110 protein-coding genes (2 of these 110 only partly in view) are annotated in these 111,326 nt (G+C 68.6%); 56 read left to right on the top strand and 54 right to left on the bottom strand.

Annotated features, from left to right (window positions below):
• A protein-coding gene (locus tag VXM69_RS18100) for an aldehyde dehydrogenase (RefSeq protein WP_069707075.1) crosses the window boundary here: on the bottom strand, nucleotides 1–194 show its beginning. It extends 1,297 nt beyond the left edge of the window; only the first 194 of its 1,491 coding nucleotides appear in the window; it begins with the start codon at nucleotides 192–194; its stop codon lies beyond the left edge, outside the window.
• Nucleotides 195–277: 83 nt separating this feature from the next.
• On the bottom strand, nucleotides 278–829 hold the full coding sequence (locus VXM69_RS18105) for a cupin domain-containing protein (RefSeq protein WP_034189292.1): 552 nt from the start codon (nucleotides 827–829) through the stop codon (nucleotides 278–280).
• A 413-nt stretch (nucleotides 830–1,242) separates the two neighbouring features.
• Here VXM69_RS18105 and VXM69_RS18110 point away from each other — a divergent pair, with 413 nt between their 5' ends.
• From VXM69_RS18110 to VXM69_RS18160, 11 genes are all read left to right on the top strand, one after another.
• Nucleotides 1,243–1,467, top strand: coding sequence for a hypothetical protein (locus VXM69_RS18110; protein WP_072437498.1), 225 nt, complete (start codon nucleotides 1,243–1,245; stop codon nucleotides 1,465–1,467).
• A 283-nt stretch (nucleotides 1,468–1,750) separates the two neighbouring features.
• On the top strand, nucleotides 1,751–2,536 hold the full coding sequence (locus VXM69_RS18115) for a gamma-glutamyl-gamma-aminobutyrate hydrolase family protein (protein WP_034189112.1): 786 nt from the start codon (nucleotides 1,751–1,753) through the stop codon (nucleotides 2,534–2,536).
• 30 nt (nucleotides 2,537–2,566) lie between these two features.
• Nucleotides 2,567–3,904, top strand: a complete 1,338-nt coding sequence (locus VXM69_RS18120; protein WP_034189111.1) for a glutamine synthetase family protein — start codon at nucleotides 2,567–2,569, stop codon at nucleotides 3,902–3,904.
• A 37-nt stretch (nucleotides 3,905–3,941) separates the two neighbouring features.
• Nucleotides 3,942–5,375 carry an aspartate aminotransferase family protein gene (locus tag VXM69_RS18125; protein ID WP_069245719.1) on the top strand — a complete coding sequence of 478 codons (1,434 nt, stop codon included), beginning with the start codon at nucleotides 3,942–3,944 and terminating at the stop codon, nucleotides 5,373–5,375.
• A gap of 61 nt (nucleotides 5,376–5,436) precedes the next feature.
• On the top strand, nucleotides 5,437–6,552 hold the full coding sequence (locus VXM69_RS18130) for a polyamine ABC transporter substrate-binding protein (RefSeq protein ID WP_034190333.1): 1,116 nt from the start codon (nucleotides 5,437–5,439) through the stop codon (nucleotides 6,550–6,552).
• A 188-nt stretch (nucleotides 6,553–6,740) separates the two neighbouring features.
• Entirely contained in the window at nucleotides 6,741–7,895 is a 1,155-nt protein-coding gene (locus VXM69_RS18135) for an ABC transporter ATP-binding protein (protein WP_367189977.1), read from the top strand.
• A 10-nt stretch (nucleotides 7,896–7,905) separates the two neighbouring features.
• The gene (locus VXM69_RS18140; RefSeq protein ID WP_034190331.1) at nucleotides 7,906–8,892 is read left to right on the top strand and encodes an ABC transporter permease subunit; all 987 of its coding nucleotides are present in this window, start codon (nucleotides 7,906–7,908) and stop codon (nucleotides 8,890–8,892) included.
• The gene (locus VXM69_RS18145; RefSeq protein WP_034190330.1) at nucleotides 8,889–9,728 is read left to right on the top strand and encodes an ABC transporter permease subunit; all 840 of its coding nucleotides are present in this window, start codon (nucleotides 8,889–8,891) and stop codon (nucleotides 9,726–9,728) included. The genes VXM69_RS18140 and VXM69_RS18145 overlap by 4 nt, the downstream gene beginning before the upstream one ends.
• A 113-nt stretch (nucleotides 9,729–9,841) precedes the next feature.
• Nucleotides 9,842–11,434, top strand: a complete 1,593-nt coding sequence (locus VXM69_RS18150) for a DUF3138 family protein (RefSeq protein ID WP_034190329.1) — start codon at nucleotides 9,842–9,844, stop codon at nucleotides 11,432–11,434.
• 99 nt (nucleotides 11,435–11,533) lie between these two features.
• Nucleotides 11,534–12,838 (top strand): FAD-binding oxidoreductase, encoded by a 1,305-nt coding sequence (locus VXM69_RS18155; protein ID WP_049033422.1) that lies wholly within the window; start codon nucleotides 11,534–11,536, stop codon nucleotides 12,836–12,838.
• A 25-nt stretch (nucleotides 12,839–12,863) separates the two neighbouring features.
• Nucleotides 12,864–14,165, top strand: a complete 1,302-nt coding sequence (locus VXM69_RS18160) for an FAD-binding oxidoreductase (RefSeq protein ID WP_034190327.1) — start codon at nucleotides 12,864–12,866, stop codon at nucleotides 14,163–14,165.
• Nucleotides 14,166–14,246: 81 nt separating this feature from the next.
• Here VXM69_RS18160 and gor read toward each other — a convergent pair whose 3' ends face one another.
• From gor to VXM69_RS18180, 4 genes are all read right to left on the bottom strand, one after another.
• Nucleotides 14,247–15,602, bottom strand: coding sequence for a glutathione-disulfide reductase (gene gor, locus VXM69_RS18165; RefSeq protein WP_367189978.1), 1,356 nt, complete (start codon nucleotides 15,600–15,602; stop codon nucleotides 14,247–14,249).
• A gap of 241 nt (nucleotides 15,603–15,843) precedes the next feature.
• A complete protein-coding gene (locus tag VXM69_RS18170; protein WP_124610200.1) occupies nucleotides 15,844–16,068 on the bottom strand; it encodes a hypothetical protein in 225 nt (74 codons plus the stop codon).
• Between the two features lie 372 nt (nucleotides 16,069–16,440).
• Complete coding sequence (locus VXM69_RS18175) at nucleotides 16,441–17,562, bottom strand: porin (RefSeq protein WP_034190325.1); 1,122 nt, start codon at nucleotides 17,560–17,562, stop codon at nucleotides 16,441–16,443.
• 315 nt (nucleotides 17,563–17,877) lie between these two features.
• Entirely contained in the window at nucleotides 17,878–18,576 is a 699-nt protein-coding gene (locus VXM69_RS18180) for a YoaK family protein (RefSeq protein ID WP_367189979.1), read from the bottom strand.
• 299 nt (nucleotides 18,577–18,875) lie between these two features.
• On the opposite strand from VXM69_RS18180, the gene VXM69_RS18185 reads away from it, so the two are divergent.
• Nucleotides 18,876–19,214, top strand: a complete 339-nt coding sequence (locus VXM69_RS18185; protein ID WP_367189980.1) for a hypothetical protein — start codon at nucleotides 18,876–18,878, stop codon at nucleotides 19,212–19,214.
• Nucleotides 19,215–19,233: 19 nt separating this feature from the next.
• On the opposite strand, the gene VXM69_RS18190 is transcribed toward VXM69_RS18185, so the two are convergent.
• Nucleotides 19,234–19,761 carry a chromate transporter gene (locus VXM69_RS18190; protein WP_034190322.1) on the bottom strand — a complete coding sequence of 176 codons (528 nt, stop codon included), beginning with the start codon at nucleotides 19,759–19,761 and terminating at the stop codon, nucleotides 19,234–19,236.
• The gene (locus VXM69_RS18195) at nucleotides 19,758–20,414 is read right to left on the bottom strand and encodes a chromate transporter (protein ID WP_301742864.1); all 657 of its coding nucleotides are present in this window, start codon (nucleotides 20,412–20,414) and stop codon (nucleotides 19,758–19,760) included. Before VXM69_RS18195 ends, VXM69_RS18190 begins: the two co-directional genes overlap by 4 nt.
• Before the next feature lie 96 nt (nucleotides 20,415–20,510).
• Between VXM69_RS18195 and VXM69_RS18200 the strand changes: the two genes are divergently transcribed.
• On the top strand, nucleotides 20,511–21,395 hold the full coding sequence (locus VXM69_RS18200; protein WP_059561555.1) for a transcriptional regulator GcvA: 885 nt from the start codon (nucleotides 20,511–20,513) through the stop codon (nucleotides 21,393–21,395).
• Between the two features lie 39 nt (nucleotides 21,396–21,434).
• On the opposite strand, the gene VXM69_RS18205 is transcribed toward VXM69_RS18200, so the two are convergent.
• The 13 genes from VXM69_RS18205 to flgB form a co-directional block, all read right to left on the bottom strand.
• Nucleotides 21,435–22,742 carry a solute carrier family 23 protein gene (locus tag VXM69_RS18205; RefSeq protein ID WP_049031340.1) on the bottom strand — a complete coding sequence of 436 codons (1,308 nt, stop codon included), beginning with the start codon at nucleotides 22,740–22,742 and terminating at the stop codon, nucleotides 21,435–21,437.
• A 240-nt stretch (nucleotides 22,743–22,982) separates the two neighbouring features.
• Entirely contained in the window at nucleotides 22,983–24,224 is a 1,242-nt protein-coding gene (gene flgL, locus VXM69_RS18210; protein WP_034190318.1) for a flagellar hook-associated protein FlgL, read from the bottom strand.
• A 22-nt stretch (nucleotides 24,225–24,246) separates the two neighbouring features.
• Nucleotides 24,247–26,229, bottom strand: a complete 1,983-nt coding sequence (gene flgK, locus VXM69_RS18215; RefSeq protein ID WP_034190317.1) for a flagellar hook-associated protein FlgK — start codon at nucleotides 26,227–26,229, stop codon at nucleotides 24,247–24,249.
• Nucleotides 26,230–26,424: 195 nt separating this feature from the next.
• A complete protein-coding gene (locus VXM69_RS18220) occupies nucleotides 26,425–27,180 on the bottom strand; it encodes a flagellar brake protein (RefSeq protein WP_034190316.1) in 756 nt (251 codons plus the stop codon).
• A gap of 244 nt (nucleotides 27,181–27,424) precedes the next feature.
• On the bottom strand, nucleotides 27,425–28,414 hold the full coding sequence (gene flgJ / locus VXM69_RS18225) for a flagellar assembly peptidoglycan hydrolase FlgJ (protein WP_034190315.1): 990 nt from the start codon (nucleotides 28,412–28,414) through the stop codon (nucleotides 27,425–27,427).
• Nucleotides 28,415–29,599 carry a flagellar basal body P-ring protein FlgI gene (locus VXM69_RS18230; protein ID WP_034190346.1) on the bottom strand — a complete coding sequence of 395 codons (1,185 nt, stop codon included), beginning with the start codon at nucleotides 29,597–29,599 and terminating at the stop codon, nucleotides 28,415–28,417. It abuts the gene before it with no gap.
• A 5-nt stretch (nucleotides 29,600–29,604) separates the two neighbouring features.
• Nucleotides 29,605–30,294: a flagellar basal body L-ring protein FlgH gene (gene flgH / locus VXM69_RS18235; RefSeq protein ID WP_034190314.1), complete on the bottom strand. Its 690-nt coding sequence runs from the start codon at nucleotides 30,292–30,294 to the stop codon at nucleotides 29,605–29,607.
• A 21-nt stretch (nucleotides 30,295–30,315) separates the two neighbouring features.
• Entirely contained in the window at nucleotides 30,316–31,104 is a 789-nt protein-coding gene (flgG, locus tag VXM69_RS18240; RefSeq protein WP_006477564.1) for a flagellar basal-body rod protein FlgG, read from the bottom strand.
• 34 nt (nucleotides 31,105–31,138) lie between these two features.
• Nucleotides 31,139–31,897, bottom strand: coding sequence for a flagellar basal-body rod protein FlgF (gene flgF / locus VXM69_RS18245; protein WP_034190313.1), 759 nt, complete (start codon nucleotides 31,895–31,897; stop codon nucleotides 31,139–31,141).
• Between the two features lie 19 nt (nucleotides 31,898–31,916).
• Complete coding sequence (gene flgE, locus VXM69_RS18250) at nucleotides 31,917–33,161, bottom strand: flagellar hook protein FlgE (RefSeq protein WP_034190312.1); 1,245 nt, start codon at nucleotides 33,159–33,161, stop codon at nucleotides 31,917–31,919.
• Nucleotides 33,162–33,188: 27 nt separating this feature from the next.
• A complete protein-coding gene (locus tag VXM69_RS18255; protein WP_034190311.1) occupies nucleotides 33,189–33,938 on the bottom strand; it encodes a flagellar hook assembly protein FlgD in 750 nt (249 codons plus the stop codon).
• Between the two features lie 46 nt (nucleotides 33,939–33,984).
• Entirely contained in the window at nucleotides 33,985–34,410 is a 426-nt protein-coding gene (flgC, locus tag VXM69_RS18260) for a flagellar basal body rod protein FlgC (RefSeq protein WP_034190310.1), read from the bottom strand.
• A gap of 37 nt (nucleotides 34,411–34,447) precedes the next feature.
• The gene (gene flgB, locus VXM69_RS18265; protein ID WP_034190309.1) at nucleotides 34,448–34,936 is read right to left on the bottom strand and encodes a flagellar basal body rod protein FlgB; all 489 of its coding nucleotides are present in this window, start codon (nucleotides 34,934–34,936) and stop codon (nucleotides 34,448–34,450) included.
• Between the two features lie 204 nt (nucleotides 34,937–35,140).
• On the opposite strand from flgB, the gene flgA reads away from it, so the two are divergent.
• From flgA to VXM69_RS18285, 4 genes are all read left to right on the top strand, one after another.
• On the top strand, nucleotides 35,141–36,355 hold the full coding sequence (flgA, locus tag VXM69_RS18270) for a flagellar basal body P-ring formation chaperone FlgA (protein WP_034190308.1): 1,215 nt from the start codon (nucleotides 35,141–35,143) through the stop codon (nucleotides 36,353–36,355).
• A gap of 118 nt (nucleotides 36,356–36,473) precedes the next feature.
• A complete protein-coding gene (flgM, locus tag VXM69_RS18275) occupies nucleotides 36,474–36,803 on the top strand; it encodes a flagellar biosynthesis anti-sigma factor FlgM (protein WP_034190307.1) in 330 nt (109 codons plus the stop codon).
• 73 nt (nucleotides 36,804–36,876) lie between these two features.
• Nucleotides 36,877–37,317, top strand: a complete 441-nt coding sequence (locus tag VXM69_RS18280) for a flagella synthesis protein FlgN (RefSeq protein WP_034190345.1) — start codon at nucleotides 36,877–36,879, stop codon at nucleotides 37,315–37,317.
• A gap of 151 nt (nucleotides 37,318–37,468) precedes the next feature.
• Nucleotides 37,469–38,824 (top strand): SGNH/GDSL hydrolase family protein, encoded by a 1,356-nt coding sequence (locus tag VXM69_RS18285; RefSeq protein ID WP_226254259.1) that lies wholly within the window; start codon nucleotides 37,469–37,471, stop codon nucleotides 38,822–38,824.
• A 19-nt stretch (nucleotides 38,825–38,843) separates the two neighbouring features.
• On the opposite strand, the gene VXM69_RS18290 is transcribed toward VXM69_RS18285, so the two are convergent.
• Nucleotides 38,844–40,694 (bottom strand): M24 family metallopeptidase, encoded by a 1,851-nt coding sequence (locus VXM69_RS18290; protein ID WP_367189981.1) that lies wholly within the window; start codon nucleotides 40,692–40,694, stop codon nucleotides 38,844–38,846.
• Between the two features lie 415 nt (nucleotides 40,695–41,109).
• Between VXM69_RS18290 and VXM69_RS18295 the strand changes: the two genes are divergently transcribed.
• Nucleotides 41,110–41,871, top strand: a complete 762-nt coding sequence (locus tag VXM69_RS18295; RefSeq protein WP_034190304.1) for a helix-turn-helix domain-containing protein — start codon at nucleotides 41,110–41,112, stop codon at nucleotides 41,869–41,871.
• Between the two features lie 34 nt (nucleotides 41,872–41,905).
• On the opposite strand, the gene VXM69_RS18300 is transcribed toward VXM69_RS18295, so the two are convergent.
• From VXM69_RS18300 to VXM69_RS18315, 4 genes are all read right to left on the bottom strand, one after another.
• Nucleotides 41,906–43,147: a multifunctional CCA addition/repair protein gene (locus VXM69_RS18300; RefSeq protein ID WP_034190303.1), complete on the bottom strand. Its 1,242-nt coding sequence runs from the start codon at nucleotides 43,145–43,147 to the stop codon at nucleotides 41,906–41,908.
• Entirely contained in the window at nucleotides 43,144–43,791 is a 648-nt protein-coding gene (locus VXM69_RS18305) for a glutathione S-transferase family protein (protein ID WP_034190302.1), read from the bottom strand. The genes VXM69_RS18300 and VXM69_RS18305 overlap by 4 nt, the downstream gene beginning before the upstream one ends.
• Nucleotides 43,792–43,858: 67 nt before the next feature.
• Nucleotides 43,859–44,818 (bottom strand): complex I NDUFA9 subunit family protein, encoded by a 960-nt coding sequence (locus tag VXM69_RS18310; protein ID WP_200086563.1) that lies wholly within the window; start codon nucleotides 44,816–44,818, stop codon nucleotides 43,859–43,861.
• Between the two features lie 57 nt (nucleotides 44,819–44,875).
• The gene (locus VXM69_RS18315) at nucleotides 44,876–46,828 is read right to left on the bottom strand and encodes a lytic transglycosylase domain-containing protein (protein ID WP_124670511.1); all 1,953 of its coding nucleotides are present in this window, start codon (nucleotides 46,826–46,828) and stop codon (nucleotides 44,876–44,878) included.
• An 8-nt stretch (nucleotides 46,829–46,836) separates the two neighbouring features.
• Between VXM69_RS18315 and VXM69_RS18320 the strand changes: the two genes are divergently transcribed.
• Nucleotides 46,837–47,445 carry a 5-formyltetrahydrofolate cyclo-ligase gene (locus VXM69_RS18320; protein WP_051701040.1) on the top strand — a complete coding sequence of 203 codons (609 nt, stop codon included), beginning with the start codon at nucleotides 46,837–46,839 and terminating at the stop codon, nucleotides 47,443–47,445.
• A gap of 74 nt (nucleotides 47,446–47,519) precedes the next feature.
• Here VXM69_RS18320 and VXM69_RS18325 read toward each other — a convergent pair whose 3' ends face one another.
• Nucleotides 47,520–48,032, bottom strand: coding sequence for a winged helix DNA-binding protein (locus VXM69_RS18325; protein ID WP_034190299.1), 513 nt, complete (start codon nucleotides 48,030–48,032; stop codon nucleotides 47,520–47,522).
• A 148-nt stretch (nucleotides 48,033–48,180) separates the two neighbouring features.
• Between VXM69_RS18325 and pxpB the strand changes: the two genes are divergently transcribed.
• The 3 genes from pxpB to pxpA are packed head-to-tail and all read left to right on the top strand — an operon-like array spanning nucleotide 48,181 to nucleotide 50,722.
• On the top strand, nucleotides 48,181–48,837 hold the full coding sequence (pxpB, locus tag VXM69_RS18330; RefSeq protein WP_367189982.1) for a 5-oxoprolinase subunit PxpB: 657 nt from the start codon (nucleotides 48,181–48,183) through the stop codon (nucleotides 48,835–48,837).
• The gene (locus VXM69_RS18335; RefSeq protein ID WP_069707089.1) at nucleotides 48,834–49,901 is read left to right on the top strand and encodes a biotin-dependent carboxyltransferase family protein; all 1,068 of its coding nucleotides are present in this window, start codon (nucleotides 48,834–48,836) and stop codon (nucleotides 49,899–49,901) included. The genes pxpB and VXM69_RS18335 overlap by 4 nt, the downstream gene beginning before the upstream one ends.
• Nucleotides 49,902–49,957: 56 nt before the next feature.
• Nucleotides 49,958–50,722, top strand: coding sequence for a 5-oxoprolinase subunit PxpA (gene pxpA, locus VXM69_RS18340; RefSeq protein WP_034190296.1), 765 nt, complete (start codon nucleotides 49,958–49,960; stop codon nucleotides 50,720–50,722).
• Between the two features lie 545 nt (nucleotides 50,723–51,267).
• Here pxpA and VXM69_RS18345 read toward each other — a convergent pair.
• The 10 genes from VXM69_RS18345 to VXM69_RS18390 all read right to left on the bottom strand — a co-directional run bounded on the left by VXM69_RS18345 (nucleotide 51,268) and on the right by VXM69_RS18390 (nucleotide 62,604).
• Nucleotides 51,268–52,413: a TraB/GumN family protein gene (locus VXM69_RS18345; RefSeq protein ID WP_034190295.1), complete on the bottom strand. Its 1,146-nt coding sequence runs from the start codon at nucleotides 52,411–52,413 to the stop codon at nucleotides 51,268–51,270.
• A complete protein-coding gene (locus VXM69_RS18350) occupies nucleotides 52,406–53,419 on the bottom strand; it encodes a peptide ABC transporter ATP-binding protein (protein WP_034190294.1) in 1,014 nt (337 codons plus the stop codon). The genes VXM69_RS18345 and VXM69_RS18350 overlap by 8 nt, the downstream gene beginning before the upstream one ends.
• The gene (locus VXM69_RS18355; protein WP_175029089.1) at nucleotides 53,416–54,411 is read right to left on the bottom strand and encodes an ABC transporter ATP-binding protein; all 996 of its coding nucleotides are present in this window, start codon (nucleotides 54,409–54,411) and stop codon (nucleotides 53,416–53,418) included. The genes VXM69_RS18350 and VXM69_RS18355 overlap by 4 nt, the downstream gene beginning before the upstream one ends.
• A 2-nt stretch (nucleotides 54,412–54,413) precedes the next feature.
• Complete coding sequence (locus VXM69_RS18360) at nucleotides 54,414–55,331, bottom strand: ABC transporter permease subunit (protein WP_034190292.1); 918 nt, start codon at nucleotides 55,329–55,331, stop codon at nucleotides 54,414–54,416.
• Between the two features lie 4 nt (nucleotides 55,332–55,335).
• Nucleotides 55,336–56,346, bottom strand: a complete 1,011-nt coding sequence (locus VXM69_RS18365) for an ABC transporter permease subunit (RefSeq protein WP_034190291.1) — start codon at nucleotides 56,344–56,346, stop codon at nucleotides 55,336–55,338.
• Between the two features lie 110 nt (nucleotides 56,347–56,456).
• The gene (locus VXM69_RS18370; protein ID WP_034190290.1) at nucleotides 56,457–58,085 is read right to left on the bottom strand and encodes an ABC transporter substrate-binding protein; all 1,629 of its coding nucleotides are present in this window, start codon (nucleotides 58,083–58,085) and stop codon (nucleotides 56,457–56,459) included.
• 321 nt (nucleotides 58,086–58,406) lie between these two features.
• Nucleotides 58,407–59,714 (bottom strand): MFS transporter, encoded by a 1,308-nt coding sequence (locus VXM69_RS18375; protein ID WP_367189983.1) that lies wholly within the window; start codon nucleotides 59,712–59,714, stop codon nucleotides 58,407–58,409.
• 191 nt (nucleotides 59,715–59,905) lie between these two features.
• Nucleotides 59,906–60,217 (bottom strand): high-potential iron-sulfur protein, encoded by a 312-nt coding sequence (locus VXM69_RS18380; protein ID WP_021163765.1) that lies wholly within the window; start codon nucleotides 60,215–60,217, stop codon nucleotides 59,906–59,908.
• A 137-nt stretch (nucleotides 60,218–60,354) separates the two neighbouring features.
• A complete protein-coding gene (locus VXM69_RS18385) occupies nucleotides 60,355–61,464 on the bottom strand; it encodes an NAD(P)/FAD-dependent oxidoreductase (RefSeq protein WP_367189984.1) in 1,110 nt (369 codons plus the stop codon).
• 159 nt (nucleotides 61,465–61,623) lie between these two features.
• A complete protein-coding gene (locus VXM69_RS18390; RefSeq protein WP_034190287.1) occupies nucleotides 61,624–62,604 on the bottom strand; it encodes an AAA family ATPase in 981 nt (326 codons plus the stop codon).
• A 229-nt stretch (nucleotides 62,605–62,833) separates the two neighbouring features.
• On the opposite strand from VXM69_RS18390, the gene VXM69_RS18395 reads away from it, so the two are divergent.
• The 9 genes from VXM69_RS18395 to VXM69_RS18435 all read left to right on the top strand — a co-directional run bounded on the left by VXM69_RS18395 (nucleotide 62,834) and on the right by VXM69_RS18435 (nucleotide 71,588).
• Entirely contained in the window at nucleotides 62,834–63,553 is a 720-nt protein-coding gene (locus VXM69_RS18395) for a nitroreductase (RefSeq protein WP_034190342.1), read from the top strand.
• 146 nt (nucleotides 63,554–63,699) lie between these two features.
• A complete protein-coding gene (locus tag VXM69_RS18400) occupies nucleotides 63,700–64,188 on the top strand; it encodes a hypothetical protein (protein WP_059561530.1) in 489 nt (162 codons plus the stop codon).
• 5 nt (nucleotides 64,189–64,193) lie between these two features.
• A complete protein-coding gene (locus tag VXM69_RS18405) occupies nucleotides 64,194–65,009 on the top strand; it encodes an endonuclease/exonuclease/phosphatase family protein (protein WP_034190285.1) in 816 nt (271 codons plus the stop codon).
• Between the two features lie 97 nt (nucleotides 65,010–65,106).
• Nucleotides 65,107–65,754, top strand: coding sequence for a LysE family transporter (locus VXM69_RS18410; RefSeq protein WP_069245721.1), 648 nt, complete (start codon nucleotides 65,107–65,109; stop codon nucleotides 65,752–65,754).
• Between the two features lie 227 nt (nucleotides 65,755–65,981).
• Nucleotides 65,982–66,752 carry a ferredoxin--NADP reductase gene (locus VXM69_RS18415; RefSeq protein WP_034190283.1) on the top strand — a complete coding sequence of 257 codons (771 nt, stop codon included), beginning with the start codon at nucleotides 65,982–65,984 and terminating at the stop codon, nucleotides 66,750–66,752.
• Between the two features lie 415 nt (nucleotides 66,753–67,167).
• Entirely contained in the window at nucleotides 67,168–67,983 is an 816-nt protein-coding gene (rqpS, locus tag VXM69_RS18420) for a quorum system sensor histidine kinase RqpS (RefSeq protein WP_049036700.1), read from the top strand.
• Nucleotides 67,984–67,990: 7 nt separating this feature from the next.
• Nucleotides 67,991–68,647 (top strand): response regulator transcription factor RqpR, encoded by a 657-nt coding sequence (rqpR, locus tag VXM69_RS18425; protein WP_049036699.1) that lies wholly within the window; start codon nucleotides 67,991–67,993, stop codon nucleotides 68,645–68,647.
• A 244-nt stretch (nucleotides 68,648–68,891) separates the two neighbouring features.
• Nucleotides 68,892–70,298: an amino acid permease gene (locus tag VXM69_RS18430; RefSeq protein WP_059561522.1), complete on the top strand. Its 1,407-nt coding sequence runs from the start codon at nucleotides 68,892–68,894 to the stop codon at nucleotides 70,296–70,298.
• 264 nt (nucleotides 70,299–70,562) lie between these two features.
• A complete protein-coding gene (locus VXM69_RS18435; RefSeq protein WP_367189985.1) occupies nucleotides 70,563–71,588 on the top strand; it encodes an XdhC family protein in 1,026 nt (341 codons plus the stop codon).
• 55 nt (nucleotides 71,589–71,643) lie between these two features.
• Here VXM69_RS18435 and VXM69_RS18440 read toward each other — a convergent pair whose 3' ends face one another.
• From VXM69_RS18440 to fliE, 6 genes are all read right to left on the bottom strand, one after another.
• A complete protein-coding gene (locus VXM69_RS18440; protein ID WP_034190278.1) occupies nucleotides 71,644–72,378 on the bottom strand; it encodes a PepSY-associated TM helix domain-containing protein in 735 nt (244 codons plus the stop codon).
• A gap of 270 nt (nucleotides 72,379–72,648) precedes the next feature.
• Complete coding sequence (locus VXM69_RS18445; RefSeq protein ID WP_367189986.1) at nucleotides 72,649–72,966, bottom strand: EscU/YscU/HrcU family type III secretion system export apparatus switch protein; 318 nt, start codon at nucleotides 72,964–72,966, stop codon at nucleotides 72,649–72,651.
• Complete coding sequence (locus VXM69_RS18450) at nucleotides 72,963–74,330, bottom strand: flagellar hook-length control protein FliK (protein WP_367189987.1); 1,368 nt, start codon at nucleotides 74,328–74,330, stop codon at nucleotides 72,963–72,965. The genes VXM69_RS18445 and VXM69_RS18450 overlap by 4 nt, the downstream gene beginning before the upstream one ends.
• Before the next feature lie 101 nt (nucleotides 74,331–74,431).
• Nucleotides 74,432–74,764: a flagellar protein FliT gene (locus VXM69_RS18455; RefSeq protein WP_006486993.1), complete on the bottom strand. Its 333-nt coding sequence runs from the start codon at nucleotides 74,762–74,764 to the stop codon at nucleotides 74,432–74,434.
• Nucleotides 74,761–75,195, bottom strand: a complete 435-nt coding sequence (gene fliS, locus VXM69_RS18460) for a flagellar export chaperone FliS (protein ID WP_034190275.1) — start codon at nucleotides 75,193–75,195, stop codon at nucleotides 74,761–74,763. The genes VXM69_RS18455 and fliS overlap by 4 nt, the downstream gene beginning before the upstream one ends.
• Nucleotides 75,196–75,355: 160 nt before the next feature.
• Nucleotides 75,356–75,700 carry a flagellar hook-basal body complex protein FliE gene (gene fliE / locus VXM69_RS18465; protein WP_034190274.1) on the bottom strand — a complete coding sequence of 115 codons (345 nt, stop codon included), beginning with the start codon at nucleotides 75,698–75,700 and terminating at the stop codon, nucleotides 75,356–75,358.
• A gap of 248 nt (nucleotides 75,701–75,948) precedes the next feature.
• Here fliE and fliF point away from each other — a divergent pair, with 248 nt between their 5' ends.
• Genes fliF through VXM69_RS18495 form a run of 6 tightly spaced genes read left to right on the top strand, consistent with a single transcriptional unit; the run spans nucleotide 75,949 to nucleotide 82,777 of the window.
• Nucleotides 75,949–77,712 (top strand): flagellar basal-body MS-ring/collar protein FliF, encoded by a 1,764-nt coding sequence (fliF, locus tag VXM69_RS18470; protein ID WP_034190273.1) that lies wholly within the window; start codon nucleotides 75,949–75,951, stop codon nucleotides 77,710–77,712.
• Nucleotides 77,702–78,697 (top strand): flagellar motor switch protein FliG, encoded by a 996-nt coding sequence (gene fliG / locus VXM69_RS18475; RefSeq protein ID WP_034190272.1) that lies wholly within the window; start codon nucleotides 77,702–77,704, stop codon nucleotides 78,695–78,697. The genes fliF and fliG overlap by 11 nt, the downstream gene beginning before the upstream one ends.
• Complete coding sequence (gene fliH / locus VXM69_RS18480) at nucleotides 78,690–79,373, top strand: flagellar assembly protein FliH (RefSeq protein WP_034190271.1); 684 nt, start codon at nucleotides 78,690–78,692, stop codon at nucleotides 79,371–79,373. Before fliG ends, fliH begins: the two co-directional genes overlap by 8 nt.
• Nucleotides 79,367–80,911, top strand: a complete 1,545-nt coding sequence (fliI, locus tag VXM69_RS18485; protein WP_367189988.1) for a flagellar protein export ATPase FliI — start codon at nucleotides 79,367–79,369, stop codon at nucleotides 80,909–80,911. The genes fliH and fliI overlap by 7 nt, the downstream gene beginning before the upstream one ends.
• Nucleotides 80,912–80,916: 5 nt before the next feature.
• Nucleotides 80,917–81,375, top strand: coding sequence for a flagellar export protein FliJ (gene fliJ, locus VXM69_RS18490; protein WP_034190269.1), 459 nt, complete (start codon nucleotides 80,917–80,919; stop codon nucleotides 81,373–81,375).
• A 31-nt stretch (nucleotides 81,376–81,406) separates the two neighbouring features.
• Nucleotides 81,407–82,777, top strand: a complete 1,371-nt coding sequence (locus tag VXM69_RS18495) for a flagellar hook-length control protein FliK (protein WP_226254276.1) — start codon at nucleotides 81,407–81,409, stop codon at nucleotides 82,775–82,777.
• Nucleotides 82,778–82,806: 29 nt separating this feature from the next.
• Here the strand turns inward: VXM69_RS18495 and VXM69_RS18500 are convergent, their stop codons facing one another.
• Nucleotides 82,807–84,447, bottom strand: coding sequence for a GMC family oxidoreductase (locus tag VXM69_RS18500; RefSeq protein WP_367189989.1), 1,641 nt, complete (start codon nucleotides 84,445–84,447; stop codon nucleotides 82,807–82,809).
• Nucleotides 84,448–85,169: 722 nt separating this feature from the next.
• On the opposite strand from VXM69_RS18500, the gene VXM69_RS18505 reads away from it, so the two are divergent.
• Complete coding sequence (locus VXM69_RS18505) at nucleotides 85,170–86,612, top strand: coniferyl aldehyde dehydrogenase (protein ID WP_367189990.1); 1,443 nt, start codon at nucleotides 85,170–85,172, stop codon at nucleotides 86,610–86,612.
• 81 nt (nucleotides 86,613–86,693) lie between these two features.
• On the opposite strand, the gene VXM69_RS18510 is transcribed toward VXM69_RS18505, so the two are convergent.
• The gene (locus tag VXM69_RS18510; protein WP_034190264.1) at nucleotides 86,694–87,725 is read right to left on the bottom strand and encodes a serine/threonine protein kinase; all 1,032 of its coding nucleotides are present in this window, start codon (nucleotides 87,723–87,725) and stop codon (nucleotides 86,694–86,696) included.
• A 47-nt stretch (nucleotides 87,726–87,772) separates the two neighbouring features.
• Nucleotides 87,773–87,985 (bottom strand): hypothetical protein, encoded by a 213-nt coding sequence (locus VXM69_RS18515; protein ID WP_006477514.1) that lies wholly within the window; start codon nucleotides 87,983–87,985, stop codon nucleotides 87,773–87,775.
• 657 nt (nucleotides 87,986–88,642) lie between these two features.
• Here VXM69_RS18515 and VXM69_RS18520 point away from each other — a divergent pair.
• Together VXM69_RS18520 and VXM69_RS18525 are read left to right on the top strand one after the other, a co-directional pair.
• The gene (locus VXM69_RS18520; RefSeq protein ID WP_367189991.1) at nucleotides 88,643–89,530 is read left to right on the top strand and encodes a DMT family transporter; all 888 of its coding nucleotides are present in this window, start codon (nucleotides 88,643–88,645) and stop codon (nucleotides 89,528–89,530) included.
• Nucleotides 89,531–89,830: 300 nt separating this feature from the next.
• Entirely contained in the window at nucleotides 89,831–90,016 is a 186-nt protein-coding gene (locus VXM69_RS18525) for a hypothetical protein (protein ID WP_011353526.1), read from the top strand.
• Between the two features lie 112 nt (nucleotides 90,017–90,128).
• On the opposite strand, the gene mgrA is transcribed toward VXM69_RS18525, so the two are convergent.
• Complete coding sequence (gene mgrA / locus VXM69_RS18530; protein ID WP_034190262.1) at nucleotides 90,129–91,172, bottom strand: L-glyceraldehyde 3-phosphate reductase; 1,044 nt, start codon at nucleotides 91,170–91,172, stop codon at nucleotides 90,129–90,131.
• A gap of 191 nt (nucleotides 91,173–91,363) precedes the next feature.
• On the opposite strand from mgrA, the gene VXM69_RS18535 reads away from it, so the two are divergent.
• On the top strand, nucleotides 91,364–91,570 hold the full coding sequence (locus VXM69_RS18535) for a DUF3185 family protein (protein WP_049028739.1): 207 nt from the start codon (nucleotides 91,364–91,366) through the stop codon (nucleotides 91,568–91,570).
• A gap of 151 nt (nucleotides 91,571–91,721) precedes the next feature.
• Here VXM69_RS18535 and VXM69_RS18540 read toward each other — a convergent pair whose 3' ends face one another.
• On the bottom strand, nucleotides 91,722–92,495 hold the full coding sequence (locus tag VXM69_RS18540; RefSeq protein WP_049028738.1) for a phytanoyl-CoA dioxygenase family protein: 774 nt from the start codon (nucleotides 92,493–92,495) through the stop codon (nucleotides 91,722–91,724).
• Nucleotides 92,496–92,847: 352 nt separating this feature from the next.
• Here VXM69_RS18540 and VXM69_RS18545 point away from each other — a divergent pair, with 352 nt between their 5' ends.
• Complete coding sequence (locus tag VXM69_RS18545) at nucleotides 92,848–93,189, top strand: hypothetical protein (RefSeq protein ID WP_034190259.1); 342 nt, start codon at nucleotides 92,848–92,850, stop codon at nucleotides 93,187–93,189.
• Nucleotides 93,190–93,302: 113 nt separating this feature from the next.
• Here the strand turns inward: VXM69_RS18545 and metK are convergent, their stop codons facing one another.
• Nucleotides 93,303–94,490, bottom strand: coding sequence for a methionine adenosyltransferase (gene metK, locus VXM69_RS18550; RefSeq protein WP_011546455.1), 1,188 nt, complete (start codon nucleotides 94,488–94,490; stop codon nucleotides 93,303–93,305).
• 265 nt (nucleotides 94,491–94,755) lie between these two features.
• On the opposite strand from metK, the gene lpxL reads away from it, so the two are divergent.
• Nucleotides 94,756–95,640, top strand: coding sequence for a lauroyl acyltransferase LpxL (gene lpxL / locus VXM69_RS18555; protein WP_034190258.1), 885 nt, complete (start codon nucleotides 94,756–94,758; stop codon nucleotides 95,638–95,640).
• A gap of 30 nt (nucleotides 95,641–95,670) precedes the next feature.
• Here lpxL and VXM69_RS18560 read toward each other — a convergent pair whose 3' ends face one another.
• Complete coding sequence (locus tag VXM69_RS18560) at nucleotides 95,671–95,973, bottom strand: HigA family addiction module antitoxin (protein ID WP_367189992.1); 303 nt, start codon at nucleotides 95,971–95,973, stop codon at nucleotides 95,671–95,673.
• A 13-nt stretch (nucleotides 95,974–95,986) separates the two neighbouring features.
• Nucleotides 95,987–96,148 (bottom strand): hypothetical protein, encoded by a 162-nt coding sequence (locus tag VXM69_RS18565; protein WP_367189993.1) that lies wholly within the window; start codon nucleotides 96,146–96,148, stop codon nucleotides 95,987–95,989.
• A gap of 265 nt (nucleotides 96,149–96,413) precedes the next feature.
• Here VXM69_RS18565 and dapF point away from each other — a divergent pair, with 265 nt between their 5' ends.
• From dapF to hslU, 8 genes are all read left to right on the top strand, one after another.
• Nucleotides 96,414–97,283: a diaminopimelate epimerase gene (dapF, locus tag VXM69_RS18570; protein WP_034190256.1), complete on the top strand. Its 870-nt coding sequence runs from the start codon at nucleotides 96,414–96,416 to the stop codon at nucleotides 97,281–97,283.
• A 37-nt stretch (nucleotides 97,284–97,320) separates the two neighbouring features.
• Nucleotides 97,321–98,046 (top strand): DUF484 family protein, encoded by a 726-nt coding sequence (locus VXM69_RS18575; RefSeq protein ID WP_034190255.1) that lies wholly within the window; start codon nucleotides 97,321–97,323, stop codon nucleotides 98,044–98,046.
• A 13-nt stretch (nucleotides 98,047–98,059) separates the two neighbouring features.
• Nucleotides 98,060–98,980 carry a tyrosine recombinase XerC gene (xerC, locus tag VXM69_RS18580; RefSeq protein WP_200086581.1) on the top strand — a complete coding sequence of 307 codons (921 nt, stop codon included), beginning with the start codon at nucleotides 98,060–98,062 and terminating at the stop codon, nucleotides 98,978–98,980.
• Nucleotides 98,981–99,056: 76 nt separating this feature from the next.
• Entirely contained in the window at nucleotides 99,057–100,271 is a 1,215-nt protein-coding gene (locus VXM69_RS18585) for a class I SAM-dependent rRNA methyltransferase (protein WP_049035196.1), read from the top strand.
• 101 nt (nucleotides 100,272–100,372) lie between these two features.
• The gene (locus VXM69_RS18590) at nucleotides 100,373–101,548 is read left to right on the top strand and encodes a GTP-binding protein (RefSeq protein WP_175029366.1); all 1,176 of its coding nucleotides are present in this window, start codon (nucleotides 100,373–100,375) and stop codon (nucleotides 101,546–101,548) included.
• A gap of 496 nt (nucleotides 101,549–102,044) precedes the next feature.
• On the top strand, nucleotides 102,045–102,461 hold the full coding sequence (gene dksA / locus VXM69_RS18595; protein WP_006477498.1) for an RNA polymerase-binding protein DksA: 417 nt from the start codon (nucleotides 102,045–102,047) through the stop codon (nucleotides 102,459–102,461).
• A 235-nt stretch (nucleotides 102,462–102,696) separates the two neighbouring features.
• Nucleotides 102,697–103,233, top strand: coding sequence for an ATP-dependent protease subunit HslV (hslV, locus tag VXM69_RS18600; RefSeq protein ID WP_006477497.1), 537 nt, complete (start codon nucleotides 102,697–102,699; stop codon nucleotides 103,231–103,233).
• Nucleotides 103,234–103,243: 10 nt separating this feature from the next.
• Nucleotides 103,244–104,587, top strand: a complete 1,344-nt coding sequence (hslU, locus tag VXM69_RS18605) for an ATP-dependent protease ATPase subunit HslU (RefSeq protein ID WP_034190252.1) — start codon at nucleotides 103,244–103,246, stop codon at nucleotides 104,585–104,587.
• A gap of 65 nt (nucleotides 104,588–104,652) precedes the next feature.
• Here the strand turns inward: hslU and VXM69_RS18610 are convergent, their stop codons facing one another.
• The 3 genes from VXM69_RS18610 to VXM69_RS18620 form a co-directional block, all read right to left on the bottom strand.
• Nucleotides 104,653–105,195: a response regulator transcription factor gene (locus VXM69_RS18610; RefSeq protein WP_021156278.1), complete on the bottom strand. Its 543-nt coding sequence runs from the start codon at nucleotides 105,193–105,195 to the stop codon at nucleotides 104,653–104,655.
• A 13-nt stretch (nucleotides 105,196–105,208) separates the two neighbouring features.
• Entirely contained in the window at nucleotides 105,209–106,630 is a 1,422-nt protein-coding gene (locus VXM69_RS18615) for an ATP-binding protein (RefSeq protein ID WP_034190251.1), read from the bottom strand.
• A 90-nt stretch (nucleotides 106,631–106,720) separates the two neighbouring features.
• Complete coding sequence (locus VXM69_RS18620) at nucleotides 106,721–106,945, bottom strand: cysteine-rich CWC family protein (protein WP_343727678.1); 225 nt, start codon at nucleotides 106,943–106,945, stop codon at nucleotides 106,721–106,723.
• A gap of 294 nt (nucleotides 106,946–107,239) precedes the next feature.
• Between VXM69_RS18620 and argB the strand changes: the two genes are divergently transcribed.
• The 5 genes from argB to metW all read left to right on the top strand — a co-directional run.
• Nucleotides 107,240–108,139 carry an acetylglutamate kinase gene (argB, locus tag VXM69_RS18625; protein WP_034190249.1) on the top strand — a complete coding sequence of 300 codons (900 nt, stop codon included), beginning with the start codon at nucleotides 107,240–107,242 and terminating at the stop codon, nucleotides 108,137–108,139.
• Entirely contained in the window at nucleotides 108,136–108,927 is a 792-nt protein-coding gene (locus tag VXM69_RS18630) for an HAD-IA family hydrolase (protein WP_034190248.1), read from the top strand. The genes argB and VXM69_RS18630 overlap by 4 nt, the downstream gene beginning before the upstream one ends.
• Complete coding sequence (slmA, locus tag VXM69_RS18635; protein ID WP_034190247.1) at nucleotides 108,894–109,556, top strand: nucleoid occlusion factor SlmA; 663 nt, start codon at nucleotides 108,894–108,896, stop codon at nucleotides 109,554–109,556. Before VXM69_RS18630 ends, slmA begins: the two co-directional genes overlap by 34 nt.
• 267 nt (nucleotides 109,557–109,823) lie before the next feature.
• Nucleotides 109,824–110,969 carry a homoserine O-acetyltransferase gene (locus VXM69_RS18640; RefSeq protein ID WP_034190246.1) on the top strand — a complete coding sequence of 382 codons (1,146 nt, stop codon included), beginning with the start codon at nucleotides 109,824–109,826 and terminating at the stop codon, nucleotides 110,967–110,969.
• Nucleotides 110,966–111,326: the 5' portion of a methionine biosynthesis protein MetW gene (metW, locus tag VXM69_RS18645; RefSeq protein ID WP_034179337.1), read on the top strand. It continues 248 nt past the right edge of the window; 361 of the gene's 609 nt are visible here — the first part of the coding sequence; its start codon is at nucleotides 110,966–110,968; its stop codon lies off the right edge, out of view. The genes VXM69_RS18640 and metW overlap by 4 nt, the downstream gene beginning before the upstream one ends.

Here is a 111,326-nt window from a genome sequence, read left to right on the forward strand (position 1 = left end):
GCCGCGACGGCTGCGTTCACGTCGGCTTCGCCGCAGTCGGCGACCTTCGCGAGCACGCGGCCGTCGATCGGGCTCACGCAGTCGAACGTCTTGCCGCCGTGCGCGTCGCGCGACGCGCCGTCGATGAATGCGCGCCCTTCGATCCGGAGCGACGCCGCCTTGTCCTGCCAGTCAGCCAAAGTCAACTTGTTCATCAGGATGCCTCAATGTTGTGACATTCGCGGTGCGCCGCGCGCCTGACGCGCGGCCGGCCTGCAGCGAATGCGATGACGCGCGGTCAGAAGGTCGCCGGCGAATTGGCCGAGACGACCTCGCAGATCAGTTCCGCGCTGGGATTGCGAAAACGGTGCGGCAAACGGCTTTCGAAGTAGTAGCCGTCTCCGGGGTCGAGCAGCCACGTCGCGCCGTCGACGGTCAGCTCGAGCCGGCCCGACACGACGACGCCGCCCTCGTGCCCCGCATGCACGAGCATCTCGGGGCCCGTGTCGGCGTGCGGCTGATAGATCTCGCGCAGGATGCACATGTTGCGGTCCTTCACGCTCGCGCCGACCAGATGAAACGCGAGCGTGTCGTTGCCGAGGTTCGGCATCTCGTCACGACGCGACACGACCGAGCGCGACTCGACGAGCTCGAACGTGAAGAACTCCGCCAGACTCATCGGTATGCATTCGAGCAACTTCTTCAGCGATCCGACCGACGGGCTCACGCGCCCCTGTTCGATCAGCGAGATCGTGCCGTTGGTCACGCCGGCCCGCTTCGCGAGTTCGCGCTGCGACAGGCCATGCTTGTTGCGCACGAAGCGCAGGCGCTCGGCGACTTCGGTGGACATCGATTCGGTTTCGGACACGATAGGTGCGATGACAAAGTGAAACGACGCAGTGGACAGCCGTTGAATATTCTAATCACTTTATGCCGCAGATCAGCGGGGAAAACCCTGAAAGGCGTTCGAAATAATGAACACCTCGCCGACTATTCCGTTTGCGAATCTTTTGTTCGCACTGCTCGGGAAAGCCCTGATGCAGGACCGTTAAAAAACATTTGACGCCGTTTTTGGCTCGTATATGCTGGCTCTCAGGTCAGCGTCATTTTGTTTTCACAGGCAGCAAAAAGCGTTATTGCAACGCAAAAATTGATGCCCATCAATGTAAATGACGCATAACCGGCGCCTTGATTATTTTAAACGCCCAGCGCGTTGAAAAGATCGGGTGTTCAATACTTTCAACAACCCAGTCGAGTGTAATCGTGAGAGTCCGTGGCCCTCTGGTGAGGTGGGATCGTAGCGTGGCGCGAAGTTCGCGCAGCGCGGCATCCCCTTCCGATGGCAGTTGCGGCTGGCATAGTCCTCGCCTGCAGCATCTGTCGATCTACACCATCCTGTCTCGTCGTTCCGTTCGGCGCCACAACGCCGTATCCGCACGCGCATTCGTCGCCGTCGATACCGACGAAGTGGCGTCGCTGCTGCCGTAGCGCCTCTCCTTTCTTTACGCCGTTCGTTTCATCCGCTGATTCGCCAACCGCATGGTCCGTGCGGTGACGGAACGCGTTCGCGCATTCGTTGCCGCGTCGCGTGTCGCAATGAAACGAACGACGGCCTGATCGTCGCGCGCAGCGCGGATCGCCACGCCATCCCGTTGCGCCCATTCACCAGCGGCCTTGCGCCTTGCGCCAGGCTGCGGGGCTGTTGCACGCCCGCGTTTCGCGCCGTCCGGCGAGCCGCACGCAACAACCCTCTGGATAGCTGATAGACGTCATGGAAAGGAAACCCCTCGTCGGCATCACCGCCGACCTCACGCAAATCGGCGCACACGCGTCGCACACGGTCGGCGACAAATACGTCGCCGCGATCGTCGACGGCGCGCACGCGTTCGCGATGGTGCTGCCTGCACTCGGCGAGCGCCAGTCGGTCGACGACGTGCTCGCCACGGTCGACGGGCTGCTGTTTACCGGCAGCTATTCGAACGTCGAGCCGCACCGGTACGGCGGCGAACCGAGCGCGCCCGGCACGAAGCACGACCCGGCACGCGACGCGACGACGCTGCCGCTGCTGCGCGCGGCGATCGCCGCGGGCGTACCCGTGCTCGCCGTCTGCCGCGGCTTCCAGGAGCTGAACGTCGTCTGCGGCGGCACGCTGCACCAGCGCGTGCATGAAGTGCCGGGCCTCGCCGATCACCGCGAGGACGACGACGCGCCGATGGACACGCAATACGGCCCCGCGCACGTCGTGCGCCTGACGCCCGGCGGCCGGTTGCATGCACTTGCCGGCGGCCGCGACGAAGTGCACGTGAACTCGCTGCACAAGCAGGGCATCGCGCAGCTCGGCTCCGGCCTCGCCGTCGAAGCCGTCGCGCCGGACGGCCTGATCGAGGCCGTCAGCGTCGTCGACGCACCGGCTTTCGCCCTCGCCGTGCAATGGCACCCCGAATGGCGCCATGCGCAGGACCCGCTGTCGAGCGCGATCTTCCGCGCCTTCGGCGATGCCTGCCGCGCCCGCCGCACTGCCCGCACGCGCGCCATGGCCGCCGCCGCGCTCGCCTGAGCGCGCCGCCCCAAACCCACGAGAACAGACATGCAAGACATCGAAGATTTCCTGAAGCAGCACCGGATCACCGAGATCGAAGCGATCATCCCCGACATGGCCGGCATCGCGCGCGGCAAGATCACGCCGCGCAACAAGTTCACGTCCGGCGAATCGATGCGCCTGCCGCAGGCCGTGATGGTGCAGACCGTCACCGGCGAATATCCGGAAGACGGCTCGCTGACCGGCGTGACCGACCCCGACATGGTGTGCGTGCCCGACACGTCGACGATCCGCCTGATCCCGTGGGCCGTCGACCCGACCGCGCAGGTGATCCACGACTGCGTGCACTTCGACGGCTCGCCGGTCGAGATCTCGCCGCGCTACGTGCTGCGCCGCGTGCTCGACCTGTACAAGGCGAAGGGCTGGAAACCCGTCGTCGCGCCGGAGCTCGAGTTCTATCTCGTCGACATGAACAAGGACCCGGACCTGCCGCTGCGTCCGCCGGTCGGCCGCACGGGCCGCCCCGAAACGGGCCGCCAGTCGTATTCGATCGAGGCCGTCAACGAGTTCGATCCGCTGTTCGAGGACATCTACGAGTACTGCGAATCGCAGAACCTCGACATCGACACGCTGATCCACGAAGTCGGCGCCGCGCAGATGGAGATCAACTTCATGCACGGCGACGCGCTGTCGCTGGCCGACCAGGTGTTCCTGTTCAAGCGCACGGTGCGCGAGGCCGCGCTGCGTCACAACATGTACGCGACCTTCATGGCCAAGCCGATGGAGGACGAACCGGGTTCGGCGATGCACGTGCACCAGAGCATCGTCGACGAGGAAACGGGCCAGAACCTGTTCACGTCGCCGGAAACCGGCGGCGCGACGTCGATGTTCTACAACTACCTCGCGGGCCTGCAGAAGTACACGCCGGCGCTGATGCCGATCTTCGCGCCGTACATCAACTCGTACCGCCGCCTGTCGCGCTTCATGGCCGCGCCGATCAACGTGCAGTGGGGCTACGACAACCGCACGGTCGGCTTCCGCATCCCGCACTCGGGCCCGTCGGCACGGCGCATCGAGAACCGCATCCCGGGCGTCGACTGCAACCCGTACCTCGCGCTCGCCGCGACGCTCGCGGCCGGCTATCTCGGCATGACGCAGCGCCTGGAGCCGACCGAGCCGCTCGTCAGCGACGGCTACGACCTGCCGTACCAGCTGCCGCGCAACCTCGAGGAAGGGCTGACGCTGATGGCCGCGTGCGAACCGCTCGGCGAGATCCTCGGCCACAAGTTCCTGAAGGCGTATTTCGCGTTGAAGGAAACCGAATACGAAGCGTTCTTCCGCGTGATCAGCTCGTGGGAACGCCGCCATCTGCTGCTGCACGTCTGAACGTGCGCGCAACCGAATACGGAATCACGGAGGAAACATGACTTACCGCAACGAATCTGCCTGGATCCAGCCGGCCGCGCCGGCCGCCGCGCCGCGCGCGACGCAGGCACGCTCGACCGCCGAATACCGCGCGCTCGACGCCGCGCACCACATCCACCCGTTCTCGGACATGGGCGCGCTGAACCGCGCCGGCAGCCGCGTGATCGTGAAGGCCGACGGCGTCTACCTGTGGGATTCGGACGGCAACAAGGTGATCGACGGGATGGCCGGCCTGTGGTGCGTGAACGTCGGCTACGGCCGCAAGGAACTCGCCGACGCCGCGTATCGCCAGCTGCAGGAACTGCCGTTCTACAACACCTTCTTCAAGACCACGCACCCGCCGGTGATCGAGCTGTCCGCGCTGCTCGCGGAACTGACGCCGGCCGGCTTCAACCACTTCTTCTACTGCAACAGCGGCTCGGAAGGCAACGACACGGTGCTGCGCCTCGTGCACCAGTACTGGCGCGTGCAGGGCAAGCCGCAGAAGAAGTTCGTGATCTCGCGCAAGAACGGCTACCACGGCTCGACCATCGCGGGCGGCACGCTCGGCGGGATGGGCTACATGCACGAGCAGATGCCGTCGAAGGTCGAGCACATCGTGCATATCGACCAGCCGTATTTCTTCGGCGAAGCGCAGCCGGGCGAGACGCCGGAAGCGTTCGGCCTCGCGCGCGCGCAGCAGCTCGAGGCGAAGATCCTCGAACTCGGCGCGGAGAACGTCGCCGCGTTCATCGGCGAGCCGTTCCAGGGCGCGGGCGGCGTGATCTTCCCGCCGTCGACGTACTGGCCGGAAATCCAGCGGATCTGTCGCAAGTACGACATCCTGCTCGTCGCCGACGAGGTGATCGGCGGCTTCGGGCGCACCGGCGAATGGTTCGCGCATCAGCACTTCGGTTTCGAGCCGGACCTGATCACGATGGCCAAGGGCCTCACGTCGGGTTATGTGCCGATGGGGGCGGTCGGCATTCACGAGCGCGTGGCGCGGCCGATCATCGACAACGGCGAATTCAATCACGGCCTCACGTACTCGGGCCATCCGGTCGCGGCGGCCGTCGCGGTCGCGAACCTGAAGCTGCTGCGCGACGAAGGCATCGTCGAGCGCGTGAAGACCGACACCGGCCCGTACTTCCAGGCGCTGATGCGCGAGACCTTCGCGCGTCACCCGATCGTCGGCGAGGTGCATGGTCACGGCCTCGTCGCGAGCCTCCAGCTCGCCGAATCGCCGGCCGATCGCCGCCGCTTCGCGAACGGCGGCGACGTCGGCACGATCTGCCGCGACTTCTGCTTCAACGGCAACCTGATCATGCGCGCGACCGGCGACCGGATGTTGCTGTCGCCGCCGCTCGTGATCACGCGCCAGGAAATCGATGAACTCGTGTCGAAGGCGAAGAAAGCCGTCGATGCAACCGCCCAGCAACTGGGTATTTCGTAACGGCTTTGCCTACAGGCGTGCGGCGGGCGCCGCACGCCGCCATAACCAGGGGAATTCCACCATGCGTGCCAGCTTTCTTCGCCAAGCCTGTTCTGTTGCCGCCCTTGCCGCCGCGGCCGCGTTCACGTCGGTCGCCAGCCCGACGGCGCGCGCCGACGAGCTGAATGTCTACAACTGGTCCGACTACATCGCACCGGACACGATCCCGAACTTCCAGAAGCAGACGGGCATCCACGTCAAGTACGACAACTACGACAGCGACGACACGCTTCAGGCGAAGCTGCTGGCCGGCAGCTCGGGCTACGACATCGTCGTGCCGACGTCGAACTACATGGCCAAGCAGATCCAGGCCGGCGTGTACCAGAAGCTCGACAAGTCGAAGATTCCGAACCTCGCGAACCTCGACCCGCTGCTGATGAAGATGATTGCCGACGCCGATCCGGGTAACCAGTACGGCGTGCCCTGGGCCTACGGCACGGACGGCATTGGCTACAACGCTCAGGCGGTGAAGAAGGCGCTCGGCGACAAGGCGCCGGTCGACAGCTGGGCGCTGGTGTTCGACCCGGCCAACATGGAAAAGCTGAAGAGCTGCGGCGTGTCGTTCCTCGACCAGGCCGTCGACGTGTTCGCCGCCACGCTGCAATACATGGGCAAGAACCCGAACAGCACGAACCCCGGCGACTACCAGGCCGCATTCGAAGTCCTGAAGAAAGTCCGCCCGTACATCACCCAGTTCAACTCGTCCGGCTACATCAACGACCTCGCGAACAACGACGTGTGCGTCGTGCTCGGCTGGTCGGGCGACGTCGGCATCGCGCACCGCCGTTCGGCGGAAGCGAAGCGTTCGTACGACATCAAGTTCTCGAACCCGAAGGAAGGCGGCCTGCTGTGGTTCGACGTGATGGTGATCCCGAAGGATGCGCCGCACCCCGAGGCCGCACTGAAGTGGATCAACTACGTGTCCGATCCGAAGGTCAACGCGGCGATCACCAACACGGTGTTCTACCCGACCGCGAACAAGGCGGCGCACCAGTTCGTCACGCCGGCCGTCGCGCAGGACCCGACCGTCTACCCGCCGGAAGACGTGCTGAAGAAGATGGTGCTGATGAAGCCGATGCCGGCCGACATCCTGCGCCTCGAGAACCGTCTGTGGGCCCAGCTGAAGACGGGCCACTGATCGTCATGCATTACGGCGGCGCAGGCATCGCATCACGCCTGCCCGCCTGAGATTCGCGGACTTCCGTCCGCCCGCGCGCGCCGCGCGCACTGTTCCATCCGGCACGAGCCGTTGTCCGCGAGTCGCGTTGCGCGCCTCGTGCGGGGACGCTCACGCCTGCAATCCGTGAAGAACGAATGGTGACTCCCATGCAATCGATACCCTCTTCCGCTGCTGCACGACAGACCCAACCGGCCGCCGCGGCCCGTCCGCAAAACGACGCGTTCGTGCGCATCGAAAACGTCGTGAAGAAGTTCGGCGACAGCACGGCCGTCGACAACGTGAACCTGACGATCGCGAAGAACGAATTGTTCGCACTGCTCGGCAGCTCGGGCTGCGGCAAGTCGACGCTGCTGCGCATGCTCGCCGGGCTGGAAACGGCGACCGCCGGCAAGATCTTCGTCGACGGCGAGGACCTCGCGTCGCTGCCGCCGTACCGCCGCCCGGTCAACATGATGTTCCAGTCGTACGCGCTGTTTCCGCACATGACGGTCGAATCGAACGTCGCGTTCGGCCTGAAGCAGGAAGGCACGCCGAAAAACGAGATCAAGGAGCGCGTGGCCGATGCGCTCGCGCTCGTGCAGATGGGCAAGTACGCGCAGCGCAAGCCGCACCAGCTCTCCGGCGGCCAGCAGCAGCGCGTCGCGCTGGCCCGCTCGCTGGTCAAGCGCCCGAAGCTGCTGCTGCTCGACGAGCCGATGTCCGCGCTCGACAAGAAGATCCGCCAGAAGACCCAGCTCGAACTCGTGAACATCATCGAGAAGGTCGACGTGACCTGCGTGATGGTCACGCACGACCAGGAAGAGGCGATGACGATGGCCAGCCGCCTCGCGGTGATGAGCGAAGGCAAGATCGTGCAGATCGGCGCGCCGGGCGAGGTGTACGAGTTCCCGAACAGCCGCTTCTCGGCCGAATTCATCGGCTCGACCAACCTGTTCGAGGGCCGCGTCGTCGAGGACGAACCCGATCACATCTTCGTCGAGAGCGACGACCTCGAGGCGCGCATGTACGTGAGCCACGGCGTCACGGGCCCGCTCGGCATGCCGGTCGGCATCTCGGTGCGCCCGGAGCGCATCCACGTGTCGCGCGAGAAGCCGGGCTCGAAGCACAACTGGGCGCGCGGCGTCGTGACCGACATCGCGTACATGGGCAGCTACTCGCTGTACCACGTGCGCTTGCCGAGCGGCAAGACGGTCGTGTCGAACCTGTCGAGCTCGCACCTGATGAACGACAACGCGCCGGCGTGGAACGACGACGTGTTCGTGTCGTGGTCGCCGGCCAGCGGCGTCGTGCTGACGCAATGAGGGCGACGCGATGAGAACCTCTGCTTCCACGCCTTCCACGCCGGTGTCGGCCGGCGCCTCGAGCATGGCCGCCGGCCGCTCGCGCCCGGGCCGCTTCGCCGCGCTGTCGCGCTTCCTGCCGTCGGGCCGCAGCGTCGCGATCGGCGTGCCGTTCCTGTGGCTCGCGGTGTTCTTCGCGCTGCCGTTCGTGCTGGTGCTGAAGATCAGCTTCGCCGACCAGGTGATGGGCATTCCGCCGTACACGTCGCTCGTCGAGATCAAGGACGGCGTCGTGCACTTCGCGCTGCAGCTGTCGCACTACGCGTTCCTGCTGCAGGACGACCTGTATATCGCGACCTACCTCAGCTCGCTGAAGATGGCCGCCGTGTCGACGGTGCTGTGCCTGCTGATCGGGTACCCGATGGCGTACTACATCGCGCGCTCGGAGCCGAACCGCCGCAACGTGCTGATGATGGCCGTGATGCTGCCGTTCTGGACGTCGTTCCTGATCCGCGTGTACGCGTGGATCGGGATCCTGAAGGACGACGGCCTCCTGAACCACACGCTGATCGCGCTCGGCATCATCCACACGCCGCTGCGGCTGTACCACAGCGACGCGGGCGTCTACATCGGGATGGTCTATTCGTACCTGCCGTTCATGGTGATGCCGCTGTACGCGCACCTCGTGAAGATGGACCTGACGCTGCTCGAAGCCGCATACGACCTGGGCGCGAAGCCGTGGGTCGCGTTCACGCGGATCACGCTGCCGCTGTCGAAGAACGGGATCATCGCCGGCAGCCTGCTGGTGTTCATCCCGGCGGTGGGCGAGTACGTGATTCCGGAGCTGCTCGGCGGCGCCGACACGCTGATGATCGGCCGCGTGATGTGGGATGAATTCTTCAACAACATGGACTGGCCGATGGCGTCCGCGGTGACGGTCGCGATGGTGCTGCTGTTGCTGGTGCCGATGGCGCTGTTCCAGTACTACCAGGTCAAGGAACTGGAGGAAGCGAAATGATCAAGCCGAGCAAACCGCTGTCGACGGGCGTCCTCGCCTTCGGCTTCCTGTTCCTGTACATCCCGATCATCAGCCTGATCGTGTACTCGTTCAACGAGTCGAAGCTGGTGACGGTGTGGTCGGGCTTCTCGCTGAAGTGGTACGCGGCGCTGCTGGAGGACGACGAGCTGCTGACGGCCGCGTGGCTGTCGCTGAAGATCGGCCTCCTGACGGCGACCGCGTCGGTCGTGATCGGCACGTGGGCGGGCTTCGTGCTCGCGCGCTTCGGCCGCTTCAAGGGCTTCACGCTGTACACGGGGATGATCAACGCGCCGCTGGTGATTCCGGAAGTGATCCAGGGCATCTCGCTGCTGCTGCTGTTCGTGGCGCTGGAGCAGATGTTCGGCTGGCCGAAGGGCCGCGGGATGCTGACGATCTGGATCGGTCACGTGATGCTGTGCGTGTCGTACGTGGCGATCATCGTGCAGTCGCGCGTGAAGGAGATGAACAAGTCGCTGGAAGAAGCGGCGCTCGATCTCGGGGCAACGCCGCTGAAGGTGTTCTTCGTGGTGACGCTGCCGCTGATCTCGCAGGCGCTGCTGTCGGGCTGGCTGCTGTCGTTCACGCTGTCGATCGACGACCTGGTGCTGTCGGCGTTCCTGTCCGGGCCGGGCTCGACGACGCTGCCGCTGGTGGTGTTCTCGCGCGTGCGGCTGGGGCTGAACCCGGAGATGAATGCGCTGGCGACGCTGTTCATCACGGCCGTGACGATCGGCGTGATCGTCGTGAACCGGATGATGATCGCCCGCGAGCGGCGCCGCATGGCCGACCTGAAGGCGGCGTTCGCGGCGGCATGACGGCCCACCCGCTTCGAGGATAACAAGCACGGCAGACAAGCAAGACGCGCTGCCCCAGGGGGGGCGCGCGATTCGATCCCGATTTGACAGGCGCACGACAAGGAGAATCCGCAATGAAGAAGAAACTGATCTGCCTGCTGGTGGCCGGCGCGTTGCCGGGCATCGCGCTGGCCGGTTCCACATCCGCCGAGATCAAGGCGCTGCAGGCGCAGGTCGCGGCACTGCAGAAACAGATGAAGGCGATGCAGGCGCAGCTCGCCGCGAAGCCGGGCGGCACGGCGGTCGCGACTGCCGGCGCGGGTGCAGGCGCCGGCACGGGCGGCGGCGGCAAGGTCGTCGCGGTGGCCGCCGATCCGGGCTCGCCGGATTACGGCAAGGCACAGGCCACGCTGACCAACGACGAGGTCAGCGAAATGAAGCAGCAGATCGCGAACCAGCAGCTGAAGGTCGATTCGCTGACCGACGCGGCCAACACGGGCCCGCTGGCCGGCCTGTCGGTCACGGGCTACATCGACCCGACCTACATCTACAACCGCGCGGCCGGCACGTCGTCGTTCCTGTTCGCGAACCACGAGAACGCGTACAACTACTTCAACAGCACGTTCGGCGATCTCTACCTCGACATCAAGAAGACGTTCGGCGTCGGCCCGATGGCGCCGTCGGCCGAGATCACGCTGATGCCGAACCGCGGCAACGGCATCACGCTGCTGCAGAACTCGCGCGGCTCGATCACCGACAACCTGCTGAACACGGCGGTCGTCAACGTGCCGATCACCGCCACGACGACACTGGTCGCCGGCCTGATCCCGAGCTTCGGCGGCTACGAGGTGCAGCAGTCGAACCAGATGCTCACGCTCACGCACAACCTGCTGTACGATTTCTCCGATCCGGGCAGCTACGTCGGTGTCGGCGCGAACTACACGAAGGGCAACTGGGCGTGGAAGTTCTTCCTCGGCAACGAGCAGTACCGCACGTACGGTTCGGTCACGCAGACGGGCACCAATGCGCTCGGCGATCCGATCACCACCAGCAACAAGGTGCCGACCTTCACCGCGCGCGCGGACTACACGTGGTCGAGCGCGCTCGATATCGGCGGTTCGTTCAACATCGGGAGGCAGACGCTGTCGAGCGCGATCGATGACAACGGCGTCGTCCACTACGGCCCGGGCGGGGCGGCACCGAGCGCATACGGTTCGTTCTTCTTCGGCGAACTCGACGCGACCTACACGCTCGCCGATATTCAGTACAACGCGGAAGTCGACTACGGCCGGCAGCAGCACGCGGCGTTCAACGGCGGGCTCGCGCAGTGGTACGGCCTGTCGCTGCTCGCGCACCGCAAGTTCAACGCGCCGGTGGTCGGCCGCATGGGCGTGACGCTGCGCTACGACCTGCTCGCCAACTCGAAGAACGGCGGCGGCGGCGGCGGCATCGCGCTGAACGGCAACGGGATGGATCCGAGCAACGGCTTCGGCGTCGACGCGGACTGCCTCGCGCAGTCGAAGGCCGGCGGCGGCCTCGGCTTCGAGTGCAAGGGGGCGGTACGCCAGGACGTCGCGCTCGACCTGCTGTTCTATCCGACCCAGCAGATCACCGTGAAGGTCGAATACCGGCACGACTGGGCGAACAACAAGGTGTTCCTGCGCAACGACGGTTCGTACGGCAAGTCCAACGACCTGCTCGCCACGCAGTTCATCTATTCGTTCTGACGCAGCACACGCGGGACGCCGTGCCGCGCGCACGGCGTCCCGTGCCGTTTTCAGGGGTGGCTGCGCGCAGCTTGCCGCCTTTTCGAAGGAGACGTTTTGATGACGCAGTCTTTCACCCGCCGCGCGGATGCGCTCGCGCGCGACTCGTACTACGAAGCAACGGTCGCACGCCCGGTGGCGGACGATCCGGTGCTCGAGGACGCGATCGACGTCGACGTGTGCGTGATCGGCGCCGGCTTCGCGGGCCTGTCGACGGCGCTCGATTGCCGCGCGCGCGGGCTGTCCGTCGCCGTGATCGATGCGCACCGGCCCGGCTGGGGCGCGTCGGGCCGCAACGGCGGCCAGGCGATCACGGGCTTCGCGAAGGACGAGGTGATCGAGCGGCAGCTCGGCGCCGACGGCGCGCGTGCCGCGTGGTCGCTGTCGCTCGACGGCGTCGCGCTGATCGCCGAACGGATCGCGCGCTACGGGATCGACTGCGACTTCACGCGCGGCTACCTGACGGTCGCGACGAAACCGCGCCGTATCGACGACCTGCGCGCGTGGATGGAAGCCGCGACGTCGCGATGGGGCCATCCGTCGCTCGCATGGCTCGATACCGGCGAGATCCGCGCACGCATCGCATCGACACGCTACCTGGCCGGCGTGCACGATCCGCTGTCGGGCCACCTGCATCCGCTCAAGTACTGCCTCGGCCTCGCCGACGCGGCGCGCCGCGAAGGCATCGCGCTGCATGCGCACACGCCGGCGCTCGACATCGTGCGCGGTGCGCGGCCCGTCGTGCGCACGCCGTCGGGCGAGGTGCGCTGCCGCTTCGTCGTGGCGTGCTGCAACGCGGGGCCCGGCGGCATTCTCCCGGCCGCGACCGCCGCCCGCATCGCGCCGATCGCGTCGTACATCATCGCGACCGAGCCGCTCGGGCAGACGCGCGCCGACGCGCTGATCGCCCGCCGCGAAGCCGTGTGCGACAACAATTTCTTCCTCGACTACTTCCGGCTGTCGGCCGACCACCGGATGCTGTTCGGCGGCCGCGCGAACTCGGCCGGCGCATCGCCCGCGGCGCTCGCCGAAGCGATCCGGCAGCGCATGGTCGGCGTGTTCCCGCAGCTCGGCGACGTACGCGTCGACCACGCGTGGGGCGGCTTCGTCGACGTCACGCGCAACCGCGCGCCGGACTTCGGCGCACTCGATCCGAACTTCTTCTACGTCCAGGGCTTCAGCGGCCACGGCGTCGCGCTCACCGGCATCGCCGGACGCGCGATCGCCGGCGCGATCGCGGGCGACACGCACGCGTTCGACCTGTTCGCACGCTTGCGTCACCGGCGCTTTCCCGGCGGCGACGCATGGCGGCAACCCGCGCTCGAACTCGGGATGCTGTACCACCGCGTGCGCGAGCTGTTCTGAACTCCTTTTCTCCGTATTCCCGATCATGCAGACCTTCGCCAACCAGCCGCACGTCGCGTCTTACTACGCGGCAACCGCCAACGATACGACCCGCCACCCGCCGCTCGCCGGCACGATCGACGCCGACGTGTGCGTGATCGGCGCGGGCCTCACGGGCCTCTCCGCCGCGCTCAACCTCGCCGAGCGCGGCCATTCGGTGGCCGTGCTCGAAGCGTCGCGGGTCGGATGGGCGGCGAGCGGCCGCAACGGCGGCCAGCTGATCGGCGGCTTTGCGTGCGACATCGACACGTTCGGCCAGTTCATGCCGGAAAGCGACGTGAAGCGCATCTGGGACATGGGGCTCGAAACGCTGTCGCTCGTGAAGTCGCGTATCGCGCAGCACGACATCGACTGCGCGCTGGTGCCCGGCTACCTGACCGCCGCGAACACCGAGCGCGACGCCGATTCGCTCAAACGCTGGCGCGACGACGCCGCGAAACGCTTCGGCTACGACCGCTTCCACTTCGTCGAAGCCGACGAACTCGGCGACTACGTGCAGTCGGCCCGCTATTGCGGCGGGCTGTACGACCCCGACAGCGGCCACCTGCATCCGCTCAACTACACGCTCGGCCTCGCGCGGGCGGCGACCGGCGCGGGCGTGCGTATCCACGAGGACAGCTGCGTGACGCGCGTGCGCGACGTAGCGGGCGGCCACGTCGTCGAGACGCGCGGCGGCAACGTGCGCGCGCGCTTCGTCGTGCTCGCGTGCAACACCTACGTCGGCACGCTCGCGCCCGCGCTGGCGAGGAAGATCATGCCGGTCGGCACCTACGTGATCGCGACCGAGCCGCTCGGCGAAGCGCGCGCCGCCGCGCTGATGCCCGCCCGCGCGGCGATCTGCGACAGCCGCTTCGTGCTCGACTATTTCCGGCCGGCGCCCGACACGCGGCTCGTGTGGGGCGGCAAGGTCAGCTATTCGACGCGGGAACCGCGCGACCTCGCCGCGGCGATGCGTGCGGACATGCTGAAGACGTTCCCGCAGCTCGCGGACGTGAAGGTCGACTACGCGTGGGGCGGCTTCGTCGACATCACGATGAACCGCGCGCCGCACTTCGGCCGCATCGCGCCGACGATGTACTTCGCGCAGGGGTTTTCGGGGCACGGCGTAAACACGACCGCGCTCGCGGGCAAGCTGATCGCCGAAGCGATCGACGGACAGGCGAGCCGCTTCGACCTGTTCGACAAGATCCGGCATCGCGACTTCCCCGGCGGCGAAGCGCTGCGCACGCCGGCGCTGGTGCTCGCGATGAGCTGGTACCGGCTGCTCGACGCGTTCGGCGTGCATTGAGCGGCATGCGCGCCCGCGACGAACGGCTGCGCGCGAACGCCGCCGGTGCCCACGCGCCGGTATGAATGCGCGCCGGGCCCGCTACTCGGCCACCTTCTGCCGCATCGTCACGAATTCCTCCGCCGCGGTCGGGTGAATGCCGATCGTGTCGTCGAACTGCGCCTTCGTCGCGCCCGCGCGAATCGCGATCGCGATGCCCTGGATGATCTCGCCCGCGTCGCGGCCGACCATGTGCGCGCCGACCACGCGCTGGCTGTCGCGCGCGACGACGAGCTTCATCATCGTGCGCTCGTCGCGCCCCGACAGCGTATGGCGCAGCGCCTTGAACGACGTGCGGTAGACGTCGACCTCGCCGTGCGCGTGACGCGCATCGGCCTCGGTCAGACCGACCGTCGCGACCTCGGGCTGACTGAAGACGGCCGACGGCACGCAGGCATGATCGGCCGCGACGCGCGACCCGCCGAACAGCGTGCGCGCGAGCAGCCCGCCGTCGCGCGTCGCGACCGGCGTGAGCTGCGGCCGCGACGTGACGTCGCCGATCGCGTGGATCGACGGCACCGATGTCGCCGAATACGCATCGACGGCGATCGCGCCGCGCGCGTCGAGCATCACGCCCGCCTGCTCGAGCCCGAGCCCGTCGACGTTCGGCACGCGGCCGGTCGCATAGAGCACCTGGTCGTACGGCCCGTGCCATGCATCGCCGACGCGCACGCTCAACGTGCCGTCGTCCGCGCGTTCGATCGACTCGACCACCGCACGCGCGTGGATCGCGACGCCCTGCTTCGTCATCTCGTCGGTCAGGAACTGGCGCACGTCGTCGTCGAAGCCGCGCAGGATCTTTTCGCCGCGATAGAACAGGTCGACCTGGCTGCCGAAGCCGTTGAAGATGCCCGCGAACTCGACCGCGATATAGCCGCCGCCGACCACCGCGATGCGCGCGGGCAGCGCCGGGAGCGACAGCGCCTCGCGCGACGTGATCGCGTGCTCGATGCCGGGACGCGGCGGCAACGACGGACGCGAGCCGGTCGCGATCGCGATGTGGCGCGCGCGGAGCGTGCGGCCGCCGATCGCGACGGTATGCGCATCGACGAGCGTCGCGCGCCCCGCGTGCATGTCGACCCCCGACTGCGTCAGCAGATTGATGTAGATGCCGCTGAGCCGGTTGATCTCGCGATCCTTCGCGGCGATCAGCGCGGGCCAGTCGAGCGTGCCGGCGCCGAAGGTCCAGCCGAAGCCCTTCGCGTCCTCGACTTCATGCGGATAGTGCGATGCGTAGACGAGCAGTTTCTTCGGGATGCAGCCGCGCAGCACGCAGGTGCCGCCGATCTGCTCTTCTTCCGCTATGCCGACGCGTGCGCCGTATGACGCGGACATCCGCGCGAGCCTCACGCCGCCGGAGCCGGCGCCGATGACGAACAGGTCGTAGTCGAAATTCATCGCATTGCCTCATCGCAGTTCGGATGAACGGACGATAGCAAGATTCGGGGATGCGTGCGGCGCGCGGCGCCGGGCGCGCGCCCAATAAAAAACGGCGAGAGACGTGGCCTCTCGCCGATCAAACCGGCTGCCGGGTGTGCCATGCGTCACCGATCGACCGCATGCCCGACCCGCCGGCCGCGCGGCACCGGTCCGCCCGGGCGCGCGAAGGGCGCGCCCGCGGCCGGACCGGCCGCCATGCTCATGCCTGCGACGTGTCGCCGCCGTCCGTCGCCTGCGTGTCGTCTGCCTGCTGCGGCTGCTCTTCCTTCTTCTCGAGCATGCCTTCGATCGCTTCGGCGCCCTTGAAGCCGGCCACGGCCGCGGCCGCCTTGGTCAGCAGGCCCGCATCCGGATCGAGCTTTTCCGCGCCTTCCACGGCTGCGATTGCGCCGGCGATTTCACCCACGGTGTTCAGGATACCCATCGTCATCCCCTTCAAGAAAATCGTGAGCGCATCGTCCCACGAAAAAAACCGGCAGACCGCGATTGTCATCGCCGGATACACAAGTTACGCACCTGGCCGGCCGCGCTCGACGCGCGCCACCGGAACGACGCACGCGCGGGCCTGACGGCACGCAACGGGCGATGCACGCAGCGTAGCGGAAAGCCTGCGCGCGTACTGTAAAAGTATGTTCTGGAATGCCGACGGATCGCTTACGGCGCGGGACTTCGGCAATGGAGCGATTACCGAATAGTCGTGCGCGCGTATGAAGGTCGCGGATCGAAAAAAGAGGCGCCTCGCGGCGCCTCTTCGATGCGCGCCGGGCGAATGCCGGCGCATGCGTTCCGACGTTCGTCAGAAGATATTGCGCAGGCCGATCGCGATGCCCGTCTGGTTGCTGCGCCCCGGCAGCTCGACGTTCGCCGCGCCGTTCGTCTTGTTGAAGTCGACGGTGCCGTAGACTTCGGTGCGCTTGCTCAGCGCGTACTCGGCGATGCCGACGATCGCATAGCGGTTGCCGCTCGCGAGCGTGCCGTTCGTGGTCATCGCGTTGCGCATGTGGTCGTAGTAGAACGCGCCCGTCAGCGTCAGCGGTGCGCTGACCTGCCAGCTCACGCCCGCGAACGGACCGTCGTCGATCCGGCCCGTGCCCTTCGCGACCGGAATCGTCTGCTGCGCGAGCAGGCTGTCGACGAAGCCGGTGTCGTCCTTCGAACGCAGGTAGCCCGCGTAGATCTTCGCCTTGCTGAACGCATACACGACGTTCGCGTGGTAGATCGTCTGCTTGCGTGCCGAGTTGTCGCTGTTCTGCTGCGCGCCGGCCGCGATGCTGAGCGGCCCCATCACGTACGACAGCGACACGCCCCACGCATTGCCCTTGCCGAGCGAGCCCGGAATCTGGCCCGAGAAGCCGCCGGCGCCGGTCGATTCGTAGTTGGTGCCCGTCGAGTACATCGCCTTCGCGGTCAGGCCGTCGAACTTGCCGGTGTACTTGATCTGGTTGTCCGCATACAGGCCGCCGCCGAGTGCCACCGGCAGCCATGCGTTTTCGAGGTAGTTGCCGACCGTGAGTGGATCGTAGGTGTCCGACAGCAGGTCGAACAGCGGCGTCTTCTGGCGGCCGAGGGTCACCGTGCCGTACGGGCTCTGCAGGCCGACGTACGCTGCGCGGTTGAACAGGCGGCCGCTGTCGGCGAATGCGCCGTTCTGCAGGTTCACGCCGCTTTCGAGGTTGAACACGGCCTTCAGGCCGCCGCCGAGGTCTTCCGTGCCGTAGATGCCGAAGCGGCTGTTCGTGATCGCGCCGTTGGTCATCGACAGCAGGCCGTCGTTCTTGGCGTTGGCGTTGGTCAGGTAACGGATGCTGGCGTCGGCGACGCCCCAGAGCGTGACCGAGCTTTGCGCGGCCGCGTACTGGCTGGCAAATGCGAGCGCGGCGCCCCCTGCGATGGCTGCGAGTCGGGTGGTCTGCTTCATGAGCTTTCCTGTTTGTAGGTGTCTCCATTCATGGCCGGCCGCGTGCGCAGCCGGGTGGCGATCGCTCGCGTTTTTGGCGCGCGCGATGTGGCCTGAATCATATGACGAGTGCAATCGCTGAAAGAAATTGAAATGCGCGGTAATCGCGGAACTGTCGCCCGCGCACAACGTTACGGGCGTGATGCTTGTCCGGCGGGCGGCGAGCGCCGCGCGGCGGCAACCGGCCGCGAGTTTACGGTGCGTCGGGTTTGTCAGGATCGCGCGACAGGCGCCCTGGAACGGATCGGCGCACGCAAGCGTGCGCCGTGTACGGGGTCACGCCGCCGCCGGCCCGCCGTCGGCCGCATGCCGGCGCCACGCGCGCCGCACGATTTCCGCGAACGCGCCGACGAGCAGCAGCACCGCGCCCCACAGCGCGAGGTCCGGCATGAGCCGCGTCACGAGGCCGCCGGCCACCGCGCCGGCCAGGAAGCAGAAGCTGATCGTCGCGAGCAGCGCCGAGTCGTGCAGCGCGCCCGCGTCGTAGCGCGGGATCAGCCCGACGAACAGCTTCTGCGCGGCGCGCCGCAGGTTGCCGGTCGTCATCACCGACGTGTACGACAGTTCCTCCAGATGGGTGAACGACAGCGTCTGCAGCGTCGCGACGAACGAGATGCCCGGAATCAGCCACGCGCTCGACACGCCGACGAGCCCGCTCGCGGCAATGCCGAGAAACGCGATCTCGACGATCAGGCTCGTGAACGCCGTGTGCCGCATCCAGCCGCGCTGCGCGGCAAGGCCGAGCAGGTGCGCGACGAACACCGCGATCACGAAGCCGACGAGCGGCGGCACGTGATGCAGCGCGGCGGCCCATTCGCCGGCCGACAGGTTGATGCCGAGCAGCGCGACGTTGCCGGTCATCGTGTTCGCGAACACGTGGCCGTGGCCGACGTACGTGTACGCGTCGAGGTAGCCGCCGGACAGCGTGAGCAATGCGGCGACGGTGAGATTGCGGCTGGCGCCGTCGAGATCCATCGATCCTCCCGTGGTGCACGCCGCCCGGCCATGCGCGGCGGGCGGTGCGAAATTCAGTCCTGCCGGCCGGCGCGAACGCCGCCGGCGCCGCGCGGCCGGGCCTCGCCCGCGTACCGCGCGCCAATATGATGCTGGCCGTCGGGGGGCCGATTCCCGGCGCGCATCGCCGCGCGCCGGAGCCTCGCGACCGGGCGGGTTGCGTCGCCGGAAGACCGGCCGAGTATACCGGGCCGACCGGCTCCGATCGCGCCACGACTGCACCCCGAGCGCCGCCCCGCGCCGCTTCACCGAGCCTTCGAATGACACTCGCGAAGTTCTTCCTGCGCCATACCGTGATCCCGTTCGCCGCGATCGTGCAGGTGGCCGTCCGGGCGTTCAACCGCGAATCGGGCGAGATCGATGCGCGCCAGTACGCGGCGCGGGTGGCCGCCTATCCGTCGTTCACACCGAAGCTGAAGCACGAGGTGGCCGACGCGTTGCGCGGCGGCAAGGTCGGCAAGGCCGATTACGGCGCGATCATGCGCGACGCGCTCGACGCGGGTTTCGTGGTCGACTGGCCGGCGGTGACGGACGACGTCGGCAGCGCGCGCGGCCGGCTGCTCGGCCTCGTGAACGGCGACCTGCCGGCGTCGCGCTAGCCGGCCGGCCGCGGGCCGCTCACTGCCCGATGCCGGTGAGGCCGATCAGCGCGCCGCCGGCGAGCAGCCACAGCGGATGGATGCGCGTGCGCCACGCCAGCACCGCGCACGCGGCCGTGATGCCCCACTGGATCGCCGTGCGGTTCGACGCCTCGGAGATCAGCAGCGCGCTCGCCGCGACGAGCCCGGCCGTGACGGGCATCATCCCCTGCTGCACGTAGCGGCGCCACGGCCGGTCGCGAAAGCGCTCCCACGCATGCAGCGCGAGCACGGTGACGATCGACGACGGCCCGAACTTCGCGAGCGACGCGACCAGCAGCCCCGCCCAGCCGGCCACGTGCCAGCCGACCAGCGACACGATCATCATGTTCGGCCCGGGCGCCGCCTGGGCCAGCGCGAACAGCGCGGTGAACTCGTGCGCGCTCATCCAGTGATGCACGTCGACGACCTGCCGCTGCATCTCCGGCAGGATCGTGTTGCCGCCGCCGAATGCGAGCAGCGACAACTGGCTGAAGATCGTCGCGATGGCGATCAGCGTGTCGTTCATGGCCGGCGCTCCGGTTGCGAGTCGGGCGTGCCCTGCGAATCGTGCGCGCCCCGCGCGGCGGCCGGCGCCGGCTGTGGCGTGCCCGCGTCGCGGCGGCGCGACGCGAGCCACACGCTGACGGGCGTCAGCACGAGCATGGTGGTCAGCAGCGGCAGGCGCACCACCGCGATCGCGACGAACGCCAGCGCCGCGATCGCGGCCGCCGTGCGCGGCGCCCGCAGCAGCGGCTTCGCGACCTTCACGGCCATCGCGACGAGCAGCCCGGCGGCCGCGGCCGCGAGCCCCGCGAACAGGTGCTGCACGTGCGGATCGTTCTGCGTCTTCGCGTACAGCACGCCGAGCGCGACGACGACGAGCGTCGGGCCCGCGATCAGCCCAAGAATGCCGGCGAACGCGCCGGCGACGCCGCGAAAGCGCATGCCGACCGCGACCGACAGGTTGATCACGTTGCCGCCCGGCAGGAACTGGCACAGGCCGAGCAGATCGGTGAATTCGTCGGCGGAGAGCCACTTGCGCTCGTCGACGATGGTGCGCCGCGCGAACGGCAACGCGCCGCCGAACGACATCAGGCCGAGCGACAGGAAACCGGTGAACAGCTCGGCGAGGCCGACGCGGCGGGGCGTCGCGGCGGACGGCGGGAAAACGGATTGCATGGTGCTCCTCACTAAACGGTGAACCGAGGTTACCGCCGTTCCGGAGGATGGCAAAACGATTTTATCGGTGCGCCCTTGTGATCTAGAATCACAAGCATGGCACGCGATCTCCCGCCCTTTTCCGCGCTTCGGGCCTTTGAAGCCGCGGCACGACATGAAAGCTTCAGCGCCGCCGGCGACGAGCTGCATGTGACCCATGGTGCCATCAGCCGGCAGATCGCCGGATTCGAGGCGTGGCTCGGCAAGCCGGTGTTCCACCGCTACGGCAAGCGCGTGAAGCTCACCGACGAAGGCCGCCGCTACCTGGACACCGTGCGGGCGGCGTTCGACAGCATCGCGCACGCGACCGAGCAGTTGCGCCATACCGGCGCGGCGCGCGTGCTGCGCATCAACGCGCTGCCGACCTTCGCGATGAAATGGCTGCTGCCGCGCCTGTCGCGGTTCCAGCGCGACGTGCCGAACGTCGAGCTGAAGCTGTCGACGTCGAATGCGCCGCTCGACACGCTGAACGGCTTCGACGTCGCGATCCGACGCGGCCCCGGCCACTGGCCGACCTGCACGAGCGGCCACTTCCTCGACGAAAGCGTGATCCCGGTCTGCAGCCCGGCGCTGCTCAGGCGCGCGCCGATTACCCGCGCGGACGATCTCGCGCGGCACGTGCTGCTGCATTCGGATACGCGGCCGGAAGGCTGGCGCGACTGGTTCGCGGCGGCCGGCGTGACGATGAAGGGGCGCAAGCGGCAGTCGTTCGACCACTTCTACCTGGCGCTGCAGGCCGCCGTCGACGGGCTCGGCGTCGCGCTCGGCCCGCTGCCGCTGATCGACGACGAGCTCGCGAGCGGACGGCTCGTGATGCCGCTGGCCGGGCCGCGCATCGCGACGCGCAGCTACTGGTGGATCACGCCGCACGCGCCGGCCGACGATCCGCTCGTCGCGCAGTTCTGCGCGTGGCTGCAGGCGCAGTCGAATACCGGCGCGTGAAGGCGCGCCGGCGGGCGGCAGCGCGCCGCCCGTCCCCGGTCAGACCACCGGGCCCGGTTCCTTTTCCTTGCGCAGGATCGCGTACAGGATGATCGCGCCGAACGTCGCGGTGCCGATCCCGCCGAGGCCGAAGCCGCCGAACTTCAGCGAGAAGTCGCCGGCGCCGAGCACGAGCGTGACGGCCGCGACGATCAGGTTGCGGTTGTCGGAAAAGTCGACCTTGTTGACGACCCAGATCCGCGCGCCCGTCACCGCGATCAGCCCGAACACGACGATCGACACGCCGCCGAGCACGGGGCCCGGGATCGTCTGGATCACCGCGCCGAATTTCGGCGAGAAGCCGAGCCCGATCGCGATCAGCGCGGCGAGCGCGAACACCAGCGTCGAGTAGATCCGCGTGACGGCCATCACGCCGATGTTCTCCGCGTACGTCGTGACGCCCGTGCCGCCGACGCTGCCCGACACGATCGTCGCGAGGCCGTCGCCGATGAACGCGCGGCCGACGTAGCGGTCGAGGTTGTGCCCCGTCATCGCGCTGACGGCCTTGATGTGGCCGAGGTTCTCGGCGACGAGGATCACCGCGATCGGCGCGAGCATCAGCATCGCGTGCGGGTCGAACACCGGGGCGCGGAAGGCCGGCACGCCGAACCACGCGGCCTGCCCGACGATCGAGAAGTCGATCGGCTTGCCGAGGCCCATCCCGTTGGTCGCGATCGCATGGATCGCGTAGGCAATCGCGAGCCCGACGAGGATCAGCAGGCGCTGCATCATCCCGCGCGCGAACACCGCGACGCCGCCGACGCACAGCACCGTGACGAGCGCCATCACCGAATCGAAGGTCGACGCCGAGACGCCCTTGACCGCGATCGGCGCGAGGTTCAGCCCGATCACCGCGACCACCGCGCCGGTCACGACCGGCGGCATCAGCGTCTCGATCCAGCGCGTGCCGATCGCCTGCACCAGCGCGCCAAGCGCGACGTAGACGACGCCGCACGCGACGATCCCGCCGAGCGCGACCGGAATGTTCGGGTTCGGGCCGCTGCCGCCGTAGCCCGTCACCGCGATCACGAGGCCGATGAACGCGAAGCTCGAGCCGAGGTAGCTCGGCACGCGGCCGCCGACCAGCACGAAGAACAGCAGCGTGCCGATGCCCGACATGAAGATGCACAGATTCGGGTCGAATCCCATCAGCAGCGGCGCGAGCACGGTCGAGCCGAACATCGCGACCACGTGCTGCACGCCCATCGCGATCATCTGCGGCCACGCCAGGCGTTCGTCGGGGCCGACCACGCGCGATGCCGCGCCGGTCGATTGGACCCGCCAGCGCGGGAAGTAGGAATCGGACATGGGGAAAGGGCTCCTGTCGGTCGCCGGCTGCCTGGGATGCGCCGGTCTGGAATCTGGCGCGAGTTTACGGAGCGGAGATGGGGCTGGCAAGCGCGCCGGCACGCGCGGCTGACGGGCGTGGGACGGGGTGTCCCGCCCGCGCGGACCGGCGAAGCGGCCGCCCGCGCGGGGCACGCGGGCGGCGGAGGGCGCCGGCGCGGACGTAAGCGTGCGCTCACATCGCCGCCGGCGCGCGGTGCATCAGGGGTTGATGTACTGGAACAGCGACATGTTCTGCAGTTGCACGTAGGCCTTCTGCGCGCCGGTCAGCGCGTTCTGCACCTGCAGGTACTGGCTGATCGTCGTGACCATGTTGGTGCTGGTCAGGTCCGACAGGTTGCTGGTCGTCTGCAGCGACGCCGTCTGGTTGACGGCCTGCATCGCCTTGACCTCCTGCTCGCGGCCGCCGACCGATGCCTGGATCGTCGTGACGTTGCGCATCGTGTTGCCGAGCTTGGTCGAGCCGGTCATCAGCGCATTCTTCAGCGCCGCGCCCGCCACCGCATTCGCCGTCACGGGCGTCTTCAGCGCCGAGATCATCGCGTCGAGCGTCGAGAACACGTCGGAGCCGCCGCTCGCCTGCGGCGCGGGCGAGACCGCGAACGTGTCGCCGGCGGCCGGCGTGCCCGATACGGCCACCGTCATCCCGCCGCCGAGCGAGATCGCCGAGCCCGCCGAATAGGCCTGCGCCGGCGTGGTGGTCGGCGGGCTGGCCGAATTGTCGGTCACCGTGTAGGTCGGCGCGGCGGCCGTGCCGCCGAACGTGATCGAGAACTGATGGCCGTTCGTCGCGATCGACGGGTTCGTCACCGTGACCGCGCCGATCGTGCCGGTGCCCGTGTTGCCCGCGCCGGCCGACGGCACCGGCGAGCTGCCGATCGCCGGCACCGACATGAAGACGGCCGCGCCCGTGTCGCCCTGCGCCACGGTGCTCGAATCGGCGATCTGCACCTGACGCGTCCCCGTGTCGCCGACATAGGTGACGCTGCCGCTCGGCGTCGTCGAAAACGGCGCCGCCGAATTCTTCGTGCCGGCGAACAGGTAGTTGCCCGCGCCGTCGTTGGTGTTCGCGAGCGTCATCAACTGGTCGCGGTAACCCTGCAGCTGCGTCGCGAGCGCCGAGCGGTCGCTGTCGGACAACGAACCGTCGCCGGCGCGCACGAGCAGCGTCTGCGCGCTCGTCAGCACGCTGCTCACGCTCTGCAGCGTCTGGTCCTCGGCCTGCAGCGACGCGAGCGCGGTGTTCTGGTTGGTCGCGTACTGCGACAGCGTCGCCGACGTCATCGACAGCTGCACGGCCTGCGCCGCGCCGGCCGGGTTGTCGGCCGCCGTCTGCAGGCTCACGCCGCTCGAGATCTGCTGATACAGCTGCGCGAGCTGGGCCTGCTGGTCGTTCATTTGGGAAACGTTCAGCTGGAAGAACTGGGCGCTGGAAATCCGCATCGCTTCTATTCCTCGAATCCGGTCAGTTGAACAGGCCGAGCACGGTCTGGAACAGCGTCGCCGCCGTCTGGATCACCTTCGCGTTCGCCTGGTAGAGCTGCTGGTACTGCATCAGGTTGGCCGCTTCCTCGTTCTGGTTCACGCCCGACACCGACTGCTGCGCCTCGGTGATCTGGCCGATCAGCCCGGTCTGCGCGGCGCTCGACGATTTCAGCTGGGTCGTCGTGTTGCCAATGCCGTTCACGTAGCTCGCATATGCGCCCGTGAGCGTCGTCGTGCCGTTGCCGAGCGCCTTCGCGTTGACCAGCTTCGACAGCGCGAGCGCGTTGGAGCCGTCGCTGGTGCCGCCCGCGTACGGCCCGATCGTGAACGAGTCGCCGGTCGCCGGTGCGCCGGACAGCGTGACGCTCACGCCGTTGAGCGCGCCCGCGGCCGTCCCCGACATCGTCAGCGTCGCGCCGGCCGCCGGGTCGTACGGGACGGTGTCCGTCGGGTTGTTGATCGTGACCGACGTCGGCGGCGTGGTGCCGATCGTCACCGTGGTGCCGACCGGGAAGCCCGTCAGCGTCTTCGCCGTCGCGTCGTAGGTCAGCTTGGTCGTCGGCACCTGGTAGCCCGCGGTCACGCCGCCGAGCGTGATCTTGCCGGTGCCGGTATTGGTGCTCGCCGCCGACGTGACGGCCGGCGACGCGGCCGCGATCGCCGACGCGCTCGTCGTCGCGAGGCCGAAGCCGTTCAACGCGCCGCGCGTCGGCAGCACGGTGAACTTGTCGCCGGCGTTCATCGCGCCGGACGGGGTCGAGAAATTCAGCCCGCCGAGCGAGACCGGCATCGGCCCCGCCTTCTGGTCGACCACCGCGCCGCTCGCGCGGTCGGTCAGCGTGTAGTTCGTGCCGTCGAACGAGAGCGTGTAGTCGCTCGTCGTCGGCTGCGACGCGTTCGCGAACGATACGGACAGCGACGCGTTGCCGGTATTGCCCTGGTTCGAGTACACGGTCGGCGACGGCATCGTGAACAGGTTGCCGCCCGGGTTGCCCGACAGGTCGATGCCGAGCGCGTTCTGCGCGTTGACCTGCGCGGCGAAGCTGGTCGCGATCGCGCCGAGCTGGGCCTGCGCGGGATCGAGCGTCTGGCTGCGGAACGCGAGCAGGCCGCCGAGCGTGCCGCCCGACAGCGACGAATCGGGCAGCGCCTGGTTCGGCCCCTGCGGGTTCGCGCCGGCGATCCCCTGCGACACGACGGTCAGCTCGCTCGGATCGGACGACGACGTGACGGCCGCGAGCTGGTAGCTCTTGTCGGCGACGACGAGCGGCTGGCCGCCCGACAGGAACACGCTGTAGCCGCTGTCGTTGCGCACGACCTGGATGCCGGCGAGGCCCGACAGGTTCGACACCGCGAGGTCGCGCTGGTCCATCAACTGGTTCGGCGGCTGCCCCTGGCTGCTCGCCGCCGCGATCTGCTGGTTCAGCTGCGCGATCTGCGCGGTGTACGTGTTGATCTGCGACACGGTGCTGGTGAGCTGCGTGTTCACGCTCTGGCGCAGCGCGTCGTACTGCTGGCCGGCCGCGTTGATCTGGTTGGCCAGCGTCTGCGCGTTGCTGATCGCGGTCTGGCGCACCGACGGGTCGGACGCGTTGTTCGCGACGTTCTGCAGCCCGGTGAAGTAGCTCGTGATCCCGGTCGAGATCCCCGCCGTCGGGCTGCCGATGTAGTTGTTCAGCTGCGCGACGAGCGTGTACCACGTCGACAGCGCGCCGCCCTGCGTCTGCGCGGTGTTCAGCTGGTCGCTCAGGTACTGGCTGTACTGGCGCTGCACGGTGACGGTGCTCACGCCTTGCGGCATGTAGCCGCTGCCCGTGTACTGGCCGCTCGTTTCGGCATAGACCGGCCGCTCGACCGAATAGCCGGGCGTCGCGGCGTTGCTGATGTTGTTGCCGGTCGTCGTGAGGCCCCAGAGCGCGGCATTCAGGCCGCTGACGCCGAGGTTCATGAGTGTGTTGGACATGCGCGATCCTGATGAGCCGGCCGCGCTGCGGCCGCCGGGTTGCGTGACTCCCGGTATAACGGCCGCCGATCGAAAAAATTGAGGAAAAAATGCACGCGCGACGCGCGCGTGCGCGTCGCCGGTCGAAGCGTCCGGCGGGCAGGGCCGGCGGCGGGTCGCGGGGCGCGCCGGGCAAGGCCGGCGGCCGCGGGCGCGTCAGGCCCGCGCGAGCGAGCGGCGCTTCATTTCGAGCTGCGTGATCAGCCGTTGCAGCGTGTTTTCCGCGCTGCCCGGCAGCGACATGTAGCGAAAGCCGAGCTGGTAGCGCCGCGACCCGTTCGGCATCTGCGTCGAGCGCTGCGACACCAGCTGCAGGTCGAGCGACAGCTTGCCGTGGCCGGTCAGCTCGAGCTCGACGTCCGGCAGCAGCGTGCCGACCTCGAGCGCCTCGACGCGTTCGTCGGCCGTGCGCAGCCCCACGCCGCCGAGCGACAGGTTATGCACCTCGAACAGGAAGCTCTCGCCGTCCGGCAGCTTGCCGCGGCACAGGAACGGATCGACGATCGGCGCGTCGACGCGGAAATATTCGCGGCGCTGGATGCAGACCAGCACGTCGGGGAAATCGGCGACGAATGCGGGCAGCCCCTCGAAGCGCGTCTCGCGCGGCGTGCCCGTGGTGAATTCGACGCGCACGCCCTCCGGCGAGGCCGCGAACGTGCAATGCGACGCGCCGAGGATGCCGGCGTTCTGCTCGGACAGCGCACCCCAGTCGAACGTGAACGTCCGCGCACCGACATCGACCTCGAGCAGGCGCGTGACGAGCTGGCCGCCCGGGTACTGGACGGTCAGGAAATCGCCGCGGTTCACGAGGTTGCGCAGCTGCACGCCGATTTCCAGCGGATTGCGGCGGGCATAGTCGGGCCCGGAGTGGCCTGCATCCAGGCTGGGGTCCGTCGACGTTTCGATATTCATGGCTAGCCGGTCTTTCTTGTCATGAGCGCCCGGACAACCGGTGCGCAGTAAAACCGGGCCAGATCACGAGCCCGGTCACAGGTCTCTCACACTTAGCGGCAGTGCTGACCGAAAGTTTAGATCGAATTGGCGAATTTTTTCGCGCAAACGTTGAAACCGCGCGCGGCGAGTTGCCGGGCGCGGTCCGAAAGGGGCGAGCGGAGGGCGGCGGGCGCCCGTTTCCGGCGCAACCGGGCGCGGGCCGTCAGCCGATCTGCTGCATGATCGAGATCAGCTTTTTCGCGTAGTTCGGGTCGGTCGCGTAGCCCGCCTTCTGCATCCCGTGCGCGAAGCCTTCGACGCTGCGGCTCGCGCTGAGCACGCCCGAGTAGCGCGGGTTGTTCTTCAGCAGGTTCGCGTAGTCGGTCATCGCGTGCTCGTACGAGTCGTACGCCCGGAACTTCGCGACCACGCGGCGCGGCGTGCCGTTCACGTATTCGGTCGTCAGCGCCGACACCGTGCGGCCCGTCCAGCTCTTGTTCGCCTTGATGCCGAACACGTTGTAGCTGGTCGAGCCGTCGGCCGCGCGGATCTCGCGCTTGCCCCAGCCCGACTCGAGCGCGGCCTGGCCGACGATGAAGCGCGCCGGGATGCCGGTCGTCGCGCTGGCCGCCTGCGCGGGGCCGGCGAGCCGGTCGACGAACGCGTCGGCGTCCTGCACGCCGCTCGCGCCCTTCAGCGGCGGCGTCAGCGCGCTGCCGGCCGAATAGCCGCGCGCGCCGGCGAGCCCGCCGTTGTTCGCCGCGTTCGCATAAGCCTTCGCCATCGCGTTCATCGCGGCGAGGCTGCCTTCGTTGCCGGCCGTGCCGAAGCCGGCCGCCCCCAGGCCGCCCGCGCCGGCGCCCACGTCGGCCGCCGTGTCGCTGCCGGCACCGGCGCCGGCGTTGCGCAGCAGCTGCTTCATCAGCGCGTCGGCGACGCCCATCCCGCGCGTCGACATCTGCTGCGCGAGCTGCTGGTCGAGCATCGACGTGTACATCTTCGACGTATGCGAATCGAACAGGCCGCCGTCCGGCGACGCGTCGCGCATGCTCTTGAGCATCATCTGCGTGAACATCGCGTCGAACTGGCCCGCGACCGCCTTCGCGCCGGCCTGCGGCGACTGCCTCGCCTGCGCGCGCAGCGCATCGAAACCCTGCACGTCGAGCGCGAAGCGCTGCGTGAGGTCGTTCGCGTTCGGAAGGTTCGCCGCCATTTAGATGACCTCCAGGTCGGCGCGCAACGCGCCGGCCGCCTTCATCGCCTGCAGGATCGACATCAGGTCCGCGGGCGTCGCGCCGAGCGTGTTCAGCGCCTTCACGACGTCGGCGAGGTTCGCGCCGGCCGTCACCATCTTCAGCGCGCCGTTGTCCTGCTTCAGCTGGATCTGCGACTGCTGCGCCACCACGGTCTGCCCGTTCGAGAACGGCCCCGGCTGCGACACGACCGGCTGCGTATTGACGACGACCGACAGGTTGCCGTGCGCGACCGCGCAGCTCTGCAGCGTGACCATCTGGTTCATCACGATCGAGCCGGTGCGCGCGTTCAGGATCACCTTCGCCGCGGCCTTGTCCGGGCTCACGTCGAGGTTCTGCAGCCGCGCCATGAACGCGACCTGCTGCGCCGAATCGGCCGGCGCCGCGAGCTGGATCGTGCGGCCGTCGAGCGCCGTCGCGGTGCCCGGGCCGAAGCTCGAGTTGACCGCGGACACGATCCGCTGCGCGGTGCCGTAGTCCATGTCGTTCAGCTGCAGCTGCAGCACGCCGTTCATCTGCGCGATCGCGTTCGGCACCGCGCGTTCGACGATCGCGCCGCCGACGATCCGGCCGGCCGCGAGCTGGTTCACCTGCACGCGGCTGCCGTTCGCGCTGGCGCCCGCGCCGCCGACCGCCATGTTGCCCTGCGCGAGCGCGTACACCTGCCCGTCCGCGCCCTTCAGCGGCGTGAGCAGCAGCGTGCCGCCGCGCAGGCTCTTCGCGTTGCCGAGCGACGATACCGTCACGTCGAGCGCCTCGCCCGGCCGCGCGAACGGCGGCAGCGTGGCCGTCACCATCACGGCCGCGACGTTCTTCAGCTGCATGTTGTTCAGCGACGACGGGCCGCCGTTCGCCGAACCGTTGTTGATCGAGATGCCGAGGTTCGCGAGCATGTTCGCGAGCGTCTGCGTCGTGAACGGCGTCTGCATCGTCTGGTCGCCCGTGCCGTCGAGGCCGACGACGAGGCCGTAGCCGATCAGCGGGTTGTCGCGCACGCCCTGGATCTGCGCGAGGTCCTTCAGGCGTTCCGCCTGCGCGGGCGCCGCGCCGAACACGCAGGCCGCGGCCACGGCCGCGAACGCGACGGCGAGCCGCGCGGCGGCTTGCACGCGGGCCGACAGGCGGCGGATCGGGGTCGTCTGCATCGTCATCACCACGGCGCGATGTTGAGGAAGAAGCGCTGCAGCCAGCCCATCGTCTCGGCTTCGTTGATGTAGCCCTTCGACGAGTATTCGATCTTCGCGTCGGCGACCTGCGTCGAGTAGACGGAGTTCGCGCCCGAGATCGTGTTCGGGTTGACGACGCCCGAGAAGCGCACGAATTCGTTACCCTGGTTGATCAGCATCTGCTTCTCGCCGCTGACCACGAGGTTGCCGTTCGGCAGCACGTTGGTGACGGTCACCGTGATCGTGCCGTTGAACGTGTTCGCCGCGCTCGCGCCGCCGGTCGCCGCGAACTTGTTGGCGCCGGTGGCCGACAGGTTCGCCTTCGCGAACAGCCCGCCGAGGAAGCCGGCCGTCGGCACGTTGAAGTCGGTGTTGCCCTGCCGGTTCGTGTTCGCGCCCGACGACTTGGTCGCGTTGATGTTCTCCGCGATCATGATCGTCAGGATGTCGCCGACGTTGCGCGGCCGCTGGTCCTCGAAGAGCGGCCGCCCCGCGTAGCCCGGGTTGTAGATCGAGCCGGGCGCCTGCATCGACATCGGCATCGGCGGCTGCGCCGTCATCGGCTGCTGGATGATCGGATCGCGCGGAATCTGCGCGCAACCGGCGAGCGCCGCCACCGCGACCGCGCAGGCTGCGCGGACGGGGGCTGACGGGAGGAGGCGGACCTGCTTCATGGCGACGGCGGGACTTTCCGGTTAGCTCTTCATCTGCGTGACGGTCTGCAGCATCTGGTCGGACGTCGTCACGGCCTTGCTGTTGATCTCGTAGGCACGCTGCGTCTGGATCATGTTGACGAGTTCCTGCACGACGTTCACGTTCGACGCCTCGACGTAGCCCTGGTTGAGCACGCCCGCGCCGTTCAGCCCCGGCTGCGACACGTTCGGCGCGCCCGACGACGTCGTTTCCGCGAACAGGTTCTCGCCCTTCGCCTCGAGGCCGGTCGGGTTGATGAAGGTCGCGATCTGCAGCGAGCCGATCTGTACCGCGTTGCTCGAGCCCGGCTGCGTGACCGACACGACACCGTCCTTGCCGATCGTCAGCGACTGCGCGTTCTGCGGCACGGTGATCGCCGGCAGCACCTGGTAGCCGCTCGACGTGACGAGCTGGCCCTGCGCGTTGGTCTGGAACGAGCCGTCGCGCGTGTACGCGTTGGTGCCGTCCGGCATCAGCACCTGGAAGAAGCCCGCGCCGTTGATCGCGACGTCCTTCGAGTTGCCGGTCTGCGTGAGGCCACCCTGCGTGTACAGGCGCTCGGTCGCGACCTGCTGCACGCCGGTGCCGAGTTGCAGGCCCGACGGCAGCTCGGTCTGCTGCGTCGAGTTCGCGCCGGGCTGGCGGATGGTCTGGTACAGCAGATCCTCGAATACCGCGCGCGACGCCTTGAAGCCGTTCGTGCTGGTGTTCGCGAGGTTGTTCGAAATCACGTCCATCTGCGCCTGCTGCGCATTCATGCCGGTGGCGGCGATGTAGAGCGAACGGTTCACTTGTCGATTCTCCTGCGTGGGCTGGCGCGGGCGCTCAGCTGAAGTTGAGCAGCTGGTTCGCCGACTGCTCGTTCTGGTCGGCCGTCTGGATCAGCTTCGACTGAAGCTGGAACGCGCGCGCGTTGTCGATCATCGCGACCATCGCGGTCACCGGGTTGACGTTGCTGCCTTCGAGCGAATTCGGCGTGACGACCACGTTCGGGTCGGCGTCGGCCGGATTGCCGTCGGCGGTGCGGAACAGCCCGTCGTTGCCGCGCGTGAGCGTGGCCGGATCGGGATTGACGAGCTTCATCTGGTCGACGATCGCGACGGCCGTCGGCGGATCGCCCGGCATCAGCGCGGACACCGTGCCGTCCTTGCCGATCGTTACTTCCGCGTTCGGCGGCACCGAGATCGGGCCGCCGTTGCCGATCACCGGCAGGTTGCTCGCGTTGACGAGCTGGCCGTTCTCGTCGACGTGCAGGTTGCCGGCGCGCGTGTACGCCTCGCTGCCGTCGGCCACCTGCACCGACAGCCAGCCGGCGCCCTGCACGGCGACGTCGAGCGGGTTGCCGGTGCGCGTGATCGGGCCCGGTGCGTAATCCGCGCCGGGCGTCGATGCGAGCACGTAGGTGCGCGTCGTCGTCGGGTCGACGTTGCTGCCGTCGCCGAAATTCATCGGCACCGCGCGATACGTCGCGAGCTGCGCGCGAAAGCCCGTCGTCGACGCGTTCGCGAGGTTGTTCGCGACGATCGCCTGCTGGTCGAGCGACTGCGACGCGCCCGTCATCGCCGTGTAGATCAGTCGGTCCATGGCTGCCGGTTATCCGCGCTTACAGGTTGATGAGCGTCTGGTCGACGGTCTGCTGCGTCTTGATCGTCTGCGCGTTGGCCTGGTAGTTGCGCTGCGCGGTGATCAGGTTGACGAGCTGCGACGTGAGGTCGACGTTCGAGTTTTCGAGCGCGCTGCCCTGCAGCGTGCCGTGGTTCGTGCTGCCCGGCGCGGAGATCTGCGGCACGCCCGATGCGGAGGTTTCCGCATACTGGTTGCCGCCGAGGTTCACCAGCCCGTTCGGGTTGTTGAAGTTCGCGAGCGCGATCTGGCCGAGCACGGCGGTCTGGCCGTTCGAGTAGTTGCCGGTCAGCTTGCCGTCGGCGCCGATCGAGTAGGTCGTCAGCGTGCCGCTCGCATAGCCGTTCTGCGCGAGGTTGTTCACGCCGTCCTTGCCGCCGTACTGCGTGGTGCCGGTCAGGTCGAGCGTGAGGCTTTGCGGCGTCGCCGAGCCGTCGGTGTTCGGCACGGTGAACTGGAACTGGCCGAGCGACGTGGTCGGCGTCGGCGGCGTGCCCGTCGTCGTGCTCTTGATCGCGCCCGACGTATCGAACGTGACCGTGCCGAGGTCGGTCGCCGTCGCGGCGCCCTGCACGCCCGCGTACGCTTCCCACGTCCCGGCCGACGACTTCACGAAGTACATGTTGACCGCCTGCGAACCGCCGAGCGAGTCGTACACCTGGATCGACGTCGAGTAGTTGTACGTCGTGTTGTCGGTCGGGTCGAACGGCGTCTTGGTCGGCGTCTTGTCCTGCGAGTTCAGGTTGAACTGGCCGGTGATCTTGGTCGTCGCGGTCGGTGCGATGTTGGTCGTCGGCGCCTGCAGCGCCACGGTCTGCGCGGTGTTGATCACGCCGCCCGCGTTGGCCGCGTAGCCCATCAGGTTGCGGCCCTGCGAGTCGACGATGAAGCCGTTCTTGTCGCGCTGGAACGTGCCGTCGCGCGAGTACGTCGTCACGCCGTTGTTCGACATCTGGAAGAAGCCGTTGCCGTTGATCGCGACGTCGAGCGACGAGTTCGTCGTATTGATCGTGCCCTGGCCGAACTGCTGCTGCACGGCATTCAGCGACGTGCCGATGCCGATCTGCGTGTTGACCGACGTCGCGACCGAGTTCGCGTACATGTCGGCGAACTGCGCGGTGCTCGACTTGAAGCCGACCGTGTTCGCGTTCGCGATGTTGTTGCCGATCACGTCGAGTGCGTTCGAGGCACCGGCGAGGCCGCTCAGACCCTGTTGATAACCCATTTCGATCTCCGTTTCGTGAAAGCTCGATCAGTTGGTGGTGGTGTCGCCGGCCGTGGACGACGTCTTGACGTTCGGGAAGATCGACGCGACCTGGGTGAGCCCGACCGTCGTACCGTTCGACAGCACCAGCCCCGCGGTGCCGTCCGCCTGCTTGATCACGCTCTGCACCGTGGCGGCCGCCAGCACGGTCGGCGCGTAGTTCTTGCCGTCGGTGCCCGTGTACTGCGCGCTGACCGTGTACGCGCCGTCCGGCAGCGCGTTGCCGGCCGCGTCGGTCGGCGTCCAGTTGAACGGCACGGTGCCGGCCGACTGCTTGCCCGCGTTGATCGTGTTGACGACGACGCCCGCGCTGTTCTTCACGGTGATCGTCAGGTTCGACACGTCGCTCGTGAGCGACACGCCGAACGGCGACGCCGCGCCGCTCTTCACCGCGACCGAATTGCCCGGCGCGAGCACGTTCGTGCCGATCAGCAGCGCGGCCTGCGTCTGCTGGCCGGCCGTGAGCTGCGTCGACAGCGACGTCAGCGACGTGTTCAGCTGCGCGATGCCGCTCACCGTGTTGATCTGCGCGAGCTGCGACGTCATCTGCGAGCTGTCGACCGGGCTCGTCGGATCCTGGTTCTGCAGCTGCGTGACGAGCAGCTTCAGGAACGTCGCCTGCAGGTCGCTCGCCGACGTGCCGTTGGTCGACGACACGTTGTTGGTGTTCATCGTGTCGGTCGGCAGGTTCGACACGTTCGTGCCGTTGCTGCCGATCGTCGTGCTGGAGGAAGTCATCCTGGTTGGCCTTCTGTCGGGTCTGTGAGGTCGGCGGGCGAGCGGCTTACGAGCCGATCGTCAGCGTCTTGAGCATCAGCGTCTTCGCGGTGTTCAGCGTCTCGACGTTGGCCTGGTACGAGCGCGACGCCGAGATCATGTTCACCATCTCCTGCACCGGATCGACGTTCGGCATCTGCACGTAGCCGTTCGCGTCGGCGGCCGGGTTCGCCGGGTCGTAGGTCGACTTCATCGGCGACGGGTCGTCCATCACCTTCGTCACGCGCACGCCGCCCACGCCCTGGCCGGACGCGGTGCGCGCGCCGCCGATCGGGTCGGTCGCGAACACAACCTGCTTGGCCTTGTACGGCTTGCCGTCGGGGCCGGTGGCGCTGTCGGCGTTCGCGAGGTTCGACGCGGTGACGTTCAGGCGCTGCGATTGCGCGGACAGCGCCGAACCGGCGACGCCGAAGATGTTCATCAACGAAGGCATGGTGGCTCCTGGTGCGTGTGCTCGGGTACGGTTGCGCTTACGAGTTCGTCGAGATCGCGGCGATCATCGCCTTGATCTGCTGGGTCATCACGGTCATCCCGGTCTCGTAGTGCAGCGCGTTGTTCGCGAACTGCACGCGTTCGACGTCGAGATCGACCGTGTTGCCGTCGAGCGACGGCTGCAGCGGCATCCGGTATTGCGCGCGGCCGTAGTCGTCCGACGGGCCGCCGGTCGGGATCAGCTTCGCGGTGCCGGCCATGTGGCCGGCCGCCGTCGACACCATCGACATGCCGCTCGTCACGCCGGCCGGCTGCGTCATCGGCAACTGCGCGGCGTTGCTCGGCGCCAGGCCGCCGCTCGTCTGCTTCAGCGAGCGCGCGAGCGTCGACGCGAAATCGACGTCGCGGGCCTGGTAGCCCGGCGTGTCGGCGTTCGCGATGTTCGACGACAGCAGTTCCTGCCGGTAGGCGCGCACGTCGAGCGCCTGTCGGCCGAACGCGAATTCCGCATCGAGTTTGTCCAGCATGTGTGCGTCTCTCCGTATGAAGCGCTGCACGCCCCTCGCGCCGGATGGCGACCCGAGAGGCTTTTTTCCATGACAGCGATGGTAGGCGTCGGACGCAACCGGCAATCGGGCGAATAACGCGGCAAAGGCCCCCTCTATTCATCGTTTGCGCGACGGCCCGGCTCCCTAGAATGCAACTCGGATCAACGGATCGAGGACACGGCGATGACGGACAGCGCACTTCGCGGCAGGAACGGGCGGCTCACGCGCGTCCGGCGTGCGTGCGTGCTCGCCGCGGCGCTGTGGATCGCCGCACCGGCCGTGCACGCGGAAGACGGGATGATCGTGATTCCCGGCCGCGGCGAGACGGCGGAAGCCGCGCTCGCGCACGCCAACGCGGCGAACGGCGGCCAGTTCGGCGGGCCAACGGGAATGGCCTCGGGTGCGGGCATCGCGCCGGAAGCGGGCCGCGCGGTTTCGGGTGCGGGTGCCGCGGCCGGCTACGCGGCGCAACCGGCCGGCGCGATGGTCGTGACGACCGTCCCGCCGCCGGCGCCCGCGCCCGTTCGTGCAGCCGCCCGTGCGAACGCCGGCTACGGCGCGCAGCCGCGCGCCGCCGACCCGACCGCGATCGCGACGGTCGTCGCCGGCACGGCCGAATCCGCGTCGAATCCCGTGCGGCCGGCGCCCGCGCCGGCAGCCGCCGCCCGTTTCGCAGCGGCCCGCGCCGCGTCAGCCGCACCGGCGCCGCGCGCGGCAGCGGCTTCCGCGCCTCCGGCCCCGGCCGCCGCCGCGGCGCAGCCCGCGACGCCCCCCGGCCAGCAGGATCCCGAGACGATCCGCCGCGCGGCCCTCGCGTTCCTGCAGCAGCAGATCGCCGGCCTGCCCGGCAAGACCACCGCGACGGTCACGACCGCGTTTCCGCGCGGGCTCGCCGCGTGCACGACGCTCGAGCCGTTCCTGCCGACCGGCGCGCGCCTGTGGGGCCGCACGACGGTCGGCGTGCGCTGCGCGGGCGAGCGGCCGTGGACCGTCTACCTGCAGGCGAAGGTCGCCGTGCAGGCCACCTATTACGTCGCCGCGCGCCAGATCGCGCCCGGCGAGCCGCTCTCCGCGGCCGACCTGGTCGCCCGCGACGGCGACCTGACGGTCATGCCGCTCGCGGTGATCACCGATCCCGCGCAGGCGATCGGCGCGACCGCGCTCGCGCGCATCTCGGCCGGCCTGCCGCTGCGGCAGGACATGCTGAAGAGCGCGGCGTCGGTATCCGCCGGCCAGACGGTGCGGGTCGTCGCGGCCGGGCCCGGCTTCACGATTTCGGCCGAAGGCAGCGTGCTCGCGAACGCGGCGCCGGGCCAGTCGGTGCGGGTACGGATGGCGGCGGGCCAGATCGTCACGGCGATCGTCAAGGACGCCGGCACCGTGGAAATTCCGCTATAGGGACGGATCGAACAGCAAGAGTGTAAAGAATTGTTTATTCGGAGCATTTCGGGCTCGCGATGCTAAAGTTCGGGCCGACCCGGCCGTTATCTGGGTCAAACCGTACAGGAAACCCATCGTGAAGATCGATTCCACTCCGAACCCGAGCCCCCTGGCGCCGACCGGCAACGGCGCGTCCCGTGCGCAATCCGGCACGGCCCAGTCGTCCGCGCCGGCGGCCGACGCCGGATCGACCGGCGGCGACACGAGCGTGAACCTGTCGGGTCTGTCCGGCCAGCTGCGCTCGGTATCCGCGTCGGGCGACGCCGATATCGACACGGGCCTGGTCCAGTCGATCAAGGACGCGCTGAACAACGGCACGTTGACGATCGACGCGAGCAAGATTGCCGACGGCGTATTGAACACCGCCCGCGAGCTGCTGCAGCAGCAGCGCCCGCAGGGTAACTAAGCCGGCCCAGGCCGGTTCCACCGGTTTGCCGGCGCGCGCCCACCGCGCGCACCGGCGCGACGAGCATGACGCGATGAGAGAAGAGCTGCTGGCCACGGTCAACGACGAACACGCGACGGTCGAAGCGTTCGCGTCCCTGCTCGTCTACGAGGAAAAGGCGCTGACGACGGCCGAGCCGCTCGAGATGCTGCCCGGCATCGTCGAAAGGAAAAGCGCGCTGATCGACCGGCTCGCGCAGCTCGAACGCACGCGCGACACGCAGCTTTCCGCGCTCGGTTTTCCGGCCGGCAAGAAGGGCATGGACCAGGCCGCCGAGCGCGATGCGCGCCTCGCGGGCCGCTGGCAGTTGCTGCAGCAGGCCGCCGAACGCGCGCGCCAGGCCAATGCGAACAACGGAATGCTGATCCGCATCCGGATGGACTACAACGAGCGCGCGCTCGCGGTGCTGCGCTCGGCGCCCGCACCCACCGGCGTCTACGGCCCGGACGGGCGCGTCTCGGCGCTGGCCCGCTGACCGGCCGCCGCCGCACTCACCGCCTCTCGCCGCCGTTCGCGGCCACTCACGATTCGACAGACCGAGCCCGAGCCCGGCACCCACGGTCCCTTCCGATACACGGCCGCGCAACCGCGCCGCCGTCCCGTCACAACAATCAGAAGAGGGCCGCATGCCGTATTTCCGTATTCCGTTGTTTTCCCGTATCGTCGCCGTTTCCGCTGCCGCGGCGCTGGGCGCCGCGCTGACGCTCCCCGCCGCGCGCGCCGCCGGCCCCGCGCCGCTGCCCACGCCGACGGGCGACATGTCGTTGTCGCCGGCCGGCCCCGACGTCGCGCCGCCGGCCGCGTCGGGCACGCCCGGCGCGACGGCGCGCGCCGCGCGCCGCGGGTCCGACACCTACACGTACCTGCGCTGCTGGTACCGGATCGACGCGGATCCGCTGAAGCCGGCCGCGACCTACGAATGGGCGCGCGACCCGGCCGGCGGCGACTGGTATCGCGTGCCCGGCTACTGGTGGGCCGACGGCGCCACGCAGTGGAAGAACATGTTCTACAGCACGACGCCGCAGGACACGCTCGCCGACGTGTGCCGCAAGACGCTGGCCGCGAAAGGCATCCAGGCCGGCCTCACGCAGGCGGTCGCGGCCAACAACGCGCTGTCGTTCAACTACACGGTGTGGACCCTCGACGACGCGCGGCGGGATGCGCGCGTCAACAAGTTGATCGTGTTCGGCGACAGCCTGTCCGACACCCAGAACATGTTCAACGCGAGCCAGTGGAAGCTGCCGAACGGCACGAGCTGGCATGCGGGGCGCTTCAGCAACGGCCCGGTGTGGGCCGAATATCTCGCCAACGCGCTGCGGCTGCCGTTCTACAACTGGGCGATCGGCGGCGCGGCGACCGACCAGCACCTCGTCGTGCCGGGCCTCGTGCAGCAGATCGACTCGTGGCGCGAATACATGGATCGCGCGCCGGACTACCGGCCCGCCAACACGCTGTTCGCGGTGTTCGCGGGCGGCAACGATCTCGTGAACTACGGGCGCTCGCCCGAGCAGGCGGCGAATGCGGTGCGCGACAGCCTCGAGCGGCTCGCCGCGGCCGGCGCGACGCGGATCATGCTCGTCACGCTGCCGGACGTGTCGCGCGCGCCGGTGTTCGCGACCCGCGCCGACACGGCGAGCGTCGCCGCGCAGGTCAGGGACTACAACCGGCGGCTCGTCGACGCGGCCGCCGCGCTGCGCGATCGCTACGGCGCGGCGCTGCGGCTCGAGGTGTTCGACGCCTATGCGCCGTTCGACGACCTGCTGAGCCACCCGGCCCGGTACGGCTTCGACGACGCGACGCGCGCGTGCCTCGACATCCCGAAACCGTCGTCGCTCACCTACCTGGGCGCGCAGACGCCGCGGGCGGACTGCCGCGACCCGGCGCGCTTCGTGTTCTGGGACACGCTGCACCCGACGACGCGCACGCATGCGTGGCTCGCCGAGCGGATCGCGCCGTTCGTGCGCGCGCGCCTGCTGAACTGACCGCCGCGGGCGGCGGTGCCTACAGCAGCGGACACGCGGTGACCTGCGTGCCGCGCTCCACGCACAGCCGCTCGTAGTCGCGCAGGTACGCGCGCTCGCCGTCGTCGAGCAGGTCGAGATCGATCAGGTCCCAGTCGTAGCCGACCGTCACGATGTTCTCGAACGTCACGGTATCCGGCTGCGTGTCGTCGGGCCGGATGATCACGATGTTCTCGATCCGCACGCCGCCCTTGCCCGCCAGGTAGATGCCCGGCTCGACCGAAATCACCGCATTCGGCACCAGCCCGTACTTCGCGCCCGGCGCGAACCGCACGCCGCCCTCGTGCACGTGAATCCCGACGCCATGCCCGGTGCCGTGGCCGAAATCGTGGCCGTGGTCGCGACACACCTGCCGCACGAGCGCATCGACGTCGGCGCCCGTCGCCGTGCTCGGGAAGCGCGCGACGAGCCCCTTGATGCAGGCCTTCAGCGCGACGGTGTAGATCTCGCGCTGCCACGGCTGCGCCACCGTATCCGGACGCGTGCGACGCAGCACGACGCGCGTGCAGTCCGTCGCGAAGCCGGCTTCGTAGTAAGCGCCGCTGTCGAGCAGCACGAGCTCGCCTTCCGTCAGCTCGACGCCGGCGCTCGCCGCCGTGTAGTGCGCGAACGCGCTGTTCGCGCCGTTCGCCGCGATCGACGGAAACGTCAACGCGACGGCCGAACGCGCGCCGTACGCGTCGTTGATCGTGCGCGCCAGGTCGTATTCGGTATGGCGGGCGCCCGGCTCGCCGGTCTTCGCCCAGCGCATCGTCTCGGCGATCGCCGCGGAGCTGCGCGCGAATGCGTCGCGGAAGCGCTCGAGCACCGCCGGCGTCTTGCTCGCCCGCATCGCCTCGACCGGGTTGAAATCGGCATGCCGCGCGTGCGGCCACACGCGGCTCACCGCGTCGACGAGCGCGCAATTCACCGATTCGAAGCCGTAGCACACGTGCTCGACCGCGAACCGCGCGAGAAAGCGCTCGAGCGCCGCGACATCGCGGCGGATCACGTGCAGCGCCGGATACGAATCGAGCGCGACCGGGCAGCGATCGCAGCCTTCCGGCAGGAACAGCACGACCTGGCCGCCGACCGCGAACAGGAAACCGAGGTGCGACGACGCATTCGGGATGTGAAAACCGCGGCTGTTCAGCAGATACGCGAGATCGTCCGACGCGCACGAGAAGAACGCGGTCTTGCCGTCGGCCGCGCCGGTATGCGCGGCGAGCCGGCGGTTCAGCGTGTCGAGGTTCTGCGCGACGCTCAGGCCCGTCATCGATTCCGGCACCTCGAAGATCGGCCGCTCGACGATCCAGCCCGGCAGCGCGATCGCGCGGTCGATCTCGCGATCGGCGAGGCCCGTCCAGTCGAGCGACGCGGCCTGCGTCTGCGCGAATAGCCGGTCGCGCTGCGCGACGCTGATCCGCAGCGCGTCGTAGCCGACCCGCGCGAGCCGGCTCGCATGCGCGACCAGCCAGTCGGCCATCGCCTGCCAGATCGTCACGTTCATCCCGAGCTTCTCGATATGCACGCGCGCCGGATCGCACTGCTGCTCGGCCTGCAGGTGATACCGGCCATCGACGAACAGCACGAACGGCGGCACGCCGAGCGCCTGCGCGGTGGCCGCGCTCAGGAAGATCCCGCAGCCGGCCGACCCGTCGAAGCCCGACAGCGCGTAGCGCGGATTGTTGCTGCGCGGCAGGTACTCGGTCACGTATTCGTCCTGCGACGTGACGACCACCGCGTCGAGGCGCGCGGCGTCGAGCAGGCGCGACAGGCCGGCCTGCGTGTCGGCGACGGACGCGTCGTACGGAGGCAGGCCGGAGAAGCTGTATTTCAGTCGATCGATCATCGTGTGCCCGTTATTCATTGTTGTCGGCGGCCGGCGGCGTGACGCGGCATGGCGCATGCCTGAAGCGACACGCCGCCCTGGCGCGGATCACGCACGGCCCGGCGCGCAGCCGGGCCGCGGTGCCGTTCCGGCAGCAGGCCCTCGGGGAATTTTTGTCTCACTTAACTTTGTTTGATGCGCGACAGAATCTAGAGCACGCTGAAATTGAGGTCAAGCTAAAATTTTCGTAGGACTAAAATCGGCACGACGGCTGCGGATCCCGGCACAGCGCCAGATCGCCCGGCGACACCGCGCGGTACAATGCGCCGGCATCGCCGTCCCGGCGGCCGTGCTTCGTGCGATGCGCGGAAAGCAAGTCCCGGCGACTGCACCGCCTCTCCGCTCGCCTGCCGACTCGTTGCCACGAAAGAGATTCATGGATTCAGACATCATGCGTATCGGCCTGCGCATTCGCCGCCTGCGCCGGGAAGCGAAGAAGACGCTGCTGGAAGTCGCGACCGAGGCGAAGCTGTCGGTCGGGTTCCTGTCGCAGGTCGAGCGGCATCTCACCGGCATCTCGCTGTCTTCGCTCGTCAACGTCGCCAAGGCGCTCGACGTCCCGCTCGGCGCGCTGATCGACCAGCCGCGCCAGGCGCAGCCCGATTCGCACGAAGGCAGCCGCCAGCCGTACGCGCTCGACGCCACGTCGCAGTGGTACGAGCGGCTCTCCACCACCTTCGACGGCAGCCAGGTCAACGCGCTCAAGGTGCGGATGATGGAAGGCTACCGCTCGGAATGGGTGTCGCACGGCGGCGACGAGTTCGTGTACGTGCTGGCCGGCCGCATCTGCTACACGATCGGCAAGAAGGTTTACCCGCTGGCGCCCGGCGATTCGCTGCACTTCGATGCGCGCAAGCGGCATCGGGTCGCGAACGTCGGCGACGGGCCGGCCGAGCTGATCGCGGTCGGCACGCTCCCGCTGTTCGACGACCGGTGTGCCGAACTGGCGTCGGCGACGATGGACATCAGGCAGCCGGCCGCGGGTAAGCCGCGCGTGACCCGACGCGGCGATCGCGGCGCCGATGCGGCACGGCCGGCCAAGGCCGGTACGGCAGACCCGCAGGCTTCGGCGAAGCCGCGCGCGGCCCCCGGCAAACGCGCGGCGGCCGCCACCCCGGCGCGCAAGAAGAAGTCGTAGCGGCCGCGGGCGCGCGCCGCCCGGTTCGCCGCCCTTATTCGCCGATCTCGAGCGCTTGCGCGACGGCCTGGATCCGCGCGCGATGCACGGCATCCTTGATCTTCTCCGCGTCGTTGCCGATGCCGCGCGCGATCGCGCCGGCATCGACGCTGCGCGCCGCCGCGAGCGCGACACGCAACCGCTCGGCCTGCGGATACGGCTGCGTCTCGAGCCCGAGCCGCCCGCGCGCATCCGATTCGCACGCCTGCAGCATCTCGGCGAAACGCGCGGGCTTGCGCAGCGCATCGCTGCGCTCGAACAGCCGCACCAGCGCGGCCGCGCCCATCTCCATCACGCGATGCAGGTTGCCGTGCTCGCGCGCGACCACCAGCGCGAGATCGCGGCACTCGTTCGGCACGCGCAGCCGCTCGCACAACGGCTTGAGCAGGTCGACGCTGCGGCCTTCGTGGCCGACGTGGCGCGGCAGCACGTCGGCGGGCGTCGTCGCCTTGCCGAGATCGTGCGTGAGCGCCGCGAAGCGCACCGGCAGCGAATAGCGCTGCTTCGCCGCATAGTCGACCACCATCATCACGTGCACGCCGGTATCGACTTCCGGGTGGTAGTCGGCGCGCTGCGGCACGCCCCACAGCGCGTCGACCTCGGGCAGGATGCGCACGAGCGCGCCGCACTCGCGCAGCACCGCGAACATCCGCGACGGCTTCGCCTCCATCAGCCCGCGCGCGATTTCCTGCCATACGCGTTCGGGCACGAGCGCGTCGACCTCCCCCGCGTCGACCATCCGGCGCATCAGCGCGAGCGTTTCGTCCGCCACCGTGAAATCCGCGAACCGTGCGGCAAAGCGCGCAATGCGCAGGATCCGCACCGGATCCTCGACGAATGCGTCGCTCACGTGCCGGAACACGCGCGCCCGCAGGTCGGCCTGCCCGTCGAACGGATCGATCACGGGCCCGACCAGCCCGCCTTCCGGGCTCACCTCGCGCGCCATCGCGTTGATCGTCAGGTCGCGCCGCGCGAGATCCTCGTCGAGCGTCACGTCCGGCGCGTAGTGGAACTGGAAGCCGTGATAGCCGGCCGCCGTCTTGCGCTCGGTGCGCGCCAGCGCGTACTCCTCCTGCGTCTGCGGATGCAGGAACACCGGGAAATCCTTGCCGACCGGCCGGAACCCCTGCGCGGCCATCTGCTCGGGCGTCGCGCCCACCACCACGTAGTCGCGGTCCTGCACGGGCACGCCGAGCAATTCGTCGCGGATCGCTCCGCCTACTGCGTAGATATTCATGGCGTCGGCTCGTATTCGGCGATCACGGTCGTTTCGCGGCGCGCGGCGTCGATCCAGCGCTGCACGGCCGGCAGCGCCGTCACGCGCGCCGCGTAGCCGGCCGCTTCCGGCGACAGGCCCGGCGCATACGTGTTGAAGCGCATCACCACCGGCGCGTACATCGCATCGGCGATCCCGAATTCGCCGAACAGGAACGGCCCGCCCGACGCCTCGAGGCACGCGCTCCACAGCGCATCGATGCGCGCGACGTCGGCGAGCGCATCCGGCGTCGCGCCGCGCCCCGGCATCGACGCGCGCACGTTCATGCCCATCTGCGTGCGCAGCGCCGCGAAGCCCGCGTGCATCTCGGCCGACACGCAGCGCGCATGCGCCCGCTCGAGCGGGTCGGCCGGCCACATCGGCAACTGCGGATAGCGCTCGGCGAGCGTCTCGGCGATCGCGAGCGAATCCCAGATCGCGACGCCGTGATCGTCGACGAGGCACGGCACCTTGCCGGACGGCGAATACTCGAGGATACGCGCGGCGGTGTCGTCGCGGCGCAACTCGACCGCGATCTCGTCGAACGGGATGCCGAAATGCGTAAGCAGCACCCACGGGCGCATCGACCACGACGAGTAGTTCTTGTCACCAATGACGAGTTTCATGACGGTTTTCCGGACAACGCAAAAAGGAAACGGAAAGGGGCTGAACGTCCGCGCCCCGCGCGGCGCGCTAGCGGCGCGAGCGGAACCAGTCGAAGCGCGAGCGCTTCGACGCTTCGCCGAGATACGCGGGCGCGATGCTTTCGAGACTCGCGGGCGAGATCCCGAGTTCCGGCGCGAGCGGGCCGGACAGCACGTTCGGCACCGACATCGACGCGAGGTTGTCGCGTGTGATCACGGGCTCGCCGGGCAGGCATTCGAACACGCGCGCCTGCAGCCGCGCGAGCGCGTCGGGCAGCCGCACGATGCGTGCCTGCCGGCCGACCAGCGTGCCGCAATAGCGCACCAGCTGCTCGAGCGTATAGACGGTCGGCCCGCCGAGTTCGTAGGTCTTGCCGTGCGCGGCCGCGAGATCGAGGGTGTTGACGAACGCGCGCACGACGTCGCCGACGAACACCGGCTGGAAGCGCGCATCGGGCATCGCGAGCGGCAGCACGGGCACCGTGCGCTGCAGGTTCGCGAACGTGTTGAGGAACGCGTCGCCGGGGCCGAACACGACCGACGGGCGGAAGATCGTCAGCGCGAGCGAATTGGTCGCCGCGACCGCGTGCAGCGCGGCTTCGCCGTCGCCCTTCGAGCGCTGGTACATGCTCGGGCCGCGCGAATCGGCGCCGAGCGCGCTCATGTGCAGCAGGCGCCGCACGCCGACCTCGGTGCAGGCGCTCGCGAGCGCGGCCGGCAGCGCGACGTGCGCGCGCTCGAAACCGGGCCCGTACGGCGTGCCGCGGCCGCCGTGCAGCACGCCGACCAGGTTGATCGCCGCGTGCGCGCCGGCGACGAAGCGCGCGAGCGTGCGCGTGTCGAGGGCGTCGAGCTCGACGATCTCGACCGGCAGCATCTGGAGGTGGCGCGCGTGGTCGCGCCGGCGCGTGCCGATCCGTACCTGCTTGCCGGCGTCGATCAGCGCATTGACGAGCCGGCTGCCGATGAAGCCGGTGCCGCCCAGCAGCGCGACGGTCTGGCGATCCATGTTCGGAACCTCAAAAGAGCACTGCCGCGTCTCGCGCGGCAGTGTGAAGATTGCGTATCAGGGCGAGATCATGCCTAGACGTTTCTTCAACGACTGCGGTTTGCCCTCGAAGAGCGCCGCGTAGTAGACGGTATTCGACAGCACGTTCTTCACGTAGTCGCGCGTCTCGTTGAACGGAATCGTCTCCGCGAAGATCGCGCCTTCGACCGGCTGCGTCAACACCTGGCGCCACTGGCGCGGCCGGCCCGGGCCCGCGTTGTAGCCGGCGGTGGCGAGCACCGGCGAGCTGTCGAAGTTGTTGTAGATGTCCGCCAGATACCAGGTGCCGAGCTGGATGTTGGTATCGATGTCGTGCATCTGCGCACGCGTGATCGTGCCCATGCCGAGCTTCTTCGCGACCATCTGGGCCGTCGCGGGCATCAGCTGCATCAGGCCGCCCGCGCCCACCGACGAACGCGCGCTGATGATGAAGCGCGATTCCTGGCGGATCAGCCCGTACGCCCATTCGACGTCGAGGCCCGTCGATTGCGCATAGCGCTCGACGATGTTGCGGTACGGCGACGGGTAGCGCAGCGTGAAGTCGTGCTCGGCCTTCGTGCGGTCGGCCGTGTTGACCGTGCGGTCGAGCAGCTCGACGCGCTTGCCGTATTCGGCGGCCGCGAGCAGCTGGCGATCGGTCATCCCGCGCAGCGGCCAGTTCCATTCGCGATTGCCTTCGAGGCGCAGGTTCAGCGCGTAGAAGCGCTGCGCGAGCGCGAAGCCCGGAATCTTGCCCATCGCGTCGATCTCGGCGTCGCTCACCTTGGTGCGCGGCGGGATCGACGTGCGCTGGCCGAGCTCTTCGCCGGCGAGCTGCCCGTAGAAGTTGAACTGCCCGGCGACCTGCTCGAATTCCTGGTTCGCCTGCAGCGTGTCGCCGCTCTGCTTGAGCGCGCGCGCATGCCAGTAGATCCACGCCGGATCGTTGCGCAGCGACGGCGGCATCTGCTCGATCGACCAGCGCACCATCGGCCAGTTGCCGGCGAGCAGCGCGGCACGCGTGCGCCATTCGTAGCCCGGATTCGACAGCGGCGCGTTCGTGGATTTCGCGTACCAGACCGACGCGAGCGGCGAACGCTTGATCGCGCCCTGGTAGCCGATCGCGCCCCACGCGATCGCCTGTTCCTGCTTGGTCAGCGACGGCGCGACCGTCGTCAGCATCCCCGCGGCGGCGTCCGGATCGTTGCGCGCCATGCGGCCGAGTGCGATCAGCGCGAGCTGATGCGACGTCGCGTCGGCGCCGACGCCGCGCGCGAGGTACAGCGGCGGCGCGCTCGTCGCCTGGTCGAAACCGACCGGGCGCGGGCCGAGCGCGTCGACGATCTTGCCGCCGAGCGTCGTGTAGTTCTGCTCGTAGGCGAGGCGCGCCTGCTGCCACACGTCGTCGCTCGTGAACTGCTGGTTGACGGTGAGCGCGGTGATCAGGTCGACGCACGCGTCGCCGTAGTTCTTCGGCTCGACGAGCAGCGCCCGCGCCGCGTCGGCGACGTTCTCGCCGCGCGCCGCGCGCGATTCGAGCGCGTAGCACTTGACCTGCGTGTCGTCGTCGAGCACGAAGCGCTTGTACTGGTCGTCGAAGTTGCGCCAGTCGTGGCGCGCGCCGAGCACGAGCAGGTAATCGTTGCGCAGGCGGTCGGCGATCGCCTGGCCGTCGTAGCGCTGCAGGAACGACTGCACGGGCGCGTCCGGCGCATCGACGCGCGCGCGTCCCGTCGAATCGAACAGCTGCGGCTTGATCTGGAAATACTCGACGTAGGACGGGACCGGATAGTTCGGGATCATCGACGCGAGCTGCGCGGCTTTCGCGGCGTCGTTGCGGCGTGCGGCTTCGCGAAGCTGTACGAAGATCTGGTCATCCCCGGCGACCGTGTCGTCGTTCGGCGCGGCGCACGCGGCCGTACCGGCGACGAGCGCGGCGGCCGAAAGCGTCAGCGCGACCGCGCGATATACTCGGAAAAGGCTGTTCGACATCGATTTGAATGGAGCACGAAGTGAGCGAAAGCATAGCACGCAACCCTGTGCCGAACCCGAAGGTTGCGCTGCGCAAAACGCTGTCCGGCGCGCGTCGCGACGCCGCGTCGCAGCCCGCCGCGAACGCCGCGCTCGACGCCCGCCTGCGCTTGCTGCTCGACCGTCTGGCGCCGCGCACGGTCGGCTTCTACTGGCCGCTGCCCGGGGAATTCGATGCGCGCGACGCGGTGCTCGCCTGGTGCGCGGCGGGCGCCGGCCGGCGCGCCGCGTTGCCGGTGATCGGCGCGCGTCATGCGCCGCTCGCGTTCCATGCATGGGATGCGCACACGCCGATGCGCGAAGGTCATCACCGGATTCCGGAACCGGCGTCGGGAATCGTCGTCGTGCCCGACCTGTTGCTGATTCCCTGTGTGGGATTCGATCCGGAGCGCTACCGGCTCGGCTACGGCGGCGGCTATTACGACCGCACGCTCGCCGCGTGGCCGGGCGACGCGCCGCCCGTGACGGTCGGCATCGCCTATGAAGCGTGCCGCGTCGACGCGCTGCCGGCCGAAGCGCACGATCTCGCGCTGCGCTGGATCGTGACCGACGGCGCGCTCTACCCGGCCGCCGGATGACGCGGCGCGCGGCGCCGCGATCGTCGTCGCCGGCCCGTCAGCGCAACGCCGCGCGCAACCGCCCGGGCAATCGTTTACAGCGACGCCGCCGCGCGCGCGGCCGTGTCGTAGAGGCCCGACGCGTGGCGCAACAACTGCGCCGCGTCGCCGATCTGCTCGTTGGTGAGCCCGCTGTCCTTCAGCGTCTCGATCAGGCAGTGCTCGCGCACCTCGCGGTATTTCAGGCACAGCTCGCGGCCCGCGTCGGTCGCGAAGAAAAAGGCTTCCTTGCCGCTCTTCTCGCTCTTCACATAGCCGCGCGCGATCAGTTTTTTCAGCGCATAGGTCGCGACGTGCGTATCCTCGATATTGAGCACGAAGCAGATGTCGGCGAGCTTCTTCTTGCGTTCGCGATGGCTGACGTGATGCAGCAGCGACACCTCGACCGCCGTCATGTCCTTCGCGCCGGCCGCCGACATGCAGCGCACCATCCAGCGGTTGAATGCGTTGCCGGCCATGATGAGCCCGTATTCGAGCTCCGACAGCTCCGCGCTCGAATCGGAAACGAGGTGTTCGGATGACACGATCTTGGTCGGATGACGCTTCATGGAAAGGCGGCGCAAGCAGGATGTCAGGGTGTGCCGAGTGTACGCCAGAAGCCGCTGTATACGGGCTAGGCGAAAACGCTTATTGGTAACTTATCGATATCTTATTGACAATGTGCGCTAACATTGCCGTCCGAACCGTGCCAGCCCGATGACGCAACCCCGCATTTATCCGCTCGGCGATGCCGCCCTCGTCTGCGAGGTGCCGCCGCCCGCCACGCTCGATTGCCAGCGCCGCGTCTGGGCCGTTGCCGAGGCCGCGCGCGCGTGGCCCGACGTGATCGACGTCGTGCCCGGCATGAACAACCTGACCATCGTGTTCGACGCGCTCGCCGCGACGGCCGAATCGCTCACGCCCGCGCTGCGCGACGCGTGGGAGACGGCCGACGTCGAGCACGCGGACGGCCGCGAGGTCGAGATCCCGGTCGAGTACGGCGGGGCCGCCGGCCCCGACCTGGCGGCCGTCGCCGCGCACACGGGCCTGCCGGCCGACGAGGTCGTCGCCCGCCACGCGGCCGGCGAATACGTCGTGTTCTTCGTCGGCTTCCAGCCGGGCTTCGCGTATCTCGGCGGCCTCGACGCATCGCTGCACACGCGGCGCCGCGCGGCGCCGCGCCTCGAGGTGCCGGCCGGCTCGGTCGGCATCGGCGGCGCGCAGACGGGCATCTACCCGGCCACGTCGCCCGGCGGCTGGCAGCTGATCGGCCGCACGTCGCAGGTGCTGTTCGATCCGGCGCGGCCGCAGCCGACGCTGCTGCTGCCCGGCGATCGCGTGCGCTTCACCATTGCGGGAGTCGACGCATCATGACCCAGAGCAACGCACCGGGCACCATCGAGGTGTTGCGCGCCGGCCCGCTGTCGACCGTGCAGGATCTCGGGCGCCGCGGCGCACGCCACCTCGGCGTCGCGCAGGGCGGCGCGCTCGACGGCCTCGCGCTCGAGGTCGGCAACCGGCTCGTCGGCAACCGCCCCGACGCGGCGGCCGTCGAGATCACGATCGGCCCCGCCGCGTTCCGCTTCCCGCGCGCGACGCGCATCGCGATCACCGGCACCGAATTCGGCGCGACGCTCGACGGCCGGCGCGTGTATTCGTGGTGGAGCCTGCCGGTCGAGGCCGGCCAGACGCTCGTGCTGCCGGCCGCGAAACGCGGGATGCGCGGCTATCTGTGCATCGCGGGCGGCATCGACGTGCTGCCGATGCTCGGCTCGCGCAGCACCGATCTCGCGTCGCGCTTCGGCGGCCTCGGCGGCCGCACGCTGCGCGACGGCGACCGGCTCCCGGTCGGCGTGCCGCCGGCCGGCGCGGGCTGCCTCGCGGCCGATGCGCCCGAATTCGGCGTGAAGGCGCCCGCGTGGTGCGCCTTCGTGCGCGTCGACGAGCCGCCGCGCCGCCACCGCCCCGCGCATGCGCCGTGGGCGATGCCCGTGCGCGTGCTGCCGGGCCCCGACTACGCCTCGTTCGCGGCCGATTCGCAGCAGGCGTTCTGGGACGAGGAATGGCTCGTCACCGCGAACAGCAACCGGATGGGCTATCGCCTCGCGGGCGCCGAGCTCGTGCGCGAGCAGCCGGTCGAGCTGCTGTCGCACGCGGTGCTGCCCGGTACGATCCAGGTGCCGCCGAACGGCCAGCCGATCGTGCTGATGCACGACGCGCAGACCACCGGCGGCTACCCGAAGATCGGCACGGTGATCCGCGCCGATCTGTGGAAACTCGCACAGGCGCGGCTCAACCTGCCGATCCGCTTCGTGCGCACGACCCCCGACGCCGCGCGCGCCGCCCTCGCCGCGGAACGTGCCTATCTGCGGCAGATCGACGTGGCGATCGACATGCGAGAAGAAGCGCGCCGCCGCGCCCAATCGCGCGCAGCGTGACCCTGGCGGAAGCAGTAACGAAAGACGCGCCACGCCATCAGTGGACGAGGAACATCATGGAAATCGATCTGAATGCCGATCTCGGCGAAGGATGCGGATCCGACGAGGCGCTGCTCGACCTCGTCACGTCGGCGAACATCGCATGCGGCTGGCATGCGGGCGGCGCGAACGCGATGCGCGACTGCGTGCGCTGGGCCGTGCAGAAAGGCGTGTCGATCGGCGCGCACCCGAGCTTTCACGATCCGGAGAATTTCGGCCGCAAGGAAATGCAGCTGCCGGCCGGCGACATCTACGCGGGCGTGCTGTACCAGCTCGGCGCGCTGTCGGCGATCGCGCAGGCCGAAGGCGGGCGCATCGCGCACGTGAAACCGCACGGCGCGCTGTACAACCAGGCCGCGCGCGACCCGATGATCGCCGATGCGGTGGTGTCCGCGATCCACGACTTCGATCCGTCGCTCGCGGTGTTCGGGCTCGCGAACAGCGTGTTCGTCGCGGCCGCGCGGCATGCGGGGCTTGCCGCGGTGGAAGAAGTGTTCGCCGACCGCGGCTACCGCGCGGACGGCTCGCTCGTGCCGCGCAGCCAGCCCGGCGCGTTGATCGACGATGAGGACGCGGTGCTCGCGCGCACGCTCGACATGGTGCGCAACCGGCAGGTGCGTGCCTTGAGCGGCGAATGGGTGCCGCTCAACGCGCAGACCGTCTGCCTGCACGGCGACGGGCCGCATGCGCTGGCGTTCGCGAAACGGATTCGCGCGGCGCTGGAGGCTGCCGGCGTCGACGTGGTGGCCCCCGGCGCGCTGCAGGCCGACGAAGGCGCGTAACGCGCATCGTCATCTCGGCCGCCCAAAAGAAAAAAGCGCCCTCGTGGCGCTTTTCCGTTGGCGCAATCGCTGCGGCTTCGCCGTCTGTCGATTCGCCCCCCGAAACCGTCTTTCGACGGGACCGGAAAAATATTCCGGATTAAAAAACGTCCGCCGCCGCCCGATCACTGCCTTCCCCGGTCAGACGACGGAGCGTCGCTTATCCGCAAGTCGGCCTGCATGTATTGTTGTTGTCCGACGATGATTGGCCCCGCCGTACATGCAGACACTTCCGCGGCCGACACGTGTGCACCACGTGCCGGCAACGCGCTCACCCCGCGCTTTGTTTTCTGCTACCCCGTAGAACTTTTTCTATTCTTTTCAATTTTTCAACTTGTGGATCGAAGAATAGATATTGGCGGAACGGGATGTCAATCGTTTGAAACGCTATTTTCCGACGAATCGAGGGTTTTCCTTATCGAATCGCGTGTACAAACAAGCGTTTGACGTGGCCCGAACGACGTCGATCAAACAGGGGAGGATCGGTTCGGGCGCGACGGCGGCGATCAGTTCGCGTCGACCCTGTAACCTTGTTGACGCAACAATTCGAGCACGCCGCGCGGGCCGCCCAGATGCAGCGCGCCGATCGCGACGAACAGCGGCCGGTTCGGCGCGGCGATTGCAGTCATCCGTGCAACGAAGCGCCGGTTGCGCTCGTACACGATCTTGTTGTCGATCGACGCCGACAGCACCTTCGAACGCGCGAGCCGCTCGCTCTTCGCGACGGCCCACGCGGAGATCGCGTCGGCGTCTCCAATTCGCCACAGCCGGTGCAGCGCCTTGATGTCGTCGGCGTTCTGCGCGGGTGTCTGCACCATGTCCTGCGCGAGCATCTCGCGCTGCTCGGCCAGCGTCAGCCCGGTGAACGCGCGCATCTGTTCGGCGAGCGTCTCGAGCCCGATCACGCGGCCGCCCTTCTTCTTCAGGAACACGTTCTGCAGCTGGGCCTCGGTGCCGTATTCGGTCTGCAGGCCGGCCGACAGCGAATCGTAGGTCTCGACGACGAGCGCCGCGAGCCACGGCCGCATCTTGCGGATCTCGGCGAGCGCGGCCGGGTTGCCGCGCAGGCGTGCCGCGAGCCGCTGCCACAACGGCTCGGGCAGCAGGCGTTGCAGGCACGGGTAGCGGCACACGCCGTACTTCGACACGTCGTCCTGCGATTCGAGCAGATCGTCGGGCGACAGTTCGAGCGCAAGCGTCGGCGACGCGGCGAGCGCCGCCAGGATGCGCGGCCGGAACGGCTGCGCGCTCGGGTAATCGGACGGGTCGCCGGTATGCAGCGTGCCGAGCACGTACAGCGTGACGTTACCCTTGGTCGCGACGTAGAACGGCATGCGCGCGGGCTGCACGCGCACGGTGCCGCGCGACACCGTGCCGTCCGATACGGACGGCGCGTGGAAGCCCGGCAGGCTCATGCCGGGCGGCGGGACTTGCGACGGATGGATCGGTGACGTGGCCGGCGCGCGCCCTTCGGCGCGCGCGGATTCGACGGGAACCACGAGGCTGGCCGCCACGCACGCGCCGGCCAGCGCCGCGCCCGTGACGGTACGCACGCTCCAGCGCCGCGCGTCGCGGTACGCGCGCATCACGCGCGCCCCGCTTGCCCCCGCACGGCGCACGCCGGACACGCGCGCCGCCAACGCTTCAGGCATTCGCCTCCCCTACCTCCTCGGCGCGATGGCAGGCCACCTGCCGGCCGTCGACCTCGCGCAGCTTCGGCTCCTCCGCGCGGCACCGCTCGACCGCATACGGGCAGCGCTGGTGGAACGCGCAGCCCGACGGCGGATTGAGCGGCGACGGCAGTTCGCCCTGCAGCTTGATCTGCACGCGGCGGTCTTCCTCGAAGATCGCCGGCGTCGCCGACATCAGCGCCCGCGTGTACGGGTGGCGCGGCCGCGCGTAGATCGTCGCCTTGTCGCCGAGCTCGGCGACGCTGCCGAAGTACATCACCATCACGTCGTCCGCGACGTGCTCGACCACCGACAGGTTGTGCGAGATGAACACGTAGCTCGTCTTGAACTGCTCCTGCAGGTCCATGAACAGGTTCAGGATCTGCGCCTGGATCGACACGTCGAGCGCGGACACCGGCTCGTCGGCGACGACGATGCGCGGATCGAGGATCATCGCGCGCGCGATCGCGACACGCTGGCGCTGGCCGCCCGAGAACATGTGCGGATAGCGCTTCGCGTGTTCGGGCCGCAGGCCGACCGTGCGCATGATCTGCGCGATGCGTGCGGCACGCTCGGCGGCCGTCAGGTTCGCGTTGATCTCGAGCGGCTCGGACAGCGTCTGCTCGACGGTCTTGCGCGGATTCAGCGATGCGAACGGGTTCTGGAACACCATCTGCACGCGGCGGCGCAGCTCGGCGATCGTGTCGCGGCTCGCGCCGGCGACATTCTTGCCGTCGATCGTCAGGCTGCCCGACGTGGGCGTCTCGATCATCGTGAGCTGGCGCGCGAGCGTCGACTTCCCGCAGCCCGACTCGCCGACGACGGCGAGCGTCTTGCCGCGTTTCAGCGAGAACGACACGCCGTTCAGCGCCTTCACCGTGCCCTGCCCGAACATCCCGCGCTTCACCGAATAGTGCTTCGCGAGGCCGTCGGCCACCAGGACGTCCTCGTCGGGCGACGCGTGGCGCGTATCTTGGACTGCATTCATCGTGCGCCTCCCGTCAGGTCGAGGTTGGAAACATTGAGCGGCTTGATGCAGCGCGCGCGCATCGCGTCGTTGCCCGGCACCAGCGTGTCGAGCGCCGGCCGCGCCTTGCGGCAATCGTCGACGACGTACTTGCAGCGCGGCGCGAACAGGCACCCGGACGGGCGATCATCGCGGCCCGGCACCATGCCCGGCAATGCGGCAAGGCGACGCGCCCCCTGATTGTGCTCGGGAATCGCGGCGAGCAGCGCTTCGGTGTACGGATGATGCGGCGCACGGAAGATGTCGGGCACGCTGTTGGTCTCGATGATCTCGCCCGCGTACATCACCGCGACGCGCTGCGCGACCTCCGACACCACGGCCAGGTCGTGCGAGATCAGCACGAGCGCCATCCCGCGCTCCTTCTGCAGCTTCACGAGCAGATCCATGATCTGCGCCTGGATCGTCACGTCGAGCGCGGTGGTCGGCTCGTCGGCGATCAGGAGCTTCGGGTTGCATGCGACGGCCATCGCGATCATCACGCGCTGGTTCATCCCGCCCGACATCTGGTGCGGGAACGACGCGATGCGGTTCTTCGCGTCGGGAATGCCGACCTGGTCGAGCAGTTCGAGCGCGCGCCGGTTCAGCGCGTCGCCGCGCAGCCCTTCGTGCAGCTTCAGCACCTCCTTGATCTGGTAGCCGACCGTGTAGCTCGGGTTCAGGCTCGTCAGCGCGTCCTGGAACACCATCGCGATGTCCTTGCCGACGATCTTGCGGCGCGCCTTCGGCGACGCCTTCAGCAGGTCGACGCCGTTGAACGTGACCTCGTCGGCCGTCACCTTGCCCGGCGCGTCGATCAGGCCCATCAGCGCCATCATCGTCACGCTCTTGCCCGAGCCCGATTCGCCGACGACGCCCACCACCTCGCCCGGCGCGATCGACAGGTTGATCCGGTCGACGGCAGGCAGGCCGTTGAAATTCACCGCGAGATTGCGGATGGTCAGAAGAGTGCTCATGGTCATGCCATCCGTTTCAGTTTGGGGTCGAGCGCGTCGCGCAGCCCGTCGCCGAGCAGGTTGATCGCGAGCACCGAAATCAGGATCGACAGGCCCGGCATCGTCACGATCCACCACGCGTTGTCGATGTAGTCGCGCGCGGAGGCCAGCATCGCGCCCCACTCGGCGGTCGGCGGCTGCACGCCGAGGCCGAGGAAGCCGAGCGCGGCCGCGTCGAGGATCGCCGACGAGAAGCCGAGCGTCGCCTGCACGATCAGCGGCGCCGTGCAGTTGGGCAGCACCTGCGAGAACATCAGGCGCAGCGTGCCGGCACCGGCCACGCGCGACGCCGTCACGTATTCCTTCTGCAGCTCGCCGAGCGCCGATGCGCGCGTGAGGCGCACGTAGGCCGGCAGCGCGACGATCGCGATCGCGAACATCGTGTTGGTGAGGCCCGGGCCGATGATCGCGACGACCGCGACCGCGAGCAGCAGCGACGGCAGCGCGAGCAGCACGTCCATGATGCGCATCACGGGCGTGTCGGCCCACTTCTGGAAGAACGCGGCGACGAGCCCGAGCACGATGCCCGGGATCAGTGCGAGCACGACCGACACGAAGCCGATCCAGAACGACATCCGCGCGCCGAACATCAGCCGCGAAAGGATGTCGCGGCCCGCTTCGTCGGTGCCGAGGATGAATTGCCAATTGCCGCCGGCGAGCCACGCGGGCGGGATCTTCACGTAGTCGCGGTATTGTTCGACCGGGCTGTGCGGCGCGATCAGCGGCGCGAGCAGCGCGACGAGGATCAGCACGATCACGACGATGCCGGCGCCGACGGCGCCGCGGTTGCGCGAGAAGTTGGCCCAGAACTCGCGCAGCGCGAGCGCACGGCCGCCGGCCGGCGCGGATTCGGTCGGCAGGGTATTTTGCAGATTGCTCATGGAATTACCTCGTGTGGCGGATGCGCGGATTCAGCACGCCGTACAGCAGGTCGACGACCAGGTTCACGACGATCACGAGCGTCGCGATCAACAGGATGCCGCCCTGGACGACCGGATAATCGCGGCGGCCGATCGCATCGATCAGCCACTTGCCGACACCGGGCCACGAAAAGAGCGTCTCGGTCAGCACCGCGCCCGCGAGCAGCGTGCCGATCTGCAGGCCGATCACGGTGACGACCGGGATCAGCGCGTTGCGCAGCGCATGCACGACGACCACGCGCACGGGCGACAGCCCCTTCGCGCGTGCGGTGCGGATGTAATCCTCGCGCAGCACTTCGAGCATCGACGAGCGCGTCATCCGCGCGATCACCGCGAGCGGGATCGTGCCGAGCACGATCGCGGGCAGGATCAGGTGGCTGACCGCCGACTTGAACGAGCCTTCGTCCGGCGCGAGCAGCGCGTCGATCAGCATGAAGCCCGTCGGATGCGGGAAATCGTATTCGACGGCGATGCGCCCCGACACGGGCGTCCAGCCGAGGTACGACGAAAAGACCATGATGAGGATCAGCCCCCACCAGAAGATCGGCATCGAGTAACCGGTGAGCGCGGTCCCCATCACGCCGTGGTCGATCACCGAGCCGCGCCGCAGCGCGGCGATCACGCCGGCCGGCAGCCCGACCGCGAGCGCGAACACGAGCGCGCACAGCGACAGCTCGACGGTCGCCGGGAAGCGCGCGAAGAATTCGCCCGCGACGCTCGTGTTGGTGATGATCGACGTGCCGAGGTCGCCATGCAGCGCCCGGCCGATGTAGTGGATGTACTGCATGGGCAGCGGCTGGTCGAGCCCGAGGCGTTTCATCGCCTCCGCATGCATCGCGGGATCGACGCCACGCTCGCCCATCATCACTTCGATGGGGTCGCCCGGTATCAGGTGAATCAGCGCAAACGCCAGGATGGTGATGCCGATGAAGGTCGGGATCACCATGCCCACGCGGCGCAACACGAATCTGAACATGATGCGTCTCGTATTTTCTTGTGGGAAATGTGCGACCGGCGACGGGAAGCTTTTGGCCTCCCGCCGCCGGATGAGTTAGCCGGTCTTCGCGACAGCTTACGACAGGCGCGTTACTTCACGCTAACACCGTCGAAGCGGGCATAGCCGAGCGGTTCGATACGCATGTCGACCACGTTCTTGCGCACCGGCTGGTAGACCGTCGAGTTCGCGATCGGCGAGAACGGCAGCTGTTGCGCGAAGATCTGCTGGGCCTGCGTGTAGAGCTTCGTCCGGGCGTCCTGACCCGTCGTCGTGCGGCCCTTCTGGACCAGCTCGTCGAACGGCTTGTAGCACCAGTGCGAGAAGTTGTTGCCCTTGATCGCCTCGCAGCCGAGCAGCGTGCCGAGCCAGTTGTCCGGATCGCCGTTGTCGCCCGTCCAGCCGATCAGCATCGTATCCTGCTCGCCCGTGTGCGCGCGCTTGATGTACTCGCCCCACTCGTACGTGACGATCTTCGCCTTCACGCCGATCTTCGCCCAGTCGGCCTGGATCATCTCGGCCATCAGGCGGGCGTTCGGGTTGTACGCGCGCTGCACGGGCATCGCCCACAGCGTGATCTCGAAACCGTTCGGGAAACCTGCCTTCGCGAGCAGCGCCTTCGCCTTCGCGGTGTCGTAGGCGGCCATCTTCAGGTTCTTGTCGTACGACCATTGGGTCGGCGGCATCGGCGCGGTCGCGGCCTGGCCGGCGCCCTGGTAGACGGACTCGAGGATCGCCTTCTTGTTGATCGCCATGTCGAGCGCCTGACGCACTTCGAGCTTGTCGACCGGCTTGTGCTCGACGTTGTACGCGAGGTAGCCGAGGTTGAAGCCCGCCTGCGACGGCATGTCGACGTTCGCGTCGGCCTTCAGCGTCGCGATGTCGGCCGGACGCGGATAGCTCATCACCTGGCATTCGTTGCGCTTGATCTTCTGCACGCGCACGCCCGGATCCGGCGTGATCGAGAAGATCAGCTTCGACAGCTTCACTTCGCCCTTCTTCCAGTAATCAGGATTGCCGTCGAAACGGATCGTCGCGTCCTTCGTGTAGCTGCGGAAGATGAACGGGCCCGTGCCGATCGGCTTCTGGTTGATGTCGGCGGCCTTGCCGGCCTTCATCAGCTGGTCGCCGTATTCGGCCGACAGGATCGACGCGAATTCCATCGCCATGTTCTGGATGAACGGCGCATTCGGCTCGGCCAGCGTGAACTTCACGGTGTACGGATCGACCTTCTCGACCTTCGTGATCAGCTTGTCGAGGCCCATGTCGGTGAAGTACGGGAACGACACCGGGTACGCCTTGCGGAACGCCTGGTTCGGATCGAGCATGCGCTCGAACGTGAACAGCACGTCGTCCGCGTTGAATTCGCGCGTCGGCTTGAAGAAGTCGGTCGTGTGGAACTTCACGCCGTGGCGCAGATGGAACGTATACACCTTGCCGTCGGACGACACGTCCCACTTCTCGGCAAGGCCCGGCTCGACCTTCGTGCCGCCGCGCTCGAATTCGACGAGACGGTTGTAGACGGTGAACGTGGCGGCGGTGAAATCGACGCCGGTCGTGAATTGCGCGGAATCGAAACCCGCCGGGCTGCCTTCTGAGCAGTAGACGAGCGTTTTGTTCGGGATCTGTGCGAATGCAGAGCCCGCGACGCCGAGCGATGCCGCTGCCACGCCTGCAATGGCTGTAACACGCAGGGTGTGCAACAGACGGTTGTATTCCATGTTTCCTCCAGGTCTCCAGATCGGAACCGTTCCCGCCAGGGTCCGGCGTACGCGGATATTACTTGAGCTAGCGACGCTGCAACAAGCTGGAGAAAAAACTCTTCTCGACGCCCTTGCGCGGGTTTTTGCCGATGTTTCGCCCCCGCGGGAAATGCGAGAACGCGCGCGAACGGCAGTTCCGTTCATCCGGCGCAAGTTTCGTTCGACAACTAAACAATTCGGGCGCGAACGCATGGGGGGCGGCGGCTGTTTTCATCGTTTTGCCACCCGTCCATCATTGCGTTTTGCGAAACGATCCGATGACCGTCTTCGATCCGTCGGTCACACCGGCGCATCGAGGTCGGCGCTGCGCGCGGGCACGAACGCGACCGCGACGATCGACAGCGCGATGCCGGCCATCACGTAGTAGGTCGGCGCGAGCGGCGTGCCCGTGACCTTGATCAGCCACGTGACGATGAACTGCCCGAAGCCGCCGAACAGCATCACCGCGACGTTGTATGCGATCGACAGCCCGGTCGAGCGCACGTTGGCCGGGAACAGCTCGGCGATCATCGCGCCGAACGGCCCGTAGTAGCCCGCGAGCGTCACCGACAGCACGGCCTGCACCGCGATCAGCCGCCCGATGCTCGGCGCCGCGTCGAGCCACGCGAACAGCGGATACATCAGCGCGAGCGTCAGCACCAGCGACCACAGCGACAGCCCCTTGCGGCCGATGCGGTCGGACCATGCGCCCGCGACCGGCGACAACACCATCAGCAGCAGGTTGCCGACGATCACCGCGTAGAACGATTCCGCGTACGGCAGCTTCAGCTGTTTCACCGCGAAGGTCGGCAGATAGCTGATCAGCACGTAGATCGTCACCGTCAGCGCGATCACCGAGCCGAGCCCGCACAGCACCTCGCGCGGGTGGCGCGTGAACACTTCGCCGAGCGTCGCGCGGCGCGCGCTCTGCTGCGCATGCAGGAACGCCTCGGAATCGGCGAGATGGCGGCGGATGTAGAAGCCGATCGGGCCGATCAGGAGCCCGAGGACGAACGGCACGCGCCAGCCCCAGCTGCGCAGCGCGTCGTGCGACAGCCCGCGCGTGACGGCCGCGCCGACGAGCGCGCCGATCAGCAGCGCGGCCGCCTGGCTCGCCATCTGCCAGCTGCCGTAGAAGCCGCGTTTCGAGAACGGCGCGGCTTCGATCAGCAGCGCCGTCGCGCTGCCGAATTCGCCGCCCGCGGAAAAGCCCTGCAGCAGCCGGCCGAGCACGATCAGGATCGGGCCGCCGATGCCGATCGCCGCATAGGGCGGCGCGATCGCGAGCAGGAAGATGCCGGCGGTCATCAGCAGGATCACGAGCGACAGCGCGGCCTTGCGGCCCGCGCGATCCGCGTACAGCCCGAACACGATGCCGCCGATCGGGCGCATGAAGAACGCGACGCCGAACGTCGCGGTGGTGAGGAGCAGCGACGAGTATTCGCTGGAGGTCGGGAAGAACAGCTCGGCGATCACGACGGTCATGAAGCCGAACACCGTGAAGTCGTACCACTCGAGCGCGTTGCCGATCACGGCGGCGGCCACCGCGCGGCGGTTCAGCGCACGCTCGGGCCGCACCGTTTTGGTTGAATTCGCAATCGTCGCCATGCGTGTGTCGTCCTCGTGAATTCACCGTATCGGGCGGCGCGTCGCGCGGGTGGGCCGCGGCGCGCAGGTTTGCAGCGAGTGTAGAAAGCGACGGAACCGTTTTCAAGCAATAAAAAACGCCCGCCATCGTTCGACGGCGGGCGTTGTGCGGTTTTCGCCACAATGCGGCATCGCACGATGCCGCACCGGCCTCAACCCATCTTCGAGAAGGCGCTGCACCAGCCCTTCGCCGACACCTGCTTGCCGGGGAAGGCGCCGCACGGGCCCGAAGCCGAGCCCTTCTTGCCCTGGTACAGCATGCAGGCCGCGCAATCCTGGCCCGCGGCGTATTTCGGGTACTTCGTCTTGTCGACCTTGGTGGCATCGGCCTTGTAGCCGAGCGCCACGGCGGTCGGATCCGTCTCCGACAGCATCGGCGCATCGGCCAGCGCTTCGCGCGACAGCGCCAGCGCGGACACGGCACCAATGCTCGTAATCAGGAAACTCCGACGGGATGTTTTCATGGGGGACTCGCTCCAACGTTATCGATTTGAAAGCTGTTCTGGCGACAGCCGTTCGACAGAATAACGCTCAAGCGAATAAATGTGCGCGCCGAAATTCCGGAGATAAGGGATTTCGCACTGCCGTCACGCGCGCCGCGTCAACGGCGGGCGGTCATCTCTCCCACACGCTGCGCGAGCGCGAGCGACGCGGTGAGCCCCGGCGACTCGATGCCGAACAGGTTCACGAGCCCGCGCACGCCATGCTGCGCGGCGCCCTGCACGATGAAATCGGCCGGCGGCTCGCCGGGCCCCGCGAGCTTCGGCCGGATGCCCGCGTACGCCGGCTGCAGCGCGCCGTCGGGCAGGCCCGGCCAGAACGCGCGGATCGACGCGTAGAACGCGCCCGCGCGCGCCGGATCGACTTCGTAGCGCAGCGAATCACACCACTCGACGTCCGGGCCGAAGCGCGCCTGCCCGCCGAGATCGAGCGTCAGGTGCACGCCGAGCCCCGCGCGATCGGGCATCGGGTAGATCAGGTGCGAGAACGGCGCGCGGCCCGACAGGCTGAAGTAATTGCCGCGCGCGAGATAGAGCGGCGGCACCCAGCGCGGGTCGAGCCCGTGCGTGCGGCGCGCGAGCGCCTGCGCGCCGAGCCCCGCGCTGTTGATCACGCATGCGGCCTCGATCTCGGTCGGCGCGTCGCCGCCCGTGCGCACGACGAAGCGCCCGCCGCGCAGCACGTCGATCGATTCGACCGGGGATTTCAACGCGCACATCGCGCCGTCGCGCTGCGCGTCGCCGAGCAGCCCGAGCATCAGCTGGTGGCTGTCGACGATGCCCGTCGACGGCGAGAACAGCGCCTCCACGCATTCGAGCGCGGGCTCGAGCGTCTGCGCCTCGGCACGCGTGAGCGGCAGCAGGTCGAGCACGCCGTTTTCGACCGCGCGCGCGGCGATCGCCTTCAACTGCTTCACCTGCGCGGCGCTCGTCGCGACGAGCAGCTTGCCCGCACGCCGGTGCGGCACGTGATGCGTTTCGCAGAATTCGTACAGCATGTCGCGGCCATGCACGCACGACGTCGCCTTCAGCGACCCGCGCGCGTAATAGAGCCCCGCGTGGATCACTTCGCTGTTGCGCGAACTCGTGCCCGTGCCGATCGCGTCGGCCGCCTCGAGTACGATCGTTTCACGCCCGCGCGCGGCCAGTTCCCGCGCGATCGCCAGACCGACGACGCCCGCGCCGATCACGACACAATCCATCTGCTCCATGACATTTCGCGCCGCTAACGCGTCGAAGGGGGAGAAGAGAATTGTACGTCCCGGTTCATTCGCTTGCCGAACCCGGTTGCATCGCGTCGCGACGGGGCCGCCGGCGGCGCGGCGGCGCGTGCAGCGCGCCCACCCCGCGGCCGTGCACGCGCCAGCGTGTCAGAAGCCGATCGGCCGGCGCTTCTGGGCGCCTTCGTCCGCGCGGATGTCGTGCGGCCCGATCGCATCGCGGCCGTCGAGCCGTGCGGCGCCGAATGCGTGCAGCAGCGCGCGGCGCATCGTGCGCGGCGGCGTCGCGGCCAGCACGTCGAGCGCGTCGTCGCCGAGCGTGTCGGGGAAGCGCTGCCCCCACGCATGCGACGTGCGGATCTCGTCGTAGATCGTCTGCGCGATCCGGCGCGCGCCGGCCGCATCGGGCGGCGCGATCTCGTACACGTTCATCCGGTTGAGCAGCGGCTCCGGAATCGCCTGCGCGTCGTTCGCGGTCGCGATCCAGATCACGTTGCCCGCATTGATCGGCACTTCCGCGAATTCGTCCACGAACGCGCGCGCCGTGTCGTGTTCGAGCAACGCGTACAGCGCGCCGAGCGGATCGTATTGCGCATCGCTGCCGGCCTTGTCGATCTCGTCGACCGCGATCACCGGGTTCGCGTAGCTGCCGTTCACGAGCGCCTCGAACACCTTGCCGGGCTTCGCGTTCTTCCATTGCGACGACGCGCCCGACAGGATCCAGCCGGCCGTCAGCGAACTCATCGGCACGTAGTGGTACGCGGTGCCGAGCAGGTGCGCGAGCGCCTTCGCGAAATGCGTCTTGCCGATCCCGGGCGGCCCGAGCAGCAGGATCGGCATCAGTTCGAGCCGGTCGTCCGTTTCGAGGCACAGCGCGACCTGCTTGCGCACGTCGTCGAGCGGCTCGCCGAAATTCGGCAATGCTTCGCCGAGCTCATCGAACGACGGCATCCGGTTCGGCTTCACGCAGAAGCGCAGATTCCCCGTCTTGAGCATCCGCTCGTAAGTGGCGCGCAGTGCGTCGCTCGCGCTCTCGTTCAGGTCGCTCAGCGCCGTCTCGACCTGCTCGAGGTCGTACACCGTGCTGAAGGAGGCCACCGCCAGTTCATGTTTCACCATCGCCGTCGTCATACCAACCTCGCTGCACTTGCCATCACATGATCATCAGACCCTTACGATTTCAGTGTAGCGATCCCGCATCACCGCGCAAGCAAGCAGCCGGGCGAGTCTGCTGCTAACACCGCGCGCGCGCTGCACGGCCGCGCGCCGCGGCGTATGATCGTCGGTTCACCCACCCGCCGCGCCGGCGTTGCCGACGGCGCCCGCGCGGCGCGTCGCCCGATGGCCCGAAGGTATGCCGATGTCCGTCCCCACTGCTTCCCCGCGCGTTCATGCCGATGCGATCGACGCCGTCGACGCGGCGCTCACGTCGCGCCGCGCGATCCGCGCCTTCCTGCCGACGCCCGTGCCGCGCGACACGCTCGAGGCGATCCTCGAAGCCGCGAGCCGCGCGCCGTCGGGCACCAACATCCAGCCGTGGCGCGTGTACGTCGCGACGGGCGCCACGCGCGATGCGCTCGCCGCCGCGCTGACCGCGGCGCACGACGATCCCGCGCGCGACGAGAAATACGTCGCCGAATACGACTACTACCCGCGCGAATGGGTGTCGCCGTATGTCGACCGGCGCCGCAAGGTCGGCTGGGACCTGTACGGCCTGTTGAACATCGGCCGCGACGAGAAGGCGCGCATGCATGCGCAGCATGCGCGCAACTTCCGTTTCTTCGATGCGCCGGTCGCACTGTTCTTCACGCTCGACCGCGTGATGACGCACGGCGCGTGGCTCGATTGCGGGATGTTCCTGCAGGGCGTGATGACGGCCGCGCGCGCACGCGGGCTCGACACCTGCCCGCAGGCCGCGTTCGTGCCGTTTCACCGGATCATCGCCGAGCACCTCGGCATTCCCGCCAACGAACAGTTCGTCTGCGGGATGTCGCTCGGCCACGCGGACCCCGACGCGATCGAGAACCGCCTCGTCACCGAGCGCGCGCCCGTCGCCGAGTTCGCGCGCTTCTTCGCTTGAAAACGCGTGCGGCGGCCCTACCTTTCCGGCAGGACCGCATCGTGCGGCGAACCTGTCGCCGCCTGTCCTGTCACATCACGATCGAAATCGATCGGGCGTAAGATGTGCGTCCGTTCCCCGTTATCGCGCGTTTCCGGAGACGTTTCATGCTGAAACACGGCCTGGCCGTCCTGCTTGCGAGCGTCGCGCTCGCCGCCCATGCGCAAAGCCCCGCGCCGGCCTCCGTCGCGTGGGAGATCCAGGTGGTGCGCGACGGTCAGACGATCGACACGTTCCAGCAGCGCACCACCGTCGGTCAGAGCCGCACGGATACCCATCGTTATCCGTCCGCCGTGCCGGTCGGCTGCGGCAATGCCGCGCGCGTCGTGCCGGCCGAGCGCACGCGTTCGGTCACCGTCGCGCCGCTCGCCGTCGATGCCGGTGCGAACACGGTGTCGCTCGCGCTCGACGTGCAGGAAACGCTCGACGACGAAAACGCGACGCGCAGCGATCCGTGCATACCGGCGTCGCCGCGGCAGATCGTCGCGAGCCATCCCGGCCTGTCGGTCGGCGGCGATGCGTGGACCGACTGGACGCTCGTCGAGCAGCATCCGCACCTCGTGTACCGCGTGCGTGCGCACGTCGCGAAGGACTGAGCGTCATGTCCGCCGACGCCCTGTCCCTGCCGTTCGCCGAACCGCACGCCGCGCCCGACGAAATCACCGCGGTCAGCTGGAACCTGCACAAGGGCCGCTCGCCGCTCGGCTTCACCGCGTGGAACGCGATGCGCAACTGGATGCAGTCGACGCACGCCGACGTGTATTTCCTGCAGGAAGCGATGGCGCGCCGCATGCCGCGCCCCGTGCTCGCGCCCGGCTTCGGTGCGCAGATGGACGACGCGGTCGACGACGTGTGGCATTGCCAGGCCACCGAGATCGCGCATGCGCTCGACTGGCAGATCGCGCTCGGGCCGAACGTCTTCAAGCCGTCGTGGCGGCACGGCAACGCGATCCTGTCGCCGCACCCGCTCGACCTCGGCGGCCGCTGGGACATCTCCGCGCACCGCTTCGAGCGGCGCGGGCTGCTCGTCGCGCGCGCGACGCTCGCGGGCGCGCGCCCGGTCACGCTGCTGTGCGCGCACCTCGCGCTCACGCGCGCCGCGCGGCTGCGCCAGATGCACTGGATCGCGCACTGGATCGTGCGCAACGCGGGCGACGGCCCGCTGATGCTCGCCGGCGACTTCAACGACTGGCGCAACGACTCGGTCGCGCTGTTCGGCGAGATCGGGATGTCCGAGGTCGCGACGCTGCTCGGCGAATCGGGCCGCACGTTCCCCGCGTTCTCGCCGGCGCTCGCGCTCGACAAGATGTTCGTGCGCGGCCTGACGCCGCTCGAATGGCGCGCGCCGTCCGGCGAGGCCGCGTGGCTGTCCGACCACCTGCCGTACATCGCGCGCCTGCGGCTCGATCCGCAATAGCGGCCCGCTCGCGCGCCGCCGAAGCGCGGCCGCGCCGCGCGCGCTACAGTAACGGCTTGCCCATTCCGCCCTCGCCCCGCCGCCGGGCCGCGCCGCCATGACCTACCTGCCGATCCTGCTGCAGATCGCCGTCGTCTACCTCGTCGCGGCGATCACGCCCGGCCCGAATTTCTTCATGATTTCGCAACTGTCTCTCGCCGGCCGGCGCAGCCTGGGCGCCGCGTCGGCGCTCGGCGTCGGCACCGCGTCGGTCGCGTGGGCGACGCTCGCGATGCTCGGTCTCGCGGCCGTGCTGCACCAGGTCGAATGGCTGTACGAGGCGATCCGGATCGGCGGCGCCGTGTATCTCGTGTATTTCGGCTTGAAACTGCTGCGCGCGGGCGTGCGCCGCGACGCGGCGCCGGTCGACGCGCCGGACGCCGCCGCGCCGCTGGCCGCGCCGCAGGCGCGCGACTACCTGCGCGCGTACCGCAGCGGCCTGTTCACGTGCCTGACGAACCCGAAGTCGTGCGCGTTCTGGACCAGCGTGTTCGCGGCGATGCTGCCCGCGCACGTGCCGCTGTGGTTCGACGGCGCGGTGCTGGTGACGATCGGCGTGCTGTCGGCCGGCTGGTATTCGTGCGTCGCGTACCTGTTCGCGAGCCCGCGCGCGCAGCGCGGCTACCGGCGCGTGCGGCGCCCGCTCGACGCGCTGTGCGGCGTCGCGCTCGTCGGCCTCGGCGCGAAACTCGCGGCCGATCGCTGAAAGCTCGTTGCAAGCATTTGTTGCGCCAAATCCGCGCAGCCGCGGGGGTCAAGCCCGCGATCGGCGTCAACAGGGTAAAATAACGAGTTCCTCAAACGTCTGTCATCGAGAAGGCGCGTGTCCGACGCGCCGGCCGGCCGATCCAGGATCGGGCCGTCGCACTCGGTTTTTTTGCCCGTTTTTGGGCCCGTTACACGCGTTCGCCACGCGCGTCCGTTTTCAAAGCCATGAGCAAATACGACACCGCCACCGTCCAATCCGTCCATCACTGGACCGACACGCTGTTCAGCTTCACCTGCACCCGTGAGGCGAGCCTGCGCTTCAACAACGGCGAATTCACGATGGTCGGCCTCGAGGTCGACGGCAAGCCGCTCGCGCGCGCCTACTCGATCGTCAGCCCGAACTACGAAGAGCATCTCGAATTCTTCAGCATCAAGGTGCAGAACGGCCCGCTGACGTCGCGCCTGCAGCACCTGAAGGTGGGCGACACCGTGCTGATCGGCAAGAAGCCGACGGGCACGCTGGTCGCCGACAACCTGCTGCCGGGCAAGACGCTGTGGATGCTGTCGACGGGCACGGGCCTCGCGCCGTTCATGTCGATCATCCGCGATCCGGAGATCTACGAGCGCTTCGACAAGGTGATCCTGACGCACACGTGCCGCCTGAAGGGCGAGCTCGCGTACATGGACTACATCAAGCACGACCTGCCGGGCCACGAGTACCTCGGCGACATCATCAAGGAAAAGCTCGTCTACTACCCGACGGTCACGCGCGAAGCGTTCGACAACGAGGGCCGGATCACCGACCTGATCGCGACGGGCAAGCTGTTCACGGATCTCGACGTCCCGCCGTTCTCGCCGGAAAACGACCGCGTGATGCTGTGCGGCAGCACCGCGATGCTGAAGGACACGACCGACCTGCTGAAGCAGGCCGGCCTCGTCGAAGGCAAGAACAGCGCACCGGGCCACTACGTGATCGAGCGCGCGTTCGTGGACTGATCGGTCCCCAGATTTGCGCATCGTCAAGAACCGGAGCAAAAGCTCCGGTTTTTTTTCGTCCGCACTTGGCGAATTCGTAACAAACTGGGACCATCTCATCTCAAATAGTTACATTTGGATACGTCATCGCCGGGTCGTCGGGTGTCAGTGTTTTTCCTACAACAGGTTCATTCCGATTATTCACATTTACCCTTAAATGTCCGCCCGACATGACCTTTTCGGAAATTTTGAGATATTATTCGGCGCGCGTGGTTGTCGTTCGAATGAGAGTGGAAGGGTCGGATGCAAGTGTTACAAGGTGTAACTTTTGTTACCTCGGCATGGAGCGATTCTCTGGCGGCGACCGTCATCGAAACGGCAGCCGATTCACGCAGCCAGCCGGTGTCTGAACCGCTTTCTGACAGCAGGGAGAGTCATGGATACGTCGCTTAACGCGCCCGCGGGCGCCCACGCCCCGTTCCCGTCGCAGCAGCGCGTGCCCAACCGCGCCGCGACTCCGCCCGTTCCCGACACCGCGTCCGGACGCGACGCCTCCGCCGCACGGATCGCGGCCCTGTCCGCCCAATTGCTCGCCGCCGACGAAGCCGCCCGCCGCCATCTGGCCGGCGAGCTGCACGACGGGCTCGGCGCCGAATTGACCGCTGCCCGTTTCGCCCTCGCAAACGTTCAAACGTGGCTGCCGGCCGATGCGCCGGACGGCTGCCTGCGCGCGCTGGAGCTGGCGCAGCAGGCGCTCGACGCCGCCACCGACGCGAATCGCCGGCTGATCGACGAACGCGACACGCCGGCGCTCGACGCGGGCATGATCGGCGCGCTGTCGTCGTGGATCGACACGCACGCGGCGCGCACCGGCCTGCGCACGAGCTTCGTGTGTGCGGCCGACGCGCGCCTCACGCAGATCGCCGGCGCCAGCGCACTCGCGATATTCCGCGTCGCGCAGGAAGCGCTGTCGAACGTCGCGAAGCACGCCCGCGCGACGTCGGTCGACGTACGGATCGTCACCGACGGCACGCATCTGTCACTGATTGTCGCCGACGATGGGACCGGTTTCGCGCGCAGCCGCCGCACCGGCTACGGCCTCGCCGGCATGCGCGCCCGCTGCGAGGCCTTCGGCGGCGGCTTCGAGACGGCCACGCCGGAAACCGGCCGCGGCACGCGCGTCACCGCCCGTTTCGCGTGGGATTCGCTGCTCGCGGTGCCCGTCGCGGCCCGCCGCGCGTCGCTTTCGTGAGGTCGTCATGAGCCTGAACATCCTGCTCGTGGACGATCACGCGATCGTCCGGCAAGGGATTCGCCAGCTGCTGATCGACCGCGGCATCGCGCGCGACGTCACCGAGGCCGAGACCGGCGGCGACGCGATGGCGGCCGTCGACAAGCAGGAATTCGACGTGATCCTGCTCGACATCTCGCTCCCGGACACCAACGGCATCGAGGTGCTCAAGCGCCTCAAGCGCAAGCTGCCGCGCACGCCGGTGCTGATGTTCTCGATGTACCGCGAGGACCAGTACGCGGTACGCGCGCTGAAGGCCGGCGCGGCCGGCTACCTGTCGAAGACGGTCAACGCCGCGCAGATGATCGGCGCGATCCAGCAGGTCGCGGCCGGCCGCAAGTACGTGAGCCCCGCGATGGCCGAGGCGCTCGCCGAATACGTGTCGTTCGAGAACGAGCCGCTGCCGCACGAGAAGCTGTCCGACCGCGAATACCAGACGCTCTGCATGCTCGCGTCGGGCAAGCGGCTCACCGACATCGCGAACACGCTGTCGCTGTCCGTGAAGACGGTGAGCGTGTACCGGTCGCGGCTGCTCGAGAAGATGCGGCTGTCGAACAACGCGGAACTCACGTTCTACGTGATGAGCAACCGGCTGGTCGACATGGCGCCCGCGACCGGCGCCTGACCGGCCCGCCGGCGTTGGGCCGGCCCGATTGGCTCGCCACCTCGGATTCGTCCGATTCCACGACGCGGCACGCGCCGCGTCGCCTTCAAACCGCCCCCCGTTTCGCGCGCAAGCGCTTGTTTTTCCGGACGATTCCGCGACACGCCGCTGCGCCGCAGCGGGTCTTGTTCGTCAAATCGGCTAAAATTACGGGTTTTCACTCAGTCAGCGCGCCGCCCCTGCGCGCGCCGGCGATTCATCCGCAATGTCTCTCTTCCGCAAGAAAAACGTCGATCGCATGATCGCCGGCGCGCACGCCGCCGGGCTCAAGAAAGCGCTCGGCGCGATCGACCTCACCTTCCTCGGCATCGGCGCGATCATCGGCACCGGCATCTTCGTGCTGACCGGCACCGGCGCCGTGCAGGCCGGCCCCGCGCTGATGCTGTCGTTCGTGATCGCCGCGATCGCGTGCGGCCTCGCGGCGCTGTCGTACGCGGAATTCGCGTCGACGATCCCCGTCGCCGGCTCGATCTACACGTATTCGTACGCGACGCTCGGCGAGCTCGTCGCGTGGATCATCGGCTGGGACCTGATGCTCGAGTACGGCCTCGCGTCGTCGGCCGTGTCGGTCGGCTGGTCGGGCTACCTGCAGTCGCTGCTGCAAGGGTTCGGACTGTCGCTGCCGACCGTGCTGACGGCCGCGCCCGGCGCCGTGCCGGGCGTCGTCACGTGGTTCAACCTGCCCGCGTTCCTCGTGATGATCGTGATCACGACGCTGCTGTCGATCGGCATCCGCGAGTCGACCCGCATCAACAACATCATGGTGTTCATCAAGGTGTCGGTCGTGCTGCTCGTGATCGCGGTCGGCCTGTTCCACGTGACGCCCGCGAACTGGAAGCCGTTCATGCCGCACGGCTGGAACGGCGTGTTCGGCGCCGCGGCCGTGATGTTCTTCGCGTTCATCGGCTTCGACGCGGTGTCGTCGGCGGCCGAGGAGGTGAAGAACCCGAAACGCGACCTGCCGATCGGCATCATCGCGTCGCTCGCGGTGTGCGCGGTGCTGTACGTGACGGTCGCCGCGGTCGCGACCGGCATCGTGCCGGCGGCCCGGTACGCGAACATCTCGCACCCGATCTCGTACGCGCTGCAGGTTGCCGGCGAGACGTGGGTCGCGGGCTTCATCGATCTCGGCGCGGTGCTCGGCATGCTGACCGTGATTCTCGTGATGAGCTACGGCCAGACGCGCGTGATCTTCGCGATGTCGCGCGACGGGCTGCTGCCGGCGATGCTGTCGCGCGTGCACCCGCGCTACGCGACGCCGTTCCTGACGACCTGGCTCGTCGGCCTGTTCTTCGGGCTGATCGCCGCGCTCGTGCCGCTCAACGTGCTCGCCGAACTGATCAACATCGGCACGCTCGCGGCATTCTCGATGGTGTCGATCGCGGTGCTCGTGCTGCGCCGCACGCACCCCGACCTGCCGCGCGCGTTCCGCTGCCCGGGCGTGCCCGTGGTGCCGATCCTCGCGGTCGCGGCGTGCCTGTTCCTGATGCTGAACCTGCAGCCCGTCACGTGGGCCGCATTCGGCATCTGGCTCGTGATCGGTCTCGCGATCTACTTCCTGTACTCGCGGCACCACTCGAAGCTCGCGCACGGCCACCACGACGCGCACTGAGCGCCGTCGTCGCGCGCCCATGCCGCGCGACGACGAACGCGACAGCCGCGGGGCCGCCACCGGCCCTGCGCGCGCCCTCCCCCGAACCGGCCAGGCGCCGTTCCCGCGCGCGATCGCTGTCCGATCGTCGCGATCTCTTGCCCGATTCTCCGGATTTGCCCGCACGGGCCGCCACGCCGCCTGCACGCGTGCGCCGCGCGGTTCATAATCCCGCCATCGAACGACGGTCCCGGGCAAAGGGCCGTCCGGCAACAGGAAAACACGATGGAAAGTGTCGATCTCGATGTACTGAAATCCAGCGCGCGCTGGCTCGAAGAAGGGCGCCGCGTGCTGCTCGTGACGGTCGTGAAGACGTGGGGCTCGTCGCCGCGCCCCGAAGGCGCGATGCTCGCGGTGCGCGAGGACGGCCTGGTGGTCGGCTCCGTGTCCGGCGGCTGCATCGAGGACGACCTGATCGCCCGCGTGCACGCGAGCGGCATCGCGGCCGACGCGCGCCCGGAAGCGCTGAAGTACGGCGTGACGGCCGAGGAGGCGCACCGCTTCGGGCTGCCGTGCGGCGGCACGATCCAGCTCGTGCTCGAGCCGCTCACGCGCGACAGCGGGATTGCCGCGCTGTGCGCGGAAGTCGAGGCCGGCCGCCTCGTCACGCGCACGATGACGCTCGCGTCCGGCCGCGCGTCGCTGTCGCCCGCCCAGGCCACCGACGGGCTCGCGTTCGACGGCGAGCGGCTCGTGACGATCCACGGGCCGCGCTACCGGATGCTCGTGATCGGCGCCGGCCAGTTGTCGCGCTATCTGTGCCAGATCGCGGTCGGGCTCGACTACCAGGTAACGGTGTGCGATCCGCGCGAGGAATACACGGATGCGTGGGACGTGCCGGGCACGCGCGTCGTGCGCACGATGCCCGACGATACGGTGCTCGAGATGAAGCTCGATGCGCGTTCGGCCGTGATCGCGCTGACGCACGACCCGAAGCTCGACGATCTCGCGCTGATGGAAGCGCTGAAGACGCCCGCGTTCTACGTGGGCGCGCTCGGCTCGCGGCGCAACAATGCGGCGCGGCGCGAACGGCTGCGCGAATTCGACCTGAACGAAGCGGAACTGGGCCGGCTGCACGGGCCGGCCGGCATCTACATCGGCAGCAGGACGCCGCCGGAAATCGCGATCTCGATCCTCGCCGAGGTCACGGCCGCGAAGAATCACGTGTCGCTGCCGACGATCCTGCAGGTCGAAGGCGCGAAAGCCGCCCGCGAGATCGCGGCGAACAGCGGCGCGGCCTGCGGGCTCTGAGCCGCCGCGGCGGCCAACGACGATCGCGCCGGCGACCGCCGGGCGCGAACCCCGATCAGGCCAGGCCGGCGGCCAGCGCCGCGGCGACCGAACCGACCACCAGCACGACGCCGACCGTGCGGCGCTTGTTCAGCTCGGTCCACAACAGCACGCCGGTCAGCGACAGCAGGATCAGCGAGCCCGCGATCGTATCCATCAGCAGCACCCAGCCGAGGTTCATCCCGACGCCGCGATGCAGGTTGTTCAGCGTCGTCAGGAACGTATTGCCGGTACGCTTCACCGATACGTAGCCGTTGCCGACCCAGTATTCGGCCTGCAGGTTCTGGTGCGGGCCGAACACGCCGAACTGCCAGTGCTCGGGCTGCATCACGCGTTTGTCGCCCCACGCGACGGCCTGCGCGGGCTCCTTGCGCATGCGGCCCGGCTTGCCGTCGAAATGCAGCTCCTGCTGCAGCCACTTCGTCATCGCGGCGGGCGTCTTCGGCACCGGATCCGGCAGCGCGATCTGCATCTCCTCGACCTGCGGCTCGCCGGTCGGGATCTTCAGCGGCGGCGCGCGGTGATTGAGCAGCACGCCCGTCACGCCGAACAGCAGCCCGAGCACCGCGCCCCACAGCCCGACCCAGCCGTGCACCTTGCGCAGCCACTTGATGAAGGTGGCGCGCCGCGAGCGCTGGCGGCGCGCGGCCAGTTCGTCGTCGCTGAGCGGGCGGCCCGCCGGGTGCAGCACGGTGACGCCGGCGCGCGGCATGCCCGTCTTGGGCGGGTCGATCGTTTCGGGCGCGTTCACGCGAAAGGTTCCATTCGTTCAAAACAACGGCCGGCGCGCAGTGCGTGCGCGTCGGCCGGGCAACATGAAAATGAGAATGGATATCATTACATAAATCGATCGCCGGCTCAATCCGTCACGGTCGCCGGCGGCGGCCCATCATGCCTGGAGAGATTCGGCTGATGAGTGCGCGTTGCACGGAAATGCCGATCGATATGCGGCAAATGCCGTCGGACTGGCGCGACACGACCAGACAGCATTTCGTAAGAAAGTCGCGCGACGCCAGGCGCGTCAGCGCAGCGGCGGCAGCGGAAAGCGCGGCGCGGTGTCGTCCGGCGCGGCCTCGGTGTGATCGAGCGCGTACAGCCACGCCAGCAGATCGGCGACGGCCTGGTAGAGCTGCGGCGGAATCCGGTCGTCGAGATCGACCTGCATCAGCAGCGACACCATCTCCGGCGCCGTATGCACGTACAGCCCCGCGTCGCGCGCGCGTGCGACGATCATCTCGGCGAGCAGGCCATAACCCTTCGCAACCACACGCGGCGCCGTGTCGCCGCCTTTCGGGTCGTAGACGAGCGCGGCCGCGCGCTTGCGGGACGTCATGCTCATCGCGGCGCCTCGTCGTCGGCCACCTGCGTCGGCGGGGCGCCGGCCGCTCCCCGCGCATACGCGGCGGCGGCCGCCTGGGCCGCGAACAGGTCGAAGCCGTCCGGCCCGTCGTCGACCGCGCGGATCGACAGTCCGCCGACCTTGAGCCCCGACCCCTCGAGCCGCTGCCGCAGCGCGGCCTCGTTTCGCGTGAGACGCTCGGCGCCCGTCTGGTTCGCGCGCAGCCGCGCGACGAGCTGCGCGCCGTTCAGCACCAGTTCCGCATCGACCGTGCCGAGCGACGGCAGCGTCAGCGTGAGGCGCGTGCGCCAGGCGATGCCGTCGCCCGCATCGTCCCCTCCGCCGCGCTGCCCGCGGTTGTCCGGCGCGTCGGGCTCGATCGTCCAGTCGAGCCGCGCGCCCGGCCAGGCCTCGCCGGTCCAGCGAAACTGGTCGGTCGCGAGCGCATCGAGCTGCTGCCGGACGATCGGCACGGTGGCCGGATGGACGGTCGCAAGCGTCTGCGCCTGCGGATCGGACGATGCGGCAGCCAGGTCGGCCCGCGCCGGTGTCCAGCGCGTGTCGGCATGCGTGCCCAGCGGATCGGCGGGATCGGGCGGCAACGATGCGCCCTGCCGGGCGGCCGTCGGCAGGGCCTGCGCGGGATCGCGGGCCGCGCCCCCGCCCTGCGCCGGCGTACCCGGCTGCGCGGCCGCCCGCGCGGTCGCAGGCGGCGGCGGACGCTGCGCCAGCAGCTCGTCGAGCACATCGGTCGAGCCGGGCGGCAACGCATCGGGATCGGCCGGCGCGAGTGCGGCCGTCAGGCGCGCCTGCGGCTCGCGCATCAGCGCCGCGAGCGGACGCTGGCCGGCCAGCCACTGCGCCAGATGGGATTCGTAGAAGAGGCCGCTCTCGCTCACGGCCTGCGCGAGCGCCGCGCGCAGCGCGGCGACCGGCAGCGGCGCGGCCGCTTCACGGGCGGCCGCGGCGGACGATGCCGCCGCGGAGGCCGGCGGGGACGGCGCAGCCGGCGCGGATGCAGCCGGCGCGGGGGCGGCGGCAACGGGCGCCGGCACGGCCGGATCGGTCAGCAGCACGGTGGGATCGGCCAGCAGCAGCGTGCGGCCGGCAATCGCGGGCGTCGCATCGCCGCCCGCGCGTGAAATCGCGTCGAGCACGCGCCCGACGTCGGACAGCGCGGTCTGCGTGGAGGCCGGCGGCGCGGCCGGCGGGCTGCCGGCCGGCGGCGACGACGGCGCACCGCTGCCCGGCGTGCCGACCTGCGCGGTCGCGCCGCCGCCGGCGGATGCCGATACGGTGTCGGTCAGCAGGCTGTCGAGGCGGCTTGCCAGCAGCGCGGCCGCAACGGAGTCGATACCGGTCATGATCGGAGCCTGCTCACCTCAGCCACTTCGTTGCGAATCCGGGCACGGCACGCCGGTGCCATCCGCGGGTACGGCGCGCCGGCCTCTCCCGTCGACGGGCCCTAGCCGCGCGCGCGATAGAGATCGGTCAATACCTGGGTCGAGCGCCGCGCCTCGAACAGCGCGGACAGCCGCGCGACGTCCGGGCTCGCGAGATCGCGGATCGCCGCGTCGTCGGCCAGGATGCGGCGGATCAGGTCGAGCTTGCGGCCGAGATCCGATTCGTCGAGCGCGACGCCCGGATCGGCTTCCTTCAGCCCGTCGACAAGCTGCATGAATTCGGCCTGCAACCCCGGCAACGCGCTCCAGTCGGCGCCGCGGGCGGCGCACAGCATGCGCCCCGACACGGCGGCGAGCGCCTCGTAACGTGCGAAGTATTCGGCCTTGTGATTCATCGTGATGCTTCCGCTGCCTGTTGCGCGGCCATCCGCGCGACTTCCGGGGCGATGCCCGTCCAAGCTTCCTCGAGCGTCGCGAGCAGCCCGTCGACCTCGACCAGCATCGCGTCGCTCGCCTGCGCGTTCGCGTCGAGCAGGCGCCGGCCGATATACGCATACAGCGCGCCCAGCCGGTCCGCGATCTCGCCGCCCGCGTCGTGGTTCAACGACGCCTGCAGGCCGCTCTCGACGATCCGGATCGCCTTGCCGATCGCGTCGCCGCGCGCGGGCACGTTGCCCTGCTGCAAATGCATGCGCGCCAGCGCGATCGCTTGCCGCGCGCCCTGGTACAGCATCGCGATCAGCCGGTGCGGGGAGGCGCCCATCACCCCCGTCTCGACGCCGACACGCGCGTATGCACTGGCTCCAGCGTGCCCTGGGGAAAACATGCGCTTCTCCTTGTCTTGCCTTGGCTATACGGTCGCCGCCGCCGTGCATCGCACGGCGCGGCCTTCTCCGGAGTTATCGGAAGGGATTTGAAAACCTTTAGGCGCAAGCGGCGGCCGCCGGCTCGGGAAGCCGGCCCGCCGGCCCCGCCCGGCACGCCCGTCACACCGACATCTGCATGATGTCGTTGTAGGCGCTCACGAGCTTGTTGCGGACCTGGAGCCCGAACTGGAAGCCGATGTTGGCTTTCTGCATGTCGACCATCACGTCGTTCAGCGATACGTTCGGCGCGCCGACCTCGAACGCCTTCGCCTCGCCGAGCGCGTGCTGCTGGTCGCCGCTGATCTTGTCGAGCGACGCCTTCATCGCGCTCGCGAACGTGCTGGCCGTCGCCGCGCCCGAGCCGGCAAGCGCCGCCGTCGGGCTCGCGACGCCGCCGGACGCCTGCGCGGCCATCGACTGCATCTGTTGCAACACCGAACCGATTCCGCTGACGTTCGCAGTCATGCTGTCCCCAGACTTAGAGAAGAGACCCGGACGCACCGGGCGTTCCGCCGGCGCCGCACCACGCGCACCATGCCGGATCGCAAAAAAGGATAGCAGCGCGCCGCCTGTCAAAGCCGAGAAAGTACGGGGGAAACCCCGCTCTTTTCGGTCGATCGGAGTGCGCGTCGGATCCCGATAATCGCATCGTGTCATTGTCCGCCCGCTCGTCCGAGCGGGCTCAGTGGTCCCGCTCCGGAGAAACTCGACGCATGGATTCGCAGGCCAACTCGCTGATCAACCCCGACGCCCGCGCGGGCCTCGCCAGCCCGGCGCCCGGCGCCGCCGCGGCCGCCGCGCTGCCGGGCGCGGGCGTCGCCGGCGCTGACTTCGGGCTGGGCGGCTTCGCGGAACGCATTCCCGGCATCTCGCGGATGAAGGGCAACCCGAAGCTGCCGTTCCTGATCGCCGTCGCGTTCGCGATCGCCGCGATCACCGCGCTCGTGCTGTGGAGCCGCGCGCCCGACTACCGCGTGCTGTACAGCAACCTGTCGGACCGCGACGGCGGCGCGATCATTGCCGCGCTCCAGCAGGCAAACGTTCCCTACAAGTTCGCCGACGCCGGCGGCGCGATCCTCGTGCCGTCGAACCAGGTGCACGAAACGCGCCTGAAGCTAGCCGCGATGGGCCTGCCGAAGGGCGGCTCGGTCGGCTTCGAGCTGATGGACAACCAGAAATTCGGCATCAGCCAGTTCGCCGAACAGATCAATTACCAGCGCGCGCTCGAAGGCGAGCTGCAGCGCACCATCGAATCGATCAACGCCGTGCGCAGCGCGCGCGTGCATCTCGCGATCCCGAAGCCGTCGGTCTTCGTGCGCGACAAGGAAGCGCCGAGCGCGTCCGTGTTCGTCGACCTCTACCCGGGCCGCGTGCTCGACGAGGGACAGGTCCAGGCGATCACGCGGATGGTGTCGTCCGGCGTGCCCGACATGCCCGCGAAGAACGTGACGATCGTCGACCAGGACGGCAACCTGCTGACCCAGACCGCGTCCGCCTCCGGCCTCGACGCGAGCCAGCTCAAGTACGTGCAGCAGGTCGAGCGCAACACGCAGAAGCGCATCGACGCGATCCTCGCGCCGATCTTCGGCGCCGGCAACGCGCGCTCGCAGGTCAGCGCGGACCTCGATTTCTCGAAGGTCGAGCAGACGTCCGAAAGCTACGGCCCGAACGGCAATCCGCAGCAATCGGCGATCCGCAGCCAGCAGACCAGCAGCTCGACCGAACTCGCGCAGGGCGGCGCCTCCGGCGTGCCGGGCGCGCTGTCGAACACGCCGCCGCAGCCGGCGTCCGCGCCGGTGGTCGCCGGCAACGGCCAGAACGCGCCGCAGACGACGCCGGTCAGCGACCGCAAGGACCAGACGACCAACTACGAACTCGACAAGACGATCCGTCACCTCGAGCAGCCGATGGGCAGCGTGAAGCGGCTGTCGGTCGCGGTCGTCGTCAACTACCAGCCGGTCGCCGACGCGAAGGGCCACGTGACGATGCAGCCGCTGCCGCCCGCGAAGCTCGCGCAGGTCGAGCAGCTCGTGAAGGACGCGATGGGCTACGACGAGAAGCGCGGCGACTCGGTGAACGTCGTGAACAGCGCGTTCTCGACCGCGAGCGACCCGTATGCCGACCTGCCGTGGTGGCGCCAGCCCGACATGATCGCGATGGCGAAGGAAGCCGCGAAGTGGCTCGGCATCGCGGCGGCCGCGGCGGCGCTCTACTTCATGTTCGTGCGCCCGGCGATGCGCCGCGCGTTCCCGCCGCCCGAGCCGGCCGCGCCGGCGCTCGCGGCGCCGGAGGATCCGGTCGCGCTCGACGGCCTGCCCGCGCCGGCCAAGACGGAGGAGCCCGACACGATGCTGCTCGGCTTCGAAACCGAGAAGAACCGCTACGAACGCAACCTCGACTACGCGCGCACGATCGCCCGCCAGGATCCGAAGATCGTCGCCACCGTCGTGAAGAACTGGGTGTCCGATGAACGCTGAAGGCTTGACCAAGAGCGCGCTGCTGCTGATGTCGATCGGCGAGGAAGAGGCCGCGCAGGTATTCAAGTTCCTCGCGCCGCGCGAGGTCCAGAAGATCGGCGCCGCGATGGCCGCGCTGAAGAACGTCACGCGCGAGCAGGTCGAGGACGTGCTGCAGGAGTTCGCGAAGGAAGCCGAGCAGCACACCGCGCTGTCGCTCGATTCGAGCGACTACATCCGCTCGGTGCTGACGAAGGCGCTCGGCGAGGACAAGGCCGGCGTGCTGATCGACCGCATCCTGCAGGGCAGCGACACGAGCGGCATCGAGGGCCTGAAGTGGATGGACTCGGGCGCCGTGGCCGAACTGATCAAGAACGAGCATCCGCAGATCATCGCGACGATCCTCGTGCACCTCGACCGCGACCAGGCATCGGAGATCGCATCGTGCTTCACCGAGCGGCTGCGTAACGACGTGCTGCTGCGGATCGCGACGCTCGACGGCATCCAGCCGGCCGCGCTGCGCGAACTCGACGACGTGCTGACGGGCCTGCTGTCCGGCAGCGACAACCTGAAGCGCAGCCCGATGGGCGGCATCCGCACCGCGGCCGAGATCCTGAACTTCATGACGAGCGTGCACGAGGAAGGCGTGCTCGAAAGCGTGCGCCAGTACGACGCCGATCTCGCGCAGAAGATCGTCGACCAGATGTTCGTGTTCGAGAACCTGCTCGACCTCGAGGATCGCGCGATCCAGATGGTGCTCAAGGAAGTCGAGTCGGAAACGCTGATCATCGCGCTGAAGGGCGCGCCGCCCGCCCTGCGCCAGAAGTTCCTCGCGAACATGTCGCAGCGCGCGGCCGAACTGCTCGCCGAGGATCTCGACGCGCGAGGCCCGGTGCGCGTGTCCGAAGTCGAGACGCAGCAGCGCCGCATCCTGCAGATCGTGCGCAATCTCGCCGAGAGCGGCCAGATCGTGATCGGCGGCAAGGCGGAAGACGCGTATGTCTGATTCGGCGAGCGATCGCGTGGGCACCCTCACCGCGTACCAGCGGTGGGAGATGGCGTCGTTCGACCCGCCGCCGCCCCCGCCGCCGCCCGACGACGCGGCGGCCGCTGCCGCCGCGCTCGCCAAGGACCTGCAGCGCGTGCGCGACGCCGCGCACGCCGAAGGCCATGCCGCCGGCCACGTCGAAGGCCAGGCGCTCGGCTATCAGGCCGGTTTCGAGCAGGGCCGCGAACAGGGTTTCGAGGCCGGCCAGGCCGACGCGCGCGAACAGGCCGCGCAGCTGGCGGCGCTTGCCGCATCGTTCCGCGAGGCCGTGTCGAACATCGAGCACGATCTCGCGTCCGACATCGCGCAGCTCGCGCTCGACATCGCGCAGCAGGTCGTGCGCCAGCACGTGAAGCATGACCCGGCCGCGCTGGTCGCGGCCGTGCGCGACGTGCTCGCGGCCGAACCCGCGCTGTCCGGCGCGCCGCATCTCGCGGTGAATCCGGCCGACCTGCCCGTCGTCGAAGCCTATCTGCAGGACGATCTCGATACGCTCGGCTGGACCGTGCGCACCGACGCGTCGATCGAGCGCGGCGGCTGCCGCGCGCACGCCGCGACCGGCGAGGTCGACGCGACGCTGCCCACCCGCTGGCAGCGCGTCGCCGCCGCGATCGGCAAGGTGAGCACGTGGTAACGCGGCCGCCCGAGGCGCTCGCGCACGACGGCATGACGCCGCTCGAGCGCGAGCTCGCGCTCGCGTCGTTCGGGCCGGCCGCCGCGCCCGACGCCACCCGCCCCGCCCCGCCCCACGCGGGCGCCGACACCGCCGCGGCCGCACCGCGCGCGCCGCACAATCCGCATCTCGCGCACTGGCGCACGCATCTGAACGGGCTCGCCGCGCGCAGCCACCGCGCGCTGCCGCTGCGGCCCTGCGGGCGCCTCACGCGCGCGGCCGGCCTCGTGCTCGAGGCGATCGGGCTGCGCCTGTCGGTCGGCGCCGAATGCACGATCGAACTGCCGCCCGGCAGCACGCTGCCGCATGCGGAAGCCGAAGTCGTCGGCTTCGCCGGCGACCGTCTGTTCCTGATGCCGACCACCGACGTCGCCGGCGTCCTGCCCGGCGCGCGCGTGTGGCCGAGGGAGGCCGCGCCCGTCGCCGATCCGCTCGCGGGCGCGAAGCGGCTGCCGGTCGGCTGGGAGATGCTCGGGCGCGTCGTCGACGCGTCGGGCCGCCCGCTCGACGGCCTCGGCCCGCTCACCGCGAAAGTCGATGCGCCGCTGTCGGCGCCGTCGATCAACCCGCTCGATCGAGAGCCGATCCACCACGTGCTCGACGTCGGCGTGCGCGCGATCAACGCGCTGCTCACCGTCGGCCGCGGCCAGCGGATGGGCCTGTTCGCGGGCTCGGGCGTCGGCAAGTCGGTACTGCTCGGCACGATGGCACGCTACACGAGCGCCGAAGTGATCGTGATCGGGCTGATCGGCGAACGCGGCCGCGAAGTGAAGGAATTCATCGAACAGATCCTCGGCGAGGACGGGCTCGCGCGCTCGGTCGTCGTCGCCGCGCCGGCCGACGTGTCGCCGCTGCTGCGGATGCAGGGCGCCGCGTACGCGACCTCGCTCGCCGAGTATTTCCGCGACCAGGGCAAGCACGTGCTGCTGCTGATGGATTCGCTGACGCGCTACGCGATGGCGCAGCGCGAGATCGCGCTGGCGATCGGCGAGCCGCCCGCGACCAAGGGTTATCCGCCGTCGGTGTTCGCGAAGCTGCCCGCGCTCGTCGAGCGCACCGGCAACGGGCCCGAGGGCGGCGGCTCGATCACCGCGTTCTACACGGTGCTGACCGAAGGCGACGACCAGCAGGATCCGATCGCCGATTCGGCGCGCGCGATCCTCGACGGCCACATCGTGCTGTCGCGCGCGCTCGCCGAGGCCGGCCACTATCCGGCGATCGACATCGAGGCGTCGATCAGCCGCGCGATGACGGCGCTGATCGACGAAGGCCATCTCGATCATGTACGGCAGTTCAAGCAGATGCTGTCGCGCTATCAGCGCAATCGCGACCTGATCGCGGTCGGCGCTTACGCACCCGGCCGCGACGCGCAGCTCGACCGCGCGATCGCGCTCTATCCGCGCATCGAGGCATTCCTGCAGCAGGGCTTTCGCGAATGCGCGCCGTTCGCACCGAGCCTCGCCGCGCTCGATGCGCTGTTCGACGCTTACGGAGGCTGATCCCGATGGCTCACGGCTTTCCCCTTCAACTGCTGCTCGACCGTGCGCAGGACGACCTCGACTCGGCCGCGAAGCAGCTCGGCACCGCGCAGCGCGACCGCACCGCGGCCGCCGAACAGCTCGACGCGCTGCTGCGCTACCGCGACGAATATCACGCACGCTTCGCGCAGTCCGCGCAACACGGGATGCCGGCCGGCAACTGGCGCAATTTCCAGGCGTTCATCGACACGCTCGACGCGGCGATCGCGCAGCAGCGCAACGTGCTGGCCGCCGCCGAAGTCCGCATCGACGAAGCGCGCCCGAACTGGCAACAAAAGAAACGCACCGTCGGCTCGTATGAAATCCTGCAGGCGCGCGGCGTCGCGCAGGCAGCGACGCGCGAGGCCCGGCGCGAACAGCGCGACGCCGACGAACACGCCGCGAAGATCCTGCGCATGCGGGCCGACGCGGCCCGCTCGTCGTAACCGACCACCGCATTCGAACGAGAGAACCGACATGCCTCCCCTGCCCCTGCTCGGCGCGCTGCTCGATACCGCCGGCGCCGCACTCAAGGCCGCCCGCGGCGCGGGTTCGTCCGCCGCCGGCAACGATGCATCGGCGACCGCGACCGCCGTGCCGTTCGCGCAGACGCTGAAGCAAAGCGTCGTCACGCGTCGCGACGCGTCGAGTACCGCCGCGCCCGATGCGTCGACGACGCAGGCCGCGTCGAAGCCGGCCGCCGGCACGAAGCCGTCGGGCACGGACGACGACGACAAGTCGACCGACGCCGCGAACGCGACGACCAGTCCGGACGCCGCCGCGCTCGCGGCCGCCGCGGCCGTGCAGGCGCAACTGCAGGCGCGCACGGACAACGCGACGACGCCGGCCGATGCGGCTGGCACCGCCGCCGCTGCCGCTGTCGCCGACACGACGCAAAAAACGGCCGTGTCCGGCCAGCCCGACGCCACGGCGACGCTGGCCGATCATGCAACCCGGGATACGGCTGCCCAGCCGCTCGAACCGGCGTCGAGCCGCGACGCGCTGCAAGCCGCGCTCGCCAAGCTGACGGGCGGTGCCGGCGCGATCGCGCTGCCGGCAACCGGCACGTCCGCAGCGACAACGACCTCGGCGCCGGCGGCTACCGCGTCGAGCGCCGCCGCGCCGCTGACGCCGAAGGTGCCGACGTTCGACCGTACGCTCGCCGATGCGAAAGGCGCGCTCGCCACCCAGCAGGCGCCGGCCCAGGCCACGCCGCAGGCGCTGCAGGCCGACGCGAACGCGCAGTCCGGCGCACAGCATGCCCTCGCGGCCGCCGGCGACGCGACCGATCCGGCCGCCAGCGCGACGCTCGCGGCCGGCGCAACGGCCGCGGCCGCCGCGCAGGCGAACCTGCAGCTGTCGCCGGCCGCCGGTGCGATCGCCTCCGCCAACGCGCACGTACTCGCGCCGCACGTCGGCAGCGCCGACTGGACGGACGCCCTGAGCCAGAAGGTCGTGTTCCTGTCGAATGCGCACCAGCAGAGCGCCGAGCTGACGCTCAACCCGCCCGATCTCGGGCCGCTGCAGGTCGTGCTGCGCGTCGCGGACAACCATGCGCACGCGCTGTTCGTGTCGCAGCACGCACAGGTGCGCGAAGCCGTCGAAGCCGCGCTGCCGAAGCTGCGCGAGGCGATGGAAGCGGGCGGGCTCGGGCTCGGCAGCACGACCGTCAGCGACGGCGGCTTCGCTTCCCCGCAGCAGAACCCGCAACAGACCTTCTCCGGCGGCCAGTCGTCGCGGCGCGGAAACGGCGAACCGTCAGCCGTCGATGCACCGGCCGACGTTGCGCAATCCGCACCGGCCGCCGCGAGCGTGAGCCGCGCCGGCCTCGTCGATACGTTTGCCTGAGCATGGCCGCTGCCGTGCGCGCGCCGCGCTCAGCGGCCGTGCACCGCGGCAGCCGCCTCGCCGCGCGGTACCCCGCCCTTGCGCGCCGCGACGATGAAGTCCGCCGCGCGCTCGCCGATCATCACCGACGGCGCATTCGTGTTCCCGCCGACCAGTGTCGGCATCACCGACGCATCGACCACACGCAGCCCTTCGACGCCGCGCACGCGCAACTGCGGATCGACGACCGCACGCGCATCCGAGCCCATCCGGCACGTGCCGACCGGGTGGTAGATCGTGTCGGCATGCGCGACGATCGTCGCGCGCAGCTCGGCCTCGCTCTGGTCCGCCCGCGTGTACAGCTCGCGCCCGCCCTGCGACGCGAGCGGCGCCTGCGACAGGATGCGGCGCATCGCCTGCGTGCCGCGCACGAGCAGGTCGAGATCGCGTGAATCGCTGAAGAAGCGCGGATCGATCAGCGGCGCGTCGCGCGCATCGCCGCTCGCGAGCGCGACCGTGCCGCGGCTGAACGGCCGCAGCGCGCACACGTGCAGCGAATAGCCGAACCCCCAGTGCATCTTGCGGTTGTGGTCGTCGACGAGCGCCGTGCAGAAATGCAGCTGCAGGTCGGGACGCTCGAGCGACGGATCGCTCTTGATGAAACCGCCGGCCTCCGCGACGTTGCTCGTCATCATCCCCGTGCGGCTCGAGAAATAGCGCGCGAGCGCGGGCGTCATCTTCGCGATCCCGCGCACGCACACGCCGACCAGCTCCGACGAATTCACGCGCGTGTTGATGATGAAGTCGATGTGGTCGATCAGGTTCGTGCCGACGTCCGGCGCATCCTGCACGACCGCGATCCCGTGCCGGCGCAGTTGCTCGGCCGGGCCGATCCCCGAACACATCAGCAGCTGCGGCGAATTGAACACGCCGGCCGACAGGATCACCTCCGCGCGCGCGCCGAGCGTCTCGACGCGGCCGTTGCGCGATACCGCGACACCGACCGCGCGCTTGCCGTCGAAGCCGACGCGCAGCACCGTCGCATCGGTGATCACGTGCAGGTTCGGCCGGTTGCGGCCGTAGATGTACGCGCGCGCCACGCTGCAGCGCGAGCCGTCGCGGTGCGTGACCTGGTAGAAGCCGACGCCTTCCTGCGTCGCGCCGTTGAAGTCGTCGTTCAGCGGATAGCCGGCCGCGTGCGCGGCCTGGATGAATCGTTCGGAGAACGGATTGCGAAAGCGCAGATCCGACACCGTCAGCGGGCCGTCCGCGCCGTGCCATGCATCGGCGCCGCGTTCGTTGCCTTCCGCGCGGCGGAAATACGGCAGCACGTCCTGCCAGCCCCAGCCCGTCGCGCCGAGCTGCGCCCACTCGTCGTAGTCGCCCGGATGGCCGCGCGTGTAGATCATCGCGTTGATCGCGCTCGAGCCGCCCATCCCGCGCCCGCGCGGCTGGTAGCCGCGCCGTCCGCCGAGGCCCGGCTGCGGCACCGTCTCGTAGCCGTAGTTCGTGCCGAGCTTGAACGGCACCAGCGCCGCGATGCCGACCGGCATGTTGACGAGCAGGTTGCGCTCCGTATGCGAGCCGGCCTCGATCAGCGCGATCGTCGCATCGGGGCAGGCATCGGCGAGACGGCCGGCCAGGCTCGACCCGCCCGAACCGCCGCCGACGATGATGTAGTCGTATTGCATGTCACGTCTCCGTCGTGTCATGGAGGGCGCCCGGCACCGCCGCGCGACCGCGTCTCCTCTTGTAATGTTCGGGCATTGTAGGAACGGCCGTCGCATGCACGGCGCGCGGATTCAAGAGCGATTCCTCTAAACGCCCGCGTGAACTAAATTTAAGATGTATCGATTCGCTTCGCGCGATACGCCGGCCACGAGAAGCCGGTCCGTCGCGAAACGGGAGGGACGACGATGCAGCGCCGGATTCTGCAGGCCGTGTGCCGACCGGGTGGTCCGGATGTCACGCGCGCGGCCCGCATTTCATTTCAAACGGCCGCCCCCGCGGCGACGCTCGGCATCATACGCGCGGTCGATCGAAATCGAACGGCACGGGTCGCCGCCGACCGTTTGGATAACGTATCGCCGCAGCCGCACGATGCATCGCGATACGGATCGGCAGACACGTCGCCCGGCGCTGCTTCGGTGCGCCGGCATGCGATCGCGCGGCAGCATCGCACGCACGCTCGTCACCGCCTCGGGGCGTGCACGCGTGCCGTGCGACACGCGTGTCGACGGCGGACACCGTCGCGCGGATGCGACGCCCGCCGCGGGATGCAACCGGTTTTCGAGTACACGTCGCATCCGGCCCCGCGCCGCGCGACACGCATCACCCGATCCGCGCCGCCGCGCTCGCCGAGCGTGCGGCGTGACGGCCGGCCGGCCCGCCCGGTCCAACTGGAGGAGACGACATGAAGAACGACCTGCCCGAACTGGCCCCGCAAGCACTGCCGTCGGTCGACGCGCTGACGGCGCTGCTGCGCGACCAGCGCGCGGCGTACCTGCGCGCACCGTATCCGGCATGGGAGACGCGCATGCAGCACCTGCGCGCGCTGCGCACGATGCTGATCGACCATGCGGACGCACTCGCCGAGGCGATCAGCGCCGATTTCGGCCATCGCGCGAAGCAGGAAGTGCTGCTGTCGGAAATCTGGATGGCGAAGGAAGAGATCGACGACGCGCTGAAGCACGGCAAGCGCTGGATGAAGCCGATCCGCAAGCCGATGAACAAGTGGCTGCGGCCAGCGCGCGCGAAGGTGATTCCGCAGCCGCTCGGCGTGGTCGGCATCGTCGTGCCGTGGAACTATCCGGTGCTGCTCGCGGCCGGGCCGCTGATCTGCGCGCTCGCGGCCGGCAACCGCGCAATCATCAAGATGTCGGAACTGACGCCGCGCACGTCGGCCCTGTTCGAGCAACTCATCGGCAAGACCTTCACGCGCGACCACGTCGCGGTCGTGAACGGCGACGCGGAGGTCGGCGCCGCGTTCAGCGCGCTGCCGTTCGATCACCTGCTGTTTACCGGTTCGACGCATGTCGGCCGCCACGTGATGCGTGCGGCCGCCGACAACCTGACGCCCGTCACGCTCGAGCTCGGCGGCAAGTCGCCGGCCATCGTCGGCCCGAACGCGCGCTTCGACGCGGCCGTCGACGCGATCGTCGCCGGCAAGTCGCTGAATGCGGGCCAGACCTGCATCGCGCCCGACTACGTGCTGCTGCCGCGCGGGATGGAAGCCGCGTTCATCGAGCGCGCACGGGCACGCTTCGCGAAGCTGTATCCGAACCTGGCGACGAACGGCGACTACACGACGATCGTGTCGCCGCGTCACTACGCGCGCCTGCAGCAACTCGCGAGCGACGCGCAGGCCGCCGGCGCGCAGCTGCATCCGCTGTCCGACGCGCCCTCCGATCCCGCTTCGCGCCGCTTCGTGCCGTGCGCGGTCACGCAGGTGCCGGCCGAGTCGCAGTTGATGCAGGAGGAAATCTTCGGGCCGCTGCTGCCGCTCGTGCCGTACGAGCGGCTCGACGAGGCGATCGCGTACGTGAACGCCCGCCCGCGTCCGCTCGCGCTCTACCTGTTCGACGAGGATGGCGGCACGATCGACCGCGTGATGCGCGAAACGATCTCGGGCGGCGTGACGATCAACGAAGCGCTGATGCACATCGCGTGCGGCAGCTTGCCGTTCGGCGGTGTCGGCGCGAGCGGCATGGGCGCATACCACGGCTACGACGGTTTCGTGACGTTCTCGAAGATGAAGCCCGTGCTCACGCAGGCGCGCCTGAACACGCGCAACCTGCTTGCGCCGCCGTACGGCAAGCGCTTCGCCGCGCTGATCAAGCTGATGCTGAAGCTCTGAGGCAGCCGTATCGGACGGGCCGCGCGCATCGCGCCGCGGCCCTTGCCAGCCTGCCGCGCGGCGGGGATGCCGCGCGTGCCGTCACACGGGCCAGAGCGGCCCTTCCTGCATCGCGCCGATCTGCTCGCGCAACTCGAGCACGCGCGCTTCCCAGTAACGGTGCGTGTTGAACCACGGGAAGGCGGCCGGAAACGCGGGATCGTCCCAGCGCCGCGCAAGCCATGCCGCGTAGTGGATCAGCCGCAGCGTGCGCAGCGCTTCGACCAGATGCAGCTCGCGCGGCTCGAATTCGCAGAAATCCTCGTAACCGGCGAGCAGGTCCGCGAGCGCGCGCGACGCGCCTTCGCGATCGCCCGGCAGCAGCAGCCACAGATCCTGGACCGCCGGCGCCATCCGGCTGTCGTCGAAGTCGACGAAATGCGGGCCGGCATCGGTCCACAACACGTTGCTCGGATGGCAGTCGCCGTGCGTGCGCAGCAGGCGGATGTCGCCCGCGCGTTCGAACGCGGCCTCGACGCCCTCGAGCGCGAGCGCGACGGCCGTCTCGTAGGCCGGTCGTACGTCATCCGGAATGAAATCGTGCGCGAGCAGGTAGTCGCGCGGCTCGTAGCCGAACGTATGGATGTCGAGCACGGGACGCGCGACATACGGCTCGGTCGCGCCGACCGCGTGAATCCGGCCGATGAAGCGGCCGAGCCATTCCAGCGTGTCGCTGCGGTCGAGATCGGGGGCGCGCCCGCCGCGCCGCTCGAAAATCGAGAAGCGGAAGCCGTCGAACGCGTGCAGCGTACGGCCGTCGAATGTGCGCGCGGGCACCGCCGGAATCTCGCGCGCGGCGAGTTCGGCGACGAACGCATGCTCTTCGAGAATCGCGTCGTCCGACCAGCGTGCCGGGCGATAGAACTTCGCGACGACCGGCGGGCCGTCTTCGATGCCGACCTGGTAGACGCGGTTTTCGTAGCTGTTGAGGGCGAGCAGGCGCCCGTCGGTGCGCAGGCCGGCCGGTATCAGCACGCTATCGAGCGCGTCGAGCACGCACTCGGGCGTGAGGCCGGCGAACGGCGGGCTGGCGGGAGAAGCGGGAGCGGAAGTGGCGTCTGTCATGTCCCGCATTGTGCCGCCAGCCGGACCGAAAGACGAGCGTCCGGTGCGGCGCCCGCTTAGTGAAGCGCCGCGCCGGCCGGCAGCACGGATTCGCCGGTGTCGATCAGGTCCTCGAGAAAGAACGGCTCGGTGTTGAGTTCTTTCGACTCACCCGGCACGCCCGCGTACCAGGTCACCATGGCCATGTCGCCCAGGATGCGCTGGACGATGCCGCGCGCGCCCTTCGGCACCGCGATATGGGTAGTGCAGACAATCGACCCGATATGCATGATGGTTCCCCACTCTTGACTCTTGAAACCCGGCCCGCTGGCGGGCCGGCAAATGCACGATCCGCGCCGCTCTCGACGAAGCGTTGCGCGTCATCCCATTGTTCACGGTTTATCGAAGCACGAAAAGAAGAAGAAGCAGGCGAAGTGCCGCGAATTCGTCGAATGTCTCCAATCAACCACTGCGCCGGGCACGTACTTGCCCGCCCGGTTACCCCCATCATACCCTGTCGAATGTGACTGCCCGCCGAAACCGCCCGGCACGCCGGCACGCACGTGATCGACGCATCGCGTCGTTCGTGATGCGACGCCGCCGACAAAGGTTGCGCTCGATCCTTGCCTTGCGGTACCTTTGGCCTTCATCCGCGTTCAATCGCCTTCCGACACGATGCATCCGCTCACGTCCGCCCTCGCCCAATCCCGGCCGCAGTTCGACTCGCGGCCGCAGGCGTGCGCGCATCCGTCGGTCCTGCCTCCTCCTGTCGCACCGCCGCTCGTCGGCGCCGCGCCGCCCCCTCCGGCAGCGCGCGCCGGCTGACCAGCCGGCTGCCGTTTCGTCTTCCATTCGCCCCCGCTGGCCGCAGTGCGTGCGTCGTCACGTACCGCCTGTTGCCGCGCGCGCGGATGGAACGTTCCGATCCGTTCGACAGGTGGATTCACATGGTTTCGTTCAAACGCGCGCTCGCCGCGCATGGCGCGACGTCGCTCTTCGTGCTGCTGTGGAGCAGCGGCGCGATCTTCTCCGAACTCGGTCTGCGTCACGCGTCCGCATTCGCCTTTCTCACCGCGCGCTTCGCGCTCGCGTCGCTCGTGCTGCTCGCGCTGGCCGTCATGCGCAAACGCTGGCTGCCGCCGCGCGGCGAGCGGCGCATGGCCGCGCTGACCGGCGTGCTGATGATGGGCGGTTATTCGATCTTCTACCTGCTCGCACTCGAGCGCGGGATCGCGCCCGGTGTGCTCGCAACGATCCTTGGCGTACAGCCGATCCTCACGCTCGCGATCGTCGAGCGACGCTGGCAACCCGTGCGCGTCGCGGGTCTCGCGCTGTCGCTGGCCGGGCTCGCGCTCGTCGTGTGCCGGGGCGCGAGCGGCGGTGCGGGCGGCCTGTCGGCGGCAGGCATCGCGTGCGCGCTCACCTCGCTCGTCGCGCTGACCGCCGGCTCGCTGCTGCAAAAGCGCGTACGCGCGGCGCCCGCCGACGTGCTGCCGCTGCAGAATGCGATCGGCCTTGCGCTGTGCGTCGCGATCGTGCCGTTCCGGCCGGTGTCGTTCGAGACGAGCTGGGCGTTCGTCGTCCCGCTACTGTGGCTCGGCGTCGTGATTTCGGTGATCGCGCAACTGCTGTTCTACCGGTTGATGCAGCGCGGCGATCTCGTGAACGTGACGAGCCTGTTCTATCTCGTGCCCGTCGCCACCACGCTGATGGATGCCGTGTGGCTCGGCAACCGGCCGGAGCCGCTCGCGCTCGCCGGCATGGGGGCGATCGTCGCGGGGCTCGCGCTCGTGTTCCGCGCATCGGCCGCCCGCGCGCAACCCGAGCGCGCGTAAGCGTGCGGGCCACCGCGCCGCGGTGTGGCGGCCCGCCTCCGGCAGATGCGCCCACCGTGCGAAAAACGAAAGGAACGGGAAAGATACGCGCAAGGCGTTCGTCTGGCTTGCGGAAAAAATGCGTGTTCCCACGGGCTTTCCGCTGATTTTTAATGGTTCGGATAGCGAAAAGCGCCGCCGGTTGCCTATACTCGAATTGACCGCCCCGCTCGCAAACGGGTCGGGCCAACACTAGAAACACCCGGCATGGGGCCGAATCAAGCGCCAACGCGCTGACTCCGGCCGGCACTGGAGACACGCATGACGACCTATTTCACGATCGGCGACTTCATCCTGTTGATTCCGATGGCGCTGGCCGGAGCGCTGTTTCTCGGCGCGGTACCGTGCGCCACCGAATTCCGTCACAACCTGCTGCGCGTGCTCGGCGTCATCCTCGGCGTCGGCGTCGCGGTGTTGCTCGTCGAAGGCCTGCCTGCGCTGATCTAGCGCGGCACCCGGCGTTATCGCACGCATCGCTGCGCCGCGGCGATGCGAGGGGTTGCCCGCACGCCCGCGATACGGCACGCGAGATCGTTTCGCATGTCGTATCGACTGCCGGTCAGATCGCCTGATCGGTGGACGGCTTTTCCCACAGATTGATGCCGCCTTCGGTCGCGTAACGATCGATCTCCGCCAGTTCCTCCGCCGAGAATTCGAGGTTCTTCAACGCACCGACGTTTTCGCGCACCTGCTCCGCACGGCTCGCGCCGATCAGCGCGGACGTCACGCGGCCATTGCGCAGCACCCACGCCAGCGCCATCTGCGCGAGGCTCTGCCCGCGCCGCTCGGCGATCGCGTTGAGCTTGCGCACGTGCTCGAGGTTGTCCGCGCTCAGGTGATCCTGCTTCAGCGAGCCGCCGCCCGGCTTGTTCACGCGCGCGTCGGCCGGCACGCCGTTCAGGTATTTCGACGTGAGCAGGCCCTGCGCGAGCGGCGTGAACGCGATGCTGCCCGCGCCGACGTCGTCGAGCGCGCCGAGCAAGTCGCCCTCGATCCAGCGGTTCAGCATGTTGTACGACGGCTGGTGGATCAGCAGCGGCACGCGGTACTGCGCGAGCAGCTCGGCCATCTCGCGCGTCTTCGCGGCCGAATACGACGAGATGCCGATGTAGAGCGCCTTGCCTTGCTGCACGGCCGACGCGAGCGCGCCCGCCGTTTCCTCGAGCGGCGTGTGCGCATCGAAGCGGTGCGAGTAGAAGATGTCGACGTAGTCGAGCCCCATGCGCTGCAGGCTCTGGTCGAGACTCGCGAGCACGTACTTGCGCGACCCGCCGCCGCTGCCGTACGGCCCCGGCCACATGTCCCAGCCGGCCTTCGTCGAGATCAGCAGCTCGTCGCGATACGGCCGGAAATCCTCCTTCAGCAGCCGGCCGAAGTTGGTTTCGGCGCTGCCGTACGGCGGCCCGTAGTTGTTCGCGAGATCGAAGTGGTTGATGCCGAGATCGAACGCGGTGCGCAGGATCTCGCGCTGCGTCGAGATCGGCGTCGAGTCGCCGAAGTTGTGCCACAGGCCAAGCGACAGGGCGGGCAGTTTGAGCCCGGATTTGCCGCAGGTGCGGTATTGCATGCCGGCATAACGTTCGGAAGCTGCTTCGTAGGCCATGAATAATTCCCGTCAGGACATCGGACAGAAGGACGCGCGCCGGCCGCGCACGGCGCGGCGGCGGCGAAGGAGTCGTACGACGACTATGTTAGCGAAAGCGGCCGGAACGCGCACGGCCGCGTCGCGATGGACGCGACCGCGGTCGTCGCCTACACTGCGGCGTCTCGAATCACCGTTTCAGCGAGGTTGGTATGTCCCGGGTCATCTCGGTTGCATTGCTCGTCGGCGGCGTCGTGCTGCTGTACTTCGGCGGCCAGTCGTTCCATTCGATCAACGACAACGTGTCGCGCTTCTTCACCGGTTCGCCCGCGACGAAGACGATCCTGCTGATCGCCGGCGGGGCCGTCGCATCGCTCGTCGGCCTGATCGGCCTCGCGATGCCGGGCGGCAAGCGCTGATCGCGCGGCCGCACCGCGCACGCACGGCCCGCGTCCTGCGATCGGGCCGCACCAAACGAAACGGGCGGCCAGGCCGCCCGTTGCTTCATGCGCCGGCGATGCACCGCATCGCCCGATACGTCGCGGCATCTGCGCGCCGCCCGATTCGCGCCTAGAACTGCACTTCCGGCTTCGACGCCGAGCGCGTGCCGGGCACCGGCCGGTTGCTCGCGCCGTGGTACGTGTACACGAGCGAGAACTTCACCTGGTCGGAGCGGTTCTGTCCGGCCGAATGCAGCGTGTTGCAGTGGAAGAACACGACATCGCCCGTCTGCAGCGGCGGGCAGGTGGCCGCGTCGATCAGCTTGCGGTTCTCGGGCAGGTCGCCGCGGAAAAACTTCGCGTCGTCGAACGCTTCCGGCCCGAATTCCGCCGTATGCGAGCCCGGCACGAGCCACAGCGCGCCGTTCTCGTTCGTTTCCGGCCCCAGCGCGAGCCACACCGACACCATGTCGGGACGCGCGAACGACCAGTAACGGAAATCGCGGTGCCACCCCGTCAGGCTGCCGTACGCGGGATGCTTCGTCATCATGCAGTTGTGATGCGCGCGCGACAGCACGGGCTCTTCACCGAAATACTCGCGCATCCACGCGCCGATTTCGGGGGCGATCGCCCGCTCGGCGAATGCCGGATCGCGCGAGTACGCATCGAGCAGCCGCCGCACCGTGTGCCCGCCCGGCGCATGCTTCGACTCGGGCGCGCCCGGGTAGCGCAGATCGGCTTCGAATTCGATCGGCTCGGCGGCCTCGCGCAACTGGCGCTCCGCGATCTGCCTGAGCGTCGCGCACTGCTGCTCGCCGACGAGGCCGCGCGCGACGACGAAGCCGCGCTCGCGCAATTCCGCGACTTGCGCGCGGATCGATTCCGACTGCAATGAAGACGACATGGGATGCCAGACGTTTATTGTGTGAATGTGACGATTGTAAATCGGCGCCGGATGCCGCGAACAGCGCCATTGTCGTGCGCAGGGGCATGCCAATCGCGGATTTGATCCGGCTCAAGGGAACTGTTCGTCGCGACACCTGCCTCACCGACAGGCGGTATGCGGCACACGCCTTGCGGCTCAAGGGTTTATCGCGACTTTTGCCCGTCATGAATCCCCTGTAGCCTGTCGCGGCCTGTCAATTCTGGCGGGCGCGGCGCGCAGCGAGTTTCGGTAAGATCCGTTGCGCCATCCGAGGCCGTTCATACCAGTGCGCTCTCCAGGGCGCCACCCATACAAGCGAAGCATCGTTCACATGCCATTCCGTCTGACTTCCCGTTTCAACCGCGCTGCGAAGCGCGTCGTGCCGCCCGCTCCTGCCCGCTCGCTGCGCCATCACCGCGCCCGCACGCAGGCGCTGGCCGAGCGTACGCCCGCGCACAGCCGGCTGGACGGTATCCGTGCGTGGTTCCACGCATTTTTCTCGATGATGAGCGCGCAGGCATTCACACGCCGTGCCGGCCTGCGCTCGCTGCTGCAGAAGCCGTCGTCGCTGCGCGCGCTCGCGTTGCGCCGCGCGCTCGGCCCGCAGCGCCGCATCAACCGCCCGCGCCGCCTCGCGGCCAGCAACGGCTGGTTCGGGTTCGGCGCACGCTGAACGCGCGCCGGCGGGCACACCCGCCCCGCTACGATCACCGCCGTTGCGCCGGCGATCGGCACCCGTAAAAAAACCCCGGCAAGCCGGGGTTTTTCTTTGCGGGCGAACGACGCTTACGCGACGCGTGCCGTCGGCTCGACGCCAGCCGCTTCGGCCAGGGCGAGCGCCTTGTCGGTCGCTTCCCACGAGAATTCCGGCTCTTCGCGGCCGAAGTGGCCGTAGGCAGCGGTCTTCTCGTAGATCGGGCGCAGCAGGTCGAGCATCTTGATGATGCCCTTCGGGCGCAGGTCGAAATGCTCGCGCACGAGCTTCGTGATCACCGCATCCGACACGCGGCCCGTGCCGAACGTGTTGACCATCACCGAGGTCGGCTCGGCCACGCCGATCGCGTACGACACCTGGATCAGCGCGCGCGACGCGAGGCCGGCGGCGACGATGTTCTTCGCGACGTAGCGGCCTGCATACGCGGCCGAACGGTCGACCTTCGACGGATCCTTGCCCGAGAACGCGCCGCCGCCGTGCGGTGCGGCACCGCCGTACGTGTCGACGATGATCTTGCGGCCGGTCAGGCCGCAATCGCCCTGCGGGCCGCCGATCACGAACCGGCCGGTCGGGTTCACGAGGAACTTGATGTCGCCCTTGATCAGCTCGGCCGGCAGCGTCGGCTTGATGATTTCCTCGATCACGGCTTCGCGCAGCGCCGGCAGTTCGATGTCCGGTGCGTGCTGCGTCGACAGCACGACGGTGTCGATCGAATCGGGCTTGCCGTCGACGTAGCGGACCGTCACCTGCGACTTCGCGTCCGGACGCAGCCATTGCAGGCGGCCGTCGCGGCGCAGGCTGGCCTGGCGCTCGACGAGGCGGTGCGACAGGTAGATCGGCAGCGGCATCAGTTCCGGGGTTTCGTCGCACGCATAGCCGAACATCAGGCCCTGGTCGCCCGCGCCTTGGTCGAGGTTGTCGTCGTGAGCACGATCGACGCCCTGCGCGATGTCCGGCGACTGCTTGTCGTACGCGACGAGCACCGCGCAACCCTTGTAGTCGATGCCGTAGTCGGTGTTGTCGTAGCCGATGCGCTTGATGGTGTCGCGCGCGATCTGGATGTAGTCGATGTTGGCCGTCGTGGTGATTTCACCGGCCAGAACGACGAGACCCGTGTTGCACAGCGTTTCGGCCGCTACGCGGGAATATTTGTCCTGCTCGAGGATGGCGTCGAGAATCGCGTCCGAGATCTGGTCCGCGACTTTGTCCGGATGGCCTTCGGAGACGGATTCGGACGTGAAGAGATAATCGTTTGCCACTTTTTCAGGCTCCTGTGTGGTTACGGTTGGTTTCACGTAGCCAGCTTCGTTGGGCCTGAAGCGGCGACGCTTTAGCGGATTACCAGGACCGGGCAGTGCGTGTGGCACCAGCCGGCTTCGCCCCGCAAGTTGTCAGTTAACTCGGCGAAGCCCGTATTATAGCGGCTTTCCTGAATTGTCACAGAGCGCCGCCCGTGCTGCATCTTCCGCTGTCTTACCACCCTGTTCTCGACATGCCGGCCAGCCGGTCCCTCGGAGGTTTCGCATGCTAGGTCGTCTAGCCACGCACCTCGCCATCGGCTTGCTGAAACTGCTCGCCCTGCTGCCGTACGGCCTGACCGCACGGTTCGGCGATGGTCTCGGCTGGCTGCTGTACCAGATCCCCAGCCGGCGAAAGCGCATCGTACACACCAATCTGAAACTCTGCTTCCCGGACTGGAGCGACGCGCGGCGCGAGGAAGTGGCGGGCCAGCATTTCCGCCATGCGATCCGCAGCTACGTCGAGCGCAGCGTGCAGTGGTTCGGCTCGGAGAAAAAGCTCGCGAAGCTGATCCAGGTCGACAGCGCGGTCGATCTCGACGATCCCGACCTGCCGCCGACGCTGTTCCTCGGCCTGCACTTCGTCGGCATCGAGGCCGGTTCGATCTGGCTGAATCGTTCGCTGCACCGCCGCTGCGGGTCGCTGTACCAGCCGTTCTCGAATGCGGTGCTCGAGGAAGCGGCGAAGAAGGCGCGCGGGCGCTTCGACGCCGAGATGGTCGGCCGCGCGGACAGCGCGCGCGTCGTGCTGCGATGGCTGCGCGACCGCAAGCCCGTGATGCTCGGCGCCGACATGGACTACGGGCTGCGCAACTCGACGTTCGTGCCGTTCTTCGGCGTGCCGGCCTGCACGCTGACGGCCGTCGGCCGGCTCGCGAAGACGGGCCGCGCGCAGGTCGTGCCGTTCATCGGCGAGGTGCTGCCGAACTACAAGGGCTACCGTCTGAAGGTATTCAAGCCGTGGGATCACTACCCGACCGGCGACGACGATCTCGACGCGCGGCGGATGAATGCATTCCTCGAGGAGCAGATCCCGCTGATGCCGGAGCAGTATTACTGGGTCCACAAGCGCTTCAAGACGCGCCCGCCCGGCGAGCCGAGCCTGTACTGACCCTGCCGCGCGAAACCCGCGGGCGCGCCGTCACGTGCGCGCCTGCGCTCTCGCCACCTTCGGCGCGCCCTTCGCGCGCGCCCGCCACGGATCGTAGGCCGACTGCTGCGCGAGCCACAGATCGGCCCGCCCCCCGCCGTCCTCGCCGAGCCACGCTTCGAGACGCAGCGCCATGTCCGGCGAGATGCCCGCATGGCCGTGCAGGATGCGCGACAGTGCGGCTCGCGTCACACCCAGCTGCGACGCGGCCTCGGTGACGCTCAGGTCCAGCGCCGGCAGCACGTCGTCGCGCAGCGTTTCGCCCGGATGGGGCGGATTGAAGATGCGGGTCATGGCTTGAATCACCTCAGTGATGGTCCTGGTCGTTGACCAGCACGGCATCGGCGCCTTCGAACCGGAACGTCAGCCGCCAGCTGCCGTTGACGCTAACCGCGGAATATCCGATTTGACCGGTACGAAAACGCGCGTCCTGATCGCGCCGTACCTTCGCCGCGCGGCGGGCACGCATCGCCAGCGCCGCTTTCGCCGCGACGGCGCCCGCCGTATCCCGACAATTTGCCTGCCCGTCACCTGCCCGACCAGTCGACCAGTCGACCGATCGACCGATACCGCCCGCCGGCGCGACGCGAAGCGCCGCCCCCGCGCGGGACGCCCCAGTCGGCTGCATGTATCATTTGCGGTTGAGATCTGCACGACGAACGACACCGCCCGGCCCGGCCGCCGGCCGTTCATGCCGTGCCGACCGCCTTGTTCGTCATGGAATTCCGGACCCAGTGAAACTCTCGTTCACCAAGATGCACGGCGCGGGCAACGACTTCGTCGTGCTCGACGGCTATTCGCGCGCGTTGCCGCCGCTCACCGACGCGCAGGTGCGCGCACTCGCCAACCGTCATTTCGGCATCGGCGCCGACCAGTTGCTGCTGGTCGAGAAACCGACCGTCGACGGCGCGGATTTCAAGTACCGGATCTTCAATTGCGACGGCGGCGAAGTCGAACACTGCGGCAACGGCGCGCGCTGCTTCGTGAAGTTCGTCAGCGACCGCGGCCTGACCGACAAGCGCAGCGTGCGCGTGCAGGTCATGAAGGGCCTGATCACGCTGACGCTGCAGGACAACGGCGAAGTCGTCGTCGACATGGGTGCGCCCGTGTTCGCGCCGGCGCAGGTGCCGTTCGATGCAGCGGGCCTCGACGGCCGCCGCGAAGGCCGCGACACGCTGTGGCCGCTCGACGTCGGCGGTGCGACGCGCTGGATCTCGACGGTGTCGATGGGCAATCCGCACGCGGTGCAGGTCGTCGACGATACCGACGCGTATCCGGTGCTGGAAGAAGGCCCGCTGATCGAACGCCATGCCCGTTTCCCGCAGCGCGTGAACGCCGGCTTCATGCAGATCGTGTCGCGCAACGAAGTGAAGCTGCGCGTGTACGAACGCGGCGCGGGCGAGACGCTCGCGTGCGGCACCGGCGCGTGCGCGGCGGTCGCGGCCGGCATCCGGCGCGGCCTGCTCGATTCGCCCGTGACCGTGCACACGCACGGCGGCACGCTGACGATCGGCTGGGACGGCGCGCGCGACGAAGCCGCCGCGCTGATGATGGCCGGCCCCGCCGCGACCGTGTTCGAAGGCGAAATCGACCTGAACGCCTGACCCTGCAACGTCCTTGATAACTGAACGCGCCAGCCACATGAACGATCGCGAAGTCGCCGACTACCTGCTCGCCAATCCCGAATTCTTCGCGCAGCACGCCGAACTGCTCGCGACGATCCGTCTCGCGAACCCGCACGGCAAGGCCGCGATCTCGCTGCAGGAGCGGCAGATGGAGATGCTGCGCGACAAGAACAAGCATCTCGAGCGCCGGCTGGCCGAACTCGTGCGCTACGGCCACGAGAACGACAGCCTGTCCGCGAAGTTCAGCCGCTGGACCGCGCGCGTGATCGCGGAACGCGATCCGTACGCGCTGCCGCGCACGATCGCCGACGGCATCGCCGACGTGTTCGACGTGCCGCAGACGGCGCTGCGCGTGTGGGACGTCGCCGACACCTACGCGCAGGCCGACTTCGCCCGCCAGGTCGGCGAGGAAGTGCGCCTGTTCACGAACGGGCTGTCGACGCCGTACTGCGGCGCGAACACGGGCTTCGAAGCGGCGCAGTGGCTCGCGCCCGCGGTCGCCGCGCCGGCCGCGCATGCAGCGGAAGGCGCCGAAGCAGCGCCGGCCGGCGACGGCGCGGCCACCTCGGTCGCGCTGCTCGCGCTGCGCACGCCGCTCGCCGGCACCGATGCGCCCGCGTTCGGCCTGCTCGTGCTCGGCTCGCCCGATCCGCGCCGCTTCCACGACGGGATGGCCACCGACTTCCTCGCGCAGATCGCGACGCTCGCGAGCGCCGCGCTCACGCGCCTGCTGCCGCACTGATCCGCCGCCCGCGATGACCGACGACCCGATCGCCGCCTACCTGTCGAACCTGAAACACGTCAGGCAGCTGTCGGAACACACGCTGCGCGCGTACACGCACGAACTCGACGAACTGAAGAAGCTCGCGGCCGGCCGGCCGCTCGACGCGCTGACGGCCGCCGACATGCGCGGCGCGGTCGCGCGCGCCCATGCGGGCGGGCTGTCCGCGCGGTCGATCTCGCACCGGCTGTCCGCCTGGCGCGCGTTCTACCGCTGGCTCGCGCAGCGCGTCGAGATGCCCGCGAATCCGGTTGCCGCGGTGCGCGCGCCGAAACGCCCGAAGACCTTGCCGAAGGCGCTGTCGGTCGACGACGCGTCCGCGCTGATGGACGCGCCGCTCGCCGGCACGACCGAGGGCATCCGCGATCACGCGATCCTCGAGCTGTTCTATTCGTCGGGGCTGCGCCTCGCCGAACTGATCGGGCTCGACGTGATGTATACGCAGGCCGACGGCTACCGTTCGACCGGCTGGCTCGATCTCGCCGAAGCCGAAGTCACCGTGCGCGGCAAGGGCAACAAGGAACGCAAGGTGCCGGTCGGCCGCAAGGCGATCGACGCGCTGAACGCGTGGCTCGCGGTGCGCGGCGAATTCGTCAGGCACGACCCGCACCCGCTGTTCCTGTCCGTGCGCGGCAACCGGATGTCGCCGGGCGTCGTGCGCGAGCGCGTGAAGCGCGCGGCGCTCGCCGCGGGCATCCCCGCCAACGTCCATCCGCACGTGCTGCGCCACTCGTTCGCGACGCACGTGCTGCAGTCGAGCGGCGACCTGCGCGCGGTGCAGGAACTGCTCGGCCACGCGAGCGTCGCCGCGACGCAGGTCTATACGTCGCTCGACTTCCAGCATCTCGCGAAGATTTACGACAGCGCGCATCCGCGCGCGAAGAAGCGCGACTGACGCCCTTCCCGTGCTACCCGCCGCGCACGGCGACCGATAACGGTCGGCTTCCGTCGCGGCCCATTTCGATCTCATCATGCAAACCGTCACCCTCAAGCCGTCCAAGGAAAAATCGCTGCTGCGCCGCCATCCGTGGATCTATGCGAATGCGATCGACCGCGTCGACGGCAAGCCCGCGCCCGGCGCGACCGTGCTCGTGCGCGCGCACGACGGCCGCTTCCTCGCGCGCGGCGCGTACAGCCCGCAGTCGCAGATCCGCGTGCGCGTGTGGAGCTTCGACGAGCACGAGCCGATCGACCACGCCTTCTTCAAGCGCCGCGTGCAGCGCGCGGTCGCGCACCGCACGACGATGGTGTCGGGCACCGGCGCGGTGCGGCTCGTGTTCGGCGAGGCCGACGGGCTGCCGGGGCTGATCGTCGACTACTACGTCGCGGACACCGCCGAAGCCGGGGCCGCGCCGCGCGGCCAGCTCGTCTGCCAGTTCATGGCGGCCGGCGTCGAAGCGTGGAAGGACGCGATCGTCGCGGCGCTCACCGGCGCGACGGGCTGCCCGAACGTGTACGAGCGCTCGGACGTGTCGATCCGCGACAAGGAAGGGCTCGAGCAGACGACCGGCGTGCTGGCCGGCGATGCGCCGCCCGCGACGCTGATCTCGAACGAAAACGGCGTGCGCTATCACGTCGACGTGCCGAACGGCCACAAGACGGGCTTCTACGTCGACCAGCGCGACAACCGCGCGCTCGTCGCGCAGTACGCGGCCGGCCGCGACGTGCTGAACTGCTTCTGCTACACGGGCGGCTTCTCGCTCGCGGCGCTCAAGGGCGGCGCGACGCGCGTCGTGTCGATCGACTCGTCGGGCGATGCGCTCGCGCTCGCGCAGCAGAACGTCGTCGCCAACGGCTTCGACGCCGAACGCGCGACCTGGCTCGACGCCGACGCGTTCAAGACGTTGCGCCGCCTCGTCGACGAAGGCGAGCGTTTCGACCTGATCGTGCTCGATCCGCCGAAGTTCGCGCCGACCCGCGACAGCGTCGATCGCGCGGCGCGCGCGTACAAGGACATCAACCTGAGCGGCTTCAAGCTGCTGCGTCCGGGCGGCCTGCTGTTCACGTACTCGTGCTCGGGCGCGATCGACATGGACCTGTTCCAGAAGATCGTCGCGGGCGCGGCCGCCGACGCGAAGGTCGACGCGCGCATCCTGAAGCGGCTCGGCGCGGGCGTCGACCACCCGCTGCTCGCCGCGTTCCCGGAAGGCGAATATCTGAAGGGCCTGCTGTTGCAAATCGTCTGATCGCCCCGATCTAGACGCACACCCGCGTCCGCCGGCCCTCCGCGCCTGGCGGACCAGCGCTCGCCCCTGTCGTCCGGACGACGGGCGCGGGCTTGACAGGTATGTTTCAATGGATGGTTGTGCGCCCCGGCTCGCAGCGCGAGGGCGCGACGCACATCCTGGTTTTGACCCCGATTCACGAACCACAGGCGACCGACATGGCCACTCCCGTCACCATCCTCACCGGCTTCCTCGGCAGCGGCAAGACGACCCTGCTCAAGCGCATCCTGAACGAACAGCACGGCATGAAGATCGCCGTGATCGAGAACGAATTCGGCGAAGAGAACATCGACAACGAAATCCTCGTGCAGGATTCGAACGAGCAGATCATCCAGATGAGCAACGGCTGCATCTGCTGCACGATCCGCGGCGACCTCGCCCGCGCGCTCGGCGATCTCGCCGCGAAGAAGCGCGAAGGCAAGCTCGACTTCGACCGCATCGTGATCGAGACGACCGGCCTCGCGAACCCGGGCCCCGTCGCGCAAACCTTCTTCATCGACAGCGAAATCGCCGACGACTTCCTGCTCGACGCGGTCATCACGCTCGTCGACGCGAAGCACGCGAACGCGCAGCTCGACGAGCACGAAGTGGTGCAGCGCCAGGTCGGTTTCGCCGACCGCCTGTTCATCACGAAGTCGGACCTCGTCGACGATCAGACCGTCGCCGGCCTCAAGCACCGCCTGATGCACATGAACCCGAAGGCCGCGATCAAGGTCGTGAATTTCGGCGAAGCCGACATCAAGGAAATCTTCGACCTGCGCGGCTTCAACCTGAACGCGAAACTCGAGATCGACCCCGACTTCCTCGCCGAAGACGACCACGCGCATCACCACCACGATCACGACCATGAGCACGATCACGCCGGTTGCGATCACGATCACGGCCAATGCGCGCACGATCACGACCACGGCCACCACCATCACCACCACGCGCACCACGACGACAAGATCAAGTCGTTCGTGTACCGCAACGACCGCCCGTTCGACCCGAACAAGCTGGAAGACTTCCTCGGCGGCATCCTGCAGATCTACGGCGAGCGGATGCTGCGCTACAAGGGCGTGCTGTACATGAAGGGCGTCGACCGCAAGGTCGTGTTCCAGGGCGTGCACCAGATGATGGGCAGCGACCTCGCCGCGAAGTGGCTGCCGGTCGAGAAGAAGACCAACAAGATGGTGTTCATCGGCGTCGACCTGCCGCAGGACCTGATCACCGACGGCCTCGACGCCTGCCTCGCCTGACGCGCGCGGGCACCGCCGCGCACGGCGTCGCCCGGCCGCCTTTCCCGGCGGCCGAGGCGCCCGCGCGGCGCACTTTCCGGGCAGGGTTTCGCCGTCATCGCTTTTTCGCGATTTGCGCGTTATATTTTCTAGATATTGGCGCAGCCGACGGGGATCGACCCGATACGGCGCCCGCTTGCGATTCAGTTACAATACGTGCCCGCTGGAGTACGGCAACAAACAGGCCCGGTTCTTGCTGAACCAGTTTTCCGGGCATCGCAACCGCGCCGGATCGCCAATCCGCCTCCCGGCCGCGGCCGATGCGATGTGCCGCGCAGCACACCGGTTCGCAGCGCGCGCAACTCCGCGCCAGGCCTATCCTGGTATTTGAGAACCGGTTTTCCAGAGGCTTTCGGCCCCGCGGCGGCAAATCGCAAATGAATGCAAACGCGGTTGCGGGTAATCCCAAAGTGCAGGCAATATCTCTTGATTTGCCGCACATTGAAGAAGCAAGCAGATGACGAAGAAACTCTTGACCGAAGCCGAAATCCTGAAGATGAGCGACAAGGATTACATGAATGAGGATCAGCTCGCCTTCTTCAAAAATCGGCTCGAACAGTTGCAGGCGGACATCCTCAAGAATGCAGGCCAGACGACCGAGAACCTGCGCGAAACGGTGATCGTCCCCGATCCCGCCGATCGCGCGACGATCGAGGAAGAGCACGCGCTCGAGCTGCGTACGCGCGATCGCGAACGCAAGCTCCTCAAGAAGGTTCAGCAGTCGCTCGCCCGCATCGATTCCGGCGATTACGGCTGGTGCGAGGAGACCGGCGAGCCGATCGGCATTCCGCGGCTGCTCGCCCGTCCGACCGCCACGCTGTCGCTCGAGGCGCAGGAGCGCCGCGAGTTGCGCCAGAAGCTGTTCGGCGACTGATCGAGCGGCGTTCCGCTCAGACACGCTGCTTCCCGAAAGCGCGCGGCCTGCCGCGCGCTTTTTGTTTTTCCGGCACCGCTTCCCGGTGTGCCGATTTGCCCCCCGCCTCTTGATATCCCGGTGCCCGCCCTAAAATGAAACGGACGCGCGCCGGGCCGCTCCCCGGCGCACTGCGGATTCACGCGGCGGCGCGTCGCGCCGCCCGACTCTTCCCCGTTTTTCTCAAGGAACGCAGATGGAGCAATTTCACGGCACGACCATCGTTTCGGTCCGGCGCGGCGACAAGGTCGCGCTCGGCGGCGACGGCCAGGTAACCCTCGGCAACATCGTCATGAAGGGTGGCGCGCGGAAAGTGCGGCGGATCTACAACAACCAGGTTCTGGTCGGATTCGCGGGCGGCACCGCCGATGCGTTCTCGCTGCTCGACCGCTTCGAGGCGAAGCTCGAGAAGCACCAGGGCAACCTGACCCGTGCGGCCGTCGAACTCGCGAAGGACTGGCGCACCGACCGGATGCTGCGCCGCCTCGAGGCGATGCTGATCACGGCCGACGCCACCACCACGCTCGTGATCACCGGCAACGGCGACGTGCTCGACCCCGAAGGCGGCATTTGCGCGATCGGCTCGGGCGGCGCCTACGCGCAGGCCGCGGCCCGTGCGCTCGTCGAGAACACCGAGCTGTCGCCGCGCGAGATCGTCGAGAAGTCGCTCGGGATCGCCGGCGACATGTGCATCTACACGAACCACAACCGCATCATCGAAACGATCGAGTAAGGACCGCACCATGAGCACCATGACCCCTGCCGAGATCGTCTCGGAACTCGACAAGCACATCATCGGCCAGGCGAAGGCGAAGAAGGCCGTCGCGGTTGCGCTGCGCAACCGCTGGCGCCGCCAGCAGGTGGCCGATCCGCTGCGCCAGGAAATCACGCCGAAGAACATCCTGATGATCGGGCCGACGGGCGTCGGCAAGACCGAAATCGCGCGCCGCCTCGCGAAGCTCGCCGATGCGCCGTTCATCAAGATCGAAGCGACCAAGTTCACCGAAGTCGGCTACGTCGGCCGCGACGTCGACAGCATCGTGCGCGACCTGATCGAGATCTCCGTCAAGCAGACGCGTGAGACCGAGATGCGCAAGGTGCGCAGCAAGGCGACCGACCAGGCGGAAGACCGCATCCTCGACATCCTGCTGCCGCAGCCGCGCGCGGTGGGCTTCGGCGGCAATGCCGAACACGCGAACGACGACAACAACGCGACGCGCCAGACCTTCCGCAAGCGCCTGCGCGAAGGCCAGCTCGACGACAAGGAAGTCGAGCTCGACCTCGAGCAGCCGTCGGCCGGCATGGACATCATGGCGCCGCCGGGCATGGAAGAGATGACCGAGCAGATCCGCTCGATGTTCTCCAACCTCGGCAGCGGCAAGAAGCAGCGCCGCAAGGTGAAGATCAAGGAAGCGCTGAAGCTGCTGACCGACGAGGAAGCGGCGAAGATGCTGAACGAAGAGGAAGTGAAGACGAAGGCCGTGCAGAACGTCGAGCAGAACGGCATCGTGTTCCTCGACGAGATCGACAAGATCACGTCGCGCAACAACGAAGGCAGCGGCGGCGAAGTGTCGCGCCAGGGGGTGCAGCGCGACCTGCTGCCGCTCGTCGAAGGCACGACGGTCAACACGAAGTACGGGATGGTGAAGACCGACCACATCCTGTTCATCGCGAGCGGCGCGTTCCACCTCGCGAAGCCGAGCGACCTGATCCCCGAACTGCAAGGCCGCTTCCCGATCCGCGTCGAGCTCGACTCGCTGTCGGTGAACGACTTCGAAGCGATCCTCGTCGCCACCGACGCGAGCCTCGTCAAGCAGTACCAGGCGCTGCTCGCGACCGAGGACGTGCAGCTCGAATTCGCCGAAGACGGCATTCGCCGCCTCGCGGAGATCGCGTTCGCGGTCAACGAGAAGACCGAGAACATCGGCGCGCGCCGGCTGTACACGGTGATCGAGAAGCTGCTCGAGGAAGTGTCGTTCTCGGCCGGCAACCACGCCGGCGAGCGCGTGACGATCGACGCGAAGTATGTCGATCGCGCACTTGGCGAAGTGTCGCAGGACGAGGACCTGTCGCGCTACGTGCTGTAACGCGCGCGGCACCGGATACGAAACGGGCGGCCCGGCGGGCCGCCCGTTTTCGTTGGTGCGCCCGCTTACTGGCGCACCGGCTTTTTCGCGAGCTTGCGCTGCAGCGTTCGGCGGTGCATGTTCAGCGCGCGTGCGGTCGCCGAGATGTTGTTGTTGTTCTCGGCCAGCACGCGCTGGATGTGCTCCCATTCGAGCCGGTCGACCGACAGCACGACCGGGTTCTCGAGCGCCTCGTCGGCCTGCACCTCGGTCGCGTTGGTCTGCAGCGCGGCCAGGATCGACTCGACGTTCGCCGGCTTCGCGAGGTAGTTGTCGGCGCCTTCCTTCACGGCCTGCACGGCCGTCGCGATGCTCGCGTAGCCGGTCAGCACCAGGATCCGCGCGTCGGGCTGCAGGTCGCACAGCGGCGCGATCAGGCTCAGGCCCGAATCCTCGCCCAGGTGCAGGTCGACGGTGATGAACTGGAACTTGCCGCCGGCGGCGAGCCGCAGCGCCGCCTCCTTGTCGTGCGCCTGCTGGACCGCGTAACCGCGCCGCTCGAGGCCGCGCGCGAGCGTGCCCGCGAACACCTCGTTGTCGTCGATCACCAGGAAATTGTTCTCGCTCATGTGGTTTCTCCGTCTACGTGTTGGTTGAGGCGGCCGGCGCCGCGACGCGCACGACCGGCAGGCGCAGCACGGCCCGCGTGCCGCGCGCGGCGGTCGCGCGGCTGTCCGGCGTGCCGGCCGGCCGTTCGGCTGCCCGTTCGCCCGTGCGCTGGCCCGCGCGTGGTCCCGATGCGGCGGCGGCGTGACCATTGCCCGCACCGCCGGCCCGCCCGTTGCCGCCCGCCGCGCGCGGCGTGACATCGGACAGCTCGATCTCGCCGCCGAGCCGCGCGGCCGCGCTGAACGCGAGATACAGGCCGACCCCATGCCCGCCCTGCGTGCTGTCGACCGGCATCGCGCCGAGCGATTCGCGCAGCGAGGCCGGAATGCCGGGCCCGTCGTCGCATACCTCGAATTCGATCTCGTCGGCCGTGCCGCCATGCGCGACCTTCGCGGCCAGCGTCACGCGCTGCGGGCTCGCGCGCGCGGCGTTGTCGAGCAGGATCGTCAGGATCTGGCCGGCCGCGACCGTGTCGTCGAGCGCGACGCCCGCCGGACGCGCGCCGAGCAGCTCGAATTGCACATGCGGATGCCGCAGGCGCCAGTGCTCGACGAACGTGTCGAGCCAGTCGTCCACCGGCTGGCGGCTCGCCGGCGCGCTCGCGCGGCTGCGCAGGCGCGCGAGCGCCGACGTGCAGAGCGTCATCTGCTCCTCGAGCACCTTCAGGTCGGCCTCGTAGCGCGCGAGCCCCGGATCGGCACGCGCCGCGTCGCGCAGTTCCTCGGCGAGCATCGCGATCGTCGACAGCGGCGTGCCCATCTCGTGCGCGACGGTGGCCGCCTGCACGCCGAGCGCAACGGCCCGCTCGTCGCGCAGCAGATGCTGCTGCGCTTCGCCGAGCGCCGCATCGCGCTGGCGCAGCGCATTCGACATGCGCGCGACGAACCACGCGATCAGCCCGACGCTCACCATGAAGTTCGCCCACATGCCGGTACGGTAGTAGTCGAACAGGTTAGCCGGATTGTCCATGTTGAGCGGCACCGAATCGAAACCGAGCGCCGCATAGCACGCGACCGCGAACGCCGCGAGCCAGATCATCAGGTGCCACGGCAGCACGGCCGCCGCGATCGCGAGCGACGGCAGGTACAGCGACACGAACGGGTTGGTCGTGCCGCCCGACAGGAACAGCAGCGCGGACAGCGCGCCGAGGTCGACCCACAGCTGGCCGAGCAGCTCGAAATTGGTCTCGGGCCGCGCGCGCAGCACGCGCACCCAGGTCAGCGCATTGAAAACGATCTCGAGCGCGATGACCATCAGCATCGCCGGCAACGGCAGATGCACGCCGAAATAGGTCTGCACGACGCCGATCGTCACGAGCTGGCCGATGATCGCGAGATTGCGAAGCCAGAACAGGTGACTGAGGTTGACGCGCCCGGTAGTGGTGATTCGTTGCATCCGAGCAGTTTACCCGTTTAGCGGGCGGCGCCTCTAGCGGGGCCGGATCGGCGCGCACGGACGGCGCGAACCGCGGCACGGCCGACGCCGTCAGCCGGTCGCGCCGGCCAGCCGCTGCGCGATCTCGTCGGCAAGGCATTCGGGGCAGCGGCAGCGTGCGCCGGCCGCCGGCGGGGCGCCGCCGGGCAGCACCGGCATCGACGCGCACCAGCAGTCGAACGGCTGCGTATGCGCGCCGCAGTCGAAGCCGCGCCCGCAGTGCGGGCAACGCGCGCGGCGCGGGACGGAACGGGCGTCGGCGGCGGAGTCGGTCATGGCGCAATCGCGGAAACGGGCGGAAAGCCGCCCCACGCGACAAGCATAGCGCGGCGCACGGATTTTGCACGCCGGCCGCCCGGCCGACGTCCGCCGCCAACCGGCGCGCATCGCCCCTGCCGCGACCGCGCGCGCCCGGCCGCCGGAATCGCGCCGCGCCATAGCCGGCGGGCCGCCGCACGCCGTGCCGCCTCGCGCCGCCGGCGTTCCGGCCCGCCCAAAAACCCGATGCTGCGCTGCGCCACTCCTGTACAATTCGCCGTGTTTCAACCGTTCCCAGCCAGAGCCGCCGCCATGTCCGAGCCCATCGACCTCTCGCAGATCGCCCCGACGCTGAAAGCAGAAATCCTCGCCGAGGCGCTGCCGTACATCCGCCGTTACCACGGCAAGACCGTGGTCATCAAATACGGCGGCAACGCGATGACGGAAGAGCGGCTCAAGCAGGGCTTCGCGCGCGACGTGATCCTGCTGAAACTGGTCGGCATCAACCCGGTGATCGTCCACGGCGGCGGTCCGCAGATCGATCACGCGCTGAAGAAGATCGGCAAGGCCGGCACCTTCATCCAGGGCATGCGCGTCACCGACGAAGAGACGATGGAAGTCGTCGAGTGGGTGCTGGGCGGCGAAGTGCAGCAGGACATCGTGATGCTGATCAACCACTTCGGCGGTCACGCGGTGGGCCTGACGGGCAAGGACGGCGGCCTGATCCACGCGCGCAAGCTGCTGATGCCGGACCGCGACAACCCGGGCGAGTACATCGACATCGGCCAGGTCGGCGAAGTCGAGGCGATCAACCCGGCGGTCGTGAAGGCGCTGCAGGACGACGCGTTCATTCCGGTGATCTCGCCGATCGGCTTCGGCGAAGACGGCCTCTCGTACAACATCAACGCCGACCTCGTCGCCGGCAAGCTCGCGACCGTGCTGAACGCCGAGAAGCTGCTGATGATGACCAACATCCCCGGCGTGATGGACAAGGACGGCAACCTGCTGACCGATCTGTCCGCCCGCGAGATCGACGCGCTGTTCGAGGACGGCACGATCTCCGGCGGCATGCTGCCGAAGATCTCGTCGGCGCTCGACGCGGCAAAGAGCGGCGTGAAGTCGGTACACATCGTCGACGGCCGGATCGAGCATTCGGTGCTGCTGGAAATCCTGACCGAGCAGCCGTTCGGCACGATGATCCGCTCGCATTGAGCGCACGCCGCCAGTCGCCCGGCCCCGACCTGCCGGCCCCGCTGCGGCGCCGGCGCATCTCGCGCAGCCGGCCGCGCGCCGGCGCGCCCGTCTGGCTGTTCGACCTCGACAACACGCTGCACCACGCGTCGCACGCGATCTTTCCCGAGATCAACCGTGCGATGACGCAGTACATCGTCGACACGCTGCAGGTCGAGCGCGCCGAAGCCGACCGCCTGCGCACCGGCTACACCGAGCGCTACGGCGCCGCGCTGCTCGGCCTCACGCGCCATCACCCGATCGACCCGCACGACTTCCTGCGCGTGGTCCACACGTTTTCCGACCTGCCCGCGATGGTCCGCGCCGAGCGCGGCCTCGCGCGCATCGTCGCCGCGCTGCCGGGCCGCAAGCTGATCCTGACCAACGCGCCGGAAAACTATGCGCGCGCGGTGCTGCGCGAGCTGCGCATCGAGCGGCTGTTCGAGCGCGTGATCGCGATCGAGCACATGCGCGACCGCCGCACGTGGCGCGCGAAGCCCGATCACACGATGCTGCGCCGGACGCTGCGCGCCGCGCATGCCCGCCTGTCCGACGCGATCCTCGTCGAGGATACGCGCGGCCACCTGAAGCGCTACAAGCGTCTCGGCATCGGCACGGTATGGATCACCGGCCACCTGCCGGGCCATCTGCCCGTTACCGGGCGTCCCCACTATGTCGACCAGCGCATTCGTTCGCTAAAATCGCTCCGACTGGGCACACGATCGGGGCGACAAAAATGCAGCCGACTTACCCGCAGGACCAAGCCGTAACCGAAAGCCAGGCTACCCCCTCGCGCCCGCGCCCCAAGCCGGGCGAGCGCCGCGTCATGATCCTGCAGATGCTCGCGACGATGCTCGAGGCGCCGAAACCCGAGAAGATCACGACCGCCGCGCTCGCGGCCCGGCTCGACGTGTCGGAAGCCGCGCTATACCGGCACTTCGCCAGCAAGGCGAAGATGTACGAAGGGCTGATCGAGTTCATCGAGCAGGCGCTGTTCGGGCTCGTCAACCAGATCGTCGCGAAGGAACCGAACGGCGTGCTGCAGGCCCGAACGATCGCGCTGACGATGCTCAATTTCGCCGCGAAGAACCCCGGGATGACGCGCGTGCTGACCGGCGAGGCGCTGGTCGGCGAGGACGAGCGGCTGACCGAGCGCGTGAACCAGCTGCTCGACCGCATCGAGGCGACCGTCAAGCAATGCCTGCGCGTCGCGCGCACCGAGGCGCAGGCGCCCGACGGCGCGACGCCCTTCGTGCTGCCGGCCGACTACGATCCCGCCGCCCGCGCGAGCCTGCTCGTCAGCTACGTGATCGGCCGCTGGCACCGCTTCGCGAAAGGCGGATTCCACAAGCCGCCGGGCGAGCAGGCCGATGCGCATCTGCGGCTGATCCTGCAGTGACCGGCGCCCGGCGGCACGCCGCGCCATGCGTGCCGGAATCCGCGCCGCGCAATTTCCGCTATACTTTGCCGACTGTCGCTCCTCGGGCGGCAGGTCGGAGCGCGCCGATTTGCTGACTCGATTGCGGGCGCGCGAACCGGCCGGGCGTTGACGATGTCTCCGTCCCGGCGGTTCACTACAAATGCGGCTAAAGAGGTCGTCAGCCGCGCATCTCCGACTCCGCGCCTCGCCGACACCATTTAGCCGCCCAGTCATAAGGCGGAACGAATGGAATCGATCGGCATCGTCGCTCCACAGACCATGCACTTCGCCGAACCGCTGCGCTTGCAAAGCGGCAGCGTGATCGGCAACTATCAGCTCGTCGTCGAGACGTACGGCGAGCTCAACGCCGCGCGCTCGAACGCGGTGCTCGTCTGCCACGCGCTCAACGCGTCGCACCACGTCGCCGGCGTCTACGCGGACGATCCGCGCAGCACCGGCTGGTGGGACAACATGGTCGGCCCCGGCAAGCCGCTCGACACCAACCGCTTCTTCGTGATCGGCGTGAACAACCTCGGCTCGTGTTTCGGCTCGACCGGCCCGATGAGCATCGATCCGTCGACCGGCAAGCCGTACGGTGCAAAGTTCCCGGTGGTGACCGTCGAGGACTGGGTGCATGCGCAGGCGCGCGTCGCCGACGCGTTCGGCATCGAGCGCTTCGCCGCGGTGATGGGCGGCAGCCTCGGCGGCATGCAGGCGCTCGCGTGGAGCCTGATGTATCCGGAGCGCGTCGCGCACTGCATCGACGTCGCGTCGACGCCGAAGCTGTCCGCGCAGAACATCGCGTTCAACGAGGTCGCGCGCTCGGCGATCCTGTCCGATCCCGACTTCCACGGCGGCGACTACTACGCGCACGGCGTGAAACCGAAGCGCGGCCTGCGCGTCGCGCGGATGATCGGCCACATCACGTACCTGTCCGACGACGACATGGCCGAGAAATTCGGCCGCGCGCTGCGCCGCGCCGACGGCGCGCTCGACGCGTACAACTTCAGCTTCGACGTCGAATTCGAGGTCGAGTCGTACCTGCGCTACCAGGGCGACAAGTTCGCCGACTACTTCGACGCGAACACGTACCTGCTGATCACGCGCGCGCTCGACTACTTCGACCCGGCGAAGGCGTTCGACGGCAACCTGACGGCCGCGCTCGCGCACACGCAGGCGAAGTACCTGATCGCGAGCTTCTCGACCGACTGGCGCTTCGCGCCCGCGCGCTCGCGCGAGATCGTGAAGGCGCTGCTCGACAACAAGCGCACGGTCAGCTACGCGGAAATCGATGCGCCGCACGGTCACGACGCGTTCCTGCTCGACGACGCGCGCTATCACAACCTGATCCGCGCGTATTACGAACGAATCGCCAACGAGGTGGGTGCATGAACCAGCAAGCGCTGAATTCCCTGTCCGCGCGCGCGGATTTCCGCACGATCGCGCGCTGGGTCGAGCCGCGCTCGACCGTCCTCGACCTCGGCTGCGGCGACGGCTCGCTGCTGGCGCTGCTGATGGAGGAACTGGACGTCACCGGCTACGGCATCGAGCTGAACGACGCGGGCGTGCTCGCGAGCGCGAAGAACGGCATCAACGTGATCCAGCAGAATCTCGAGGACGGCCTGCGGCTGTTCGAGGACCACAGCTTCGACATCGCGATCCTGTCGCAAACGCTGCAGACGATCCACCAGACGGCCGCGATCCTGCGCGAAACGGCGCGCGTCGGCCGCGAGTGCATCGTGTCGTTCC

Source organism: Burkholderia sp. Ed8, from assembly GCF_040761425.1.
Classification (GTDB): domain Bacteria; phylum Pseudomonadota; class Gammaproteobacteria; order Burkholderiales; family Burkholderiaceae; genus Burkholderia; species Burkholderia seminalis.

Excerpts from the sequence above, each read along its gene's own strand:
- VXM69_RS18135 (WP_367189977.1), top strand. The coding sequence starts at position 6,741 with ATGCAATCGATACCCTCTTCCGCTGCTGCACGACAGACCCAACCGGCC.
- VXM69_RS18375 (WP_367189983.1), bottom strand. The coding sequence starts at position 59,714 with ATGGCGACGATTGCGAATTCAACCAAAACGGTGCGGCCCGAGCGTGCG.
- VXM69_RS18500 (WP_367189989.1), bottom strand. The coding sequence starts at position 84,447 with ATGCAATACGACTACATCATCGTCGGCGGCGGTTCGGGCGGGTCGAGC.
- VXM69_RS18390 (WP_034190287.1), bottom strand. The coding sequence starts at position 62,604 with ATGACGACGGCGATGGTGAAACATGAACTGGCGGTGGCCTCCTTCAGC.
- hslU (WP_034190252.1), top strand. The coding sequence starts at position 103,244 with ATGAGCACCATGACCCCTGCCGAGATCGTCTCGGAACTCGACAAGCAC.
- flgF (WP_034190313.1), bottom strand. The coding sequence starts at position 31,897 with ATGGACCGACTGATCTACACGGCGATGACGGGCGCGTCGCAGTCGCTC.
- VXM69_RS18300 (WP_034190303.1), bottom strand. The coding sequence starts at position 43,147 with ATGAATATCTACGCAGTAGGCGGAGCGATCCGCGACGAATTGCTCGGC.
- flgB (WP_034190309.1), bottom strand. The coding sequence starts at position 34,936 with ATGCTGGACAAACTCGATGCGGAATTCGCGTTCGGCCGACAGGCGCTC.
- VXM69_RS18455 (WP_006486993.1), bottom strand. The coding sequence starts at position 74,764 with ATGAATCACAAGGCCGAATACTTCGCACGTTACGAGGCGCTCGCCGCC.
- mgrA (WP_034190262.1), bottom strand. The coding sequence starts at position 91,172 with ATGGCCTACGAAGCAGCTTCCGAACGTTATGCCGGCATGCAATACCGC.
- VXM69_RS18560 (WP_367189992.1), bottom strand. The coding sequence starts at position 95,973 with ATGACCCGCATCTTCAATCCGCCCCATCCGGGCGAAACGCTGCGCGAC.
- VXM69_RS18365 (WP_034190291.1), bottom strand. The coding sequence starts at position 56,346 with ATGTTCAGATTCGTGTTGCGCCGCGTGGGCATGGTGATCCCGACCTTC.
- VXM69_RS18255 (WP_034190311.1), bottom strand. The coding sequence starts at position 33,938 with ATGACTTCCTCCAGCACGACGATCGGCAGCAACGGCACGAACGTGTCG.
- VXM69_RS18385 (WP_367189984.1), bottom strand. The coding sequence starts at position 61,464 with ATGGAGCAGATGGATTGTGTCGTGATCGGCGCGGGCGTCGTCGGTCTG.
- VXM69_RS18545 (WP_034190259.1), top strand. The coding sequence starts at position 92,848 with ATGCCATTCCGTCTGACTTCCCGTTTCAACCGCGCTGCGAAGCGCGTC.
- VXM69_RS18610 (WP_021156278.1), bottom strand. The coding sequence starts at position 105,195 with ATGAGCGAGAACAATTTCCTGGTGATCGACGACAACGAGGTGTTCGCG.
- hslV (WP_006477497.1), top strand. The coding sequence starts at position 102,697 with ATGGAGCAATTTCACGGCACGACCATCGTTTCGGTCCGGCGCGGCGAC.
- VXM69_RS18105 (WP_034189292.1), bottom strand. The coding sequence starts at position 829 with ATGTCCACCGAAGTCGCCGAGCGCCTGCGCTTCGTGCGCAACAAGCAT.
- VXM69_RS18155 (WP_049033422.1), top strand. The coding sequence starts at position 11,534 with ATGACGCAGTCTTTCACCCGCCGCGCGGATGCGCTCGCGCGCGACTCG.
- VXM69_RS18190 (WP_034190322.1), bottom strand. The coding sequence starts at position 19,761 with ATGAACGACACGCTGATCGCCATCGCGACGATCTTCAGCCAGTTGTCG.
- VXM69_RS18150 (WP_034190329.1), top strand. The coding sequence starts at position 9,842 with ATGAAGAAGAAACTGATCTGCCTGCTGGTGGCCGGCGCGTTGCCGGGC.
- VXM69_RS18510 (WP_034190264.1), bottom strand. The coding sequence starts at position 87,725 with ATGCGGGACATGACAGACGCCACTTCCGCTCCCGCTTCTCCCGCCAGC.
- fliG (WP_034190272.1), top strand. The coding sequence starts at position 77,702 with ATGAACGCTGAAGGCTTGACCAAGAGCGCGCTGCTGCTGATGTCGATC.
- VXM69_RS18175 (WP_034190325.1), bottom strand. The coding sequence starts at position 17,562 with ATGAAGCAGACCACCCGACTCGCAGCCATCGCAGGGGGCGCCGCGCTC.
- fliE (WP_034190274.1), bottom strand. The coding sequence starts at position 75,700 with ATGACTGCGAACGTCAGCGGAATCGGTTCGGTGTTGCAACAGATGCAG.
- VXM69_RS18405 (WP_034190285.1), top strand. The coding sequence starts at position 64,194 with ATGTCCGCCGACGCCCTGTCCCTGCCGTTCGCCGAACCGCACGCCGCG.
- VXM69_RS18495 (WP_226254276.1), top strand. The coding sequence starts at position 81,407 with ATGCCTCCCCTGCCCCTGCTCGGCGCGCTGCTCGATACCGCCGGCGCC.
- VXM69_RS18515 (WP_006477514.1), bottom strand. The coding sequence starts at position 87,985 with ATGCATATCGGGTCGATTGTCTGCACTACCCATATCGCGGTGCCGAAG.
- slmA (WP_034190247.1), top strand. The coding sequence starts at position 108,894 with ATGCAGCCGACTTACCCGCAGGACCAAGCCGTAACCGAAAGCCAGGCT.
- VXM69_RS18540 (WP_049028738.1), bottom strand. The coding sequence starts at position 92,495 with ATGTCGTCTTCATTGCAGTCGGAATCGATCCGCGCGCAAGTCGCGGAA.
- VXM69_RS18200 (WP_059561555.1), top strand. The coding sequence starts at position 20,511 with ATGGCACGCGATCTCCCGCCCTTTTCCGCGCTTCGGGCCTTTGAAGCC.
- VXM69_RS18395 (WP_034190342.1), top strand. The coding sequence starts at position 62,834 with ATGTCCGTCCCCACTGCTTCCCCGCGCGTTCATGCCGATGCGATCGAC.
- VXM69_RS18320 (WP_051701040.1), top strand. The coding sequence starts at position 46,837 with ATGGAGCACGAAGTGAGCGAAAGCATAGCACGCAACCCTGTGCCGAAC.
- VXM69_RS18535 (WP_049028739.1), top strand. The coding sequence starts at position 91,364 with ATGTCCCGGGTCATCTCGGTTGCATTGCTCGTCGGCGGCGTCGTGCTG.
- VXM69_RS18415 (WP_034190283.1), top strand. The coding sequence starts at position 65,982 with ATGAGCAAATACGACACCGCCACCGTCCAATCCGTCCATCACTGGACC.
- xerC (WP_200086581.1), top strand. The coding sequence starts at position 98,060 with ATGACCGACGACCCGATCGCCGCCTACCTGTCGAACCTGAAACACGTC.
- VXM69_RS18350 (WP_034190294.1), bottom strand. The coding sequence starts at position 53,419 with ATGAATGCAGTCCAAGATACGCGCCACGCGTCGCCCGACGAGGACGTC.
- flgE (WP_034190312.1), bottom strand. The coding sequence starts at position 33,161 with ATGGGTTATCAACAGGGTCTGAGCGGCCTCGCCGGTGCCTCGAACGCA.
- VXM69_RS18640 (WP_034190246.1), top strand. The coding sequence starts at position 109,824 with ATGGAATCGATCGGCATCGTCGCTCCACAGACCATGCACTTCGCCGAA.
- VXM69_RS18205 (WP_049031340.1), bottom strand. The coding sequence starts at position 22,742 with ATGTCCGATTCCTACTTCCCGCGCTGGCGGGTCCAATCGACCGGCGCG.
- pxpB (WP_367189982.1), top strand. The coding sequence starts at position 48,181 with ATGACGCAACCCCGCATTTATCCGCTCGGCGATGCCGCCCTCGTCTGC.
- VXM69_RS18195 (WP_301742864.1), bottom strand. The coding sequence starts at position 20,414 with ATGCAATCCGTTTTCCCGCCGTCCGCCGCGACGCCCCGCCGCGTCGGC.
- VXM69_RS18575 (WP_034190255.1), top strand. The coding sequence starts at position 97,321 with ATGAACGATCGCGAAGTCGCCGACTACCTGCTCGCCAATCCCGAATTC.
- VXM69_RS18230 (WP_034190346.1), bottom strand. The coding sequence starts at position 29,599 with ATGCAGACGACCCCGATCCGCCGCCTGTCGGCCCGCGTGCAAGCCGCC.
- fliH (WP_034190271.1), top strand. The coding sequence starts at position 78,690 with ATGTCTGATTCGGCGAGCGATCGCGTGGGCACCCTCACCGCGTACCAG.
- flgK (WP_034190317.1), bottom strand. The coding sequence starts at position 26,229 with ATGTCCAACACACTCATGAACCTCGGCGTCAGCGGCCTGAATGCCGCG.
- VXM69_RS18430 (WP_059561522.1), top strand. The coding sequence starts at position 68,892 with ATGTCTCTCTTCCGCAAGAAAAACGTCGATCGCATGATCGCCGGCGCG.
- flgJ (WP_034190315.1), bottom strand. The coding sequence starts at position 28,414 with ATGGCGGCGAACCTTCCGAACGCGAACGACCTCACGCAGCGCTTCGCG.
- VXM69_RS18380 (WP_021163765.1), bottom strand. The coding sequence starts at position 60,217 with ATGAAAACATCCCGTCGGAGTTTCCTGATTACGAGCATTGGTGCCGTG.
- VXM69_RS18170 (WP_124610200.1), bottom strand. The coding sequence starts at position 16,068 with ATGGGTATCCTGAACACCGTGGGTGAAATCGCCGGCGCAATCGCAGCC.
- VXM69_RS18120 (WP_034189111.1), top strand. The coding sequence starts at position 2,567 with ATGCAAGACATCGAAGATTTCCTGAAGCAGCACCGGATCACCGAGATC.
- VXM69_RS18280 (WP_034190345.1), top strand. The coding sequence starts at position 36,877 with ATGAGAGAAGAGCTGCTGGCCACGGTCAACGACGAACACGCGACGGTC.
- VXM69_RS18370 (WP_034190290.1), bottom strand. The coding sequence starts at position 58,085 with ATGGAATACAACCGTCTGTTGCACACCCTGCGTGTTACAGCCATTGCA.
- VXM69_RS18325 (WP_034190299.1), bottom strand. The coding sequence starts at position 48,032 with ATGAAGCGTCATCCGACCAAGATCGTGTCATCCGAACACCTCGTTTCC.
- VXM69_RS18285 (WP_226254259.1), top strand. The coding sequence starts at position 37,469 with ATGCCGTATTTCCGTATTCCGTTGTTTTCCCGTATCGTCGCCGTTTCC.
- pxpA (WP_034190296.1), top strand. The coding sequence starts at position 49,958 with ATGGAAATCGATCTGAATGCCGATCTCGGCGAAGGATGCGGATCCGAC.
- VXM69_RS18620 (WP_343727678.1), bottom strand. The coding sequence starts at position 106,945 with ATGACCGACTCCGCCGCCGACGCCCGTTCCGTCCCGCGCCGCGCGCGT.
- rqpS (WP_049036700.1), top strand. The coding sequence starts at position 67,168 with ATGGATACGTCGCTTAACGCGCCCGCGGGCGCCCACGCCCCGTTCCCG.
- VXM69_RS18590 (WP_175029366.1), top strand. The coding sequence starts at position 100,373 with ATGTTTCAATGGATGGTTGTGCGCCCCGGCTCGCAGCGCGAGGGCGCG.
- VXM69_RS18360 (WP_034190292.1), bottom strand. The coding sequence starts at position 55,331 with ATGAGCAATCTGCAAAATACCCTGCCGACCGAATCCGCGCCGGCCGGC.
- VXM69_RS18220 (WP_034190316.1), bottom strand. The coding sequence starts at position 27,180 with ATGAATATCGAAACGTCGACGGACCCCAGCCTGGATGCAGGCCACTCC.
- VXM69_RS18315 (WP_124670511.1), bottom strand. The coding sequence starts at position 46,828 with ATGTCGAACAGCCTTTTCCGAGTATATCGCGCGGTCGCGCTGACGCTT.
- flgA (WP_034190308.1), top strand. The coding sequence starts at position 35,141 with ATGACGGACAGCGCACTTCGCGGCAGGAACGGGCGGCTCACGCGCGTC.
- VXM69_RS18585 (WP_049035196.1), top strand. The coding sequence starts at position 99,057 with ATGCAAACCGTCACCCTCAAGCCGTCCAAGGAAAAATCGCTGCTGCGC.
- gor (WP_367189978.1), bottom strand. The coding sequence starts at position 15,602 with ATGAATTTCGACTACGACCTGTTCGTCATCGGCGCCGGCTCCGGCGGC.
- VXM69_RS18290 (WP_367189981.1), bottom strand. The coding sequence starts at position 40,694 with ATGATCGATCGACTGAAATACAGCTTCTCCGGCCTGCCTCCGTACGAC.
- VXM69_RS18140 (WP_034190331.1), top strand. The coding sequence starts at position 7,906 with ATGAGAACCTCTGCTTCCACGCCTTCCACGCCGGTGTCGGCCGGCGCC.
- VXM69_RS18295 (WP_034190304.1), top strand. The coding sequence starts at position 41,110 with ATGGATTCAGACATCATGCGTATCGGCCTGCGCATTCGCCGCCTGCGC.
- flgH (WP_034190314.1), bottom strand. The coding sequence starts at position 30,294 with ATGAAGCAGGTCCGCCTCCTCCCGTCAGCCCCCGTCCGCGCAGCCTGC.
- fliS (WP_034190275.1), bottom strand. The coding sequence starts at position 75,195 with ATGTTTTCCCCAGGGCACGCTGGAGCCAGTGCATACGCGCGTGTCGGC.
- VXM69_RS18435 (WP_367189985.1), top strand. The coding sequence starts at position 70,563 with ATGGAAAGTGTCGATCTCGATGTACTGAAATCCAGCGCGCGCTGGCTC.
- VXM69_RS18520 (WP_367189991.1), top strand. The coding sequence starts at position 88,643 with ATGGTTTCGTTCAAACGCGCGCTCGCCGCGCATGGCGCGACGTCGCTC.
- VXM69_RS18355 (WP_175029089.1), bottom strand. The coding sequence starts at position 54,411 with ATGAGCACTCTTCTGACCATCCGCAATCTCGCGGTGAATTTCAACGGC.
- argB (WP_034190249.1), top strand. The coding sequence starts at position 107,240 with ATGTCCGAGCCCATCGACCTCTCGCAGATCGCCCCGACGCTGAAAGCA.
- VXM69_RS18310 (WP_200086563.1), bottom strand. The coding sequence starts at position 44,818 with ATGGATCGCCAGACCGTCGCGCTGCTGGGCGGCACCGGCTTCATCGGC.
- dksA (WP_006477498.1), top strand. The coding sequence starts at position 102,045 with ATGACGAAGAAACTCTTGACCGAAGCCGAAATCCTGAAGATGAGCGAC.
- VXM69_RS18180 (WP_367189979.1), bottom strand. The coding sequence starts at position 18,576 with ATGGATCTCGACGGCGCCAGCCGCAATCTCACCGTCGCCGCATTGCTC.
- lpxL (WP_034190258.1), top strand. The coding sequence starts at position 94,756 with ATGCTAGGTCGTCTAGCCACGCACCTCGCCATCGGCTTGCTGAAACTG.
- VXM69_RS18335 (WP_069707089.1), top strand. The coding sequence starts at position 48,834 with ATGACCCAGAGCAACGCACCGGGCACCATCGAGGTGTTGCGCGCCGGC.
- VXM69_RS18145 (WP_034190330.1), top strand. The coding sequence starts at position 8,889 with ATGATCAAGCCGAGCAAACCGCTGTCGACGGGCGTCCTCGCCTTCGGC.
- VXM69_RS18130 (WP_034190333.1), top strand. The coding sequence starts at position 5,437 with ATGCGTGCCAGCTTTCTTCGCCAAGCCTGTTCTGTTGCCGCCCTTGCC.
- VXM69_RS18305 (WP_034190302.1), bottom strand. The coding sequence starts at position 43,791 with ATGAAACTCGTCATTGGTGACAAGAACTACTCGTCGTGGTCGATGCGC.
- fliJ (WP_034190269.1), top strand. The coding sequence starts at position 80,917 with ATGGCTCACGGCTTTCCCCTTCAACTGCTGCTCGACCGTGCGCAGGAC.
- VXM69_RS18115 (WP_034189112.1), top strand. The coding sequence starts at position 1,751 with ATGGAAAGGAAACCCCTCGTCGGCATCACCGCCGACCTCACGCAAATC.
- VXM69_RS18345 (WP_034190295.1), bottom strand. The coding sequence starts at position 52,413 with ATGCCTGAAGCGTTGGCGGCGCGCGTGTCCGGCGTGCGCCGTGCGGGG.
- VXM69_RS18445 (WP_367189986.1), bottom strand. The coding sequence starts at position 72,966 with ATGAGCATGACGTCCCGCAAGCGCGCGGCCGCGCTCGTCTACGACCCG.
- VXM69_RS18410 (WP_069245721.1), top strand. The coding sequence starts at position 65,107 with ATGACCTACCTGCCGATCCTGCTGCAGATCGCCGTCGTCTACCTCGTC.
- VXM69_RS18615 (WP_034190251.1), bottom strand. The coding sequence starts at position 106,630 with ATGCAACGAATCACCACTACCGGGCGCGTCAACCTCAGTCACCTGTTC.
- VXM69_RS18505 (WP_367189990.1), top strand. The coding sequence starts at position 85,170 with ATGAAGAACGACCTGCCCGAACTGGCCCCGCAAGCACTGCCGTCGGTC.
- flgC (WP_034190310.1), bottom strand. The coding sequence starts at position 34,410 with ATGCCTTCGTTGATGAACATCTTCGGCGTCGCCGGTTCGGCGCTGTCC.
- rqpR (WP_049036699.1), top strand. The coding sequence starts at position 67,991 with ATGAGCCTGAACATCCTGCTCGTGGACGATCACGCGATCGTCCGGCAA.
- VXM69_RS18525 (WP_011353526.1), top strand. The coding sequence starts at position 89,831 with ATGACGACCTATTTCACGATCGGCGACTTCATCCTGTTGATTCCGATG.
- flgL (WP_034190318.1), bottom strand. The coding sequence starts at position 24,224 with ATGCGGATTTCCAGCGCCCAGTTCTTCCAGCTGAACGTTTCCCAAATG.
- VXM69_RS18125 (WP_069245719.1), top strand. The coding sequence starts at position 3,942 with ATGACTTACCGCAACGAATCTGCCTGGATCCAGCCGGCCGCGCCGGCC.
- VXM69_RS18450 (WP_367189987.1), bottom strand. The coding sequence starts at position 74,330 with ATGACCGGTATCGACTCCGTTGCGGCCGCGCTGCTGGCAAGCCGCCTC.
- VXM69_RS18565 (WP_367189993.1), bottom strand. The coding sequence starts at position 96,148 with ATGCGTGCCCGCCGCGCGGCGAAGGTACGGCGCGATCAGGACGCGCGT.
- fliF (WP_034190273.1), top strand. The coding sequence starts at position 75,949 with ATGGATTCGCAGGCCAACTCGCTGATCAACCCCGACGCCCGCGCGGGC.
- VXM69_RS18160 (WP_034190327.1), top strand. The coding sequence starts at position 12,864 with ATGCAGACCTTCGCCAACCAGCCGCACGTCGCGTCTTACTACGCGGCA.
- VXM69_RS18185 (WP_367189980.1), top strand. The coding sequence starts at position 18,876 with ATGACACTCGCGAAGTTCTTCCTGCGCCATACCGTGATCCCGTTCGCC.
- VXM69_RS18400 (WP_059561530.1), top strand. The coding sequence starts at position 63,700 with ATGCTGAAACACGGCCTGGCCGTCCTGCTTGCGAGCGTCGCGCTCGCC.